We start from the raw sequence: 89,556 nt of genomic DNA, 5'->3' as shown, positions 1-89,556 counted from the left end.
TAAATTCTTCACTATATTTAGCCATAGAAAAACACCCCAAAAGTTAGTTTTTACTCTAACTTTTGGGGTGCAGCACCCTCTTGGGTAGCTTTTTTGCTCTTCCTCCTTTTACACTATAGATAAAAAGGAGTTAATCCATGGTAACTTTTATGCTGATTAGTATCTTTATAGTTCTTATTATCTTAGGCTTATCTATTTTCGTTATTAATAAAGGCTATGCCTACAAGCAAACAATTGATGAAAAACCTGCTCCTTTTGAGAAGAAAGATAAATCCGAAATGAACTTTTAAAAAATGTCTCCTTATTTAATTATCGAACAGTTCGTGTATACCTTATTTTCTCTAAGTTTCTAATGGTTAATTCTTCTATCTCTTTAAGTTTACATCCGTCTTCCAGAGAAATAAATATCCTGTTTCTTTGTGTATACTTAAGAACATTGTCTAATACTTCTTTATACAAAATTAAGTCTGGACGCTCGGTAGATAAAGAAGGCAAGGTATAAAAAATTCGATTACGAGTTCTCCTTTTAGGCATAGGTTGTATTCACTCCTTTCAATATTCTATGCCTATAAAATGAACAACTATACCAATGAAAACAAAAACCGGCAGAAGATTTATCTCCTACCGGTTAAATAATGGATTTTGTCTTGTTAAAGATTTTTCAGCTTCTTCTACGGCTTGTTTATTATTCTCTAATAAAATACGTGTCCTCGGACTCATTCCAACTTCTCCTAACTGAATTCGAGAGCGAACTCGTCTCGACTTTGTGGAAGTGCTTATTTCTGTTGGACTTTTTTTTAGGACTGTTTTCACTAACAAACACCGCCTTTTCTAAAGAGTTTATAACTCTTTCATCGCAGAATCGAATGTTGATATTAATATACCCAATATTAAAGCATCGTAATCGTTAGGTAATTCGTTCGTTTCCATTTCAATTACATAATCTTTCCCCATACATTTTAATGGTTGAATGACATAATTTATTTTGTTGCTAAAATATGTTTGACCACTATTTATAGACTTTTGTAGTTGGTGTCGATCTGCCGTTTTTAAACTAAACTTGTCTATCTCATTGATTAGATAATCAGATTTTCCTTAATGATAATATTAATATTTTCAAGTGAGCCATACTCTTGTAGAAAACTATTTAACTCAATTAAATATTCTTCTTGTGTTTCATAATACTCTATATATTCATATGTCATCAAGACAGAACTAGCATTTTTTAGTTTTTCTCGTCCATCTTGAATCATTTCACTCGAATTATTAACTGCTTCAGTTAACCTAGTTAGCTCACTACTACTACCTAGTTTACTAAAATACATATTAAGGATAAAAAAGGCATCAATTAATATAAACGCCATAAAAACGATTAAATAATTATGCCAATCAGTAAATAAACTTGAAGGAAATTTCGTCCAATAAATTAACGCACCTAATAAATATAAGAAATACCAAGTCTTTCTAATGCTAATTATTTTCTCAGTCCACTTATATTCTTTCCAAGAAGCGAACAAATAAACTAAAACTGTTGAAAAGATTACCCAAACGAAAATCTTAAAAAACTGTTCCATTAAATTTATCCCCTTAAATAAATTTAAAAATAAAATCTATCACCTACTCTATAATAATTTCGTAAGAATATACTCCAATTACTTACTGTAGTAAGTAATATACGCTTCTTCTTCATAGGAAAGAATTTAAAAATCTTCTATCATATCTATTAAATTAAATGTTTCTAATTTCATATACTTATTTTAACAAATACCCCTCATCTTTACTATCTTCTTTTATTCTTCCTTTTTATAAAAATTATAAAATTTACTCTTAGAGAATGCATAAAAAAACACCATTTATAAAAATGATGTTTTCTTTTTAATGCTTACATATCCTATTATCAATCACGCAAAACTGGCATAGAGCAGCATCTAAACGATCCACCTGATTTAATAATCTCAGAAAAGTCTACTTCTATTACCTTGTAGCCATGGTTCCTCAGCTGCTGATTTACTTTTTGATTACACGGTAAGCTAAACACTCGTTTATGACCAATAGACAAGACGTTTGTACCCATCGTAAACTGCTCCTCTTCACTTACCTCAATTAAATGATATATAGAAGATAGTCTTTCAATAACCTCCGAATCAAGCGCGGCTGGATAAACGAGGGCATCCTGTGGAGATAAGATGTTAAAAACGCAGTCGAGATGTAGGTATTTCGGGTTGAATGGAACTGGGATTACTTCATAGTTTGGTAATTCGTTTTGCAGTGCTTCCACTGCCTCTATGCTTGTTCGGTCGCTAATTCCAATGAAAATTCGTTTACCATCAACCAGCACGTCTCCTCCTTCCACTGGGTGAGAGGTAAGTTTTCTATATGGTAGCTGATGCTCATTCATCCATTGGACCAACACTTCCTCTTCGCCTTGACGAATAGGATTAGCCATTTCAGAAATAAATAAGGTCTCCCCTATCGTAAAGCCGATATCCCTAGTGAATACCTGCTCCGGCTGATTCTTCTTGGGTGGTAGCTTGATTACCTCTACCCCTTCCTTACACAAAGCTTCTTCAAATGTCTTATGCTGCGAAAGTGCGAGTGATTGATCAATATTACTATTTATATATTTCTTTTGGACTTCATTAATCACGTCTTTTATTTCCATGTATTGTGGTTCACATAAGATGACTTTGTGAAGTACTCCATATTCGCTTTGACATTGTATTTGTAATTGGTCTTCCTTTAATTTCTCCATTAGTCATCCTCCTGTTTTGCTTCTCATATGTTTCTATTCCCGATAATATCCTTCTATAACCTTTTACATAATTTTCAATTTCCTATATAACTGGTTTGCAAGAAAATTCTTTTGGGTAAATAAAGAAGTAGTGAAATATACATAGTACAAAGGGAGAGGATTTTTTGCTTACAAAGGAGCATGCTTTATTAACAAAGGAAGATTTTCAAACAAGAAAAGACCTGCCAGAATGGCTATACAGGGAATACGAGACGTTTCATAAGACAGTTACGGATAAAACATTTCCTTGCTTTTTTGGTATGAGTGGAGAATTAAAGGGCGAGCTACGCTATGCATATATTAGTCAGGAAGATTGGAGCAATCTACCGAATGCTTTGAAAAGCTTTTTGGAATTATTTAAGGATCCGAATCACAAAAGACATGGTCTATTTGTCTTTGTAGAGCCTTTTGAAGTGGAAGGAGCAATTGATGACTACCGAAAGCAATTTTGGGAGATTCTTCAATATCTGCATGAAGTAGATGAAGTGGAATGGCCAGAAGACAGTCCTCGTGATCCTGAACATTATTTATGGGATTTCCGATTCCATGGTGAGCCAATCTTTGTATTCGGGAATACTCCGGCTTATAAAAAGCGGAAAACTCGAGACTTAGGTAATGCGATGGTTTTAGGTTTCCAGCCTCGTAAAATATTTGTAGGATTAGAGGGAACCGAAAAAGGCGGCATTATGTCACGAGAAAAGGTGAGAAAACGCGTAGAGGTATGGGATCAGCTGCCGAAGCATCCAGATATCGGACATTTCGGAGATCCAACACATAACGAATGGAAGCAATTCTTTATCGGAGACGATATTGAACCTATCCAAGGAAAATGTCCATTTCAGCATAAATCGCTTTCATAAATAGGAAAGAGCTTGGATACAATCCAGGCTCTTTTTGTTCATTATTCAAGTTGCTTCCATAGCTTTGAAAATACCTCTTGGTTCATTTCAAAATATACATCCATAAATCCATAATAGATAAACCCATCCTTTAGAAGAGTCATCTTGACCCTTGTACCATCTTTTAAATGAATAGTCAGTTCCCTGAAATCTTCATCACTTCTATAATCACTAATGGGATCTGAATTTTGTGTTCGAAGAAAGGGTTCTGCTCTGTTCAGTTCTTCTAGGAAGCTATTTAATGTTTCCAACTCTGTTACTGGATAAAAATTGTCAATGCTATTGTCCCAATCACTAAAAACGCGATACTCTGCAGAAACTATATTATTTTCTATCTTTAATTGGCCAAATACATCCTCCCCGCTCTTAATTGTAATTCCGTTTAGGTTTTCATAAAACTCCGCGTATTGCTCACCATTGATATCTTGGTATGTCATTATCCGAAAGTCTTTATCGTAACCGTTTACAGAATATACATCCGTTACTCCTATTGTGGAAGCAAGTTCTTCATAGGCTTCTTGTGAACTCCATTCATCAATAGAACCCTTCGTTGTTCCAAGTTTTTCACCTATCAGCAACTTTGCATCCTCAGCATCTATCTCGGTCTTTGCTTGGGTATAAATTTTTCCATTATACACTATTAAACCAATCATATTCGCATTTGAAGTGTCTTCTGGTAATTGAATAGCCGGGATTGTCACACTTCCGTCTTCCTTCACTGCTTGTTCACCTGGATTCATATTATCAAACGGATTACTAGTAAATAAAATAAAGGCCCCAACAGTAGCAAGTATTGCAGCGGAAATACCGATGCTTTTTATAGGAATACGTTTTTTAACACTTTTCATTTCCTTCTTCGCTTGATTTACGCCCATTTTACTTCTTTCACTAAGCTCATTTGGTATTGTTATTTTATTCATTTCTTGATGAATCTTATTGTTCATTAAAATCATCCCCCTTCCAATTTTTACGGAGCTTTCCTAAAGCTCTGTATAAAACCGTTTTTGTTGTACCCAAGGGAATATCTAATGCTTCGGAAACCTCTTTAATCGTCAGACCTTCATAAAACCTAAGCATAATCACACTTTTTTCCTCTTCATTTAACAGTTCAATTAAGTCTCGAATCGTCACTTCCAAATCAATATCTTCGTCTATATACTTCGATACATTTTCCTCAAAACTCGGCTTTAATTGAACAACTTTTTTACGTTTTCGAAGTAAGTCTAACGAGCAATTAACCGCAATCCTTATTAACCATGTTTTAAAAAACTTTACTTCTTTGAGACTTTTAATTGTTTTGAAGGAACGATATGCAGTCTCTTGAACCACATCTAGTGCATCGCTTTGATTTTGCACATATATATAAGCCATCCTATAGATTTCTTCCTCGTACTGCTGAAATAAAGTTAAAAATGCTTTATCATTACCCTCTTGAGCCTTCTTCACTAAATCAACCAAGCTATCCCCCCTTAATTACCCTTTCATATATTAGACGGATTAAGTTTTGATTTAGCTTTCATTTTCAGATAAAAATTTTAGGAATGTTGCGCATAATAAAGTGAAACTTTGATTGGTGGGGGTTTTCTTTCAACCCCCACCAATCATTAGTTGAACCAATCGGGCTTTTAGGGACAGTTGATCTCCCACTTAGCTTTCTCATTTCTTTTGCAATCTTGAAGTGGGAGTCTTACTGTCCCTTAATGCGGGATAAAAGACCTCTCCTTAGAGGTCCGATATTCTCGCCGGTAATTATTTCCACTAGTTCCGTTGACTTTTCCTTATTTAATTGAATATAGCTACTATCCCCCCTTATCAGCTCCACCGTATCTTTATTTGGACTGATCCAAAGCTCATATGGTACTGCTTTTGCTTCTATGTTAGGGTCTTTATATTGAAATAAAAACCTGTAATCAGCAGGACGTACCATTTCCACTTCTGCTTTTTTCCATTCGATATCATTTAATATCTCTATTACCCTTTGGACTTGATCATTATCCCAGATCTCTTGAAGGTCCTCATATTTATTTTCTTCTCCAACCCGCTTGTCAACCTTAATATATTGCTCGAAATTTCTATCTTCATTTGAACACCCGCCAACAAGAATGGAAATCAGCGCTACTAAAGTAAGAAAGTATTTACAATTCTTCACAGATACTTCCCCCTTTCTTAATAAGCTGCTTACAAATTAGAAAAGTATCTCTTATTCCTTATATTTACTTTTTATCCCAAAAGATTAAAACGTCTTATTTCCATCTACCTTACTCAGCACAAAAAAATATGGCTTCCCGCCTTGTGCTTGTTTTATATCCATCATTCCCAGTAAAGTTCGAGTATCCACTTTTCTAAAAACATCAATAATTTCTTTTTTATCGTACACCATGGCTGCACTTGTTTTTCCTCTGTACTCCAGCATACGTAGTCTTGCGGCACTCTTTTTTGTATGTAACACTCGTCGTGAGAGCTTCATTGCTGGAGTTATGAAGCTTTTAGGTATTTTTTCAAAAGGGAAACCTAAAGGGATGAAAACTGGATTGATCGCATAAAGCTCACCATTTTCTTTTTCCATCATAAGTGGATGAACTCGCTCCTCATCTATAAACTGCTTCCCATACCAACTTGATGCCTCTAAAAGTCCGTCAAAGGGATGTCCTGTTTTTATTTCCTCCCCTTTCCACATACCCCACATTTCCTTAGCTTCCACTGCTTCGAGTTGGTCAAATAGTGCAATGGCCTCCTCTGTGGTTGTACCGTGAAGCAGCATGTTATTTAACATTTCAGTTATATTCATTCGTATTCACTCCGATACAATGGGATATTATCTCTTGCATGAATTATTCATAGCTTACTATAAGTTACCCATTTTCGAAGTAAAAAATGTCCTCTACAAAAAATGGAGGACAATTATTAGAAAATCGTATCTACTTTTAAAGCCTGCTACCACCAGTAACACTTTATCTTATTAACATATTTGTATTTGCTCAAAAAAATTCATATAATTGAAAATAACAATTGATATGTTATACTAAGGGTAATAAAAGAGTATATTAAAAAAGACCATTGGTGTTCCAGCACCAACAGTCTTTTGCAACATCATAGTTCGCTTCAAAGGCGAACAGCACAGGGAACAGTAAACCGTCCACTTGCTTAGCGGCTAAGGGCGGTTTACTTTTTTTTCGTAAAAGTAAATGACAATGCAATAACCGCAACGATTAACGTTGAAAACGAAATCATCAGATTTAATGCTTGCTCTATTGTCATCAGCAACACCCCCTCTCTCTCACTGAGAAAGTGAGTTAAAAGAAAGATGTGCTGCCGCCCATGAATGCCTATGGTTGCTAACTAAATTATATCATATTTCCTGACAAGACTATCCATCTAAAGAGATGCTTCAGATAATTACATGTCATAGAGTAAACTTTAATAATATAGGCGTCCTCCTTCTCGGAGAACGCCTTATTTTTCGTATAAATTTAGTTTGAAACTTTGTCTTTTTTAATTTGCTTACTTCGTAACTGACCACAAGCTGCATCAATGTCAGAGCCCTGCTCCACACGTACTCCACAGTTGATACCACGGCTCTTTAATGTTTGGAAGAACGCACTAATAGATTCTTCTGAGCTGCGTTGGTATTGGCTATGCTCATCCACTGGGTTATAAGGGATAAGGTTCACATAAGATAGATGACGCTTGTTTTCCAACAGCTTCGCTAGCTGCTGTGCTTCTTCTACGTGATCGTTGACATCCTTCAATAAAATATATTCAAAGGTGATGCGACGATTAGTTTTTTCTAAATAATAATCTACCGATTCCATTACCTTCTCAATTGGGAAGGCTTTATTAATGATCATGATTTGAGAACGAAGCTCATCATTTGGAGCATGTAGAGATACTGCTAGGTTCACTTGGATATTTTCATCTGCAAAGTCTTTAATTTTCTTCGCTAAGCCACTTGTTGAAACGGTAATATGGCGTGCACCAATCGCAAGTCCCTTTTGGTCATTTACGGTACGTAGGAAGTTCATCAAATTTTTATAGTTATCAAATGGTTCCCCAATACCCATTACCACGATATGGCTAACTCGTTCGTCTTTTTGGATTTGGTCCAAGTGCTCTTGAACCTTCATAATTTGACCAACAATTTCTCCTGCATCAAGGTCTCTGCTCTTCTTCAACAGACCACTTGCACAGAAGCTACAGCCGATGTTACAGCCAACCTGTGTCGTAACACATACAGATAAGCCATATTTGAAGCGCATTAACACTGTCTCGATAAGGTTGCCGTCCTGCATTTCGAACAAGAATTTAATGGTGCCATCAGCAGACTCCTGCTTCACCTTTTCCTTCAACGTTTGAATCTCGAAGTTTTCCTCAAGAAGCTTTAGAGTATCCTTGTTGACGTTCGTCATTTCTTCGAAGCTTAGTACTCGTTTATTATATAACCAATCCCATACCTGCTCTGCACGGAATTTCTTTTGGCCACGTTCTAATAACCACTCTATTAACTGGTCTCTGGTAAGACCATATATTGACTTTTTCATTGTATTAGCCCTCATTTCTACAACTAACAATTTGCCCATTATACCACGATATCATTCATACGACAATTAATTATAAGGGATAATGAAGCAAAAAGATATTATAAAGTTTCATGCTTCCTTTCTTGGATGAATATAGTAGGTTGATTCCAACTTTACATAAAGGAAGTGTTTATTCTGCAACCCAGGATAATAAAAGGAAAATCCTATAAAATAAGAAGAGCCGTTTTAAAACTCATCATATTTTCCTTTAGCGTGGCTGCATTCCTGCCCGGTAGAGAAATTCAAACATATATGGTACATGATGAATTACATAACCAGCACATATTGCAAGCCCAAAGCTTGTTTGAAGGAACTCTTCAACGATTTTTCATATTATCTTACTCCATTGATTCTTTAGAAGCAGATGAGTCTCCACAGACATTGACCGCCTATACTTTATTTGGATTGCCTTATTTAGAAATCATTGTCCATGGTGACGATGCGTATATTAATCGTAAATTGTTGTTTAAGTAAAATCTAGTGACCAATTATTATAAGTAAATAATGACGAACAAAAAAGACCTTATCTAGAGGTCTTTTTTAGTCTTTATCAAGATCCTTATCAAAAATAGAAGGTTTCTTCTCTTCTTGCATACCTAGCTTTTTTATCGATGGTCTGCGCATTTAGTGCTATTTCTTTTAGTTTTCGGATAAAGCTGTAGAAAGCTTCCTCCGCCTCTCCTAGTCGCATTACTGTACAAATGACAGGTTAAGTAAGACAAAAAAGAGGCATCCTGATGAAAGGATACCTCTTTTTTATGTTTACATCCTAAAAATTAAAGTTTTAAGATGTTTGCAGCTTGTGGTCCACGTTGGCCGTTTTCTACTGAAAACTCAACTTTTTGACCTTCTTCAAGTGATTTAAAGCCTTCACTTTGGATAGCTGAGAAATGTGCGAATACATCTTCTCCGCCGTCAACTTCGATGAAACCGAAACCTTTGTCTGCGTTAAACCATTTTACTGTACCTTGTGTCATATAAATGACCTCCATTAATTCGTATTTAATAAGATAATATTTCTTCCAAAAGAAAAAATTCACATATTACAAAAAGTTCCAAATAAGACACGAATACTCTTTGTAATAGGTGAATTTTTGTTTTTCTTGTATACAATCTTATTAAACCTAGTATATAATTAAAAGTTACATTTGTCTAGTGATACGATTTCCTATTCCTTTGCCAGCCTTTAAAGCATATGCCCATATTAGACTACGATCGAAACATATCACCTACGAAAAAAAGAGACATCCTAATGAAAGGATGTCTCTTTTTACCTGGTTACATCATTAAAATTATAATTTTACGATGTTTGCAGCTTGTGGTCCACGTTGGCCGTTTTCTACTGAAAACTCAACTTTTTGACCTTCTTCAAGTGATTTAAATCCTTCACTTTGGATAGCTGAGAAATGTGCGAATACGTCTTCTCCGCCCTCAACTTCGATGAATCCGAAACCTTTGTCTGCGTTAAACCATTTTACTGTACCTTGTGTCATATAAATGACCTCCATTAATTCGTATTTAATAAGATAATATTTCTTCCAAAAGAAAAAATTCACATATTACAAAAAGTTCCAAATAAGACACGAATACTCTTTGTAATAGGTGAATTTTTGTTTTTCTTATATACAATCTCATTAAACTTAGTATATAATAAAAAGTTGCATTTGTCTAGTGAAAAGATGACTATTCATTTTTGGCCTTTTTACTATCATATAAAAAGGGAGATCAAGTCCAAAAACTTGAAGATGCATTTCCTCTTTGACTATAACTTGGACAAGCACTATCCAGAATTACCTTGGCAATCCATTCAAACTTCAGATCAAACAGTTGATTATCAATAAATCCAATCTTAAGTAGCAATGCAGCACATTCGTATGCTTCTGCACGTAAAAATTAGCCTCTTCCCCTCCTCGATCTCGATAACCGATACTAACCACTGCTTGCTGGACTTTCGTCTAAATAAATATATCATTTCAAAATGATTTAAGCTCTTTTCTGATTAATTTGAGTGTATTAATGAATTAGCTGTCAGTCAGCCTCTCTTTTAAGTTGCTTATGAAGTTCGTGGAGGATACTTTCCATTCTGTCTAACTTAACCAATGAATTATAAACATTATGTAATGCTACGATGCTTATTGATTACTAACAATCTACTATCTCTTTTACCTTTTCTACAAAACTATCAAAATCCTCTTCTGCCTCCACTCGTCGCTAGGATAAGTAGGACAAAACAAGTAATAGCGACGATAATAGACTACGTTTAGAAACTTACCGCCTATGAAAAAAAGAGGCATCCTGATGAAAGGATACCTCTTTTTATGTTTACATCCTAAAAATTAAAGTTTTACGATGTTTGCAGCTTGTGGTCCACGTTGGCCGTTTTCTACTGAAAACTCAACTTTTTGACCTTCTTCAAGTGATTTAAAGCCTTCACTTTGGATAGCTGAGAAATGTGCGAATACATCTTCTCCGCCGTCAACTTCGATGAAACCGAAACCTTTGTCTGCGTTAAACCATTTTACTGTACCTTGTGTCATATAAATGACCTCCATTAATTCGTATTTAATAAGATAATATTTCTTCCAAAAGAAAAAATTCACATATTACAAAAAGTTCCAAATAAGACACGAATACTCTTTGTAATAGGTGAATTTTTGTTTTTCTTATATACAATCTCATTAAACTTAGTATATAATAAAAAGTTGCATTTGTCTAGTGAAAAGGTGACTATTCATTTACTGGCCTTTTTACTATCACTTAAAAGCGAAATCAAGCCAATAAACTTCAAAGTTCAAATCAAACAGTTGATGATCAATAAATCCAATCTCATGTAGCAATGCAGCGCATTCGCATCCTGCTCCACGTAAAACCATGATCTGGTAGGAGTGTGGGAAAATGAACGCCAAATTCTTCGTCATCTTTTTTTAGTTTTACAGGAAAAGCTATTTCTTTACACACCATTAAATCTATACCTTCTCTCTATTACTGTACTAGCAAACTATGATCCATAAAAAACTTTCCAACATCATTTTTCATTCCACCGTTTTCTTCGTTTTCCTTAAGGAAAATAGTGAAATGATAAAACCACCGAAGGCTACAATAGGAACACCATCAGCATCCCCCTCCTACCATAATACAAAACAGAATTAAGTTAACCCCAAGAAGAAATATCTTAATGTTTGTAAATTTATCGGTATAAAAGAAAGAAAATAAGGAAGAAAACATCCCTGCAATAGCAATAAAGGGACCAAAGTCCAAGCTAAAAGCAAAAGCGATACTCATAAGATTTAATAGTGTTCCTAAAAGTATTAGCGAATTCCAGTTCCTAAAATCAATTTCAACAATCCTCCACTTTAACTAACAATCATCATGTTTCCCTGTTTCAAACTTCTTTCTTTATTTCTTTATTTAAATCCTCGAGCATTCTTTCCATTCTGTCGAGCTGATGTCTCCGACTTTTTATATAGCGAAACAAGGAAACAATCAGAATAATAGTTACAGCGATAAAAGCCAAGAACATTATCTGATATAAAGCATCTATCACACTAAAAGTAGCATGCACGTTTTCACCCCCAGTTAGTTATCCCTAATTATATTTTACCATATTTACCCTTTTAAGAAAATCTTAAGAAATATCCTACTAGTATCTTCAGAATATATTGATATGCTAAACCCACTAAACAACTTAGGAGGCTTTTCAATGGATTTTCAAACGATTGTTTCATCCCTTTTGCCTTATGCAAAATTTTCTTTCCTGATAGTACTTGCTTTTGTAATTGGATACTTTATCTATCGAAGGTTCTTTCAGAAAAAGTATCCACTTCGCTTAGCTACCTTCCTCAGTCTTTCTTTCCTGTTGTGTTGGGTGATGACCGTATTTGCTCTGACAACCTCTGACAGACCTGCTATGTATACTGGACAGGTAAACGTGAGCCTGTTTAGCGGCTATATAAGCGCTTGGAACAAGTGGTCTCTAGCAGAATTTCAGTTAATGATCTTTAATATGATCATGTTCTTGCCATTAGGGATGCTATTACCCTTTATTCATCCAAAATGTAAATCATTTTGGCGTGTTATCTTTATCTCCCTCACTTTCACCGCTGGGATTGAAGTCTTTCAACTTGTTACTGGAAAAGGTATTTTTGAGCTAGATGATTTATTCCATAATACACTCGGTAGCATCGCTGGATATTTTCTAATCATGGTTTTCCTATTGTCTATTGAGAAGCGCAAGCTGCATTGGGAGGCACTAGGAAGGGCTTTTGTAATTCCTTTATTATTTGTGGCCATTTTTGGAATTGGATATATCGCTTATCAAACACAGGAATACGGGAATCTTCCTTATAAGCCAGCACAAAAACAACCGATGGAGTCTGTGAAAGTCCAGTTAAAAACCGAGCTGTCGCAGAATTCCTCCAATGCTTGTATTTATTTGAATCAAAATATTAAAAACTTGGATGCTGCAAGAAACTTTTCACAGAAGGTAGCAAAACAATTCCAACTGGAGCAGCAAGGTGGCATGCGCATGGAAGGAGAAAATCGACTATTTTTCTATGAGGATAAAAACGGAACAGAATATTCATTAAACTACTTCATGCAAAGTGGAACTTGGGGCTTTTATGAGCAAAATAGAGAGGAAACGTCACAAGCGGATATTAAAAAACAAAAGCAGCTGTTGGAGAACTGGTTCCTAGAAGAGAATTTACTTCCAGCTAACGCTATTTATCAGCATCAACATGATTCCACTATTCGTTGGGATATTCCAGAAACCAAACATTTAGATTCTTTCTGCGAGGATTTTTCCCAAGGCTTCCTGATTGTGACTCTTTCGAATAATGAAATACCTTTCAATATCATGTACGATATCCAAAATAATAAATTCACTGGAGAAGAGAAAGTAATCTCTGAGCAACAAGCTTATAACAAATTGCAAAATGGAGAATTTAGTTTGTTTAATCCTTTAGAACCAGGAGATGCACTCACACTAACAGATGTAAAAGTTTCCTATACTTACGATACAAAAGGATATTATCGTCCAGCATATAAATTTATCGGGTTTGTAAACGATCCAGAAAACAATATAGAGATACTGATAGCTGCAATGGACTAAATAAGCTATTACGGAAAGTAGATCAACGTCTTACTAGGCGTTGGTCTACTTCAACCCTTTTCTTTCGTATAAACCAAAATACTATTGTGAGGATAAGAAGTAATATTGGGCTTAAACCAACATAAGCCCAAGCATTTTTAGCACCTATGAAATAAAGAGCTATTGGGATAAACGTAATGGTACTAGTTAGTAAGTATACCCAAGACTTTTTTGTGATACCGATTATAAAAGTAAAAATGGAAACGACGAAGGAAAGATTCCATAAAAACAGCATTTTTCTACCTCCCTTTTTAAGGCTTTACTCATTCGTAAAGTAAGCACCTGAAATCAATAAGATTTTATACTTTGTTAGTATCAAAGCGCACCTATTTTCTCCTGTTTAAGCCTTCCTTTATTAAACCAAGATTAACTACATCAAAAAAACTAAATTGTTATTCACTAAGCTCAAACTCAGTACCAAGAACTATATCCTCACCACTTACATAGAAGGATTTAACTGCACGATAATGGCCTTCTGTCAGTTGATAATCCAAATATCTAAGGTCTATAGTTTGTTCAAATTGGGAATTAGGTTCTACCTCTAGAACATTGTCTGTAAATGCCAGTCTTTCTGTATAAGGGATTTTATACCATTTGTCACCTTTCAACTTTTCTACATAGATTGGTACCCCAAAACCTACGGACTCTGTACTAGTATTATCAATCTTGAAAATTATTTCATCTTCTTTTTTTGGATATACATTTTTATCTGTAGATACTTCAATCTCCATTTTTTCTTCTTGAAATGTGCTCAGTAATTCGCCGTACTCAGATTCCGTAGTTAATGACTCTTCTCCTGGTTTGCTATTAATAGAACAGGCAGAAATAAACATAGTTATACCAATCAAGTAAAAAAAGATAGTCCTTCTCTTCATAAGCTTTACCTCCTATGTTTCCATTAATTTCTCTATTTAATAAGAAAAATGCTTTACTCCTGTATGAAGTAAAGCATAATACTGGTACATAGAAATATCTGACTTCTACTAGTTTTCTTCTTTTTTGCACTGAATATATTTTTGAGTAACTAATCCAGCATTAAAAACAGCTATAATCATGAAAAAGTAAAAGACAGTAGGTCCAAAAAATGAATTTTTATGATCAACAAAGTCAATATAAGAAAAAGAAGCGATAACAAAAAGACCGGCGAATATTATGTAATGTATAAATTGCCATTTGGCTGATTTAATCATGATGAACACTCCTTTATATTATATTAACAGATAATCCTAATTTTATCTATAATAACTAAATATTACCATTACAAATATTGGGTTGTCATCTTGTTTATAGTTTGATTCAAGAGGTTTGCTCTAGAAACCTTCTACTCCCCAAAATTTTGAAGGTCTTATTTATTTTAAAATAACTCAAAATACAATAGCATGGAAAAACTAAGTAGAGTGCAACTAAATAGAAATATTAGAGATAATTTCTCTTTACGTTTTTTGAATTGATTCCACCTAAAAAGTAGTACAGTACCAAGTGCTAGTGAAATACTATGAAGAATGATAGTAATAATAGGTAACAAAACTATTCCCCTTTCACTCTGAATGTTTGAAATAGATTACTGCCTCCTGGTTACCTGTTTTCTTGCAAATGTAGATGGCTTAAAAGAAACGTTATATTTTCCCTCTAATTCTTTTTGTACTTTTTCTGTAAGCCTTATTCCCTGTATATTATGTTTATCTTCAAGTTCAATTCCATTTGGGGAGATACGATCATTCCCCCAATCAATCCACGCCCCATATTTCATGACCCATGCCATCAATTCCGATTTAAGCTCTGTTGAAATTGGAACATCTTCTATGTCAAAGTTACAATAACATCTCTTACACCATATAGGATCTGCTCCTATATCCGCTTCAACTAATAAAGTATAGGTTTCATCGCATCTACACAGCTCTCTCAAATAGGTCATCTACCTTCACATTCATTTTTTAGATATTTTATTCATTGCTTCCTCTTTTATTGAAAACTTTCCTAAAAAGCCTCTTAGATGGATATCTAATTTGTAAGAAGAATCTTCTAAGTTTCGATATGTCCTTTTTACTTCCATGACAAAAATACCGGGTGAGTAGCTCCCACGTACTGTCTGCATTATAATCGGTTCTTTACCTTCTTCCAAAAGCTCAAAAGTATCACAATTTGAATAAAGACATTTTATCTCATAAGTTTCTTCCATCCAACGGAAAAGATCCTCATCATTAGGTTTTAATTTCACAGAAATAAAGGAACTCGTAAGTAAGAACACTACAGTAAACAAGAAGAAAAGTCTGGTCTTTTTCTTCATCCATATCCCCCTATGATTTTTTTGCTCCGGTATTAAAAATAATTTTCTCAACTACTATAGCAATAAAATAGAAAAGAATTAGCGCAATAGAAATACCAAGGTATAATTCATATGTTTCTAAAAACATTTCTTTTGACCAATAGTCTTCTGGTAATAAAAATGCAACTAAGAAATTGGAAATTCCTATACCATCGTTAACTTCGGGTACCAAGCTTTGTGTATAGTTTTGAGCCAAAGCGACACTTGAAAGAATAGAAAAGGCTAACATCGGTATAATAGCTTGAGACATTCTCATCTTTCTTTTTGAAATGAAAAAACCTGCTATCATGCCATACAACACTAATAGGATGAAAATCATGAACACACCCCTCTTTAAACCTGAGTTAGAAGTTTTAGCTTAATTATACGATGAAAATACACTCAAGTTACATTTTGTTCAAATTTTCCAAAAGTTTTTTCTCTAGGAAACCATTTAGTAGACACTAAAAATGCTCTACTCCTTTTTTGAAGTAAAGCATTAGCTAAGGCATGTTATTTTATTATGGTCCCACAACTATTAATACTATATCATCCGCTATTGTACGCATAACCGCAAGATGTCCTCCAAAAGGCTTTTCAATCGGCGGCTGAATCCAATGGATGTTTTGATTTTCCTTATGAGCATGGTAGAATTCTTTCACATCTTCTACAAAAACCTCGATATCAGGATCCTTAAAATTTTCACTGTCGTGTAAAACAAACTCTGTATTCCCATTAGCAAATGAAAAGCCTACCATTTTGGATCCGTCCGTCTGGTTGGAACGAAACAATTCACTTGCTCCAAACGTAGTTTTATAAAACTCTACTGATTGCTCCAAGTTGGGAGTGTAAAGCGATACTGCTTGAATATGTTTGATAGCCCCTTTATTCATAAAATATCCCCTTTTAAAATAATCGCACATGCGTTCTTATTGTACCATTATTTTCACAAACTGGGTTCCCTTATTCTTTCATTTTTCTAAAGAAGTCATATAATTCTTTGACATTGTCCGTTTTAAAAAGAAATTCTTCCTGGTCAAACACTAAAATTACCGGGAATTGTTCAATACCGAGCTCTTCTTTATAATCTATAATAAAATCTGGATTGTATTCTATCGATGCGGCTACCGCTTTGTGTTCTGTGTCTTCCAATATACTCAATACTTCTGGATAAACGGTATCAGGCATACTTGAAGAAAAGTATTTTCCAGGTTCGTACATAAAAACAATGTTAAACCCCTCAATATGCGAGAGAAGACTTGCATATTTTTCTTCGTAAGTCATTTCTAATAAAATTATTTCTTCTGGTGGAACCTCAAAATTATTCTCAATCGGTAGATTGATTTGCATTTTTTGCCCTATTTTTAATTCATCAAAAGAGGCTTTTGTTCCATTCTCATGCTTCATGACTGTTTCTTCCGTTATCTTTGCTGTGTAGGAATATCCTTCATCAGTGTGAGTACCTTTACTACCTCTTTTCATCCAATCAGAAATATTAACTACCACACTATTGCCCTTTTTATTTATTTCCCATATAGTTCCCACCATCTTATCATCTTCGTAGTCATTAGAAGAACTTTCTTCTTGGCGATCCGCACTATTTTGGCATGCAGTGAATATGAACAGACTAAATAATATACATACAAAAAACTGCACCCTCTTATCCAAGAACCTTCCCCCTCATTACATATTGCATTTGCTTTAATTACTTTGCTTATTACTAAAAATACTTAAACCAGATACAACACAAAGCAAAAACAATAGAACTAATCTTAGCCAGTCCATTGAAACCCAAAACTCTCCTCCATTGACCACGTCCGGGCTCAAATTATATTCATCTACAAATAGACCCATATTCCAAAACAATCTAACTGAAATAAATAATGAAATGAAACTTAATAAGAACACTGCAACCGATAAACCCTTTTTCCACATCATAAAATTTCTCCCCCCATATTCCAGTTTGTTACATTCTATTAAACCATGCCAAAAAAGTTAGTTGATATCGCTGTATATACTAATAGGACACCAAATGCTAGCTGACTTAAAGTGAAAATATAGTCGTTTGTATTTGGAATGTATCTCCATTCCATGAAAGCTCGAACAGCTTCCGTCATAATTGTTAAGCCAATTAATAAAGACCATGGCTCTATGTACCAAATTCTTTCTAAATAGCCTCGTTCTGCATTATAAAAAGCGCCTACTATGATAAATGCGATAAAAATTATTCGAAGCGTCCAATCTATTTTTTTGTGCATGTCATTCACATGGTTATGGGAAAACAGTTTCTTCTTTTCAACTTTCAACCATTTTCTCATGAGAAAACCAAAAATATAAAATGCTAATGCCGTAATCAAGAGCACCAAAATCAACTTAAGCCAGAATATCGGTTCAATAAAATAAAACAAATCTTCACCTCCAAATCGTGCAATTTAGAAAGAGAATTGCATTTGCCCCCTTTATAGGAAAAGCATTCATGCAGCTATCAATTATTCATTTCCTTCATTAGTTGATTCACTAGACCATCTATATCTTGATATTGGAACTTACCTATTTTCCCTTTTTCTGATGTGGAGAAGATTACTTCGCCTGTTACATTTGCTGTTCGTTCTTTCTCCCCATCTTTTTGATAACCAACCGTTACAACGAAGGTATATCGATTAGACATTTTCTCGCTTTGCTCAATCACCAAATCCTTCATACTTAACTGATGTCCAGAGAGATGAGCAACAATAGGATATGTCGTTCCAGATGAAGCTAGGAAAGAGCTAATATAAGAATCAAGAAAGTATGGACCGTACACTTCATCTACATACTTATCTAACTCTTTGTTCTCTTCTTTATTATCCACAACAGTTTTGTATTTAGGATTCCATACTAAATCCACAAACTTCTCATCAGGACCAGTAAATTGATGCTCAAGCACTTTTTGTATCAATTCTTTTTCTTCTGTCTTTTCTTGGGAACAAGCTGTTAAGATGAGCAATAATACTCCGAAAAACATACAGAATCTAATTTTATTCTTTTGGATTATCATGGTGACCTCCCTTTTAAATGTAATACATTCCAATTGGGAGGAGGATTCCCCTTACCAATTACTATTAAAAATGATATATAGAATGATTGCTCCAATAACGAGTAAGCCACCAATCGTTGGACTTCCGTATAAAGTTCGATTCCACCCATCATCTGTATCGATATTACTCTTTATATGGTTTTCTCTGTCTTCTTTCAAATGATTATCCCTTCATTACATTTCGTCTTCAAAATACCCTTCCTTCATTTCAAATAACTCAAAATAATCCTCTTTTAACACTAGAGAAATAACGGTAGCTTCTTTCTGAAAAAAATGGACATGTCCCATTCTTTCTTCTTTCAGCTCTTCCCAGCCTTCGAGACTGATTTGCTCAAAATAATCAGCTGGTGGATAAAGTCCTTGTTTTCCTCCGATATTTCTCAAGGTATACTTTTCGCCCTTTTTAATATGAGGATTGTTAAATTGCACTTCACTTACTTTCGCTTTAGACGGAACAGGAAAATCTTCGTTTATCCCTGACTCTTTATAACTTGTGATTTCCACATCGGAAGATGAACATCCGACAAAAAATAACAACACAAAGCATATCAGTAAACTAACTTTTATATGGTTCATCATATCTTCCTCCCTTTATTCCTATCTTTTCAAATGAACGATGAAAGATAAATTGAGGTGTACTCCTGCTTTACATACGTTAGAGGAAGAAGTAAGTTTCGATTTTATAGATAATAATGTATTTTATTACCAATAACCAAATAGCTTATTTCGAATCACTCTCTATTAGAGAATGAACATTGATGGTCTCTTTTGCTTGTGTAACGTGATCCATTCCCAATGCCTGGATAACAATATGATCGTGAAATATTCTCTCACCAAAATCCCACTTAATAGCCCATCCATCACTCCCGTCTATGTCGGTACCAATGAGCGTTCTGTCTTCCCAAGTCCCTGTTCCTGTTTCAGCAATCCAAAATAACAATGTTTCCACGTTTTCTGCTTCCACTAAAATAGTCATCGTACTTTTCCCTTTTGGAACAATCAGCCAACCATTTTCCTCCTCTAAATCTGTTTCGACCTTAAGTATTTGTGCTTTATAGTCTCTATTTTCAGACTGGTTAGTTGATGCATTTTCAGGCGAATTTCCTTCTACATGATTACAGGCACAGAGAATCAAAATTAGTAAGAAAAAAGTAAAGCTTATACTCTTTTTCATATGCATCCTCCTCTACTCACGATTTTAGAATGAACAAATCTGCATGTTCTTTTAGCAGTTTTGAAAGAAGTAATAGTTGAGGAAAAGGAGCTAATAGTAAATCTCCATCTATATCGCTTTTTAAGATCACTTTTCCGTTCTTTTTAATAAATTCATATAAAGTAATTTTATTAGTACAGATAAATTGAACATCTTCTGGACTTAGCAAAAGAAGTCCATTAGTTTCTGAGGAAGGAACTGGTTCACTTTCAGAGTACGAAAGATACATGATGGATAATGGTCCTCGCTCATTTCCTTTGACTAAAATCGGAGCAATTTTCTCGTTAAGCTGAATGATGGAAGGCTTACTTCCCCAATCACTTAAATGATAGGTAATAGGGGAATTCATAGGATTTATTTTCATAGAAGCCTCTTCAAATACTTCACATGCTGCGGTCTCTAAGGGGGTCTCATTAAGTTCTACATGTCCACCAAGTCTAACTACTCCCAGCGCATCTGCCTTTTTTGTAGGTCCAACCTGAAAGATAAACAACCCCTGATATAATACATAAGCACCCGATGTAATTACGTTTTTATGAATATTCACGTCACTTGCTCCCCCTAAATTAACCCCTCATGAAACTAATATCTGTTCAATAAGTAGAAAAACTAATATATTGATAGCCCAAAATGATAGGTAATATAAAAATCAAAAATAGTCCTGAAAACATGAAATTTATAAATCTTTTTCTATCCATACCAACTCTTAATTCCCATAATCCTAAACAAACTAAATATAAACCTAACATGACACTGATTATTGGTAAGATCACCATAAATATATCCATTTGACTTCCCCCTAAAAACTTCTTTCGAGTCCCATTGCCTTTAGCTACGGGTTACACGTGTTAGCTGAATCTTCAGTCTATAAAATCTAAAAACTGTTACTTTCTATTATTCCTTCTTCCACTAGTCGCTTCTTTTCGCTCAAGTTAAAAATCCCAGGAATCCAGTTCTCTAACCCTCCATAGCCACCTACTAATTCCCCATCTATTTCAACAATCGTGGCAGTTAGTTTATCACCAGTTTGTTGCTTTTCCTTTAGAAGATAAGTAGTTATGTTAGCTTCTATTCCTTTGTGGTTATATGGTTCCAAATTCAAGCCAGCACTCTGTAGAGACTGTATAAGCTCTGAGTAATATTCTATTACCTGCTTTCTTGCGCCACATGATGATTTAATATGCCAACCGTGTTGTAGTAAATACTCTTGATGACTTTTGGAGATAGATTCATCCTTCGTATTACATTCTCTAGTAGTTTGAGGTTCGTTCATACCATTTGTATTCATTGCTATCCAAACGATTATAGACATAGTTGTCACAAGGAGAAAAGCTGTTAATAAAAAATCTCGCATCCATTAACCTCCCATTGCAATTTCCTTCGAAAAGATTGAATACCCACTAACCAACGCGCTTTAGAAAACATCTAACAGTCTACTATCTCCATTATCTCAACATGGCATTTAGTAGCATAATCACTTAGTAGCTCACTCAATTCCTGACCAAGGTTAAAATATGCAGCGTCTGCTTTTTCGATAAGACCATAAAATTCTACTTCCAAGCTTTCAATTGGTGGATCTTCACTACTACTATTTTCTAATGCCAGAAAAGCACTCCAAAGTTCCTCCAGATTATTCTTTTCTATCTCTGCATAGCTGGATGCACCAATCTTTTCAAGCAAGTTCGTCAATCTATGGAGATACGTTTGAATACCCATTGCTTCTATATGCTCTGAAAACCAATTCAATAAGCTTTCATGGCCTCCGCTTTCGAGCTCACAAAAATAATTGAATAAAATGATGAAATCATTTATTTTCTCGTCTTCTGTCGGAAATAAAGATACGTATTCTACATAGGCTGCTAAAACCGCATTCCATATGTCATCGTTCGTTTGCAGTTCACTTTTATTTACTTGAAGTTTCATAGCCTTGACACCCCTGTGAGTTTAGATTCTTTCAAAGTTGCAAACTCTTCATCAAGTATTGAGTACATTTTTACATCTCGATGTTTTCCTTTTGCAACTATCCCTTTTCGGATGATCCCTTCAAAGGTCATGCCTAACTTTTCCATGACTCGTGATGAACCAAGGTTCTTTACGTCACACCTAGCTTGAATACGAACCAGTCCCATTTCGTCAAAACCAAATTGTATTACTTTATTAGCTGCTTCTGTCACTAAACCCTGTCCCCAATATTCTTTGGATAGGACATATCCAATTTCAGCAATCTGTTGATTTGGCTGCCACCACACAAAGTCGATTGTTCCTATCAATTTACTATTCTCCTTATATTGAATTCCCCATGGAGAAACCTGTTTGTTCCGATATTTCTCTAGTACAAGTTCAATATAATTTCGTGTATCCATTATTGTTGCATGGGTATCCCAGGTTACATACTTGGAAACCTCTTCTTTTGAAGCGTATTCATGTATATCTTCTAAATCCTCTAAAGTGATTTTCCGAAGAATTAGACGCTCTGTTTCTAGCATTGGTAAATCACTAAATATATCCTCTATGTACATCTTATCTCCTCCACAAAATACGAATCTTTCATCGATTGGCTTTCCTCATGTTTACCAAGTCTTCATCAGTCATTTTACGAAAGAACATTCAATTTCCCCCTCTCTAAACCCTATAAAAAAAGCGAGCAAGGAACCCCTTCCAAGCTCACGAAGATAATATACCTGTATAGGTTCTCGTTTACAGGCCACTTTGACTATTATATCGACCGACTTCTCTAGTGGCATCTGCTTCAGCAACAGTTTGGTTTAAAGATTTCTCCTGCTTATAGATCTTATATTTTCCCTTTGTTAAATAATCCACAACATAGCCACCTACAACTAAAGAAGCTAGCAGTCCCCAAAAACACCACATTATCCAATGCATGTAATGACCCCCTATCTATATCTAATGTTCTCTAATAAGCACTTCCTAAATAAAATCTTTGGTTCACCCACAGTTTTTATAACAGTAATCCTACTGTAAATGAAAGGATAAAGGAAAAAAGTGTTGCCACCATCACTTTTCCAGAATGCTCTGAACCACAAAAATAACCTATGACGAATGCTATGAACCCCATTAATGGAGAGAATATTGCTGTTACAATCCCCGATAAAGCATAAGCGTCTTTATACCAAGACTTCACAATCGGTTCTGCATTATTGATATTTAACATCCGCCTTACCCCCTGCTTCCATTTCTTTCTTTTCATTTGTTATACAGAATAAATTCAGAACTAGTATATAGAATGGATATACCAGCAAACCTCCTATTACGAAAAGTCCTGTAACAGGATTAGGAGTATCTCCCCGATTAGTTATTGGAAATAAAGATGCGAATATATAAATGAGAAGAACAAAGTAGGGAATCCAGAGAATCGCCGTAAAAAAATTTACCTTTCGCTCACCCAACCACTTCCTTGTTAGGAAAAAGAGTAATATTGTTCCACCTAAAATTTCTATACCAACTGTTACATTGGTCAGCATACTTACCTTTCCAACTTCCCAATTCGTTACTCTGCTAATCCTATACACATTCACCATAAGCTCAATTGGAACAAATATCATAAGAGCGTACAGAAGACTAATAACATGTAACTTCAAAAAATATTTCATATGAAAAGCCACCTATAATAATGATCTTATTGAAAAAAACTGCTTGGTTAGTTGAAAAATTAAGATAGTTATTCTGTTATTCTATTCAAATCTATCCGTTCTTGATTTTATAATAAAAATGGTGAGGACTTTCTGACCTTTGCCAGTAAATCACTGTTCATTTATGAGAGACCCTCACAATTCCAACAAGTAAATAATTTACATTACAACCCTATTTTAACACAAATATCCATAATAATCAGAAAAATTTTTTCGTTATAATGAATGAACCTTCTCCATTGATCCCCAGTTGTATTGAATTGGAGTTATCTTAAACAACGAAATGCATTGGGTCTTTTGAAACTTTAAGCTCAATTTCTTATCATATATCTTTTAATTGTTCTTCATCAAATTTAAGACCACGGATATCTTTATTTAATAAAGCAACCACTGCCCAAATTAACGTCCATATTCCAACGATTATATAAACATAATTAATTGCAAAGTATTCCGAAATAATAGAGTTAAAAAGCATTCCAACTGGCATAAATATACTCGATATAGATAACGCAAGGGACATAACTCTGGCTCTAAAATGTTCTTCAACTAAAATGATTAACATAGAGTTGATTGAAATGAACATTAATACTTCTGCACCAGCAATAAACATAAACCAGATAGTACCAATCCAAAAATTGGTCGTTATACTTATTAACAACATCGAAGCTCCTACTGAAAATAAGCAAATAGCAAACATAATTCCAGGTCGAGTAGTCTTTAATAATTTACCTGCACTTAAACCTACTATAAGTGTCGCAATAGTGCCTGCAGTATGAAATAAACCATATTCTTTTGCTCCTGCTTGAAATTGCTCTTGTATGAGCACAACGAGTAAGGCGCTACCAATCGATAAAATATTAATCATAGATCCAATAATAATTAATTTAAATACAGGTCGATTTTCCCTAAATTCTTTCATTCCATCTACTAATTCTTGAAAGAAATTTGGCTTTTGGATAGAACTAGTAGCAGATTGGGCTTGTGGTTTTTCTATAGTTACAAAAATAAATAATATTAAAATTACAGATAATAAATAACTACCTGATTGTATTAGTATGACACCAGCGTATCCTAATGCTACTAGTAAAAAACCTGCAATAGCATTGCCTACCATATCTGAAATCGAACTAAAGCTAGTTAATAAGCCCGAAAGCTGTGGTATGTTTTTCGTAGGTGCAATTTGGCCAATTAATCGACCCCTAGAAATACTTGCTGTCATTGTCAGGATAGTATTTATAAAAGTGAATAAATATATAAAGATCAATATATATCCTATTTCTAAATAGAATAAGAGTGCCAATATAAAAGTAGTTACACTAAGCAGTATAAAGCAGTAATGGACAACTGTCTTTGGTGATTTCCTTTCTGCAAATACACCAACTACTGGTCCTAAAAATACACTACTAATAATGGATATGATGGAATAGAACGTTGTTGCTATCGGCGATTCTGTTACCTCATAGATATACCAAATAATCGTTAAATAAAAAATGGATTCTGCTAATTTATTTACAGTGAAAGAACTGACCAATAAATTTCGGTTTTTTAAATAACTGTTTTTCATTCCCTTCCCTCCTATGTTATATTAAATTTTATTTCAGTTACAAATTACGATTGATTAATCAATCAAGTCTATATAAATATGTAGACTGCTCATCGCAGTCCAAATAATCGAATAGAAGTCTCAGCAAAAGACTTTAAAGACTCCTCTGGAAATTCATTTGTATTAGATAAAAATAGACCTAGAATAAATGAAATATAGGCATTCGAAATTATCCACGGGTCCCCTTCAGAAATTTGCCCAGCATCTTGCCCATTTTTAATAAGCAATTCTATTTTTTTCGCTATCGATAGAGCAAACTCGTGAGCTAATTCATATGGTTTAAAATATCTTTCCCATTGAGATGTTACATGAATTAATAACAATAGATAATTTCTATTTTGATGAAATAATTTAAAATGATGAAATGCCATCACTTCAATTTCCTTCTTATAACTTTGGGGGGTGCAGTCAAATTGGAGAGTTTTCTCTAAAAGATCTTTCATTGGCTCTTCTACACACTTGAACAACAACGTTTCTTTATTCTCATAATAAGAGGCAACAGTTCCGAACCCAACACCTGAGAGCTTAGCAATATCCGACATTGTCGTTGCTTCAAACCCGTTTTCAGCAAATAATTTAGTTGCAACATGTAAGACATCCTTTTTCTTTTGATCTATACTTCTTCCCATTTTAACCCTCCATTTTTGATTGATTAATCAACCATATATTAGATTAAAATTACCACTTTATGTAATTGGTTGCAACTGCTATTTTTGATTTTTTACTAATTGCTATACAACTTCATGGTAGCTTCTCATTCAACGAGGTGCTTTAGTTGAGAAACGACCTTTAACAATCGAATAACATACACCAACTTTCTTTGTGGAAAGAGCCAATCTAAAAATCTTAATCATTAAGCATAGTTTCTGCTTTCCTAAGCTAGATTAAATTGATTGAATATAAAAAACACTATGTTATAATGAATGTAAGAAATGAGTATATTAAAAAGACTGCTGGCGAGGGGTTCGCCAACAGTCTTAGTAATAACATAGTTCGCTTCAAAGGCGAACAGCACAGCGTTTAGTAAACCGCCATTGCTTCCAGGCTCGGGCGGTTTACTTTTTTTGTGTAAAAGTAAATAACAGTACAATGATTGCTACAATTAGCACTGAAAATACAATCATAATGCTTATTGCTTCATATACTGTCATCAGCTACACCCCCTCTCTCCCACTGAGAAAGTGAGTTGAAAAGATGTGCTGCCGCCCATGAAACCCTTGTTATTACATAACCTAATTATACCATATTTTAGGCAGATTCAAGATACGTATTCCTCTGAAATGGAGAATAAAAAAACAGCACTTTCTTTGGTCATCCAAATGAAAGTGCTGTTCTATTTACAACTCAGTTTCTACCTCATGCTCTCGTATCCAGTCACTATAGCTGCCAACATAAATTTTTACTTCTGGATAGCCAGCTTCTTTTAGGCTGGCATATAGCGGAGCTGCTGTTACGCCACTACCACAGTAAGCGATAACCGGAACATCCTTAGAGGTAAGGTCCGCTAGCTTTTCCTTTATTTCTTCAGAATCGGCAAATTGGCCTTCCTTCTTCAGCTGCTCCCAGTCATAATTGATCGCAGTTGGGATATGGCCTGCTATCGGGTCAATTGGCTCGAATTCTCCACGGAATCTTTTTGCCGCCCGAGCATCTATCAGCTGTGCTTTTGTAATACCAGCTACCACTTCTTCGACAACTGCCACATCTACAATTAGCTCATCCTTCCACTTCGGCGTGACAGTGGAAGGTGAATAAGCAGTGATTTCTGAAGTTGTCGGCAATTTTTTCTTTATTTCCTCGTAGCCTTCTCTTAGCACAAAGATATGCTCAAAGCCTGCCCACTCCAGTAAAAAGTAGGCTCTTAGTGCAAAAGGAGAACCGCCTTGGTCGTATAGATAAATCGTGTCCTCCAGCTGTAGACCGAACTGCTGGACAAGGGTAGTCATTTTTTCCTTTGAGATCATCGGATGCCTTCCACTCTTGCTGTCCATATCTGAGAGATCCTGCTCCAAATCCCAATAAACAGCACCAGCAATATGTCCTTCCTCATACAATTTCTTGCCCATTGTAGCATCAGCCAGATCAAACCTTGTATCGATAAAACGTGCGTTTTGTGTATCCTGGATATCCTCCAGATTTACAAATACCTTTGTCATGAAGCTTGCTCTCCTTCATCAATGCGTTGATAAATCTCCTTCCAAAGTGTCAGAATGTCTTCCTTCTCCAGCAGATTTCTCTCCGCATCTATTTGTTTTACGCTATCTTCTACAAGCTTGTTGCGTAATCCTTCTATTTCTTTTATTACATAAGCTTCTATCCATTCGGAAATGCGTGTTAATTCTCCCTGCAAGTAGACTTCTGCATCCTTTTTCGTTTGCTCTGCTAATGCATCACGCAGTTTTTCCTTTTCATTTTTCTCAAAAAATGATTTTTGATTTTTATAAAATGATTTTACTCCAGCATATTTCGTTCTATCCTGGAACGGTCCGCTAAAATCTAGCAGCTCCTCGTCGCTTGGTTCCATCGGTGTGAAAGCGAAGCTATCATTTAGCTCTTTTAAGAAACGAATTTCTTCCTTCTCCAGCTGCTTCACCTGCTTTTGACTATACTGAAGAATTCGGAAATTGGTAACACGTAGCTCTTGCTCCAAGTCAAAACGCAGCATTTCTAAAATATCTTTTAAGGCGATGTCTAATGCCACACTTGCAGACTGATTTGCAAATAAAGAAGGATTATAGGCTTCACGGAAAAACTCGTTAAACCGATAGAATACTCGTTGATGTAAATAGTAAATCAGTGATTCCAGCTCATCTATTGCAGCTTTCGTTATGTTAGTTGCATTTATTTTTTCATAGCGCCCAACAATTTGGTGCTCCTGCTGCTTCAGCTCCACTAAACGCTCCGACTTTCTAGCAAGGTTGCGCTCCGTTTGTTCAATTAGCGAATGCAGTTTCTCCTTCTGTCTCGTCGCTTCCTCATCTAAAGCAGTGACTGCTATTTGCTTTAAATCCTTCTCGAGGAACTGCTCGAAAGCAGACTCAAACTGTTTCATACCTTCGTGAAGAGGCTTGCCATCCACTTTTTCCTTTAGTGCCTCTAAGCTGGATACTCCGTAGACACGTGGGAAACGTATACCAAATCGTTGAAGCTCATCCTTCACGTACTGCTTCACAAGCTCCGCTTCTTCTTCATTAGACGCAAGATCAATCGCATTGACAATGAAGAACATCTTATCTAACTCAAAGGCGTCCTTCACACGACCGAGCTGAATTAAAAACTCACGATCCGCCTTTGCGAAGGCATGATTATAATACGTAACAAATAAAATCGCATCCGCATTTCGAATATAGTCAAACGCAACCCCAGTATGACGCGCGTTGATGGAGTCAGCCCCTGGTGTGTCTACTAATGTAACCCCTAGTCTTGTGAGCTCACAATCATAGTAAAAGTCAATATTATCGACAAAGCAGCTCTTTGATTCCTCTGCCACATAGCGGCGGAAGTCGTCACCATCAACCCGTAAAATCTCCCCGAGCTTGTCCTTCACATTCTCAAAGCCCTTATAATAAGCGGCAATAAAGGATTTGTGTACTTCTTGATGAGCTGTTCCTTCTAATATAGATGGTGCTTTCGTATAAGCCTCCTCTAGAGAAGAAACCTGTATGCCAAGCTGCTGATACGCAAACTGCACATCCGTTAGCAACTGAGATGCTGTTTTTAATGTAACGTCTGCAGTATTATGAGCATGCTCCGTTGAAACCGGATGTATTTTATTGATAGCTGCTGTGGTCGGATTTGGTGAGACAGGAAGCACATTTGCCCCCATCAGCGCATTCGAAAAACTGGACTTCCCGGCACTAAACGCACCAAACAAGGCAATGGTAAACTGCTGCTTTTGTACCCTTAAAGCCTTACGAGTTATGACTGCAGCCGCTTCCTTGAACTCCGGCAGCTCTGATAATATTTCACTGATTCGGTTAGCACGTTCAACAATTTGGTCAACTGGCAATACGTCCTGCTGTTCTTCCACTATTTCCTCTTGTTGCTGAACAGCAGTCTCTTCTTTCTGCTCCTGCTCTGCTGGATCGTATGCACGGATTGATTTCTCAAAGCGATCCTTTTCCTCCTGCCACCTAGCCATTAAGGAATCCCTGTCCTTACGAAGCTGGATAGATGGTGCAGTTAGCAGCTTTTCAAAAGAGTCGTGCTGATCGGCAATCTTCTGGATACGTAGGATCGCCTCTTGTTTTTGCTGCAGCTTGGAAAGCTTGGAGGAGGTGTTAGCTGTCCCCGCCTCTGCTTCCTTGACATGAGACGCACCCTTTTCCTTCCAAGCATCTGCTTCTTTAATAAAGAATCGGCTCACTGCCTCCGTTACACGGTTCGCATAGTTCAGGATAGCATCCCCTGTCACGCTTGCTCCCTCGTGAAGAGTATTTTGAATAATATCTGCTGAAATTTCGAGCGGAAGCTCCTCTATCTCTCTCATGTATTCATCCTTCGAGACACCTGCATCCTTTAGCATCGCTTTCATTAGCGCTTTCAGATGAGTCGTAATATTTGTATTTACAATTTTCGCAAGCTGGCTTCTAGCATCCTCTAGTCGCTTCTCTCTCTCCAGCTCTGTCTTCTTTTTACTTCCTAAGAAGCCGACCTTAAAGGAGTCCTGCTTACTTTCTGCGTAAAGTCTTAATTGTTCCCGCATTTCATAAGGCATGATGCCAGCGTTTTGTAGTAACTGCTTACGTTTCGCTTCAAATTCCTTTTTCCAAGCATCCTCATCCTGCAATGCCTCTTGCTTTAACGAAATCGCAAGCTGCTCCAGTATTTCCTCCCGATTCTCCCATTCGTCCTGGCTAAGAATCTCCTCGACCTCTAATAACGAAGAAGTCTGTTCTTCTTGTAAAAACCTCTTATGCTCGTCTATCAGTTTTTGAAGCGTTGCCTCTGAGGATAATAAAAACAGCTCTTCCTTCTGCTCAATAGACTTTCGAACAATCTCTTGTACCGAAGGAAAATCATTATGAGACAGCGTTGGATTCTTTAAAGAAGTGAAGAAAATCCCCTTCGGATAAACCGACCAAGCCGCAAAGGAATCGGCCACGGACTGTTGAAAGCTTTCAAAGGACAGCTCCTCTTCCCGATGCTTGTCAATCTGATTGACAATTAAATAGATATTTTCATTATAATGAAGCAATTCCTTTGTAAATTGAAAGTTCAACTCTGATTGCACATGGTTATAATCCATTACATAAAACACGATGTCCGCTAGATGTAGTGCAGATTCTGTGGAAACACGGTGCGCATCATCGGTGGAATCAACACCAGGCGTATCCATCACGGAAATGCCCTCCGGTAAAGCAGAATCCTTGTAGCCAATCTCAATTTGAGAAACCTGACTGCCATCCTTGGAGTATTTCTTCACCATTTGTATATCATATTCCCCTGAAAACCTCACAGGTGGCTGATCAATAAAGTGCACAATTGCATAGTTTTCTTCTGCTTTTTTAACGTTCACTATGTTCGCAGAGGTTGGTATAGGGCTTGTCGGTAAAAGCTGCTCATCCACCAAAGCGTTGATCATACTGGATTTACCTGCTGAAAAGTGTCCTGCAAAGCCTATCGTAAATGTCTGTTTCTCCAATTTATCTGCAAAGAGCTTTGCCTTCGCATAGCGCTCTTCATCGTTATGTAATTTAAAAATTGTTGCGAGTAATGCATTTTTGGTTTTGATTGACTGTAACTGCTCTAAATCATTCATGTACGTAATTATTCCCCTTTTATAAATCTTCACAATCTATGTCTATCATATCAGAAATTTCAACAAAATATGACTTAATTTATCCGAGAAATAAAGTCTTCAAGAGAGGTTCTCTATAACGATTTGTTTAAAAAATAGCTATATTCACATAACTTTTTTCGTTCTCTATGGTACAGTAAATAGGGAGGTGAATATGATGAAGAAGATTTTCTTGTTTTTATTATTAGTAGGTATATTAATGGGCTGCAATGATCAAAAGGCAGCCGAAGGAGAATTCCTCATTGGGAACTTTGGATTCGAGCCACAATCAAATGAAAGTTATCAACTAGTTGCTCCAATAGAGTGGACTGGAGAATCAGCAGTAACCATTCAATCAATCGAATTGATAAAAGATAACGATATGCCTATTACATATGAAGAAGACGGAATGGAGTATGAATTTTTTGGTGCAGCTCCTTTAAAGGAAAGCGGTATTTATGGCGGCAAAGAAAACATCGGAGATATACAAAGCCTAGGTGACTTTGAACTCACCGGCGAAGGGAAAATAGTTTGGAAGCTTAAGTTGGGGAATGTTGTAGAAGATGACTCTCGAAGAGTAAAAATGACCTACGCGATGGATGGAGAAGAACACCAGCAAATCGTGAAGTGGCCAACGCTTGAACAACTATCTACTAATTAATTATGAAAGCTGGGGGTTCTCCAGCTTTTTTCATTTATAGTGAAAAAAAGATCTTATTGCAAGATCGAACGGATTTATTGGAAGCTTCGAAGCTGTGCTCCCTGGTATCGGAAAGACCTCTAGCGTAATCGTGGAAATCACTCCATTTATCGTAAAGATTTCGTCCTTAATCGCCGACTTCTTAGCCGCGACTTCTTGTATCGCAAAGACCTCGCTCTTAATCGCAAAGATCTCTGCCGTAATCGTGGAGATTCCTCCATTATCGCAAAGACTTCGACCATAATCGCTGACTTCTTAGCTATGGCTTCTTGTATCGTAAAGATCTCGCTCTTAATCGTAAAGATCTCTGCCGTAATCGTGGAGATCACTCCATTTATCGTCAAGACTTCAACCTTAATCGCTGACTTCTTAGTTGCGGCTTCTTGTATCGTAAAGATCTCGCTCTTAATCGTAGAGCTCTCTAACGTAATCGTGGAGATCACTTCATTTATCGTAAAGACTTCGAACATGAACGATGACTTATTAGCAGCGGCTCCCTGAACCGCAAGATTTTTTCCATAATCGCAAGATACTATGGCTTAATCGCAAGATCCCCTGCCTTAACTGCAAAATAGAACAGGTTTATCGCAAGATTCGAAGCTCAGCTCGCTGCCCTCGCAAGATATTTTCCGTAATCGCAAGATACATAGGCTTAATCAAGATCCCACCTATTCTCACCAATAAAAAAAGAATGGCAAGGTAATAAACCCTTCCATTCTTTATTTTGGCTGTGGTGTGATTGATTTAAGAATATATTTTGTCGTAAGTCCGTAGATGATAACTGTTGCTGTGATAGGGATTAGAATCATCCTGTATCTCTCCTTTAATGATGTTGAAACTCATTCTCATTTAAATAATAACACAGCTTTAATATTTTTACTAGAGCCCCTATTCTTTTTACCTATGAATTGTGCTAACATTAAGACATACTTACTACATGGAGATTTATTATGACTACAACTAAGCAAATTCAAACTCTTTTAAACGGGACTATTTCCTCTCTACGGTCAGTAATTCCTATATCTATGGATTTCCAGTCCCCTTCTTCTTCGCAGCAGCCATTTGAGCAAAGTGAAATGGGTGTGTTAATTGGAATTATTGGGGATATGAAAGGTCGTATCATCATTGATTCAACCGGTGCCACTTTCTCTTCTATAAGTCAGCACATGTTTGGGATGCCATTAGAGGGGGAAATGCTCGAATCCTTTACAGGAGAGCTAGGGAACATGATAGCCGGAAACCTTTGCACGGTAGTTTCCAGTGATCAGCTGGAGATTGATATTACTCCCCCGACCGTTTTAGTAGGGAACACAAAATTCTATGGATTTCAGCGTGCCATAATGCTTCCCGTACAACTCTTGAATATAGGCAAGATCACGATTATTTTAACGGTTGATGATATTTAATACATACGAAAGCTGCGGTCATTAGGACTGCAGCTTTTTACTTTTTGACAATCTTTTATTCTCTCGAGCAGGAAATAGAAGGTAAAACTCTCTAGCTTTTCTAAGTTTCACAGTATCTTCACATTATCCGCTATAAGTGTGATAAAAATCACATCTTCTTTTTTCCAATCTCCTTATGATTGACCTATAGTGAAAAAAAGTTACGGAGGTGGTAACAAATGTCAAAAAAGAAGACAAAGGAACCTGAGTTAAAAGGGACTTTAATCTCAGTTACATTTGTTGGCGTATTTATCTTAATTATTTGGTTCATGGCATTTTACTTATTTGTTGATCGATTTTAATTGGATGGAGGTACAAAGCAATGCATATTCACAAGTATGAAAAATGGTGGCTAACTTTTGGAGTTGGGTCACTTGTACTATTTTTAGTAATAGTGGGATTCAGTGCGTTTCATTACGGCTCGCATCCACCTAGTGCAAAGGTCTACGTGGATCCTGAGCGAGTAACTGAAATAGCACCTTTTAATAATCCAGGGGTACATAAGGTGGAAGGAAAGGATTGGGATTATGAAGTAGTTATTCATGCATCTGCCTTTTATTATAACCCACCTGAAATTGAACTTCCTGTAGGAGCAAAAGTGAAATTTATCGCGACAACCTCTGATGTCATCCATGGCTTCCAGGTTGCTGGTACGAATATCAATATGATGCTAGAGCCGGGATATATCTCTGAATACGTGACGACAGTGGATGAAGTTGGAGAGTATTTGATTTTATGTAATGAATATTGTGGCGTAGGACACACTTCTATGTCATCTATGCTAAAGGTGGTTGAGTAACATGGCAACGATAAAAGAAAAAGCAACAGGCTTTATAAAGGTTGACCGTCGTGATGGAAGACTGGCGATGGCTCATATACACGTGGCCTTCATCGCCTTATTGATAGGTGGGTTATGTGGACTCCTTCAAACATTAGTACGATCAGGACAATTTACATTACCATGGGGAATTGGCTATTATCAGCTTCTCACTGTCCATGGTGTATTATTGGGACTTATTCTTACAACTTATTTTATCTTTGGTTTTCAAATTGCAGCAGTCAGTCGCACAGCTGGTACGTTAACTGATAAGCAACGCCTTTTCGGCTGGATTGGCTTCTGGGTCATGACAATCGGAACTGTTGCAGCTTCCGTAATGGTTTTATTAAATGAAGCATCTGTACTTTATACATTCTACGCTCCCCTTCAAGCACACTGGATCTTCTATGTAGGGCTTGCATTGGTAGTAGTGGGCTCTTGGATTGGCGGAGCAGGCCTTATAATGAAATATAGAGAGTGGCGTAAGGCGAACCCTGGCGAACCGAGTCCTCTGCTTACTTTTATGGTAATTGTCAATTTAACTATGTGGATCATCTGCTCCCTTGGTGTTGCAGTAGAGGTTGTTTTCCAGCTGATCCCGTGGTCATTAGGCTGGGTTGATAAAGTAGATGTATTGCTTTCTCGTACGTTGTTCTGGTATTTTGGACATCCATTAGTGTACTTCTGGCTATTACCAGCCTACATGGTTTGGTATGTAATTATCCCCAAAATTATTGGTGGTAAGATTTACTCTGATTCATTAGCTAGATTATCCTTCATGCTGTTCTTGATATTCTCTATTCCAGTAGGGTTCCACCATCAGTTAACTGAGCCAGGTATCGATTCCTTCTGGAAGTACTTACAGGTTGTTTTAACAATGATGGTTGTTATCCCTTCCCTTCTTACTGCGTTCTCTATGTTTGCAACCTTCGAGCTTCGTGGACGAGAATTAGGTGGAAAAGGAATCTTTGGATGGTTTAAAAAGCTACCTTGGAAGGATGCTAGATTCGTAGTTCCGTTCATCGGAATGGCGGCATTTATACCTGCAGGCGCTGGCGGTATCGTCAATGCATCCAACCAGATGAATCAAGTTGTCCATAATACCATTTGGGTAACTGGACACTTCCATTTGACTCTTGCAACAACTGTAGTACTCACATTCTTTGGTGCTGCTTATTGGTTGATCCCTCACCTAACAGGTAGAGTGTTAACGAAGAAAATTAACCGACTTGCCATCATTCAAGGTATTGTCTGGGCAGTTGGGATGAGTATAATGTCGGGAGCAATGCATATTGCCGGATTATTAGGTGCTCCAAGACGCTCTGATTATTCTACTTATGGCGGCTCACCTCAAGCGAGCGAATGGATTCCTTACCAGATTGCACAAGCAGTCGGTGGAACGATTCTCTTTATCGGGATTATCTTGATTATCTATATCGTTGTTCAGTTGGTATGGTTTGCTCCAAAAGGTGAAACAGAGTTCCCTGTTGGAGAAGTATCCGAGAATGCAGAAAAAACTCCGATGGCTCTAGAGAACTGGAAGATTTGGTTAACGATTACTGTTCTCTTGATATTGTTCGCTTACACTGTTCCGATCATTGATATGATTCAAAATGCACCACCAGGATCGAAAGGCTACAAGCTTTGGTAAAAGTATTTTAATAGAGTTTACGGCGTGTTCCTCATAGGTTCTCGCCGTTTTTTCATTTATAGATGATTTGACTAAAATGTCCAATCCTGTAGGGTTTGAGGTCCCCCCTACTTCCTCAACTGTAAAATTCCTTCTTACTTATATTTCTTAACTTTCATTTCCCTGTCAGTTTCTAACTAAAAAATCATTAACCTACGGCTACTGCTTTTGTATAACATACAGTTCTATTACCGTAATTCTACTATGATTGTTTATAAAAAATTGTACACCTGTGCCAATTTCAAACAGTTTAAATTGTCGAATATCATATTTAGGATTGTAAAGATTTTAACTCGATTGGCTATTTCATTCTAATTATTTATGGTATTATAGGTTTATTATGGAAATATAATAATCCATATTTCATCTGAAAAGGAGTAAATAAAGAGATGAGAAAAGTAATTCTAATGGTCGCTCTATTTTTAGGTTTAATTAATATTTCAATCCCCATAGGTCATGCAGAGGTAAATGATAAAATTAATAAGATTGAACAATTTGTAGAGGAACAAAGAAAGATTAGTCAAATTCCCGGAATATCATTAGTTATTGTAGAGAAGGGAGAAACAGTTTATCAAAAAGGTTTTGGATACGCTGATGTAAAGGAGAAAATACCAGTTACTTCTAATACTTTATTTGAACTGGCGTCAACATCGAAAGCATTTACAGGTCTTGCTATTTTACAGTTAGAAGAAGAAGGATTATTAAAACGAACTGATGATATACGGAAATACATCCCCTGGCTAGAATTAAAATATAAAGGCGAACTGCAGACCATTACAATAAATCAATTACTTTATCATAACAGTGGTATTGCTTCGAACACTATTGTACATATTCCCGAGAGCAACGCAGAAAACGCACTTGAATTAACTGTAAAAACCTTACTTGAACAATCCTTGAATCGTGAACCAGGCAGCTCATATGAATATGCAACAATCAATTATGATGTTTTAGGACTTATTATTGAGAAAGTTTCAAAACAGCCATATGATTTGTATATAAAAGAACTTTTATTTGAACAAATCGGTATGGATAATTCCTATGTCGGCATACATCAAGTTAAGTCCGATGCACTGGCAACTGGTTATAAGATTGGATTCATGAGAGAGCAAGTTTATACGCCACCTATTTATCGGGGAAATATACCTGCTGGTTATATTGTCAGTAATACAAACGATATCGCGAGATGGCTAAACCTACAGTTAGGAACCATTCAAAACAGTACATTTAGTAAAAAAACGATTGAACAATCTCACATCCCTGATCAATCCGTAGAGCCTTTCCTTCCAGACACCTATTATGCAAGTGGTTGGAGCGTTGAGCAAAAGAATGACAAACGATACATATGGCACGATGGTGCAAATCCAACATTTTCATCTTTCTTTATCATGCAACCTGAAGAACAAATAGGTGTAGCAATTTTATCCAATATGGATACAACCTTTACGACAGCAATAGGTCAAGGTGTAATGGATTTATGGGAAGAAAATAATGTCAGCTTGAATCATACTGACGGATATCAACAATTAGATAAAATCGTATCAATTCTCTGTATTATTATTGGCTTTCTAGGACTAATTTTTAGTCTTTTATTGCTAAGAAACTTATGGAAATTTAAAAGAAAACAACGATCCTGGGCATCATTGAAAGGAAAGAGACTCTTTCTATTAGTGTTCCATTCATTATTTGCAACAGCCATTTTGGTACTTATGATAGTGGCTCCTAAATTTTTATTAGGAATGACTTGGAAGTTTATTAGAGTATGGGGCCCCACTTCAGTATCAGCACTATATTATAGTGTAATAGGAACAATCATCATTTATTATTTCTCCATATTATGGCTAATTATTACCAAAAAGAAATCCTTATTAGATAGAAAGCAGTATTTATAGTTATAATAATGAGTTATTTTATGTTGAATACTTTTTGAAATAAAATCCTCTACAATCGGGCGCAATTCCTAAAAAAGAATTTGCGCTTTTTTTGCATTTAAGCACCATGGAATCTAAATCTCATGAATATATTTAGTTTTATGTTTAAGAAAACGATTGAAATTTTATTTCTGCTCTCTCCCTCTTATTCTATCTACTTCAGCTTACTTTTTTGTTTGTCATTATTATGTTCTTGTTTTACTAAGTCGTATAAGTAAGAGGAATCATATGGTGGAAATACAGTTTTCTTTGAAACATATACACTGTCGCTTTCCGAATAGGCCATTAATTCAAGCTCTAAATTATAGCCATCTTCTATCTCTTCTATAAATGGCTCCACATTTATTAGGGATGGTAGTGTTTCTATGGTTGATGGTACAGGATTTATATTTATAATCCCGCTTTGGAAAGAGGAGAATTTTGTATAGGCATTTGTATTTTTCGAAAGGTAGATAGGCTTTCCCTTATATTGCTTGGGATGATTAATCACATCCTCAGTTTCACTTGGAAGATTCCTATACATTAAGATATTGAATGGTCTTTCGGCTATTCTTCTTCGGAGTTTAAAGCGAGGCAGTTTCATTCGATGGTTACTTGCACTTTCTTTTGAATCCTTCTGATGCTCTCCATGTAGTTGCCTCGATAGGACATCCACTGCACGATAATTAAACCATGGTGTGGTTTCTACTTGTTGTAGAGATAAATCCGCATGAAGTTTCTCCACCAAACTAGCCCACTTTTTACTATCATGAGAATCCAATCGCAAGGTTTGTTCTGTAATATTCATCCCACCTTATAAAAGAATTTCACTTCTTAAAAAACCATATTACCTATACTATTCACTTCAGCGGATTCATGTGCCTAGATAAAGAAAAACCTTTCTAGCACAATGGCTAAAAAGGCTCTACTTTACATATTCTTTATTTTTGTCGGTAATACCGTCTCAAATCGTGGCATTAATGCTGCCTCTTCTTCATTTAACAATAGATGAATTTCTCCAAAGTCCTCTGATGTTCGGATTAATCTTCCTACACCCTGCTGAATTCGCAGCAGCATATAAGGAAGATCTACTTCCTCATATGGATTATTGGAGAAGGAGCGTTTTGCATCAAATAATGGATCCGAAGGAGGAAACGGTAGATCAAAAATGATTACACGTGTTAATGCTTCCTTAGGTAAGTCTAAGCCTTCCCATAAATGATAAGAGCAAAGCGTCGTCAATCTGCCTTCTTGGAATTCCTTTACAATGGTAGACAATTCTCTGTCTCCTTCAAAGCCAATTCCTTCTGTCTGGCTGATTGCTCCTCTAAACTTCTCCATCGCAGCCTTTGATTTAAATAAAATCAATGTTTGCTGATGGTCTTGCAGGATCTTTTCCACTGTTTTCGCTTTATCATCCTGTGCTACTTTATGAGAATAGATTTTCATCACTTCCTCATAATCAAACGGAGATGGAACCGAGAAGGATTGATAATCCTCCACACCTAACGAATCAGCAAGATAAGAAAAATCCTTTTGAATGGATAGAGTGGCAGATGAAAAAATAATAGGAAGCTTATTCGTAAATAGCTTTTCATTTAAAATATCTGTCACCAGTCTTGGCATGATAATTAATGTTTCATAGCCATCGATAATTTCTAGCCACTCAACTCCGTCTCCTTTTTCCGTGAACAGTCGCAGGGAGAAGGAATATTGCTCTAAAAATTCCTCTACCATTCTTAGCTCGTACTCCGGAATGGTGTACAGCTCAGATTCAAAAACGAACTCCTCTAGTAAATCATCTGTTATCTTGATGGCCAATTTACAGAGATTCATGAGCTCCTCTGTTTTATTGATTTTCATTCTTTCCGTTTCTGCCTGGAAGGTCCCTATGCGTAGGACATCAAAAATACGTTCATGGACCTCCTGCAATCTTTCCATTAGACCAAGTGTTTTTTCACGTACCCCGTCCACCATGACTTTCTCTAATAACCTGATAAGCGTTTCACTTTGGATTTCGTAAGTCAATGCCTTCTGGGCTGCGTATTCTAGCAGATGTCCCTCATCGAGTACAATCATGGACACCTCTGGTAAGAAAGGTAGCTGGCCTTCACGTATACGTGATTCCTTCGTCCAGATATGCTCCATCAAAAAGTCATGGGAGCAGATAATCAAATCGGTAGATTCACGATAGTGTTGCCTATGAATTGTTTGCCCGCATCTATTTCGTAAATCACAAGTATTACATTGCTGCGTCGGGTGGAAATTCACCTTTTGCCAGTCTTGGTCACTGATGCCTGGAAATTGACTCCGTTCCCCAAAAGGGAATACTTTTTGTAACGAGGAATGACCGTATACGAAATCTGGAATGACGTCTTCAATTACTTCAATAAAGAAGTCATTTTGATCATCCTTTTGTGCCTCTTCAAATCTCTTGAGACACAAATATTGATTTCTAGATTTCGCAAGTCTTACATCAATTTTTATATCCAGGTATTGCTGTAGCTTAAAAATGTCTCCTGCTTCTTTCACCAGTTGCTCAATTAATGTTTCATCTGCACAAGCAATTAAAGCAGGCTTGCCAGTATATCTTGCGTAAGAGATAGCAGGCAGCAGATAGGCGATTGTTTTACCAGTACCAACACCCGCTTCTGCGAATAATACTTTTTTATCCTTTAAGGCTTTTTCAATCTGATAAGCCATGTATATCTGTTCATCCCGACATTCAAAGCCTTTTTCGGGAAGTTCATCGTATAAGACGTCTCCCATCCAGTCACCAAGCGACTCAAAGAAAGAACGATCTTTTGAAAGCTGAAAAGGTAATGCTTGCTTCATATTTTAACTCCCTCAACATCATAATAAAAACAGGTTCCGCCTTTTATCAAAGCGGAGCCCTAAAAATTTCTTGCATGAAACAAATGGAAGGGAGCTCCCAAAGATTTAGACTGTGGGACACTCCCCATCTATAAGAGATACGAAAGTATTTAATTTCTCAATTTCAAATGTAGCCCAACTCCGGGTGCCTCCTCGCCGTACCCCATTTGCTTGTCGGGGCAGATCAGGCGCTTACGCTTTTCTTATGAACGTTTGCCCCAGAATTGGTAGTAATCTGTTCGAATAAAGCCGTTAAAGAGCTTACGTTTTTTGGTAGCTTTTTTTCCATAAAGAGCCTCGAAGTTCTCCATGGAGGAAAGCATGTATACAGACCAGGTTGGATATTGCTCCATTACACTCCCCAAGTCCTGGATAACTTTTTCAATTACTTCAACCTCTCCGATACGCTCACCGTATGGAGGGTTACCGATCATCACGCCATCCGTTAACTCGGTCGTGAAATCACTTGCTTGCATTTGCTTGAAACTGATTAATTCTCCAAAGCCTGACTCCATTGCATTTTGCTTTGCTATCTCCACCATCCTATGGTCGATATCTGAGCCGAAGATTTGAAGTGGCTGATCATAGTCGGCCAAATCCTCTGCCTCGATTCTTGCAGCATCCCAAACCTTAGCAGGCATCCAGCTCCAATCCTCACTTAAGAAGTCGCGGTTAAATCCTGGTGCGATATTCTGACCAATCATCGCCGCCTCGATAGGAATAGTTCCAGAACCACAGAACGGATCTGCAAATGGTCTATTAGGGCTCCACTTAGAAATTTTCACTAATGCTGCAGCCAATGTTTCTTTAAGTGGTGCTTCCCCTTGACCTTGACGATAGCCACGTTTATGTAGCCCCACACCGCTCGTATCAATGGTGATCGTGGCTACATCCTTCAATAGGCTAATTTCAATTTTATAGGTTGCCCCTGACTCATCTAGAAAGCCTAATCTTTTATAAGCGAACTTCATTCGTTCCACAATTGCTTTTTTCACAATTGCTTGACAGTCTGGTACGCTAAACAGCGTAGATTTCACTGATTTTCCTTGTACAGGAAAGTTAGCATCCACTGGAAGAAACTTTTCCCATTCGATTGCCTTTGTTCCCTCAAACAATTGATCAAAGGTCTTCGCAGGAAACTGAGCAGCTACAATTTTTACTCTGTCTGCCACACGAAGCCAGATATTCGCTCGAGCTATCGCTGTCTCATCCCCTTCAAAATATACCTTGCCGTTTTCTGTAGTTGTTTCATATCCTAGTGCCTTCACTTCATCTGCAACAATGGACTCTAGGCCCATTGCAGAAGTAGCTACTAATGTAAATTTTGTCATTTAGACAGTCCCTTCTTGCTTTTGGATTTCCCACATTTCCAGAAAATCCATTAGTTCTTTACTTGGAAGAGGCTTACTATAGTAAAACCCCTGAATAATATCACATTTCATCTGCTTTAACAGCTTAACCTGTTCCCTTGTCTCTACTCCCTCTGCAACTACCTTGATATGCAGACGGTGAGCCATTAAAATAATGGACTCTACAATTGCCTGTTTATCCGCCAAGGAGGTAATTTGCTGTATAAAGCTTCTATCAATTTTTAAATAGTTTAGCGGGAATCGATTCAGATAGCTAAGGGAGGAATAACCGGTCCCAAAATCATCTATCGAAATCATAAAACCCAGCTTCTTTAATTCAATCAGCTTCTTTACAATCATTTCGGAATCCTTCATGACGGTCCTTTCCGTCAATTCTAATTCAAGCTGATGTGGACTACAATTATATTGCATTAGTATGGTATTCATTCGTTTTAAGAACGCATCCTGTTGAAAATGTAAGGATGCAATATTAATAGACACCGGCAATTGATCTATCCCTAGTGTTCTCCATTCTAAAATATCTAAACATACTTTTTCTATTATAATCTCACTTAGCGGGACAATTAAACCAGTATCCTCCGCAAGCGGGATAAATTCTCCTGGAGAAACACTGCCAAACCGCTTGCTATTCCATCGTACCAAAGCTTCCACGCCTATAACCTCGTTTGTCTCTAACGCAACTTTCGGCTGGTAAACGATTTCAAAGGTTTTCTGTTGAATTGCCTTGCGAAGCTCTGCCTCTAAAAGCAGACCCCTCTCAGAATCCTCTTTTAGTTCTTCAAAGTAAAAGGCATATTGGTTCCTCCCATTTTGCTTTGCATAATAGGTTGCTTTGTCAGCCTTCTGTATGACCTGCTCCACTTCTTGACCATCCTGTGGAATCAGGCTGATTCCAATACTTGCAGTTAGATAGACTTCGCTATTATTGACATAGAAAGGGGCATCCAAGCTTCTAATGATGTCTTTTGCATATTGAATGGCTACATTAGGCTGAGAAAGGTCAGGAATGGTTAATAAAAACTGGTCTCCTGCATACCTGGCTAATATATCGCTTGAGTTAGTCATTGCCTTCACTCTGCCCGTAAATTCCTTTAGAATGGAATTTCCTCCCTCATTTCCAAGCGATTCATTTATTTGCTTAAATCGATCTATATCAATGAATAAAATTGCATGCTGTGTGTCTTGGATGGTTGTTTGCTGTATGAGGGTTTCTAAAAGTTGTATGTATAAGGTTCTATTGGGGATGCCGGTTAAATGATCCATTTGAAGAAGTGCTTCCAACCTTTTCTCTACCATCTTTTTTTGGGTAATGTCGCTAAAGATCCCAAAATAGTTGATATTCCCATCCTCTGTTTGAAATTCCTGTACCATCAAAAATTCAGGATAGATTTGACCATTTTTCCGCTTGTTCCATATTTCCCCTTGCCACATCCCATTAATCTGGATAGATTCCCACATCTTAACGTAAAAGTTTGCTTCTTGTCTGCCTGATTTCAATATCCTAGGGGTTTTGCCACGGACCTCTTCCATCGTATAGCCGGTCACAACCTCAAAGGCACGATTTACAAGCGTAATACGCAAATGCTCGTCCGTTACCATGATTCCCTCAGTTGTGGAATGAAACAATTGGTCAATCAAACCATCATCGTACACGGAAAATCGAGGTGTTCGCTGAATTGTCACCTTTCATTACCTGCTTTCGTAAAATATATATCACAAGAAAATTGCCGTATAAGAAGAAAAGCTCTCCGTGATGGAGAGCTTTTGTATGCATTATAAAATAAGTAGCCACTCATACACTCAATAAGCCATGTTTTGTTTCCACGGTACTCAAACGGTTTCTACCTCGTACGTATGTGGACGGCAATCATCTATCTACAGATAAATCTGTTTTTCTCTCCGTTCATTTCCTTCAAGAAAATGCCCCTACCATAATTTGGGTTTCTCACTCGTGGGGTTTACCTCGTTCCACCTGTATAGTTTCCTATACAGCTACGTCACTGTGGCACTTTTCAGGGACTGTCAGCCATATCCTAAGACTTAGGCCTTCATCCCGCCGTCAGCCGAAATCGACTGCCTTAGTTTATTTTTTCACTAAGCACGAACACTACATTCATCTCAGAACTGTGTGAGCATGGACTTTCCTCTACAATGTCAAGCATCGCAGCGATTGCCCGAATATATAAGTGGTATTAGTATTATATACGATTTTAAGAAGATATACAATATCCCTTTATTAATATAACTATTCGTACAATTTTGCACCAAATACGTGTTTCTCTAGGTGAGAGAGTCTTTTTAGAATGTCAAAATTAGTGGCACCTGCTTGCGGAGCTGGCGCAGTACGCTTTGGCATTTCCTCGATTTCCTCTTTCAGCTGCTTATTCTCTTGCTCTAGCTGAGAGATTCGCTTTTGAAATGTTTCGTAATCATGAATAATATCATCCAAGAACATGTCTACTTCCTCTTGGTTATAACCTCTTAAACCCGTTTTAAATTCCTTTTCTAATATATCTGAAGCCTTTAGTTTTAATTCCACAAAGCATCTTCCTTCCATCTACAATTCGCTACACGTATTATAGCATATTGATGTCGAATAATGGAGCATTTTAAGGCATCTAAACACGCTTTTTGTTAGGTTGTGCGCTTTCCCGGGAAATATTCCATTTCCTGATTATTCTTATTTTCCGCTTATGCAAGTCATGCCATAGCTTGGACTCTCTATCAGCGTTTATTTCCCGCAAATAACTAATGCATATATTGGTCTGCTCTAGCGCTAACTCATAATCCTTTATTCGGTGCTCATATAGCTTTGCGAGCTCGATCAGCGCATTCATTTTATATTTCCCAGACAATTGAGCTACGGCTGTTTGAAATGCTTGAGTGCTTTCTCTATATTGCTTTTGCTTTTTTAAATGAAGACCAACAAAGTAATAGGCAGTACCTGCTTCCTCTTCTGTGTATTGGTCAATCACGTATTGAAACCAATCTTGGCTTTCCTCTAGCACCTTTAAATCACGAAACCATTTCCCAATGTTCGTGTAGGTGATCGCTGATTCGTATCCTTCCTTTTCCTTGATCAGCTCCACTGTTTGAATATAGAGAGCCACAAGCGAAAGAATGTCCCATTCATTGTGCAGCAGCACCTTGAGTAAATTGGTAGGATCTCCACTGCGTATAGAGTCAAAGTAAATAATTGGTGCTAAATGACCTGGTATATCATTTTCTCGCCTGAAATCTAGTTTTGATTCTTCAATTTGCTTGAGCTTAAATCTTTCTATATCATCCTTCCAAACTCGTTTAGACGAATGCATTAAGTCAATATGGGAAATAGTTTGAAGATGTGGTAAAGCTGAGCGGTTCATTGTCCATCTAGAGACCAGCTGTGGGAAATCAAAGCTCTTGCCGTTATACGTAATGATGCTCTGCTCCTCTCTCCAAAAGTCCGAAGCATAGAGAAATGCAGCCTCCGAGCTAGGGTTAGCTAGGATGTGCTGAGTCAATAAAAAGCCATCCTCCACTCTTTTCAAGATGCCATTTAGAAAGATAAGCACGCCTGCTCCTTTTAAACCGGTTGTTTCCGTATCATAAAAGCGAAATGGCTGATCTATCTGCATGGTCAACGGGTGATCTGGGAAGGAATCCTGCATATATCGTATGGCATCATCTAGCTTGGATAAATCCACCTTTCCATGTATATGGTCCAGTTCATAAAATATTTCTCTTTGAAAATAAAATCCATGCTCATTTCTTTTAAGCGATAAGCCGGCATTCAACCACGAATCTGTATAAAAAGGAAGTGCAACCTCCTGCACTTCCTTTTTCTTTTCCACTGGCTTATTTTTGGATACAAGTCCCTTCAGCTGCATGAGCTTCTTCTCATAGGACATGTTGATTCACCTGCAATATATGAAGCAGCTTGATCACTTCACGTTTTAGATTTAGTTCTGCATCCTGTGCCCCGATACAAGCTGGGCAGCCATTCGAGCACGGACAGCTTTCCACCTGCTCTGTCACCTTTGGAAGCAGGTCATTCCATAGATCAAACATTCTTTCAGACAAGCCAATTCCCCCTGGATAGCTGTCGTATATATAAAAGGTCGGCTTCTCGTCGTTCACGGATTTTACTTGTGGAACGACATGAATATCCTTGGAGTCGCAATCCAATAATAGGGGAATAAAGGATTGTAAAGCATATGCCACTCCTGTCATTGCATCTGAAAGCAGTGTTTCCTTCCAATCTTCTGGCTTGTCAAAGCTAAACCAAGTGGAGGATGTATGAAGTTCAAGCGGAGGTATATGAATCTTACCTGACCCGATGTTATCATGTGTATCAAATTTTATCTTTTTGAAGATTGTCGGCTGGACAAGCACCACAATGTCTCCAAATCGTAAAGTTCCTATAGTTGCTTGTCTTTCTTTATCCTCACTGAGCACCTTCAATTCAATTGCAAGGTTAGCATCAGTGAAGTAGTCTACATCTACCTCTCTTACGAAGGCCTTCTTTTCCTCCCAGTCGAGCTTTTCGACTTGGAATTGAGTTCCTTGATGCAGATAGATGGCTTCCTCATGCAGAAGGGTCATGGCGCTATATAAGTCCATTTCTCCAATGACTCTCGTTTTTGTAGGTATAGATTGGTCGATAATAATGACATTATCCTGCGACGCAGAGCGAAGGCTAATATTGCTCGCCGGAAAGCTTTCAGACATCCAATGCCATTTGTCCGCTGTTTTTAATAGCACCCCTTCGCTCTCCAGAAATTCTAACAGCTCTTGTACCGTAAACTCACCATACGTATCGGAGGTAGTAAAGGGAAGCTCGAAAGCTGCACACTTTAGATGATCCATTAGGATAATCATATTGTCTGGATAAATACGTACTTCCTCCGGTGATTGTCCTAAAAAATAGTCAGGATGCTTGACCACATATTGATCTAAAGCGGTGGATTGCGCAACATAGATGATTAATGCTTCGTCTTGTCTTCTTCCCGCTCGTCCTGCCTGCTGCCAAGCACTTGCAATATTCCCCGGGTAACCCGTCATAATACATGCCTGCAGCTGGCCAATATCCACTCCTAGCTCTAACGCATTGGTACTCACCACCGTCCGAATCTCACCCTCACGAAGACCTTTTTCAATTTTTCTTCGCTCGGATGGGAGGTATCCTCCTCGGTAGCCTCGAATCGATTGATCATTTATTTTCTTACTAACCAATGCTTGAAGATAGGTCACAAGCATTTCCACTCGGACTCTGCTTTTCGCAAAGACAATAGTTTGAATCCCATTGATATATAATTCTTGCGCCAGGTCTCTAACTTCTAGTACTGCACTTCTTCGTACGTTAAAAACTGGATGAACAATCGGCGGATTATAAAAGACAAAATGCTTCTTGCCTGCCGGAGCACCATTTTGATCAATTAGCACATGATCAGTGTTGGTTAGGCTTTCTGCAAGCTCTTTCGGATTTTTAATCGTTGCCGAAGTACAAATGAAGGTTGGATAGCTACCGTAAAAGGCACATATCCTTTTTAATCTTCTAATCACATGTGCAACATGGCTACCGAAGACCCCTTTATACGTGTGCAATTCATCAATGACAATGTATTTTAGATTTTCAAAGAGCGTCACCCATTTTGTATGGTGAGGCAAAATCCCAGAGTGCAGCATATCTGGATTCGTTAGCACGATATGACCAGACTTACGGATTTTTTGTCTAATCCCAGGCTCTGTATCGCCATCGTACGTATAGCTCAGAATCTCTTCTCCACTAGCTTCTATTAATTCATTCAAATCACTCTTTTGATCCTGTGCCAAGGCTTTTGTGGGAAAGAGATAAATGGCTCTTGCCGTAGGATCTTCCAATATAGATTGCAGGACTGGCAGATGGTAGCATAGTGACTTCCCGGAGGCAGTAGGAGTGATTGTAGTAAAGGATTTCCCGCTTAACGCAGTATCAAAGGCTTGTCTCTGGTGAATGTATAGCTTAGACACTCCGCGAGACTCTAAAGCTTTTCGAATAGAAGGATGCATCGTGCTTGGAAAGGACGCATGGACTGCTTCTTTCTCTTCCATTGTATGGATATGCTCAATCTGTGGGAATCGCTCACTATTCACTCGCCAATCATCTAACAGCTCGGTGATTGTCTTCTTCTGTTTAAGCATGCTGGTCACCAACCTCCTTTATTGCCTGGAGAATAGTCTCTAGCGTATATTTAGAGGAATGCACCGATTGTAGGAAGCGTTTTTTACTTGTTCCTTTATAAAAGGACTGCACCACAAACTGCTTCATGGACTCCAGCAAAGAGTCTACTTGGCTTGGATGGATATACTTAGGTTTCTTCTGTTGAATCCACACCCTCACTAAATTTTCCCATTCCAAAAGAACCTCATCTAATTCAAGCGCATGTGGACGGACGTCTTGAAAAAAATCAGGCTCTTTATCTAGTTCTCTATATGAATAAAAACGTGTAATGCACTCATCGCATTCTTTTATTAACTTTGTACTCAAATGGAATAATGTCAAATGAATCCCTCGCATTCTAGTACCAGTTTATCAAATACAGCGACTATTTTCCAGCAGGGACGAACATATATTCTTTATAGCTTCCCTTCAATTTTTTCTATTTTTCCCAGAAGCTTAAACGATGACCTACTAAAGTCCTCTTGAAACTGATCCTGTTCGTCGTTCATTCTATTTTCCAGTAAATATTCTAGCAGCTCTAGTTGATCTATGAGTCTTTCTATTTTGTTCATCTCCATCACTCCTTTTTCTAGGTATTTAACCAATCTTGGTCAAATCCCTTCCCGCTCGACAAAGCTTCTATGAATAAGACAAAACAAGTAACTGCTCGACAATTAGAACTGTTCAGCGACTACTTAAAAGGAACTATGAGAAGCCAAATATTCCCCATCACACTTCCATTCATGGTAACAACAACCACATCGTATTTCCTTAAACAAAATGAAACTTCTCACCTTTGGATACGTCTAACTAACTTGTGATAAACTAATAGCATAAAGAGGTGATAGTATGGCTATACGTTATCCAAATGGAAAGATTTACAGTCCGGAGAAAAAAATAAAAGAAAAAAAAATAAAGGATTATTCTTTCAGTAATAGGGGAAAGACGTTAGAGGATGATATTAATGATTCGAACGAATACTATCTTCAACACAACATTGCTGTGATTTATAAGAAACCTATTCCGATTCAAGTCGTCAAGGTAGATTATCCTAGTAGGAGTAGTGCTGTTATTAAGGAAGCTTATTACCGTACTCCCTCCACAACTGACTATAATGGAGTCTTTCAAGGAAAATATATTGACTTTGAAGCAAAAGAAACGGAAAATAAAACAGCATTTCCTTTAAAGAATATCCATCTTCATCAAATTACCCACATGGAAAAAGTTAGTAAGCAGAATGGCATCTGCTTCTTGCTAGTACGTTTTTCATCTTTAGATCGGGTTTTTTATTTACCCTTCGAAAAACTAAACATCTTTTGGGAAAGAATGAATAGTGGTGGGAGAAAATCGATTGCCCTTCAAGAATTTGAAGAGCATGCCTTGGAAATATCCCCTAAATATGCTCCAAGAATTGATTATTTACAAATAGTTAATGACTTGTACGTATAAAGTGAAAGCGAGGAGACGTTTATGAGTGAGCAAAAGAGAACTCGTGAACAACGAAGAAAAGAATTACAAAAACAAAAGAAAAAACAAAAAGTCTCATGGAAAACATGGGTTAAACGTATATTTATTGCATTCGTAGCAATTGGCGTGATAGGTCTAGTGGCTGGTGGCTCCATGTATGCCTACTATGCAAGCACAGCTCCTGAGCTTGATGAGGAACTATTAAAGGACCCGATTAGTCCTATTCTGTTAGATAATGAAGGCAATGAGTTTGCTACTGTGGGGTCCGAAAACAGGAAGTATGTGCCTTATGACGAAATACCACAAATGATGGAGGATGCGATTCTTGCGACTGAGGACGTGCGCTTCTATGATCATATGGGGGTCGACTTTTTACGGCTCACGAAAGCTGTCCTTGCAAACGTGACTCAGGGATTTGGAGCACAAGGAGCTAGTACAATCACTCAGCAGGTAATCAAAAACTCTTTCTTATCGAATGAAAAAACATTAAAGCGAAAAGCACAAGAAGCACATTTAGCACTTCAGCTTGAGCGTAAATATGAAAAAGAAGAAATATTCGAGATGTACTTCAATAAGGTATTAATGTCAGGACGTATTTATGGATTTGGTACAGCAGCTGAAATCTTCTACGGCAAAGAGTTGAAGGATTTAGAGTTGCATGAAATGGCAGTTTTAGCCGGAATGCCTCAAAGTCCGAACAACTATAATCCATTTAAGCATCCAGAGGCAGCTGAAAAAAGAAGAAATACCGTGCTACATTTGATGAATATGCATGGAAAAATTTCCGATGAGGAAATGAAAGCTGCACAAGCTATCCCAATTGAAGATTCTTTATTGCCAGAAGAGAAGCGTATTACAAGAATGGATTCCAAATATGATGCGTTTATCGACATCGTATTAGATGAATTAGAGGCGAATGGAGATGGCGATGCTATTTCAGAAGGTATTACTATTCATACTACCTTACAGCCAAAAGTACAGCAGCAAGTTGAGCAGACATTGAATTCGGATATCTTCCCGAACGATAAAATCCAATCTGCAGTAGCAGTTGTGGACACGAAAACAGGTGCTATCGCAGCTGTAGGTGGTGGACGTAATTACGGAGCAGACCGAGGATGGAACTATGCACAGGATATGAAAACAAGATCTCCTGGATCAACAATTAAACCTTTAATTGACTATGCACCAGCAGTTGAATTCTTAAGCTGGTCAACCGGTCAAACCATTGTAGATGAACCAATCAATTACACTGGTACAGACCAAACGGTGCGTAACTTTGACGGTAAATATAAAGGTACCATGACAATGCGTGAAGCATTGTATCAATCTCGAAATGTTCCAGCGGTAAAAACGTTAAAAGAAGTCGGAACAAAAAATGCCAAAGAATTTATCAATCGTTTTGGAATTGACTTAGGTGATATTACAGAAAGTACAGCTATTGGTGGCGTATCCAAAGCAATGACCCCTATCCAAATGGCTGGCGCATATGCTGCATTTGGTAATAGTGGTGTTCATACAGAGCCATATGCCATTAAGAAAATTGTTTACAGAGATGGCAAGACAGAAAAGAAATATCAACCAGATGCGAAGCCAGTAATGAAGGATTCGACAGCATATATGGTGACAGATGTGTTACGTGACGTAATGACAAAAGGTACTGGGACACGTGCTGCTGTTAGTGGATTAGACGTTGCCGGTAAATCTGGTACATCCAACTATAGCTCGAAACAAATGCAGGATTGGAATCTTCCTTCTAGCGCATTCCCAGATGTTTGGTTTGCAGGATATACAACGAACTATTCCATCTCCGTATGGTCTGGCTACTCAGACTTGAAAGAGCCGATGACGACGAATGAGGAACGTTACCTTCCACAGACAATCTTTAAGCAGGTAATGTCAAATATTTCACAAGGAATCTCTACACCGACCTTCAAAAAACCAAGCTCTGTTGTAGAAGTGACAGTGGAAAAAGGAACAAGTCCCCTTCAGTTAGCTAGTGATTACACACCTGCTAACTTGAGACTTACAGAGTTATTTGTAAAAGGTACAGAGCCAACGAAAGTATCGGAGGAATATGAGCAGCTAGAATTAAATGCTCCTACAAACCTAACAGTCGAGTACTCTGACGTGGATTCTTCCGCAACACTTAACTGGGAGTTCACTCCACCGGAGGATGAAGAAGTAAGCGTACAATTTGAAGTATCGGTCGCAACAGATGGTGGACCAGTGGAACCATTACAAACTACCGATAAAAAAGGACTAATTGTCCAAAACCTGATACCAGGTAGCTCCTACGTTTTCTATGTGACCGCAGTCGCAGAGGATGTAAGAAGTGAGCCTGCTTCCGTATCCCTAACTCTAGAAGGAATTGGTGAAGACATGGAAGGTACAGAGCCTGAAGAACCAGCCGAAAATGAAAATCCGGATGAAGGAAACGAAGGAGATTCAGGCGGAGAAGATGGCACTGGAAATGGTGAAGGCAATGGAAACGACGAAGGAAATAATCCTGGAAACGGTGATGGATCTGGAGCAGGCGGAACTGGCGGTGGAAATGACTCCGGATCTGGAAACGGTTCAGACACGGGAGCTGGTGATTCCGGCGAAGATGCCTCCGCTAACGTGAACCAAAACGGTACCCAACCAGGAGCCGGCAGTGGCACATAAAAGATACGAAAGATAGACCTAAAAGTGGGTCTATCTTTTTTTGTTGGTGGTTTTGCGATATGTAGCTAGTAGGATAATGGTTCCAAGGTAAGCGTTCCATCTGGAGGTACTAATAGTAGATTTGAAAAGCACTACTGCTTTGCAGATTGGAAAATAAGTGGTAATAAGTGTGGTCTTCTCCCCTTTCCTTGCGGTTGTGGTCCAGTTACTTGCGCTGGGAAGTTACTTACTTGCGATAGAGGATTCGTTACTTGCGATTCCAGTCTCTTTAGCTTTTGGTTTAGTCACTTTCAGTAACGGTTTAGTCGCTCTTAATAATGATTTAGTCGCTCTCGTCAGCATTTTAGTCGCTCTTAGTAACAATTTAGTCGCTTTCACCCACCATTTAGTCACTTAACGGAATTTATTGGTAAAAACCAACTCAGTTATTCCAGTTAAATGGAATACATACCCTTACTCAATTTGATTACTTGCGATTGGTTAGCTGGTTCGTGCGGTCGTCAGTCGCTTACGTGCGGAAAACTGATTGTTACTTGTGGTTTTGGCTAAGTTAGTTGCGGTCTTCCTCCAGTTAGTTGCAGTCTCCCTCCATTTAATTGTAAAACAGAATTATTTGGAAATTAAAAACCTATCAATTTGGAAGATAAATGGTAATACTTACGGTAGCCATGACCTTACGTGCGGTCCCCTAGAAGTTACTTGCGTAAACTCGTTAGTTACTTGAAGTCTCGTGCCTTTTACTTGCGGAATGAGCCAATTTACTTGCACTCTCAATTTATTCAGTCTCCCCTCTCAATGGAAAAGTCCAACAAAAAAAGGAGCAAGAGCATCATTGCTCCTCTCCTTTTTTCTTTTGAAGTATCAAGTACCTGGCGATTTTCTTTTCAGTTTCCTTGAACAACTCATCTAGCTGGCGAAACGCCGAGTAGTTGGTGATGTTTTGCTTAATGAAGGCTATTCGCTCTTCGTAGTTGACTGGCGCTATTCCATCGGTTTTCACTTGAATAGCCTCTAATAGCTCGATGCCTTTTGACATCAGCTCCATTGGCTTTTGCCTTTGTCTGAAGGCCTCGGCAATAGAAGGCTCGATTGATTTCCAAGCCTCCAAGTACTCTGTAAAATCCTCTTTACGCAAGTTTGACAACTTTGTTCATCCTTTTCTTACCCTCTCTGCAGACCGATAGCAACGGACATTCTGGACAGTTGGGACTTTGCGCCTTGCAGTGGTACCTACCGAAGAAGATTAGCTGATGATGAGTTTTCGACCAAAGCTCGATTGGAGTCTTTTTCATCAACGTTTCTTCTACTTGTAAAACCGAATCCTTCCATCTGCACAAGCCAAGTCTTTTAGATACGCGCTCCACATGCGTATCCACTGCTATTGCAGGAATATCAAACGCTACGGAAACGACGACATTTGCTGTTTTTCGTCCCACTCCCGGAAAGGTTGTTAGTAGATCACGATCCGCAGGTACTTCTCCCCCATGCTGATCGATTAGCTGTCTGCTGAGTGCTTGAATATTCTTTGCCTTGTTACGATATAGACCGATAGAGCGAATATCAGCTTGCAGTTCTTCTAGGGAGACAGCAAGGTAGTCCTCTGGCTTTTTATATTTTTGAAACAGTGTTCTGGTTACTTTGTTTACTAATACGTCTGTACATTGGGCGGACAGTAATGTTGCAACCAGCAATTCGAATGGATTGTCATGTACAAGCTCACAATGAGCATCCGGAAACATTTTCTCCATTTCCTCTAGACAAAAGTTCCACTGCGCTTTTGTTAGCATGCTACCACCTACTCTCTCTCTTCTAGCCAGTTGTAAAATGGTACCTTTGTCGCTCTGGCCGGCTGTTCTGTTCGTTGCTCAGGCACGAACTGACGAAACTGGGCAGATTGCTTTTCTGCCTCCTGGACGGTCCGAATATTTTTCTTCTTCCATTCAAATAAAATCCGATCAATGTAGCGTAAGCTTAGCTTTTGAGCGAGGACTGCCTCTTTTAATGCATGACGAATTAAGGAAGGGGAATGCTTGTCCTGATCAAACCACATGCCAATTGTTTCGTATTCCATCGGAGATAGCAGACGACCAAACTCTTGTTCAAACAGCTTGTATATTTCGCCTTCTTCTCCTTTTATTTCTTTTTCTTCGCTAGAGATGCTTTGTTGCTCCACACAATCAAGCAATAAATCCCATAGCTGATGGAATGCGTAATATTCATAATGGACACCATTTTCGTCCGTATGCTGCTCTATTTGAATTAAACCCTTTTGTACAAGGCGTTGAAGGATGGAGGTCACCCGGTCCTCTGAAAAATGGGTGCGCTCCACTAAATTTTGTGGGGTCGGAAAATGGTTTCCTGCTTCCCCATATGCTATTAGATGTAGAAGGATAATTGCTTCCTCATCTTTCATATTTATTGCTTTATAATGGCTAAAAAAAAGCTGGGAAATGTTCACATTTCCCTGCTCAATCCAGATACGGAGTCGGTCTTTTTTAGACATAATCGCACTCCCTTTCTAACATCTATCTATTATGGATACAGTCTGTTCAATAGTCTTGGGAATGGGATAGACTCACGAACATGCTCAGCACCGCTGATCCAAGCAACTGTTCTTTCTAGTCCTAAACCAAATCCTGAGTGAGGCACAGATCCTTGTTTACGAAGCTCTAAGTACCATGCATAAGCAGCTTCATCAAGACCGTGTTCTTGAATACGTTGTTTTAGTAGATCATAATCATGGATACGCTCTGAGCCACCAATGATTTCTCCATAGCCTTCTGGAGCTATTAAGTCCGCACATAGCACTACATCGTCGCGCTCTGGGTGTGGCTGCATGTAGAATGGCTTAATGCCTACTGGGTAGTGTGTAATGAATACTGGCTTATCAAAGCTTTCCGCAATAGCCGTTTCATGCGGAGCCCCAAAGTCGTCTCCCCATTGAATATCATCGAAGCCTTTTTCATGCAAGAACTTGATTGCATCATCATATGTAATTCTTGGGAAAGGAGCTTTGATGTTTTCTAGTTTAGATGTGTCACGGTCTAGACGCTCTAACTCCAATTTGCAGTTAGCTAGTACAGATTGAGTAATATGCTCCACATATTGCTCTTGCACTTCTAAGCTCTCTTCAAATTCTACGAATGCCATCTCCGGTTCAATCATCCAGAACTCGATTAAGTGACGACGTGTTTTTGATTTCTCTGCGCGGAATGTTGGTCCAAATGAGAACACTTTTCCAAGAGCCATTGCAGCTGCTTCCATATATAATTGACCAGATTGTGAAAGGAATGCATCCTCGTCAAAATATTTTGTATGGAAAAGCTCAGATGTTCCTTCTGGAGCTGAACCAGTTAGGATTGGTGGATCCATCTTCACAAAGCCTTCTTTATTAAAGAACTCATAAGTTGCACGAATGATTTCGTTTCTGATTTTCATGATGGCATGCTGTTTACGAGAACGAAGCCATAGATGACGGTTGTCCATTAAGAATTCTGTTCCATGCTCTTTTGGTGTGATTGGATAATCAACCGCAGCATGAATGACTTGGATGTCCTTCACTTGTAGCTCATAGCCAAAGGAAGATCTTTCATCCTTCGTTACTTCTCCAATTACATACATAGAAGTTTCTTGTGTTAATCCTTTTGCAGTTTGGAAAACTTCCTCTTCCACATCTGCCTTTACTACGACACCTTGTACGAATCCAGAGCCATCGCGTAATTGTAAGAAAGCAATTTTACCGCTTGAACGCTTATTTGCAAGCCAAGCTCCAAGTTTTACTGTTTCACCGACATGGTTTGCCATGTCTTTAATCATAATTTTTTTCATTGTATCCTCCGTAGCTATTATTATAGGTTTGATATTCTCTTCCACCATTCTCCGTTTTCAAAAAGAAGATAAATGTAGTTTAAGGTATCAGATTGCGTGACAAATGTTATTTCCCATACTGGGCCGACCTCTTCTACCCCTAGCTTTGCATGCAGCAGCTTACCGTTTGGTGCATTCTTCATGACGGCAGAAATGGCATCCTCCTTTGATATTCCATCAGCAAGGTTGATTTCCATGATGGTTTCTTCGCTTCCCTTTTTAGGAATAAAGAATGCTTTTTCTTCACCCTTATCAGTAATTCCAACCACAGTATGATAACTAGTCGTGCTGTTATATGGATAGGATTCCACTACCTCTTCAATCAGGTTATTTTGAATCAAGTAAGATTCAGCAGTCTCACTCGCTTCCTCGAACGGAGATTTTGCTTGAAAATAGATTAGCAGGGTAATGATGACGGCGAGACTCAATGTAAATACAGATAAAAATATTATCCATCTTTTTAGAGCCATGCTTACGTCCTATAGATCGTAAAGACTGCTTTTTCTTGGTCTTCTTTGTCTAATGCCAAGCCAAACATCAAATCCTGCTCTTTAAGAGAACGATTTAATACATCCACAATCTTATAAAGATCTGATTGATACTTAATCGTTACAGTTGAAATAACTTCGATTTTATTTTCCATATTTCTACCTGCTTTCTGAAACTCATCCTAATTATTATACCAATTTTCGAGCTCTAAGACTATATTTTCTAGAGATACTTTCTTAACCGGAATATTAGGTATTGCTCGCAAGAAATTACTTCCATATGATTTCGTTTCAATTCGTCTATCTAGTACAATAAAGACCCCTTTATCCGTCGCTGAGCGAATCAATCGTCCAAAGCCCTGTCTAAAACGTAAAATCGCCTCGGGAAGTGAATATGCGGTAAAAGCATTTTCCCCACTCTTCGTAATCAACTCGGCTCTACGTCTGAAAAGTGGGTCATCTGGGGAAGAAAACGGCAGTCGAACCATGATGACCACTGAAAGGGCTTCTCCCGGAACATCTACCCCTTCCCAAAAGCTATTAGTACCAAATAAAATCGACTTGGAAAATCGTTGGAAGGATTTCAACAGCTTCATCCTACTCCCAGAGGTAATGCCTTGTGCAAATAGCATGTAATCCTCTAAAAGCTCGGTTTCTTGTATCAGCTCTACTGTCCTACGCAGCATTTCCTGTGATGTGAATAAAACAAAGCATCTTCCTTCAGTTACAAGGGCCGTTTGTACAATTGCCTCCGCAACCGATTCAATGAACTCTCCTTGGGAAACCTGTTGGATATCCGGCATATCGTCTATAATCAGAAGCTCGGCTCCTTGATAAAAATCGGGAGACGAGGAAAACTTGTAAATGGGAATATCCTCTGACAAGCCAAGCTGACTGGTTATAAAGTGCTGATTGGTCGGGACTGTTAGTGTTCCTGAAGTCCATACGATTCCACCATTTTGTCGGAATCCCTCGACTGCATCCTTTATTGTCTGCTGGTAATTCAACGGCTTTTTAATCACGGTGATGCTTCCTGGTATGCTTCTCGTATCCAATTCAAGCCATTTCGCTTCTAAAGGCACATCTACTAGGAATATTTCATCCCATTCGCTCACCTTGATCTCTAGCTCTCGTAACCAAAATTCCCACTCATGCTTCAAGATGCCCTCTTCTTTATCGTCTGAAAAGCTGCTATGTGTAGCAAGAATAGACTTCGCCAAGTCAATAAAATCCTGCATACAGACAGAAACCTGCTCGAAAGTCGACTTGTTTAGCATTAACTCTTCTAATGTTAAGGACCTTTTTGTTACTTTATTTGAAGAAGGAATTGCCTGCACAACGTTTAATAAATAAGAAATCGATGAATCAAAGGCCTCTATCACATAGAATAACGACTTCTCCAGCTTGATCCGATTGGTCAAGGAAACGTTCAACAGAGTTAGTCTGCTTAACAGCTGATCCGTATCCAAGGAGCCAAACTGACCAAGTACATACTTCCAATTCGTATAAGAGAAAATACGTTCATTTTTGGACATACTTGCCGTAATCATTTGATGGGCTTCATCAATAATGGTGCCACAGCCATGAGCAAGCAGCTTATAATCTCTATCCTTGTCAGCCATAATCATCGCATGATTCGTGATAAGCAGGTGACAAGCTCTGCTTTTTTGGATAGCGCGGAGATAGAAGTCTAGCTCTCTTCCCTCTACCGGTAATTGATCAGCCGTTCTTCTAATCTTCTCGAGAAAAAGCTGCCCACCACCTGAGGCATTTAACTCAGATAGGTCCCCCTCTTCCGTAAAAGTCAGCCAAACAAGAATTTGCATGATGGTAAAGGTTTCATCATAAGATTCGTCCTCTCCATGAAGCTGCTCATAGAACCTATTTAAATCGATATAATGCTGGATTCCCTGTAGCTTGGCAACCTGAAGGTCGACCCCCAATATACGCTTAAGCTTTGGAATCTCATCCACGATCAATTGATCAATTAAGTTTGACGTATGCGTACTAATAATGACCGGCTTCTGCTCCTTCAGTGCATGTATGAGTGCGGGTATCAGATAACCAAGCGTCTTGCCAATCCCCGTTTCCGCTTCACATACGATTTCTTCTTGATTGACAAAGGATTGGTACACTCTGTCCATTAGCTCAAACTGTCCTGCTCTCTCTTCAAAGGAGGAGAAGCCTCTTTTCAAAAGCTTCTTCTTTTCTAACATATCAGTTGGATAGCTAATATCCTCATAAGTCACTAGTGGAAGAGAAGGTGCTTTTCTAATGGGAATACCTTTGAATAAATCGTATTCCTTGCTAACTGTCTCTTTTCGCTTTTCATTCAACATATCATAAAAGAGAAGAGATACATTCGATTTCAACTGAAAGGATCGTTTATGCAGTAACTCGAGCGTCTTAAGTGGAAGCTGCCTAGCCCTTTCACAGCATTTTAATAATAAATGAGCAGTTGCAAGAGCATCATCATCCGCTCGATGTGCTGATTCTAACTCGATCCCCAGCTCCACTGCGATATCCTGAAGCTTAAAGCTATAAAGGTTCGGATACATAAGCTTCACAAATTCCACTGTATCTATCGTTTTACAGACGAGCTTTGGCAATCCAACTCTCTTCAGCTCCTTCTGTAAAAAAGAAAGGTCGAACAGCACGTTATGCGCTACAAAAATCGTATCCTGCAGCATATCAAGCACGTTCGGCGCTACCATTTCAAATGTAGGAGCATCCGCTACATCCTCATCCTGTATATGGGTTAAATCTTGTATAAAAGCAGGAATTTTTCGCTCTGGATTAATAAATGTTGTGAATGTATTCGTCACTTGTTGATTCTCTATAAACACAATGGCAAGTTGAATAATCCGATCGCCACCAGAAGATGAATGACCTGTTGTTTCAATATCCACAACAGCATATTTGTGATTTCTCAATTTTCTCAACTCACCGTCATAATTTCATTTTTTTACTTCTCAAGGTTAACGGGTGTCCTTCTCTAGCCCAAAGCTAGAGCAACGTAACCCTTCATTTATATAGCTTATTCCTTCACCAAGAAGGTCGATGTACAATTTTACCCCAAAAAAATTGTACCATATTCTTTCATAGGATAGGAAATGTTGAGAAAGGAAACATGATGATGTTTTTATGTATAGGACTGCTCGTTATTCTTGAGTATTGGGAAGGAGTTCCGTTAGATAGAGTATAAGCTATATAGCGAAAAGATTCTTGTTGTAGAAATGAGCTCTATATCGGAAAATGTATCCGCCAGGCATTTAAAAGTTGGAATGTTGTAATTATGGGCTCCAATGTTGTAAAAATGGGCTTGAAAGTTGTAAAAATAACGCCTAATGTTGTAAAAACGAAGCCGCCGAATAACGGAAAGTTGGAATGTTGTAAAATGATACTTAATGTTGTAAAAATGGGCTTGTATGTTGTAAAAATTACGCTTAATGTTGTAAAAACTATTCCTAATGACTTAAATATGACCCTGCTGGACTTGAGAAAAATGATTGTTGCAAAAATGAACTTGATTGTAGCAAAAACCACTTCCATTGTCGCAAAAATAGCGATCATTGTAGCAAAAACGCTCCAGCAGATCTCCCGAGAAATTGATTGTAGCAAAAATGAGCTTGATTGTAGCAAAAACCATGTCCATTGTCGTAAAAATAGCGACCATTGTAGGAAAAGCGCTCCAGCAGACCACCTAAGAAATCCATTGTCGCAAAAACCATCTCCATTACCGCAAATTCTCACTGCCAGTTGTCTTTACTAACCTCAAGCACCTTCACCAACCCCTCCACCTCAAACTAAAAAGACTGTATACAAGCGATAGGACGCTTGTATACAGTCTCTCGTTTACATTACTGTAGCTTCTGGCTCGTAGTGAATGATTTGATTAATTGTATTATCTGGATTCATAATTGCTACTGTTGGTTGGTGGTCATTCGCTTCTTCATTCATGACATAAGCATATGAAATGATGATTACTACGTCTCCACGTTGTACAAGTCGAGCAGCTGCGCCGTTAACGCAGATAACTCCTGAGCCTCTTTCTCCAGCAATGATGTATGTTTCAAAGCGTGCACCATTATTGTTGTTGACGATGTGCACTTTTTCGTTTGGCAGCATGCCTACTGCGTCAAGAATATTTTGATCGATTGTAATGCTTCCCACATAGTTTAGATCCGCTTCTGTTACTACTGCACGGTGAATTTTCCCGTTTAGCATCATACGTAACATCATTACACTTCCTTTACTTCTACTATTATATTATCTATTAAACGAGCTTTTTCAAAAAATACGGCAGTTGCAAATAAAACCTGTGTTGCATATTCAGTGACTGGCTGCAAAGTTGGATAGGTTAGGACTTCAAAGTAGTCGATTTTACCTGAGGTATTTTGGGAGATATACTCCTTACCACTTTCAACCGCTTTATCGATGTCCTTTGTTTCGGACCATACCTGTTCTGCTAGCTGTAATGCTTTATATAAATGTGTAGCCTCTTGTCTTTCCTTATCGCTCAAAAACACATTACGAGAGCTTTTCGCTAGGCCATCTGCTTCTCTCACAGTTGGTACGCCGATAACCTCCACCGGGAAGTTATATGCGACAGAGAATAGCTTCACAATGGCAAGCTGCTGTGCATCCTTTTGACCGAAGTAAGCTCTTGTCGGTTGCACAAGATGGAAAAGCTTGGTGATTACCTTTAGCACGCCATCGAAATGACCGGGTCTGCTTGCACCACACAGCTTGGTGGAAATATCGCCCACGTGAATGCTGATGCCACTTTCAAAGGGATACATTTCCTCCGGAGTCGGAGTGAATAGTACATCAACGCCTGCTGCAGTGGCTATTTTTTTATCACGCTCTAAATCTCTTGGATAACGGTCCAGGTCCTCGTTTGGACCAAACTGAGCCGGATTTACAAAGATGCTGGCAACTACAAGGTCATTTTCCTCGCGTGCCTTGTTCATTAAGGATTGGTGACCCTCATGTAAGTATCCCATGGTTGGGACAAAACCGATAGTTTTTTGCTTATTGGCTTCAATGATTGTACGAAGCTCCTCAATTGTTTTCGCTATTTGCATGACTACCTCCGTAGAGTTGAAGAAGTTGATCTTCCTTCATTGTAAAAGAATGTTCCTTCGCTGGGAATACTTCTGCTTTCACTTCTGCGATATATTGCTCGATGCCTGCTTTGATTGGCTCTCCCACATTGGCAAATTCCTTTACAAATTTCGGAATATGGTGGGAACCGAATTTGACCATGTCATGGAATACAAGTACTTGCCCATCCGCTGTGACACCTGCTCCGATTCCAATGGTTGGAATGGTCAGTCTCTTAGATACTTGCTCTGTCAATTGGAAAGGAATACATTCTAATACCAAGGCAAAAGCTCCCGCTTCTTGACATTTTAAGGCATCTTGGATTAATTTCTCAGCAGCCTCTACTGTTTTCCCTTGCACTTTGAAGCCACCAAGCACTCCAGCAGATTGCGGAGTCAAGCCTAGATGAGCAACAACTGGAATTCCAGCACTTGTCAGTTTTTTAATAACAGGAATGACATCATCTGCACCCTCTACCTTTAAAGCCTGTGCTCCTGTCTCTTGCATTAAGCGAACCGCGTTATGCAATGTCTCATTCAGTGAGCCGTGGTATGTTCCAAAAGGCATATCGACAACGAGGAAGGTGTTTGGCGCTCCTCTTCGAACGGCTTTCCCGTGATGAACCATATCGTCCAATGTCACTAGAACCGTAGAATCGTAGCCTAGTACGACCATTCCCAAAGAATCTCCGACTAAAATCATATCGATGCCTGCCTCTTCGGCAAGCTTCGCAGTCGGATAATCATACGCTGTCATCATCGTAATTTTTTCATTGTTTTGCTTCATTGTTAAAAAGTTGCTAGTTGTTTTCAACTTTTTCCCTCCTTAATTGTTTGAAGAAGAGAAAACCAAATAGAAAGCCCTTCATATCCAAATGGACATAAGGGCAGAAAAGTCATAATCAGGTTTTCTCCGTCCCTGTCAATAAAAGATCAAGGCAGAACTATTCATTTATGAATTACTGTTTTCATTGGTGCAGTTCTTTAAAAGATACTACCCATCGCTTACAGAATAACAGAAATTTCTTCTTACGTCCAAATTATCTTTTTCCAAGAAGAGAGATATCTGCAGAAATTATTTCTTTTATTTCCCCAGTGTCGAGCTGAAGTAGTAGAATGCCCTCGTCAGTAATAGCAGTAGCCACTCCTTCAAACGTGTCCCGTATGGTAGTGGCTCTAATACGGGAGCCGATTGTGCAATTATAGCTCTCCCATAACAGTTTGATAGGCTTGAATCCATGTTCTTCGTATAGCTTTGTGTACTTTTCTAGATATTGCATTACTTTAGCTGCGAGAAGAGCACGGTCGACTGTCTTTCCAGTTGAAAGCCTGATAGAGGTCGCTATGGACTGGAGCTCCTCTGGAAAGGCAGCTGCCTCATGGTTTACATTTATCCCTATCCCAATGATGATGCTATGCACTCGGTCCATGTCCGCTTGTAGCTCCGTTAAGATGCCGGTTACCTTTTTCCCGCCTATTAGTAAATCATTTGGCCATTTAATGCGAGGCAAGGCGTCAGTAACCTCTTCTATTGCTTTTGCTACCGCAACGGCAGCGACAAGCGTATAGGCGGAGGCATATTGAGGGCTGATGTCCGGTCTTAGAATCACGCTCATCCAAATTCCTTTGTTTGGAGCAGAACTCCAGCTGCGATCTAGTCGACCTCTCCCTGCTGTTTGCTCATCGGATATGACGACCGTTCCATGAGGTACTCCTTCTCTTGCCTCGATTGCTGCGATTCGTTGGGTAGAATCACATGTTGGATAATAAAGAAGAGTGCATCCAATATGCTCCGTTTGAAGAAGAGGCTCAATTCTTTCCGGGCTTACCAAATCAGGGGTACTTTTTAATAAATAGCCCTTTTTCTTGATTGCCTCAATTTCATAGCCCTCTTCCTCGAGGATTTTTAGATATTTCCAAATCATCGTCCTAGAAATTTGAAGCTCATCGGCTAGCATCTGGCCGGAAATCGGCTCTTTCGCTGAACCCAGCTTATCCAGAATGATTTTCTTTGTTTGGATATTCATGAATGAACCATTCCTTTATGGTAGCAACGTCGTTTGCTACTTGGTTTGTTAGCACCTCTTGGACTAAGTGCTGTAATACTTCCTTAATCCATGGACCTCTTTTCTTTCCAGACCAATTCATCAAGTCATTCCCGTTGACCGCAAGCTCCTTGACCGAACGGATAGGCAGCCCTTCCTTTATTGCACAAAGCTCGTCCATCGTATAGAGCGTACCAGTTTCCGAGCTGTATGCTTGAGCGGCTTGTAAGACCTCTGTGGAATACAGAAAAAAATGATTTACTGTCCATGGTCCCTTCTTTCGCTCTTCTATAGCTTGTAATACCTGTCTTACATGCTTTTTTTCCTCGTTGGAGCATTTGTAATAGGAAAGAAGTTGTTCGACATTTTCTTTTTCTTGGCATGAAAAGAAGTATGCCCAACCATTTTTCTTTATTCCAAAGCTATGAAACTCGTTCCAAACAGTTTCTGTCCATTTTCCTTGAAAGCAGTTAGCTAGTCCGGTTTCCACAAAAAGTTGCATCCCTTGAGTTGGATAGGGACTCATCCAGATTTTCTCGAGCTCTACCTTTACCCGTTCCATGGATACGTGAGATAACAAGGGAGCAAGCTCTTTTATCGCCTCATAAGTAGCCGCATCCAGCTGGTAGCCAAGCTGAGAGGAGAACCGAACTGCTCGGAGCATACGAAGGGCGTCCTCAGAGAAACGCTTAAGAGGCTCTCCGACCGCTCGGATGATTTGCGCATCTATATCTTTTCTTCCGCCAAAGAAATCAATAAGCTCATCCTGTTTAGAAAGTGCCATAGCGTTCATCGTAAAATCGCGCCTCATTAAATCCTCTTGGAGAGAGCGTACAAAGGTCACCTCATCGGGTCTCCTATGATCGGTATAGGTAGACTCGCTTCGATAAGTGGTTACTTCGATTGGCGTGTCCAAGACCACTATGACCGTTCCATGCTCAATTCCCACGTCAATCGTATTGGGGAAAAGCGACTGAATTTCATGAGGGAGAGCATTGGTCGTGATATCCACGTCATTTGCTGCCACTCCTCGCACGTAATCTCGAACAGCACCACCAACCACATATGCTTCAAAGCCCGCTTCTTCCAATACCTCGATGATTTTGTAAGCATCTGGCCAGCGTGTTCTCATCATTTTACCTTTTCGCCACTCTTTCATATAGCGCTTCATACTGCTGAACAATTTTTGCAGAATTAAATTTTTCTTGCACTGTTTTTAATGCATTTTCCTTTAAGGTGTTATGTAAGTGATCATCCATAAGAATTTGGATTCCATAATCCGATACTCTTCCTATATCACCAAGGGGAACAAGGAAACCATTCTCTCCATGGGTAATTACCTCTGGAATCCCACCTACTTCAGTACCTATGCATGGTACTCCACAAGCCATCGCCTCCAGTAGCACGAGACCGAATGATTCTTTCTCCGACAATAAAAGCATTAAATCAGCTATAGAGTACAGCTCTGAAACATTCTCTTGCTTTCCAAGGAAAAGGATGTCCTGCTCAAAGGGAGATCCCTTGATATATTCCATAATCGGGTGCTTTTCCGGACCATCTCCTACGAGCAAAAGCTTGGCAGGAAGCGATTTTCGAATTAGCTCGAAGCTCTTTACCACATCTGGTACATGCTTTACCTTCCGGAAATTAGAAACATGGATAACAACCTTTTCATCCGGTTTAATCCCGAGCATTTCCTTTAGATGACTACTATCCTTTTTATGATATTCTCGTTCATCTAAGAAATTATAAACAGTTTCTATCTGCTTGTCCGTATCGATCAATTCCTTCGTCTGGTCTACTAAGGATTGAGAAACAGCAGTAACCACGTCTGATTTCTCTATTCCATAACGGATGGCGCCGGTTAAGGAAGAATCATATCCAAGAACGGTAATATCAGTACCATGAAGGGTGGTGACAATCCCTACATCTGTTCCGGCAATGTCTCTTGCTAATATGGCACAAACTGCATGTGGGATCGCATAGTGAACATGCAGTACATCTAGCTTTTGGTCAATGATTACCTCTGCCATTTTGTTTGCCAATGCAATATCGTAAGGAGCATATTGGAATACAGAATAGCTATTCACCTCTACTTGGTGAAATGTAATAGTAGGATATACTTTATTCAACCGAAAAGGAATGCTGGACGTAATAAAATGTATTTCATGTCCCTTTTCAGCAAGCATCTTTCCTAGCTCGGTTGCAATAACACCTGAGCCTCCTACTGTTGGATAACAGGTAATCCCAATTTTCAACTTTCTCATTTTATGCTCCTTTCCCTCTTAGAGGGCTCGTCTTTCTGCTAGCTTTCTCCAATCTAAGAAGCCGCTCTCGATTCCTTTAAGCAAAACCTCCGCAGTTCCCATGTTTGTTGCTAATGGAATTTGGTATACATCACAAAGTCGAATTAATGCAGTAACATCAGGCTCATGAGGCTGTGCAGTTAACGGATCTCGGAAAAAGATGACCATATCCATTTCATTGTTTGCAATGGCTGATCCAATTTGTTGATCTCCTCCAAGAGGACCTGATTTATAACGGAATACCCTTAAGCCAACCTCGTTGATAATGCGTGTACCAGTTGTTCCAGTAGCGAACAAATCATGCTGGTCTAAAATAGGCTTATAAGCGGTAACAAATTGAATTAAATCATCTTTTTTCTTATCATGTGCTACTAATGCTATCTTCAAAATAACTTCCTCCTACAGGATTATTTCTTCTAAACCATAAATTAATTTATTTTGCTTCATCACTTCTTCTATGGAAAGGACAATACCAGACATATAAGATGAACGATGGAAGGAATCATGCTTCAACGTTAACAATTGCCCTTCTCCGCCTAGTAAGACCTGCTGATGGGCGACCAAGCCTGGAAGTCGAACACTATGGATACGCATCCCATCAAGCTCAGCTCCACGTGCACTTTCCATTAGCTCCTCTTCCTTTTCGTTCCCTTGTGTTTTACTGTTTCTTACTTGTTGAATCATTTGGGCCGTCTTTAGAGCAGTTCCTGATGGTGCGTCAAGCTTTTGATCATGATGCATTTCAATAATCTCTACATCCGGTAAGTATTTTGCTGCTGTTTGTGCAAATTTCATCATTAAGACAGCTCCAATAGAAAAGTTAGGTGCAATTATACAGCCAATTCCTTTCTCCTCCACCATGTTGCTAATTATTTCCAGTTGCTCCTCAGAAAAGCCCGTTGTACCGATTACTGGTCTAACCCCATATTCCAATGCAGTAATGGCATGCTCATAAACAGAGGAAGGAACCGTTAAATCCACTAATACATCCGGCTCTGTTTCCTTGATCAGCTCCTTTAAGGAAGTAAAAATAGGAATATCCCCTAAAGAAGTTTCTACTTTTTTGTTATCTAATAAACCAACCAATAAAAATTCTTCATTTTTAATGATCGTTCCTACAGTCTCTTTTCCCATCTTGCCTCTTGGTCCAGCAATTGCTACTTTAATCACCATGCTTAGTCCTCCTTTCTCGTCCAACGGTCTTTATCTCGCGTATTAAACTTGTGCAGGACTTTTTCTAAAGACTGCTGCAAGTCAATTCCTTCTGAATTCGCCAAGCAGATTAAGACAAAAAAGATATCTCCCATCTCTTCTGCCAATTCTTTTTCAACCTCTGTATTTTTCTTCTTTTTCGTTCCATATTTATGTTGAACTTCTCTAGAAAGCTCACCAAGCTCCTCTGTTAATCTTGCAATCAGCTCCATTGGCGGAAAATAGCCCTCTTTGAATTGACTTATGTATGCGTCCACTTCTTTTTGTAAATTATGTAACGTTTTGTTTTCTGGCATAATTTCACTCTCCTACACACATCGTAATAAAAATGTACTGCAGTTGTCAAAATGTATAAAATAATATAGATTAAAGTATGGACGAACGAAAGAGGTGGTTCAATGGGATTGGGACTAAAATTTAAAAATATACTCATGATAATAATTGGTGCAGCCATCTTTAGTTTTGGCTTTGTTCATTTTAATATGCAAAATGCTTTAGGAGAAGGAGGATTTTCAGGAATCACACTAATCCTTTATTTTGCATTCAACTGGGATGTTTCACTAATGAATTTATTATTAAATATCCCCATATTTTTTATTGGTTGGAAGCTGCTGGGTCGGAAAGTATTCTACTATACTATTATAGGAACAATCTCAGTGTCTGTCTTCCTGAAAATATTTCAAATGTATGAACAACAGATGGGACTTCAAGATGATTTATTTTTGGCATCTCTATTTGCGGGGGTATTTGTAGGAGTAGGCTTAGGAATTATATTCAGAGCAGGCGGGACTACTGGTGGTGTAGATATAATTGCAAGGCTTGTACAAAAATACTTCGGATGGAGTATCGGTAAAACAATGTTTGTATTCGATGCAGTTATTATTCTGATATCTTGGATCACCTTCTTAGATATGCGCTCGATGATGTATACGTTGGTTGCCGTGTTTGTAGGAGCGAGAGTAATCGACTTTGTACAAGAAGGTGGATATGCTGCTAGGGGTGCATTTATTATATCTGATCATCAAGACGCCATTGCCAACCGGATTATTTCGGAAATGGGTCGTGGGGTTACCGTACTTAAAGGCTATGGTCACTATACAAAAAAAGACCGGGAGATTCTTTACTGTGTCATTTCTAAAAATGAAATTATCCGTTTAAAAAATATTATCACCTCCGTAGATCCTCATGCCTTTGTTTCTGTTACCGAAACAAACGATGTCATGGGTGAAGGGTTTACATTAGATGAAGAAAAGAAACCAATCCATTAAAGACAAATACCTTCTATCTTTTCCTCTTGAAAAGACAGAAGGTTTTTTTTATTGCTATTTGTTAGGTAACTGGTTAATTCCATTGACTAGCAGTTTTACGTTGTTTCCCTTTTCTTTCCGTTCATTTTGCTACTCCTAAGGAGAGCATTCAAGACCCTCTTCCACAAGAGGTAGCACAACAAATTTTTGAATATACTAAAAAATACCATATAATAACAGATAAGATAGTTTGGTTTTCTAAAGAAAGGAATGAGAAGTTGAGTAGAAAAAAGTACTTCATGATCACAACAGTTATCTTAATAGGTAGCATTTTATTCTTTTATTTCATAAACGAATCAAGCACAAAATCCTTAGTAGATGACATTTTGACCGAAAAAAATAAGCATCTAGAGAAAATCAATGCTGCGACCGTGATAACTTTAGATGAAGAGGTTAATATGCAGGATTTATCTGAAGAAGAGGTTACTCAACTAAAGGAAATATTAAAAAATGTAGAACTAAAAAAAGCTTGGCTTTCTAAAAATGACCCTGCTGACTATATTCTTACGGTTAGAGGAAGTAATATATCTTTCCATATCGATATCTCAAAAGACGGTTATCTATCCATTTTTGATGAAGAGAAAAAAGAAATTTATCAAATCATTGATCAAAAATTCAAGAGGATTTCTTTGAAATAGTTGGAGATTAACAAATAAAAAAGGATTGTGCGCATAGTTGCTCCACAATCCTTTTGCTTATTATTCGTCTCTTGTCATACCAGTATAGATTAACACTAAACGCAATAACTCAAGTACTGCAACTGCTGCTGCTGCAACATATGTTAACGCAGCTGCGTTTAATACCTTTTTGGCATGCGGCTCTTCTTCGTTTCGGATAATGCCTAAGGATACCATTTGATTCATGGCTCTATTAGATGCATTGAACTCTACAGGTAATGTAACTAGTTGGAAAACAACTCCAGCTGCCATAAGCACAATACCTAAAAGTAATAACTCGCTTATCGTTGAAAAAATACCTATCATGATGAAAATCCATGATGCATTAGAAGAGATGTTCGCAATCGGAACTAGTTTGTGGCGGAAAGTTAAGAAAGAATACGCCTCTTTATGTTGAATTGCGTGTCCCACCTCATGCGCTGCAATCGCTGCTCCTGCAACAGAAGCTTCATGATAGTTATGAGAAGACAGTGCTACTATTTTGGTCATCGGGTTGTAATGATCACTTAGAAAACCTGAGCTCTCTACTACTTTTACATCATATAGACCATTTGCATCTAGAATCTTTCTTGCAACTTCTGCACCAGACATCCCTGATGTAGAACGAACTTTTGAATATTTTTTGTATGCACTTTTGACTTTCATCTGTGCATAAAGTGGTAGCAAAATTATTATCCCGAAGTAAATAATCATCGACGTCATTGACATTTTTTACAGATATCCCCCTCTCGTTCTATATATAACATTTTAATAGATATGTGGCTTCAAATCAACTTTCTCGCTCTCCACTCTTTTTGTTACAATGATTGCCAGAGCAATACATGCGATTGATAACCAAAAAGTAAAATACCCCACATTTTCCGTATATTTATTTATAATACTGTATACCGGCATTTGACCAAATAAATAGTCTATGACGTCATTATGCAATGTCCAAATCGCAGCTATAAGCACATGGATCCAACGAAAGCGGTAGAATGGAATATAAAGTACGGCCTGTAAAGCCATCGCAAAATGAGATCCTACTAACATCCATCCGGTCCAATGTAGATAGTCATTCTCAAAATACGTCCAAATATTCATCACGACAGCCCACAAACCATACTTTACTAATGTAATCAAAGCCAAAGCCTCTATCAACTTCCAGTTTTTCTTCATTAGCCAGCCAAACAATGCAATCGTAAAAAATAAGCTTGCTGTTGGACTGTCAGGTACAAAAATATAATATATTGGTTCTGTCACGGATAGCTGGTTTCCATACCATAAGTACCCATAGATGGTGCCGAATAGATTAATAATGACTAACAACCACATAAATGTCTTATTAAACAAGATTAACTGTAGATAATTCTTCACTTAGCTAGACTCTCCCGTATGCAAGGTAGACATAAATTTGAAAATATAAATAAACATTCCTATTTTCAGAAAAAGAGAGTCAGAATCTGACTCTCTTACAAATAAATTATTCTTCTGGTTGAAGCGTTGTGATAAATTCAGCAAGCTCTTGTAACTCTTCTTCTGTTCCAGAAGTCCACTGATTACCAGGCATTGATCCAATACCTTCATGAGCTATTTCAACGATTTCTTCAGCAGTGTAGGTTAAACCAATAAGTGGCTTACCTATACCTCCCTCAAATGCGTTACCGTGACAGCCTATACAAGTAGAACCTTGGTAGATTTCGTAACCTGGAGCTGTTTCATCGATTTCAATCGCAACTTCTTCTCTAATTTCACCTTGAGCTTTTGCAGCTTCCCAGTCGTGGTTTGCTACTGATTCCCAAGTTAAATAGATAATAGATGCAACTGCTAATAACATGAAGCCTGTTGGTAATGGACGTTTCCATGGACTTCTTTCTTTGCTTGTATCTAAGAATGGTACTAATAATAATGCACCAAACGCTAATCCTGGCATAATAATTGCACCGATAATATTATACTGACCAGCAGCGAATTCATATTTTAATAATTGGTATAAGAATAAAAAATACCAGTCTGGTAAAGGTATATACGCTGTATCAGTTGGATCAGCTGGTCGTTCTAATGGTGAAGGATGTGAAACAGTCAGTACTAGATAACCGATTAAGAAAACCGCTCCTACTAACCATTCTTTCAATAGGAAGTCTGGCCAGAAAGCTTCTGTTTTCCCAGGATATTCTGAATAATCTTTAGGCATTTTCTTTTTTCGGCTAGAAGGATCTGTTACACGTGAGTCACCTACAAATTTTAAACCTTTTCCGCGATGCATATTGTCCCCTCCTTTTACGAATTATCAGAACCACTTACCCATTATAGTGGTCCAGAAACACCTTGACGACGAATCATGATAAAGTGTGCTGCTAAAAGCGCAAACAACGCGGCTGGCAGGAAGAACACATGAATCGCAAAGAATCTTGTTAATGTTTGAGCACCGAGAATCGCTTCGTCACCAGCGAGCAATGTCTTAATTACTCCACCAATAACTGGCACAGATGCTGCAATTTCAATACCTACTTTTGTAGCGAACAATGCTTTCATGTCCCAAGGAAGTAGGTAACCTGTAAATCCTAAACCTAACATAACAGCGAAGATTAATACTCCGACCATCCAGTTTAGTTCACGAGGCTTTTTATAAGAACCAGTAAAGAATACACGTAATGTATGTAAGAACATCATAACAATTACTAGAGATGCTCCCCAGTGATGCATTCCTCGCACGATTTCACCAAACGCTACCTCATTTTGAAGGTAGTATACGGATTCCCAAGCATTTTCTATATCTGGAACATAGTACATTGTTAAGAACATACCAGATAAAATTTGAATTACTGTAATAAAGAACGTTAATCCTCCGAAACAATATACAAATGCAGAGAAATGGTGTGCAGGGTTTACGTGTTCTGGCACTTCATGGTCTGCTATATCACGCCAAATCGGTGTAATATCCAGACGTTCATCCACCCAATCATAGATTTTATTAAGCACTGATGTCGTACCCCCTTACTTATGCTATTGTGTTAGGTATAGCTTTTCCAATTTCCAGGAAGCCATCTTTTTCACGAACTTCAAATTGATCCAACGGACCTAGAGGTGGTGTTCCAGGAACATTTTTACCACTCTTTTCGTAACGGCCTGCGTGACACGGACAGAAGAACTGACTTGGTTGTTTTGGATCTCCTCCCCAGTTAACTGTACAGCCTAAGTGTTTACAGATAGGTGAAAGCGCAATAATTTGATCGCCTTCTCTGTACACCCATGCAGCGTTTGTAACATCAGAAGTATACCAAGCATCTACTTGCTCAAAAGTAAAGTCAACTCGTTCTGGTGTTTCCGTAATATCTGCAATTTTCTTTTCAGTAGTGACGAAATCTCCGTCCTCTTTCTTTTGCAGAATTGGATCAGCTGCAAAACGAACCATTGGCATTAAAGCACCTGCTGCCATGAATCCACCAACACCGGTTAGTGTGTAACTTAGAAATTGGCGTCTTGAAACTTTATTGTTACTCATCCTTTTCCCCCCTCTAACTTAAAGGTCAGTCCAATGGACATACTTGCTTGAAATGACAATACTAGGACATATCCATGATATATCAATAAAAATCCAAGGTCAATAATCCTTTGCCAAATTATACACTTTGTGAACAATTTATGAAAGATATTGTCACTGATTTGCCCAATTTTTCGCAAAAGTAGGAACAAGCTGTCTAAGTTGATCCTCCAAGATTGATAGTTTCATTTTTTGATCCATCGATTCAAGCGGGACGGATGGTATCCAAATTATGCTATCTTCTGCTATTGTACTCCACTCTCTATCAGAAGTAACGAAAAAAGTATGCTTAAACCCTGCTTTTCTTAGTTCACCCTTCCAAGCCTCTAGTAAAGAAGGCTTGTCCTGTGATGGTGTATAAGAAAAGGAAGGAAATAAAACAACCCTTCCCTTAAATTGATTTTCAATTACATTTGCTAGCGACAAAGTAAAATCCGCAGCAGATGCTGCGAATTGAAATCCTTGCTCTGAGCCATCCACTAAAACTAACGGTACTACTGCTGTGTCAATGTATTCTTTTTGTGTTTGAAATACTGTTACGTCTTTCCCATTCCAATGCATGCTCATCTCTCCTAATTTTCTCTGTTCATTAGCTGCTTCCATAAGGAAGAAAGCTCGAGAAATTTCTCTTTGTTGTTTTCGTCGATTGCCTGGTCAATTTGTTTTTTAATCAGCTCACGCTGAAAGGATTGAAGGCTTTCATTTAAAATGTCCTCTGCGAGCATCTTATCCTTCTCACTTATATGCAAGTATTTTGGCATATAAGGATTTTCCTCTAAGACCGCAAGATATTCCGGACTTGGTGGAAGTGTTTGAAAGTTTAATTGAATGTACATCTCTTCATCTGGATGAAGGCGTAAATCATGGAAAGATTTCTCCGCATCCGCCGTCATGATGCTTCCCTTATAGAAACGGAAAGGGATTCCGGAGGATGTTGTCACCGACATGATCATTGCTCTTGGACAATAGTGCGCCTCTTCCACAAAGTGTACATTGTTTAACATCGTCTCATGGCTGATTAAGTAATTTAAAATCCAAACACATTCTCTTCTTTTCATTTGATATTTCTTCAAAAACCAACGCACAAACTCTTTTTTCTCTCCAACTGAAACAGAAGCAGTCACATAACCTCTCCTTCCTTTTATCTAAGGTATTGGTTCTCTCAGGATAGTACAAATTCGGCTTCCGTATTCATCAACAGGTTATTCCATGATTTCAAACCATTCACTATTTTCAGGCTGAAGGCGTTGAAGCTGCAAAACGATTTCTTTTGCTTCGTCTCTTCTTCCTTCCTCTAATAGGAAATATACGTATTTTTCTAGGAATGCTGGATCCTCTATAAAGTCATTATATGCAAGCTTATAAAATTCGTATGCTTTTTCGTACAATTCTAACCGATTATATGCTTCGGCTAATAAAGGGTATAAAGAGGACCACTCAAACTGCTCCTGCTTCAATAGTTCATAAAGCTCTACAAGCTCTTTATCCATCTCCTCGTTGGAGTAAAGAGTGGATAAAACATAAATCGCTTCCATATATTCTGGATCTAAAGCAATTGCCTCCTGTAAGAATTGCTCTGCTTCCTTCATTTTACTCAATTTCAAGGAAATTTTACCAGCGAATAAATAATATTCTTTCTCGAACTCATCCCGTGAGATTCCTTCCTGAATAATACGCAATGCGTCTTCGTTTCTCTCTACCATCGCATATGCTTCTGCAAGCAGCATATAACCAGAAAAATAATCCGGGTCTATTTCCAAAAGTCTTTCTAAGTGCTTGATCGCTGTTTCATAATGGCGGACCTGAAAAAAAGCATAGGCTGCATGGAACAGCACATCTGGTGCTACCTCTTTTTTTAATGCTTCTGTATAGTAGGAAATGGCTTCCTCATATGCAGCGCCAGCACTGTAGATTTCCGCTATTTTAAGAGGGAGATTTACCCCTTGGATAGAATCCTTTAACGGCAACAGTTCTTCCATTAAACGTGCAGCCTCTAAATATCGACCCGTTTGCAACAACAGCTCACCTTTTGCGTATTGCAGAAGCGGCTCATTCGGCATTAGTTTAATGGCCTCATTAATCTTTTGTTCTGCCACCTCGTATAAGCCGATCATTTGATAATAATCTGCTAAAGTTAATAAGGCTTGAGGATACGATTCACTTGCCTGACTAACAGAAGAAAGTAATTCAAGCGCCTCATCTTCCTTATCTAGCTCTAAATACAGCTGGGCTTGATCTATTTTCAGCTGCTCTTCCTCTGGGAATAGATAATGCAAATGCTCTAAAATTATTAGTGCTTCCTGCAAAAATCCGTACTCGGTTAATTGATCAGCAAGCTGATACTGCTCATCAGGGTCTCCCTCCAAAAGAAAAGTATCAAGCATTTTTCTCAGCTTTTCTATATTTCCTTCTTCCATTACCTTTAAAAATGGAATTATTTTTTCCACATCTATCACCAATCTTTCTATCTTCTAATCGTACAAGAACATCCGTTTTTGAACAAGAAAAAAACTCTCCAAAAAAGGAGAGCGCTAAAGAAAATGTCCTATCACTTCTTTGAACGGATAACCCCGTCCAAATGCTCAAAAAAAGCTGGGTAGGAAACTGAAATACAGCCAGCATCGTCAAGCGTGACTGGTTCGCTTGTTAGTAGGGAAGCGATTGCACCCATCATCCCAATCCGGTGGTCTCCATAGGTTTTTAGATTGCCTCCGGAAAGTGGAGTTGGTCCTTCTATAATCATGCCGTCGTCCGTTGCGACAATATTGGCACCAAGCTTCTTCAGCTCGTTTACTACCGCATCTATGCGGTTCGTTTCTTTCACCTTTAGCTCCTCAGCATCTCGTATGACCGTTTTTCCTTTGGCCTGCGTGGCTAGTAGTGCGATAATAGGAATTTCATCAATTAATCTTGGAATTACATCTCCGCCGATTTCAATCCCTTGGAGTGTAGAGCTTTCTATTGTTACAGTACCTGTTTCTTCATGACTTATATTCTCGTCCGTTTGAATGGTCAAAGATGCTCCCATTCTCTCCAGAACTTCGATAATACCAATCCGAGTTGGATTAAGTCCGACATTTTTCAGGACAAGCTTACTATTCGGAACAACCGCACCTGCAACCAAGAAAAATGCAGCGGAAGAGATATCTCCAGGCACAATAACATGTGCTGGCGAAAGCGTCTGTCCCCCTTCGAAAGAAATAGTTGTCCCGTCTACCTGAATGTCTGCCCCAAAATGGCGGAGCATTTTTTCTGTATGGTCGCGGGTGACTTCCATTTCCTCCACAATCGTTTTTCCCTCCGCATGTAAAGCGGCTAGGAGAATCGCAGATTTTACCTGTGCACTTGCGACAGGCATCTGATATTGGATCCCCTTTAAAGAGCTCCCTTGAACAGCAATCGGCGTATACTGTCCATTTTCTCGTCCGATGAGCATGGCGCCCATTTGTTTTAAAGGCTCAGTCACACGTTTCATTGGTCTCTTTTGAATAGACTCGTCACCAATCAATACAGCCGAAACATTTGATCCCGCTAGAATACCAAGCATTAAGCGGGTAGTCGTCCCAGAGTTGCCAGTATAAAGTATTTCTTTTGGTTCCTGCCAATTGGCAATACCAGGGCTAGTAATTTGAACCTTCTCTCCAGATACCTGAATGTCTACACCCAGCTTAGAAAAGCAGTCGATCGTGCTAAGGCAGTCATCACTTTGTAGAAAGCCTTCTACTGTTGTCGTTCCTTTTGCAATAGCTCCAAACATGATGGACCGATGAGAAATCGATTTGTCACCTGGAGTATGTATGACGCCTTGTAAAGAAGGCTGTTGATAATCTAACACCTTTTTCCCCAAATCCAATCCCACCTTATGAAATATAAGTTTCGTAATCTGTATGTGCTGCCAAACAATGAACAGCCTTTTCGCGATCCTCGGCCGTCTGGAAGCTGATAACGAGGATCCCATACACATCATCTCTTGTTTCTACGATACGTAAATTCGTAATGCTTATCAATTCCTCCGCCAAATAACCAGTTATCTCCGAGATGATACCAGGATAGTCCGGAATATCAACATGCAAATCATAAACGGTGTACAATGCACCTTGCGTAGTAATAGGTAGATTATCTCGAATCATTTTTGCACTTTCAAAATAAGACTCGATATCCTGAGAGGTCCCCTCACCTAGTAGCTCCTGAAGCTTTTCCATTTCTCTCATCCATACAGCAAGCTGTCCCTGAAGCTCTTCTCTGTTTTGGAGAGTTATATCCCTCCACATAACAGGACTCGAGGAGGCTATTCTAGTAATATCTCGGAATCCTCCTGCGGCAAGCTGTCTTGTAAACGGGAAAGCTCTATTTTCTGCTGATAACTGATGGACAAGAGAGGCTGCGATTAAATGAGGAAAATGACTAACAACAGCGGTCATATGGTCATGTTCCTCTGCATTTAATTCCACCACTTTTGCCTTTGTAGGCTTCAGCAAGTCCATCAGTCTTTGTACATGTTGTGGATTGTCGTTTGGAAAAGGAGTAAGTACATAATAGGCATTTTCAAATAAGTATGCCTTTGCTGCCTCGACTCCACTCTTATGGGAGCCGGCCATCGGGTGACCTCCTACGAAGTTGGCTCCTTTAGCGACCAGTTCAGCAGCTGCCACCATTATTTCCTTTTTCGTGCTCCCTGTATCCGTAATGATTGCAGTGGGCTTTACCCGGTCAAGCGGCAATTCTTTTATTAAACGAATCGTCTCCTTTACAGGTGTCGCAAAGACGATTACATCTGCATCTTCAAGTCCATCCCAAACAGAAGCTACCTCTTCATCAATCACTCCAAGCTTTTTAGCGGTAAGCAATGAACGAGCATTGGCATCATACCCAATTACTCTATTAAACTCGTTCCTCTTCAGACCTAAGGCCAAGGATCCACCTATTAAGCCTAGGCCTATGATGAATATGGTGTTTTTCATTTATAAAACCCCTGCCTCTTTTAAAACCTCATCCATTTTTTCTAGTAAACCAGTATTTTGCTCCTTTGTCCCGATTGTCACACGAACATATCCAGGCTTGCCAAGTGCGTTGCCGCTTCGGATAATATATCCTCGCTTCATCAGCTCTTGGAATACAGTATCACTGTCCGTCTTAACCTCCATTAATACGAAGTTCGTTTGAGAAGGATAGAAATGTAGATTACGAGCTTTACAATATTCCTCATATTGCTTTCTGCCAGCATTGTTCTTTTCCTTACACTCTGCAATAAAATGCTGGTCCTCTAATCCTAAAATTGCTACCTCTTGGCTCAGAACGGTATTATTGAATGGCTCTCTAGTAGGCTCCAGCTGACGAATCACTTCCTCCGATCCAATGGCATAGCCAACACGGAAGCTCGCCAAGCCATATGCCTTCGAGAAGGTTCTCATAATTAGCACATTAGGATGATCCTTTAGAAGATGGATAGAGTCCTCATAATTCGGATCCGTAATATACTCTGTATAAGCCTCATCCAGAATAATTAATACATCCTTAGGCGCTTTTTCTACAAATGCTTTTATTTCATCGCTTGGTGTTAGGGTGCCAGTTGGGTTGTTCGGGTTACAAATCCATACAATGGCTGTATGTTCATCAATCGCCTCTAACATCTTCGGAAGATCATGTCCTCCGTCCTCAGTTAAGGGAATAGCACGAACCTCTGCTCCCTCTACTACAGCATTATGCTTGTATTGTCCAAATGTGCAATCAGCCATAACAGTATTTAACCCTGGCTGAAGGATGGCCCTAGAAACGATTAATATATTCTCGTCTGAGCCATTCCCGAATAACAGTTGATTTTCATTAACCCCTAAATGCTTTGCTACAGCAGAACGAAGCTTTGTTGCATAGCCATCTGGATACATGGCAAATTCAATTTGGGCATTCGCCAAATACTCTTTTATCTTCGGAGAGGCACCATAAGGATTTTCATTAGATGCAAGCTTTGTCACGCTATCTAAATTGAATGCCTTTTTTACCTCCTCCGTAGATTTTCCTGGTTGATAAGCCTTTAACCCAGCAATTTGTTTTTTGAACTTCATACGACATCCCCCAATTATTTATTTACTAAGTCTGGTCTAAGCTGAACTGCATCATTTAAATAGATATGTACGATGTCCTGCTGCTCTCTATCTGTATTTACATGCATTAGTAGTCGTATACACTTTTCCAAAGACCCTGGTACATCCATCTCATGCGTGCACATCACCGGAACATATGTCCATCCCTCTAGACTCCTCACTGCCTTCGCCGGAAACGCAGATGAAATATCCTTCGTCGTGCTGATTATAACAGAGGCGATGGATGATGGAGAAATATCATTTTTCTTCGCCATCTCCAGTGCAAGCCTTGCTGTCTCCGCTAAAACCAACTCGTTCCGATCCTCTGGGACAGTTGTTGCTCCTCTTACTCCTCTAATCATCCAAATCCCCTCCTATCCATTTTTTTAGTAGTCGATCTGCATCCTGTATATCCTCCATCGATATTCGTTTTACAAAGGGGTTGCCGATGGATTCTAATAAAACAAAATGAAGCTCTTTGTTTGTAGTCTTTTTATCCTTTAACATATATTCTGCTAACAGTTCAAAGGGAATATCCTTTATTTTTGAAAAATCATACCCTACTTGGCTAGCCCAGTCAAAAAGACGTGCCGCTTCTCCTTGCTTGAGTGCGCCATGCTTCTCACTAAGCAAAAGTGCCGGAATCATTCCGATCATGACCGCTTCACCGTGCGTAATCTTCCCATAACCGATCGACGCCTCGACAGCATGCCCATATGTGTGACCAAAGTTCAAGAATTTCCGAACGGAGCTTTCCTTTTCATCCTGAGAAACAATCTTAGCTTTGACCTGTATGCCTTTCCCAAGCCATTCAAGAAGTTTTGGGCTGTCTAGCTTTGGCATACGATCAAGCAGAAGAAAATCTTCCACCCACGACTCGTCACTTATATATGCATGCTTGATCACCTCTGCCATACCTGACATCACCTCGTGAGGCGGTAGGGTTTGAAGAAAATGAACGTCATACACTACCTCTTTTGGCTGATAGAAGGCTCCAATCATATTTTTCCCTAGCGGATGGTTAATAGCCGTCTTTCCACCGACCGCACTATCATGCGCAAGTATCGTAGTAGGAAGCTGATAAAACGGAATTCCTCTCATAAATGTTGCGGCAACAAAGCCTGTTAAATCTCCAATAGCTCCTCCGCCAAGTGCCAGTAAAGCGGAGTTTCGCGAGCAGCCCTCTTGTAAAAGGAACGATTGTACCGCAAAAAAGGATTCAAAGGTCTTGCAAGCCTCTCCATTTGGTGCGATAAACAGCTTGTAAGGCAAATGAAAGCAAGCATCAAAATATGCCTGGTGACCGCTCCAAACATGCTCATCTGTTACCACAATTAGCTGATCATAGCTCCCAAGCGTTTCTTGGTTTCTATCACTGAAGTCCTTCAAGACATTCTTCCCTAAATGAACAGAATAAGTGGATTCTTTTGTGTGTACAGGGATGATCATATTAAAACCCCTTTGTATATGCTCTATGTTCTGCGACTTCTTTTTTCAGCTGATCCATTCGGTCTGCGTGGAACGTATCTAATAAAGCTGCAGCAATTTCCCACGCAATCACATTCTCCGCTACAACAGATGCTGCCGGTACAGCACAGCTATCGGACCGTTCGATGCTTGCTTTAAACGGCTCCTTAGTTTCAATGTCTACACTTTGAAGTGGCTTATATAATGTAGGGATTGGCTTCATTACCCCTTTAATCACAATCGGCATACCAGTAGACATGCCACCTTCAATTCCTCCAAGTCGATTTGTATCTCTAACATACCCGTCTTCTTCATTCCAAGAAATTTGGTCGTGTACTTGGCTGCCAAATAAGTTTGCCATTTCGAAGCCCAGTCCAACCTCGACACCCTTAAACGCATTAATACTCATCATAGCCATTGCAAGCTTTCCGTCTAGCTTACGATCGTAGTGAACATAGCTTCCCACACCTGCTGGCATACCAGTAATCACTACCTCTACTACACCACCAATCGTATCGCCAGCCTTCTTCGCTGCATCAATAGCTTCAACCATTTTTTCTGAAGCTTCAGAATCCAAGCAATAGACAGGATCCTTTTCTACAATTTCTTTTATTTGTTCAGGTGAAAGTGTCGATGCGATATCCTTCGCTTGTATGCCACCGATTTTCGTGACATGGCCTACCACGGTAATCCCTAATTCCTTTAATAGCTGCTTGGCAACAGCTCCCGCTGCCACTCGAATCGTCGTTTCCCTTGCAGAGGATCTTTCTAAAACGTTACGTAAATCGCGATGTCCATACTTCATTCCACCTACTAAGTCAGCATGCCCTGGACGTGGTCTTGTAATCTGGCGTTTTATTTCCTCTGGATTTTCATCCTCCCCAAGAGGTTCGATGCCCATAATTTTCGTCCAATGCTTCCAGTCGTCGTTCGTAACTGTCAAACATACCGGGGAACCCAGCGTCTTCCCATGTCGAACACCTGCAGTAATAGAAACGGTATCCTTTTCAATCTGCATCCTTCTGCCTCGTCCATGTCCACCCTGCCTACGTTTTAATTCTTTATTAATCTCTTCTGCGGTTATCTCTAATTGTGCCGGCAACCCTTCGATAATTGCTGTAAGTTGAGGGCCATGTGACTCTCCTGCTGTTAAATATCGCAAAACGCTTTCCTCCTTCAACTCGCTAAAGTGTTTGTTTTTTACTATATCATATTAATGTATAGAAGAAAACTGCCCTTCTGAAGCGGCAGTCGTTAATTTTCTTTTCTATAGAAAAACGTATCCTCTGTTACAAAGCCATACTTCGCAGGGTTAAAAATTTGCTCTGTGCTTCCCACAAACAAAATACCTCCTGGACGAAGAGCCTCACTAAACTTTCGATAAATTTCATCCTTTGCTTGCTCAGTGAAATAAATCATCACATTTCGGCAAATAATGAGGTCATAATTTTTATCATATGTATCTTTTAAAAGATTATGTTTTTGAAAGGTCACCGTTTGCTTGATCCCCTCATCCACCTGATAAAAGGTGTTCTGCTGCTCAAAAAACTTCTTCTTCATTTCCTCCGGCACCTCAGCTAAGGACCGCTCCGGATAAATTCCTACCTTTGCCCGATCCATCGCCTTTTCATCCAAATCGGTTGCCTTAATGGAAACTTGGGATAAAGGAACATGCTTCGACAAAACCATCGCTGTCGTATACGGCTCCTCCCCTGTAGAACAAGCAGCACTCCAAATCTTCAGTCTGCGATTTGTCGACAAGAGCTTAGGAAAAATCTTTGTATCTAGCACTTCCCACCGTTTGAGATTCCGAAAAAACTCCGAAACGTTGATCGTCATTCTATCCAGAAACTCATTCATCAAATCCCGGTCTTTCTCCATTGCCTGAAAGAACGCTTGGAAATTCTCAAATCCTTTCTTCTCATACAAGGACGTCAGCCGCCTTTTCATCTGCGCTTCCTTATAGGCACCTAAGTCAATTCCCGTCCTCCGCTTCACACTCTCTATAAATTGAAGATAATCATTCATCGTACCCTTTCCTTTCAAATCCTTCTATTTCAAGTATATCGTATACCGAATGTTTCGAACATATCAAAATAAAAGAGAAATATGTTGAATGGTGATGGCTTCCTGATGGAGATGAGATGGTCAGGCAAGGGAATGGTGTTTAAATAAGGGTTGAGGGTAGCTAATGCTGTTGACAATCGCAAGTAAAATGGAGGAAATCGCAAGTAATGGAGTGCGGACCACAAGTAACCAAATGCCGAGCGCAAGTAACGTTTGGCTAATCGCAAGTATTACCATATAAATGGATAATCCGAGTTTATAAATTTCCAATAAATTCCGTTAAGTGACTAAATGGGGGATGAGAGTGACTTAACTTGTTTCGAACGTGACTAAATGTTGATGGAGAGTGACTAAAGTCGAAGTGGACGTTACTAAATGAAACAGGAAATCGCAAGTAAGCCACTGCCCAGCGCAAGTAACAATTGGATAATGCAATTATCACCAAATAATTGGATAATATAAGCTTACGAGTTTCCAGTAAATTCCGTTAAGTGACTAAATAGGGCAAGAAAGCGACTAAATCGGCTGCGAACGTTACTAAATGGGGACGGAGAGCGACTAAATTGGAAGTGAACGTGACTAAACTCATCATGAGAGTGACTACTTTTAAGCTAGCATAGGTGAGAAGTTTGGATATACGCACACATCACCATCCCCCCATTTGACTAGGAGAGCAACCATACATGTTTTGCAACTAAATCAGGAGTGAGCGCAACTTACATCTACTAGAAGTGCAACTAAATTAAGACTTTGTACAACTAAATCTCCTGCTAAACCCTTTCCAATCCAGTCTGCTTTACAGCTAAATATCAAAAGCATCCTATAAGGAGAATCCTCTCAAATCGGCATTTTGCATCTAAATCTATTAAAAATACCAAAAGATGTTTTAGACTGCAATTAAGTAAATTAGCTAGCAACCTAGAAAATATCCTCCCTTCTTAATAATCAAAAAATACCGCAGACACGGGGGTCTGCGGTATGTTTCTTATTAGTTGATCCAGTTGTTAGCGTCTTTTGCGTAAGATACTAGCTCTTCTTCTTTGAAGAATAGGCCGATTTCACGAACAGCGCTTTCAGGTGAATCTGAACCGTGAATGATATTTTTTCCAACTGTCACAGCGAAGTCACCGCGAACAGTTCCAGGTGCTGATTCTTTTGGATTTGTAGCACCCATCATTAAACGTGCTGTTGAGATTACATTTTCCCCTTCCCAAACCATTGCGAAAACTGGTCCAGAAGTGATGAAATCTACTAATTCGCCGAAGAATGGGCGTTCTTTGTGCTCTCCGTAGTGTTGTTCAGCTAATTCAGTAGGAATTTGCATTAATTTCGCTCCAACTAGTTGGAATCCTTTTTTCTCTAAACGACCTACGATTTCACCAATAAGATTACGTTGTACACCGTCAGGTTTTACCATTAAAAATGTTCTTTCCATGCATGACACTCCTTCAAATATAAATTGGATAATATTTCTCCACCGTTAAAAATACTATCATTGTAATCTTCTAATTTCAATTAAAAGTTACGTTTCCCCATAAATAATGCGATATTTTGCAGTGATTTTTTCGCAGAGCTTGCGGGTAGCTGCTTTAATTCATGTAAAGCTTTCTCTAAATATCGATTACTAAGTTGCTTTGCACGTTTAATTCCTTCGGAGGAACGAAGCTCATTTAATAGAATTTGAAGTTTTTCATCCGAAATGTTCCCTTCAAATGCCTCCAGCAGAAGTGGTGCAATGGTTGGATCATTTTTTGCATAGAGTACCGGTAAGGTAATGTTCCCTTGTAGTAGATCACTTCCGGCTGGTTTACCAAGCTCTTTGTCAGAGGCTGTGATATCTAGGATATCGTCGATGATTTGGAAGGACATGCCCACATAATAACCAAATCTCTTTAACCTTTTGATTGTTTGCTCATCTGCACCGGATGCGATGGCTCCTAGCTCGCAGCTTGCAGAGATTAAGATTGCGGTTTTTCTTTTAATTCTTTTTAGATAATCTCGGACAGATTGCTCGAGGAAACGCTTGTCCTCTATTTGAATAATCTCTCCAATACAGAGTTCGACCATTGTATTGGATAAGACTTGATGAGCATATGTATTATTTATTGCTGTTATGTATTTAATTGCTTTCGCAAATAGAAAATCGCCCGTGTACATTGCGACACGGTTGTTCCACTGGGACTTTACAGTTTCTCTACCTCTTCTCGTTTCTGCGTCGTCAATCACATCGTCATGCACTAGAGAGGCCATGTGAATCAATTCCACTGTGACCGCTACGCGCTTAATAGATTCTATGGTGTAATTGCCAAACTTCGCAGATAGAAGGACGAAAACAGGACGGATTCGTTTCCCCCCTGCTTGTAGTAGATGTAAGGAAGCATCGTTTAATAAGTGAGAGGAGGAATTCACAGCTGTTGCCAGTTCGTTTTCAATGACTTCTAAATCTGATTTTAAGTCAGAATAAAGCATTCTTAATTTCATTTTATCCACAAAAACCAAACCTTCTCCCACTTATTGTTCTTTTTTGTACCCGATATGCCTTGCAGCAGCTCCACCACTATATGGCTTACTAGAAACGTTGACCATCCCAACCTCTTCAAACAACTTAGATAGCGCGGCTCTGTTTGGAAAATCCTTTTGAGATTCTTGCAACCAAGAGTATTCTTTATAGCTCTTCGCAAATAGCTTTCCAAATATCGGCATGATAAATCGGAAATAAAAGCGGAAGGCTGCATTAAATAGCTTGGAATCCGGCTGGGAGGTTTCTAAGCAAACAATCATTCCACCTGGTTTCGCTACTCTCGTCATTTCCCTGAGGACCTGAGCGTAGTCCGGAACATTTCGTAGTCCAAAACCAATTGTCACGTAGTCAAATGTATTATCTTCAAAGGGAAGCTCCATTGCATTTCCATGGACAAGCTCTACTTGCGGAAGATCCTTCACCTTTTCTTTTCCTACGTTTAACATGTTTTGACTAAAATCTAATCCTTTTACCATCCCTGTTGGACCTACATCGCTTGCAAGCGCTATCGTCCAGTCTGCTGTACCACAGCATACATCTAGCGCTGCACTGCCCTCTTTTACCTGCATCGCTTTCATCGTATCGCTTCTCCACTGCTTATGCTGCTGAAAGCTGATGACAGAGTTCATAGAATCATAATTAGTAGAGATTTTCTCAAAGACCTCATGTACATGTTGCTCTTTTGATTTTCCCACTTTAAAACCTTCTCTCAGCTACGCTTGAGCGCACATGCGGAAACCGCTCTAGAATAGCATTCTTTACGTTTTCATTTAATAATTTGGAATTTCTGATATCTCGCAAGAGATTCTGTTCTTTTATTTCCACCTCAGCGTGCATAAGTCCAATTTTGGCTGCTAGCTCCTCTGAATGAGTTAGATAAAAGGAGACTTGCTGATTTTCATAAGCCTCTAGTTCTCTCTTAAGAGCGATGATGAGCAATGCTTCCTTAACGAAAAACACATAATCATGGAAGGAAAAATGCTCCATAAACCGTTCAATTGGATTACTTTCAATCAATTCGATGGAATGTAGAAGCTCATCAAAAGAATACTTCTGCAAATCATAAAATCTCGTCTTATGCTCCGTAATGATGGATACGGCATCAGATAAGGACTGAATCAGCTCGATCTGCCCTGTACGTGCAAGAAGTTGATAGTATTTCCCGCTATAATAATCTCCAGCCAGCACTTGTAGCTGCTGGTCCTTCGTGGTAGCGTTATTTTCTTTTACTAGGTCATGGGCAGCTAATGCTGCAAATATCAAAGAAACTGCAATAGCTGAAGTATGATGAGTATCGGTCCAGTCTTCTTCGTTAAAAAAAGGTAGAAGTGTAAAAAATAAACGATCTTCATCAATAATAGGAGTCCCTGTATAGATTAATAGGGTGCTATATTTAATATAAGAAAAAATATCTTCTCTTGTTTGTTCTAGTTGCTGTGTAATTAAAGATTCATTCATACACTTTTACTCCATTTCCAACTGCAGTTAATCTTAATGCATCCATCCGTTAAAGCTTTTATTTCTTTGAGTCACTTTGTATAATGCCGTTTGTTGAATGGATTGAAGCCTTACCGCGTATTTTCATCGCTGATGTATGCTCTGTAAATTGAGCAATCATCACTTCGCCATTATCGAGCTTCTCTGAGTGATGAAATTTTGTATCAGATCCTCGTGTTAATCCAATAACATGCACTCCATCTTCCTCTGCCTTGATGATGATATAATCTGAATTAGCCATTTTGGATCTGCTCCTTTATTCGACATACTTCTTTAATAATAACACAATATCTATGAATCAGACAAAAGTGTTAGTTCATTTGGATGAAAGAAAGTATTTCTGAACGCTTAATACTATCCTCTTCCAAAATACCTCTCGCAACAGCGGTAACTGTTTTAGCACCTGGCTTCTTTATACCTCGCATTGTCATACACATATGCTCAGCTTCTATTACGACATAGACTCCATGAGGATTTAACATTTCCATTATGTCATCTGCAATAGTAGACGTAATTCTTTCTTGGAGCTGGGGCCTTCTTGCAGTTACTTCAACCGCTCTGGCTAATTTGCTTAAACCAGTCACTACCCCGTCCCTTGGTATGTATGCTACATGTGCCTTCCCGTAAAAGGGCACAAGGTGATGCTCACACATCGAGAAAAATGGTATATCCTTTACTAGCACTAATTCTTCATGGTCCTCATGGAAAATTGTTTTGAAGTGCTCCTTCGGATCTTGATGTAGTCCTTCGAACATTTCTGCATACATTTTAGAAACTCGTTTAGGAGTGTCTAACAAGCCTTCTCTCGCTGGATCCTCTCCAACTGCTTCTAGTATCATTTTTACTGCTTCTTCTATTTTTTTCAGATCGACATTCGTCATCTGCTGACCCCCTGAACTAACTCATATCGTATGTATCTTAGCATACGAGAGCAATATTAGAAATAACTTTTGCCTGTAACTTGGCCACAAAATAATATTATATAGAAAAACGAAAAGAACGGCTACCGTGAAGTATTCTTCACAGTAACCGCCCTATGTACAACATCAATTATTTAACCGCATCTTTAAGTGCTTTACCAGGTTTGAAAGCTGGTACCTTACTAGCAGCGATGTCGATTTCTTTACCAGTTTGTGGGTTACGTCCTTTACGTGCAGCACGCTCGCGAACTTCGAAGTTTCCGAAACCGATTAATTGAACTTTGTCTCCACCTGCAAGAGCAGATTGGATTGCTTCGAATACAGCGTCAACTGCTTTAGAAGCGTCTTTTTTTGATAAATCTGCAGCTTCTGCTACAGAGTTCACTAATTCTGTTTTGTTCATCCCATTCACCTCCTCTCAAGGAAGATAGCTTTAACCTGTAAAAAGAGTATCACAACGTAAAACCCTTCGCAACACTAATTACGCTGGTTTGTGCAAGTTTCCTAAAAAATAGCGGAAATAAAGGCATTATCGGGACTTTTTTCTCATGTCCCTGTCTAGGAAGGAGGGAAGAAAGAGAGTTCGAAGGTCTCTTGAAAGCTGAACGAATAAGGGATAACAAGAATTTTTACAACTATATAAATATTGCCCAACTTTCAATCTTTACGTAACTTTAGCAAAAAAGATTAGCAATGGCGTGTTAGCCTTATTGGTTCATCATTACTGAATTTTTTCCCAAAAAACAAAGCGCAAAGATCGATAATTCATCCTAAATATATTTATTCAGAAACGGACAAAATACTGACATATTTCATCTGGCGTTAATTGTTTTCTGACACTTGTACATCCACAGTAAAGGGGTGAAAGCCGTTGTTCTTTGCAGCCAGATCTACGATTTCTTGTATATCATGTACGACTTTTTCATCCACTTCCTCTATATTTTTCAAATAAACAGCGATCATCTGATTTTCTGGAGATTCTACTAAAAAACCAAGTGAGTCATTGTGGTCATACCCTTTTTGGGTGACGCCCTGTAAAACATCGGAAGTTAAGTTTGTACTTTCTAATTTAACGGAAAATTCATTTGCGTAGGCGTGCCTAAGCTCGTTTTCGGCAGCTTGGTCTGCTAAACGAGCTTCATTTTTTGAAAATAACAGTATCGCCACAACCCCTATTACCCCTAAAAATCCCATCAATAGTTTGTGATTATATATTTTCACCTAATACCTCCTTGGATTTTCCCATAGAAAAAAGCCAAACGGTTATCTAGTTCCCGTTTGGCACAAGTCGTCGGACATATTTTTGCCTACCTCTATTCTTAGATAATAAATGTGACCATGCCTCGATCGCCTTCGTTTACCATCCGCTCAATTGTTTGGCGCATTCTTTTCTTCGCAACCCCAGTTACACTTTCTGTTTTGAAACGGATGCTTTCCTTCATTACCTCCACTAAAGAACTTCCAAATACCTGTGTTTGCCACAGTGCCTCTCTGTCATGTAGGAACCCATGCTTTAAGTCTTTCAGCAGCTGCTGACTATGAAACTCTGAGCCTAGCAAAGGTGCAAACTCTGCCTCCATGTCAATACGGATAATGTGCAAGGAAGGAGCCTTTGCTTTCAAGCTGACTCCATAGAAATTATTTTGCTTAATAATTTCTGGTGCGGACGGCTGGAAGTCTTCAAGAGTCGGAAGCGAAACTCCATAGCCTGTGGACTTGGCTGCCTCCAACGCATCAGCAAATCGATCATACTCTTTACGGGCAGTGGAAGCCCCTTTTACAAATAAAAGCCAATCTTTTTTCGTTTTAATCGGTTCATCCAGCCATTCATCACAAACTTCTTGGAATACCTCTGGCTTTAGATCAATTCGAATGGTTGCCGAGCCTCTTCCGGGATTTGCCTCTACTACTTCCGATGATTGTATAAAGGCAACCTCTTTAAATTTTTCTGCTAGCTCCTTTACATCACGCATTTTGGAAACTATTTGGAGCCATTCTTGTAAAGAGGTATTGATTTGATTGTTCACATAGTGATCCTCTTCCAACACATCTGTCCAGTCAGGCTTCATTAATTCTATATCTGTAATAGGAAATTCAAAGAGTGCTTGTTGGAGTATGTATTGAATTTCCTCTCCGGTCATTCTATCCACTGCTACTGGAATAACTGGAACTCCATGAGCTCTTTGTAATTCATCACTTAACTGTAAGGTTTCCAGGTTCCCAGGTAACTTACAATTTAATACGATAACGAATGGCTTACCAATTTCCTTTAGCTGATCGATTATTTCCTTCTCAGCAGTTTCCGCCGCTTTTC

At 38.6% G+C, this 89,556-nt stretch carries 105 protein-coding genes and 1 other RNA gene (1 of these 106 only partly in view); 16 read left to right on the top strand and 90 right to left on the bottom strand.

Features of this window, described 5'->3' with window-relative positions; genetic code table 11:
- The first annotated feature begins 137 nt into the window (after nucleotides 1–137).
- Nucleotides 138–290 (top strand): YtzI protein, encoded by a 153-nt coding sequence (ytzI, locus tag AC1VU3_RS02545; protein WP_480387740.1) that lies wholly within the window; start codon nucleotides 138–140, stop codon nucleotides 288–290.
- Nucleotides 291–1,076: 786 nt separating this feature from the next.
- Here the strand turns inward: ytzI and AC1VU3_RS02540 are convergent.
- Both AC1VU3_RS02540 and AC1VU3_RS02535 read right to left on the bottom strand, forming a co-directional pair.
- Entirely contained in the window at nucleotides 1,077–1,574 is a 498-nt protein-coding gene (locus tag AC1VU3_RS02540) for a type II toxin-antitoxin system SpoIISA family toxin (protein ID WP_480387739.1), read from the bottom strand.
- Between the two features lie 323 nt (nucleotides 1,575–1,897).
- Nucleotides 1,898–2,752: a dimethylarginine dimethylaminohydrolase family protein gene (locus AC1VU3_RS02535; RefSeq protein ID WP_480387738.1), complete on the bottom strand. Its 855-nt coding sequence runs from the start codon at nucleotides 2,750–2,752 to the stop codon at nucleotides 1,898–1,900.
- A 164-nt stretch (nucleotides 2,753–2,916) separates the two neighbouring features.
- Here AC1VU3_RS02535 and AC1VU3_RS02530 point away from each other — a divergent pair, with 164 nt between their 5' ends.
- On the top strand, nucleotides 2,917–3,651 hold the full coding sequence (locus AC1VU3_RS02530; protein WP_480387737.1) for a YqcI/YcgG family protein: 735 nt from the start codon (nucleotides 2,917–2,919) through the stop codon (nucleotides 3,649–3,651).
- Between the two features lie 41 nt (nucleotides 3,652–3,692).
- Here the strand turns inward: AC1VU3_RS02530 and AC1VU3_RS02525 are convergent, their stop codons facing one another.
- The 6 genes from AC1VU3_RS02525 to rlmN form a co-directional block, all read right to left on the bottom strand.
- Nucleotides 3,693–4,634 (bottom strand): hypothetical protein, encoded by a 942-nt coding sequence (locus tag AC1VU3_RS02525; RefSeq protein WP_480387736.1) that lies wholly within the window; start codon nucleotides 4,632–4,634, stop codon nucleotides 3,693–3,695.
- Nucleotides 4,624–5,148 (bottom strand): sigma-70 family RNA polymerase sigma factor, encoded by a 525-nt coding sequence (locus AC1VU3_RS02520; RefSeq protein ID WP_480387735.1) that lies wholly within the window; start codon nucleotides 5,146–5,148, stop codon nucleotides 4,624–4,626. Before AC1VU3_RS02520 ends, AC1VU3_RS02525 begins: the two co-directional genes overlap by 11 nt.
- A gap of 229 nt (nucleotides 5,149–5,377) precedes the next feature.
- Entirely contained in the window at nucleotides 5,378–5,839 is a 462-nt protein-coding gene (locus tag AC1VU3_RS02515) for a YhfM domain-containing protein (protein WP_482982631.1), read from the bottom strand.
- Nucleotides 5,840–5,923: 84 nt separating this feature from the next.
- A complete protein-coding gene (locus tag AC1VU3_RS02510) occupies nucleotides 5,924–6,478 on the bottom strand; it encodes a DUF4334 domain-containing protein (protein ID WP_480387733.1) in 555 nt (184 codons plus the stop codon).
- 374 nt (nucleotides 6,479–6,852) lie between these two features.
- Nucleotides 6,853–6,948 (bottom strand): putative holin-like toxin, encoded by a 96-nt coding sequence (locus tag AC1VU3_RS02505; RefSeq protein WP_480387732.1) that lies wholly within the window; start codon nucleotides 6,946–6,948, stop codon nucleotides 6,853–6,855.
- Nucleotides 6,949–7,160: 212 nt separating this feature from the next.
- Nucleotides 7,161–8,228: a dual-specificity RNA methyltransferase RlmN gene (gene rlmN, locus AC1VU3_RS02500; protein ID WP_480387731.1), complete on the bottom strand. Its 1,068-nt coding sequence runs from the start codon at nucleotides 8,226–8,228 to the stop codon at nucleotides 7,161–7,163.
- A gap of 291 nt (nucleotides 8,229–8,519) precedes the next feature.
- Between rlmN and AC1VU3_RS02495 the strand changes: the two genes are divergently transcribed.
- Nucleotides 8,520–8,741, top strand: coding sequence for a hypothetical protein (locus tag AC1VU3_RS02495; protein ID WP_480387730.1), 222 nt, complete (start codon nucleotides 8,520–8,522; stop codon nucleotides 8,739–8,741).
- A gap of 302 nt (nucleotides 8,742–9,043) precedes the next feature.
- Here AC1VU3_RS02495 and AC1VU3_RS02490 read toward each other — a convergent pair whose 3' ends face one another.
- The 4 genes from AC1VU3_RS02490 to AC1VU3_RS02475 form a co-directional block, all read right to left on the bottom strand.
- On the bottom strand, nucleotides 9,044–9,244 hold the full coding sequence (locus AC1VU3_RS02490; protein WP_482982630.1) for a cold-shock protein: 201 nt from the start codon (nucleotides 9,242–9,244) through the stop codon (nucleotides 9,044–9,046).
- A 315-nt stretch (nucleotides 9,245–9,559) separates the two neighbouring features.
- On the bottom strand, nucleotides 9,560–9,760 hold the full coding sequence (locus AC1VU3_RS02485; RefSeq protein WP_482982629.1) for a cold-shock protein: 201 nt from the start codon (nucleotides 9,758–9,760) through the stop codon (nucleotides 9,560–9,562).
- 843 nt (nucleotides 9,761–10,603) lie between these two features.
- Nucleotides 10,604–10,804 (bottom strand): cold-shock protein, encoded by a 201-nt coding sequence (locus AC1VU3_RS02480; RefSeq protein WP_480389628.1) that lies wholly within the window; start codon nucleotides 10,802–10,804, stop codon nucleotides 10,604–10,606.
- Between the two features lie 845 nt (nucleotides 10,805–11,649).
- Nucleotides 11,650–11,829, bottom strand: coding sequence for a DUF4083 domain-containing protein (locus AC1VU3_RS02475; protein ID WP_480389627.1), 180 nt, complete (start codon nucleotides 11,827–11,829; stop codon nucleotides 11,650–11,652).
- Between the two features lie 138 nt (nucleotides 11,830–11,967).
- Here AC1VU3_RS02475 and AC1VU3_RS02470 point away from each other — a divergent pair, with 138 nt between their 5' ends.
- Complete coding sequence (locus AC1VU3_RS02470) at nucleotides 11,968–13,377, top strand: VanZ family protein (RefSeq protein WP_480389626.1); 1,410 nt, start codon at nucleotides 11,968–11,970, stop codon at nucleotides 13,375–13,377.
- A 22-nt stretch (nucleotides 13,378–13,399) separates the two neighbouring features.
- On the opposite strand, the gene AC1VU3_RS02465 is transcribed toward AC1VU3_RS02470, so the two are convergent.
- The 27 genes from AC1VU3_RS02465 to AC1VU3_RS02335 all read right to left on the bottom strand — a co-directional run bounded on the left by AC1VU3_RS02465 (nucleotide 13,400) and on the right by AC1VU3_RS02335 (nucleotide 31,024).
- Nucleotides 13,400–13,651, bottom strand: coding sequence for a hypothetical protein (locus AC1VU3_RS02465; RefSeq protein ID WP_480389625.1), 252 nt, complete (start codon nucleotides 13,649–13,651; stop codon nucleotides 13,400–13,402).
- A 157-nt stretch (nucleotides 13,652–13,808) separates the two neighbouring features.
- Nucleotides 13,809–14,291 carry an immunoglobulin-like domain-containing protein gene (locus AC1VU3_RS02460; RefSeq protein WP_480389624.1) on the bottom strand — a complete coding sequence of 161 codons (483 nt, stop codon included), beginning with the start codon at nucleotides 14,289–14,291 and terminating at the stop codon, nucleotides 13,809–13,811.
- 108 nt (nucleotides 14,292–14,399) lie between these two features.
- Nucleotides 14,400–14,606 (bottom strand): hypothetical protein, encoded by a 207-nt coding sequence (locus AC1VU3_RS02455; RefSeq protein WP_480389623.1) that lies wholly within the window; start codon nucleotides 14,604–14,606, stop codon nucleotides 14,400–14,402.
- A 371-nt stretch (nucleotides 14,607–14,977) separates the two neighbouring features.
- Nucleotides 14,978–15,331, bottom strand: a complete 354-nt coding sequence (locus AC1VU3_RS02450) for a hypothetical protein (protein ID WP_480389622.1) — start codon at nucleotides 15,329–15,331, stop codon at nucleotides 14,978–14,980.
- A gap of 12 nt (nucleotides 15,332–15,343) precedes the next feature.
- Nucleotides 15,344–15,703 carry a hypothetical protein gene (locus AC1VU3_RS02445; protein ID WP_480389621.1) on the bottom strand — a complete coding sequence of 120 codons (360 nt, stop codon included), beginning with the start codon at nucleotides 15,701–15,703 and terminating at the stop codon, nucleotides 15,344–15,346.
- A 10-nt stretch (nucleotides 15,704–15,713) separates the two neighbouring features.
- A complete protein-coding gene (locus AC1VU3_RS02440; protein ID WP_480389620.1) occupies nucleotides 15,714–16,061 on the bottom strand; it encodes a hypothetical protein in 348 nt (115 codons plus the stop codon).
- 181 nt (nucleotides 16,062–16,242) lie between these two features.
- The gene (locus AC1VU3_RS02435; protein WP_480389619.1) at nucleotides 16,243–16,614 is read right to left on the bottom strand and encodes a VOC family protein; all 372 of its coding nucleotides are present in this window, start codon (nucleotides 16,612–16,614) and stop codon (nucleotides 16,243–16,245) included.
- A gap of 70 nt (nucleotides 16,615–16,684) precedes the next feature.
- Complete coding sequence (locus AC1VU3_RS02430) at nucleotides 16,685–17,389, bottom strand: hypothetical protein (RefSeq protein WP_480389618.1); 705 nt, start codon at nucleotides 17,387–17,389, stop codon at nucleotides 16,685–16,687.
- Nucleotides 17,390–17,422: 33 nt separating this feature from the next.
- A complete protein-coding gene (locus AC1VU3_RS02425; RefSeq protein WP_480389617.1) occupies nucleotides 17,423–17,659 on the bottom strand; it encodes a hypothetical protein in 237 nt (78 codons plus the stop codon).
- Between the two features lie 38 nt (nucleotides 17,660–17,697).
- Nucleotides 17,698–18,129, bottom strand: coding sequence for a DUF4181 domain-containing protein (locus AC1VU3_RS02420; RefSeq protein WP_480389616.1), 432 nt, complete (start codon nucleotides 18,127–18,129; stop codon nucleotides 17,698–17,700).
- Between the two features lie 77 nt (nucleotides 18,130–18,206).
- The gene (locus tag AC1VU3_RS02415) at nucleotides 18,207–18,758 is read right to left on the bottom strand and encodes a hypothetical protein (protein ID WP_480389615.1); all 552 of its coding nucleotides are present in this window, start codon (nucleotides 18,756–18,758) and stop codon (nucleotides 18,207–18,209) included.
- Between the two features lie 51 nt (nucleotides 18,759–18,809).
- Nucleotides 18,810–18,956, bottom strand: a complete 147-nt coding sequence (locus AC1VU3_RS02410; RefSeq protein WP_480389614.1) for a hypothetical protein — start codon at nucleotides 18,954–18,956, stop codon at nucleotides 18,810–18,812.
- A 15-nt stretch (nucleotides 18,957–18,971) separates the two neighbouring features.
- Nucleotides 18,972–19,373 (bottom strand): hypothetical protein, encoded by a 402-nt coding sequence (locus AC1VU3_RS02405; RefSeq protein ID WP_480389613.1) that lies wholly within the window; start codon nucleotides 19,371–19,373, stop codon nucleotides 18,972–18,974.
- Nucleotides 19,374–19,518: 145 nt separating this feature from the next.
- On the bottom strand, nucleotides 19,519–19,971 hold the full coding sequence (locus AC1VU3_RS02400) for a hypothetical protein (RefSeq protein ID WP_480389612.1): 453 nt from the start codon (nucleotides 19,969–19,971) through the stop codon (nucleotides 19,519–19,521).
- Nucleotides 19,972–19,987: 16 nt separating this feature from the next.
- Nucleotides 19,988–20,557, bottom strand: coding sequence for an NUDIX hydrolase (locus AC1VU3_RS02395; RefSeq protein ID WP_480389611.1), 570 nt, complete (start codon nucleotides 20,555–20,557; stop codon nucleotides 19,988–19,990).
- A gap of 46 nt (nucleotides 20,558–20,603) precedes the next feature.
- Complete coding sequence (locus AC1VU3_RS02390; protein WP_480389610.1) at nucleotides 20,604–20,798, bottom strand: hypothetical protein; 195 nt, start codon at nucleotides 20,796–20,798, stop codon at nucleotides 20,604–20,606.
- A gap of 86 nt (nucleotides 20,799–20,884) precedes the next feature.
- Nucleotides 20,885–21,364: a hypothetical protein gene (locus AC1VU3_RS02385; protein WP_480389609.1), complete on the bottom strand. Its 480-nt coding sequence runs from the start codon at nucleotides 21,362–21,364 to the stop codon at nucleotides 20,885–20,887.
- A 71-nt stretch (nucleotides 21,365–21,435) separates the two neighbouring features.
- Nucleotides 21,436–21,933 carry a DMP19 family protein gene (locus AC1VU3_RS02380; protein ID WP_480389608.1) on the bottom strand — a complete coding sequence of 166 codons (498 nt, stop codon included), beginning with the start codon at nucleotides 21,931–21,933 and terminating at the stop codon, nucleotides 21,436–21,438.
- Nucleotides 21,930–22,529 carry a GNAT family N-acetyltransferase gene (locus AC1VU3_RS02375; protein ID WP_480389607.1) on the bottom strand — a complete coding sequence of 200 codons (600 nt, stop codon included), beginning with the start codon at nucleotides 22,527–22,529 and terminating at the stop codon, nucleotides 21,930–21,932. Before AC1VU3_RS02375 ends, AC1VU3_RS02380 begins: the two co-directional genes overlap by 4 nt.
- A 178-nt stretch (nucleotides 22,530–22,707) precedes the next feature.
- Complete coding sequence (locus tag AC1VU3_RS02370) at nucleotides 22,708–22,893, bottom strand: hypothetical protein (RefSeq protein WP_480389606.1); 186 nt, start codon at nucleotides 22,891–22,893, stop codon at nucleotides 22,708–22,710.
- A 76-nt stretch (nucleotides 22,894–22,969) separates the two neighbouring features.
- Nucleotides 22,970–23,182 (bottom strand): hypothetical protein, encoded by a 213-nt coding sequence (locus AC1VU3_RS02365; RefSeq protein WP_480389605.1) that lies wholly within the window; start codon nucleotides 23,180–23,182, stop codon nucleotides 22,970–22,972.
- Nucleotides 23,166–23,621 (bottom strand): hypothetical protein, encoded by a 456-nt coding sequence (locus AC1VU3_RS02360; protein ID WP_480389604.1) that lies wholly within the window; start codon nucleotides 23,619–23,621, stop codon nucleotides 23,166–23,168. Before AC1VU3_RS02360 ends, AC1VU3_RS02365 begins: the two co-directional genes overlap by 17 nt.
- 361 nt (nucleotides 23,622–23,982) lie before the next feature.
- A complete protein-coding gene (locus AC1VU3_RS02355) occupies nucleotides 23,983–25,224 on the bottom strand; it encodes an MFS transporter (RefSeq protein WP_480389603.1) in 1,242 nt (413 codons plus the stop codon).
- A gap of 89 nt (nucleotides 25,225–25,313) precedes the next feature.
- Nucleotides 25,314–25,892: a TetR/AcrR family transcriptional regulator gene (locus AC1VU3_RS02350; protein ID WP_480389602.1), complete on the bottom strand. Its 579-nt coding sequence runs from the start codon at nucleotides 25,890–25,892 to the stop codon at nucleotides 25,314–25,316.
- A gap of 426 nt (nucleotides 25,893–26,318) precedes the next feature.
- A complete protein-coding gene (locus AC1VU3_RS02345; protein ID WP_480389601.1) occupies nucleotides 26,319–26,414 on the bottom strand; it encodes a putative holin-like toxin in 96 nt (31 codons plus the stop codon).
- Between the two features lie 186 nt (nucleotides 26,415–26,600).
- Nucleotides 26,601–27,419, bottom strand: coding sequence for a sulfurtransferase (locus AC1VU3_RS02340; protein ID WP_480389600.1), 819 nt, complete (start codon nucleotides 27,417–27,419; stop codon nucleotides 26,601–26,603).
- The gene (locus AC1VU3_RS02335; RefSeq protein WP_480389599.1) at nucleotides 27,416–31,024 is read right to left on the bottom strand and encodes a dynamin family protein; all 3,609 of its coding nucleotides are present in this window, start codon (nucleotides 31,022–31,024) and stop codon (nucleotides 27,416–27,418) included. Before AC1VU3_RS02335 ends, AC1VU3_RS02340 begins: the two co-directional genes overlap by 4 nt.
- A gap of 196 nt (nucleotides 31,025–31,220) precedes the next feature.
- Here AC1VU3_RS02335 and AC1VU3_RS02330 point away from each other — a divergent pair, with 196 nt between their 5' ends.
- The 7 genes from AC1VU3_RS02330 to AC1VU3_RS02300 all read left to right on the top strand — a co-directional run bounded on the left by AC1VU3_RS02330 (nucleotide 31,221) and on the right by AC1VU3_RS02300 (nucleotide 37,586).
- Nucleotides 31,221–31,703, top strand: a complete 483-nt coding sequence (locus AC1VU3_RS02330; protein ID WP_482982628.1) for a hypothetical protein — start codon at nucleotides 31,221–31,223, stop codon at nucleotides 31,701–31,703.
- A 195-nt stretch (nucleotides 31,704–31,898) separates the two neighbouring features.
- Nucleotides 31,899–32,243, top strand: a complete 345-nt coding sequence (locus AC1VU3_RS02325; RefSeq protein ID WP_482982627.1) for a hypothetical protein — start codon at nucleotides 31,899–31,901, stop codon at nucleotides 32,241–32,243.
- Nucleotides 32,244–32,692: 449 nt separating this feature from the next.
- A complete protein-coding gene (locus AC1VU3_RS02320) occupies nucleotides 32,693–33,148 on the top strand; it encodes a chemotaxis protein CheX (protein WP_480389597.1) in 456 nt (151 codons plus the stop codon).
- A gap of 218 nt (nucleotides 33,149–33,366) precedes the next feature.
- Complete coding sequence (locus AC1VU3_RS02315; RefSeq protein ID WP_480389596.1) at nucleotides 33,367–33,489, top strand: cytochrome c oxidase subunit 2A; 123 nt, start codon at nucleotides 33,367–33,369, stop codon at nucleotides 33,487–33,489.
- 20 nt (nucleotides 33,490–33,509) lie between these two features.
- Nucleotides 33,510–33,986, top strand: a complete 477-nt coding sequence (locus AC1VU3_RS02310; RefSeq protein ID WP_480389595.1) for a cupredoxin domain-containing protein — start codon at nucleotides 33,510–33,512, stop codon at nucleotides 33,984–33,986.
- A gap of 1 nt (nucleotide 33,987) precedes the next feature.
- Nucleotides 33,988–35,655, top strand: a complete 1,668-nt coding sequence (locus tag AC1VU3_RS02305; protein WP_480389594.1) for a b(o/a)3-type cytochrome-c oxidase subunit 1 — start codon at nucleotides 33,988–33,990, stop codon at nucleotides 35,653–35,655.
- A 428-nt stretch (nucleotides 35,656–36,083) separates the two neighbouring features.
- A complete protein-coding gene (locus AC1VU3_RS02300; protein ID WP_480389593.1) occupies nucleotides 36,084–37,586 on the top strand; it encodes a serine hydrolase domain-containing protein in 1,503 nt (500 codons plus the stop codon).
- A gap of 193 nt (nucleotides 37,587–37,779) precedes the next feature.
- Here AC1VU3_RS02300 and AC1VU3_RS02295 read toward each other — a convergent pair whose 3' ends face one another.
- The 10 genes from AC1VU3_RS02295 to AC1VU3_RS02250 all read right to left on the bottom strand — a co-directional run bounded on the left by AC1VU3_RS02295 (nucleotide 37,780) and on the right by AC1VU3_RS02250 (nucleotide 48,601).
- The gene (locus AC1VU3_RS02295; RefSeq protein WP_482982626.1) at nucleotides 37,780–38,412 is read right to left on the bottom strand and encodes a hypothetical protein; all 633 of its coding nucleotides are present in this window, start codon (nucleotides 38,410–38,412) and stop codon (nucleotides 37,780–37,782) included.
- Nucleotides 38,413–38,534: 122 nt separating this feature from the next.
- Nucleotides 38,535–40,439, bottom strand: coding sequence for an ATP-dependent DNA helicase (locus tag AC1VU3_RS02290; protein ID WP_482982625.1), 1,905 nt, complete (start codon nucleotides 40,437–40,439; stop codon nucleotides 38,535–38,537).
- Nucleotides 40,440–40,681: 242 nt separating this feature from the next.
- A complete protein-coding gene (locus tag AC1VU3_RS02285; RefSeq protein WP_482982624.1) occupies nucleotides 40,682–41,809 on the bottom strand; it encodes a THUMP domain-containing class I SAM-dependent RNA methyltransferase in 1,128 nt (375 codons plus the stop codon).
- Nucleotides 41,810–43,531, bottom strand: a complete 1,722-nt coding sequence (locus tag AC1VU3_RS02280) for a putative bifunctional diguanylate cyclase/phosphodiesterase (protein ID WP_482982623.1) — start codon at nucleotides 43,529–43,531, stop codon at nucleotides 41,810–41,812.
- A gap of 116 nt (nucleotides 43,532–43,647) precedes the next feature.
- An RNA gene (gene rnpB / locus AC1VU3_RS02275) (RNase P RNA component class B) lies at nucleotides 43,648–44,030 on the bottom strand.
- Nucleotides 44,031–44,093: 63 nt separating this feature from the next.
- Nucleotides 44,094–44,405, bottom strand: coding sequence for a cell division regulator GpsB (gene gpsB, locus AC1VU3_RS02270; protein WP_482982622.1), 312 nt, complete (start codon nucleotides 44,403–44,405; stop codon nucleotides 44,094–44,096).
- 61 nt (nucleotides 44,406–44,466) lie between these two features.
- Nucleotides 44,467–45,738, bottom strand: a complete 1,272-nt coding sequence (locus AC1VU3_RS02265; protein WP_482982621.1) for a ribonuclease H-like domain-containing protein — start codon at nucleotides 45,736–45,738, stop codon at nucleotides 44,467–44,469.
- Complete coding sequence (locus tag AC1VU3_RS02260; protein ID WP_482982620.1) at nucleotides 45,728–48,010, bottom strand: DEAD/DEAH box helicase; 2,283 nt, start codon at nucleotides 48,008–48,010, stop codon at nucleotides 45,728–45,730. Before AC1VU3_RS02260 ends, AC1VU3_RS02265 begins: the two co-directional genes overlap by 11 nt.
- Entirely contained in the window at nucleotides 48,003–48,371 is a 369-nt protein-coding gene (locus tag AC1VU3_RS02255; RefSeq protein ID WP_480389585.1) for a YppE family protein, read from the bottom strand. The genes AC1VU3_RS02260 and AC1VU3_RS02255 overlap by 8 nt, the downstream gene beginning before the upstream one ends.
- Nucleotides 48,372–48,445: 74 nt before the next feature.
- Nucleotides 48,446–48,601, bottom strand: a complete 156-nt coding sequence (locus AC1VU3_RS02250) for a hypothetical protein (protein ID WP_480389584.1) — start codon at nucleotides 48,599–48,601, stop codon at nucleotides 48,446–48,448.
- A 277-nt stretch (nucleotides 48,602–48,878) separates the two neighbouring features.
- On the opposite strand from AC1VU3_RS02250, the gene recU reads away from it, so the two are divergent.
- Together recU and AC1VU3_RS02240 are read left to right on the top strand one after the other, a co-directional pair.
- Nucleotides 48,879–49,478: a Holliday junction resolvase RecU gene (gene recU / locus AC1VU3_RS02245; protein WP_480389583.1), complete on the top strand. Its 600-nt coding sequence runs from the start codon at nucleotides 48,879–48,881 to the stop codon at nucleotides 49,476–49,478.
- Between the two features lie 21 nt (nucleotides 49,479–49,499).
- The gene (locus AC1VU3_RS02240; protein WP_482982619.1) at nucleotides 49,500–52,160 is read left to right on the top strand and encodes a PBP1A family penicillin-binding protein; all 2,661 of its coding nucleotides are present in this window, start codon (nucleotides 49,500–49,502) and stop codon (nucleotides 52,158–52,160) included.
- A gap of 222 nt (nucleotides 52,161–52,382) precedes the next feature.
- Here AC1VU3_RS02240 and AC1VU3_RS02235 read toward each other — a convergent pair whose 3' ends face one another.
- The 8 genes from AC1VU3_RS02235 to dinG all read right to left on the bottom strand — a co-directional run bounded on the left by AC1VU3_RS02235 (nucleotide 52,383) and on the right by dinG (nucleotide 59,448).
- On the bottom strand, nucleotides 52,383–52,538 hold the full coding sequence (locus AC1VU3_RS02235) for a hypothetical protein (RefSeq protein ID WP_482982618.1): 156 nt from the start codon (nucleotides 52,536–52,538) through the stop codon (nucleotides 52,383–52,385).
- A 451-nt stretch (nucleotides 52,539–52,989) separates the two neighbouring features.
- The gene (locus AC1VU3_RS02230) at nucleotides 52,990–53,304 is read right to left on the bottom strand and encodes a YpoC family protein (RefSeq protein WP_482982617.1); all 315 of its coding nucleotides are present in this window, start codon (nucleotides 53,302–53,304) and stop codon (nucleotides 52,990–52,992) included.
- On the bottom strand, nucleotides 53,288–53,947 hold the full coding sequence (nth, locus tag AC1VU3_RS02225; protein ID WP_480389580.1) for an endonuclease III: 660 nt from the start codon (nucleotides 53,945–53,947) through the stop codon (nucleotides 53,288–53,290). Before nth ends, AC1VU3_RS02230 begins: the two co-directional genes overlap by 17 nt.
- Before the next feature lie 8 nt (nucleotides 53,948–53,955).
- Complete coding sequence (locus AC1VU3_RS02220) at nucleotides 53,956–54,663, bottom strand: DnaD domain protein (protein ID WP_480389579.1); 708 nt, start codon at nucleotides 54,661–54,663, stop codon at nucleotides 53,956–53,958.
- A 29-nt stretch (nucleotides 54,664–54,692) separates the two neighbouring features.
- Complete coding sequence (gene asnS / locus AC1VU3_RS02215; RefSeq protein ID WP_480389578.1) at nucleotides 54,693–55,988, bottom strand: asparagine--tRNA ligase; 1,296 nt, start codon at nucleotides 55,986–55,988, stop codon at nucleotides 54,693–54,695.
- 20 nt (nucleotides 55,989–56,008) lie between these two features.
- Nucleotides 56,009–56,497 carry a cell wall elongation regulator TseB-like domain-containing protein gene (locus tag AC1VU3_RS02210; RefSeq protein ID WP_480389577.1) on the bottom strand — a complete coding sequence of 163 codons (489 nt, stop codon included), beginning with the start codon at nucleotides 56,495–56,497 and terminating at the stop codon, nucleotides 56,009–56,011.
- A 2-nt stretch (nucleotides 56,498–56,499) separates the two neighbouring features.
- Complete coding sequence (locus AC1VU3_RS02205; protein WP_480389576.1) at nucleotides 56,500–56,670, bottom strand: YpmA family protein; 171 nt, start codon at nucleotides 56,668–56,670, stop codon at nucleotides 56,500–56,502.
- Nucleotides 56,671–56,697: 27 nt separating this feature from the next.
- The gene (gene dinG, locus AC1VU3_RS02200) at nucleotides 56,698–59,448 is read right to left on the bottom strand and encodes an ATP-dependent DNA helicase DinG (protein ID WP_482982616.1); all 2,751 of its coding nucleotides are present in this window, start codon (nucleotides 59,446–59,448) and stop codon (nucleotides 56,698–56,700) included.
- A 362-nt stretch (nucleotides 59,449–59,810) separates the two neighbouring features.
- On the opposite strand from dinG, the gene AC1VU3_RS02195 reads away from it, so the two are divergent.
- On the top strand, nucleotides 59,811–60,287 hold the full coding sequence (locus tag AC1VU3_RS02195; RefSeq protein WP_482982615.1) for a hypothetical protein: 477 nt from the start codon (nucleotides 59,811–59,813) through the stop codon (nucleotides 60,285–60,287).
- 83 nt (nucleotides 60,288–60,370) lie between these two features.
- Here the strand turns inward: AC1VU3_RS02195 and panD are convergent, their stop codons facing one another.
- From panD to AC1VU3_RS02150, 9 genes are all read right to left on the bottom strand, one after another.
- Nucleotides 60,371–60,754, bottom strand: coding sequence for an aspartate 1-decarboxylase (gene panD, locus AC1VU3_RS02190; protein ID WP_480389573.1), 384 nt, complete (start codon nucleotides 60,752–60,754; stop codon nucleotides 60,371–60,373).
- Nucleotides 60,755–60,756: 2 nt separating this feature from the next.
- A complete protein-coding gene (panC, locus tag AC1VU3_RS02185; protein WP_480389572.1) occupies nucleotides 60,757–61,602 on the bottom strand; it encodes a pantoate--beta-alanine ligase in 846 nt (281 codons plus the stop codon).
- Nucleotides 61,580–62,434, bottom strand: coding sequence for a 3-methyl-2-oxobutanoate hydroxymethyltransferase (panB, locus tag AC1VU3_RS02180; protein WP_482982614.1), 855 nt, complete (start codon nucleotides 62,432–62,434; stop codon nucleotides 61,580–61,582). Before panB ends, panC begins: the two co-directional genes overlap by 23 nt.
- Before the next feature lie 226 nt (nucleotides 62,435–62,660).
- Nucleotides 62,661–63,647: a biotin--[acetyl-CoA-carboxylase] ligase gene (locus AC1VU3_RS02175; RefSeq protein ID WP_482982613.1), complete on the bottom strand. Its 987-nt coding sequence runs from the start codon at nucleotides 63,645–63,647 to the stop codon at nucleotides 62,661–62,663.
- On the bottom strand, nucleotides 63,613–64,797 hold the full coding sequence (locus AC1VU3_RS02170) for a CCA tRNA nucleotidyltransferase (protein ID WP_480389569.1): 1,185 nt from the start codon (nucleotides 64,795–64,797) through the stop codon (nucleotides 63,613–63,615). Before AC1VU3_RS02170 ends, AC1VU3_RS02175 begins: the two co-directional genes overlap by 35 nt.
- Before the next feature lie 4 nt (nucleotides 64,798–64,801).
- A complete protein-coding gene (gene bshA / locus AC1VU3_RS02165; RefSeq protein WP_480389568.1) occupies nucleotides 64,802–65,932 on the bottom strand; it encodes an N-acetyl-alpha-D-glucosaminyl L-malate synthase BshA in 1,131 nt (376 codons plus the stop codon).
- Nucleotides 65,933–65,950: 18 nt separating this feature from the next.
- The gene (gene mgsA, locus AC1VU3_RS02160; RefSeq protein ID WP_480389567.1) at nucleotides 65,951–66,358 is read right to left on the bottom strand and encodes a methylglyoxal synthase; all 408 of its coding nucleotides are present in this window, start codon (nucleotides 66,356–66,358) and stop codon (nucleotides 65,951–65,953) included.
- A 12-nt stretch (nucleotides 66,359–66,370) separates the two neighbouring features.
- Entirely contained in the window at nucleotides 66,371–67,144 is a 774-nt protein-coding gene (dapB, locus tag AC1VU3_RS02155) for a 4-hydroxy-tetrahydrodipicolinate reductase (RefSeq protein ID WP_480389566.1), read from the bottom strand.
- 2 nt (nucleotides 67,145–67,146) lie between these two features.
- The gene (locus tag AC1VU3_RS02150; RefSeq protein WP_480389565.1) at nucleotides 67,147–67,479 is read right to left on the bottom strand and encodes a nucleotide pyrophosphohydrolase; all 333 of its coding nucleotides are present in this window, start codon (nucleotides 67,477–67,479) and stop codon (nucleotides 67,147–67,149) included.
- A 102-nt stretch (nucleotides 67,480–67,581) separates the two neighbouring features.
- Here AC1VU3_RS02150 and AC1VU3_RS02145 point away from each other — a divergent pair, with 102 nt between their 5' ends.
- Both AC1VU3_RS02145 and AC1VU3_RS02140 read left to right on the top strand, forming a co-directional pair.
- Nucleotides 67,582–68,451: a YitT family protein gene (locus AC1VU3_RS02145; protein WP_480389564.1), complete on the top strand. Its 870-nt coding sequence runs from the start codon at nucleotides 67,582–67,584 to the stop codon at nucleotides 68,449–68,451.
- Between the two features lie 257 nt (nucleotides 68,452–68,708).
- Nucleotides 68,709–69,128: a hypothetical protein gene (locus AC1VU3_RS02140; RefSeq protein ID WP_482982612.1), complete on the top strand. Its 420-nt coding sequence runs from the start codon at nucleotides 68,709–68,711 to the stop codon at nucleotides 69,126–69,128.
- A gap of 60 nt (nucleotides 69,129–69,188) precedes the next feature.
- Here AC1VU3_RS02140 and AC1VU3_RS02135 read toward each other — a convergent pair whose 3' ends face one another.
- The 24 genes from AC1VU3_RS02135 to spoIVA form a co-directional block, all read right to left on the bottom strand.
- The gene (locus AC1VU3_RS02135) at nucleotides 69,189–69,875 is read right to left on the bottom strand and encodes a zinc metallopeptidase (RefSeq protein ID WP_482982611.1); all 687 of its coding nucleotides are present in this window, start codon (nucleotides 69,873–69,875) and stop codon (nucleotides 69,189–69,191) included.
- Between the two features lie 39 nt (nucleotides 69,876–69,914).
- On the bottom strand, nucleotides 69,915–70,523 hold the full coding sequence (lhaT, locus tag AC1VU3_RS02130; RefSeq protein ID WP_482982610.1) for a lipoprotein heptaprenylglyceryl N-acetyltransferase LhaT: 609 nt from the start codon (nucleotides 70,521–70,523) through the stop codon (nucleotides 69,915–69,917).
- Between the two features lie 106 nt (nucleotides 70,524–70,629).
- A complete protein-coding gene (locus AC1VU3_RS02125) occupies nucleotides 70,630–71,412 on the bottom strand; it encodes a c-type cytochrome (protein ID WP_480389560.1) in 783 nt (260 codons plus the stop codon).
- 41 nt (nucleotides 71,413–71,453) lie between these two features.
- Complete coding sequence (gene qcrB, locus AC1VU3_RS02120; protein WP_480389559.1) at nucleotides 71,454–72,128, bottom strand: menaquinol-cytochrome c reductase cytochrome b subunit; 675 nt, start codon at nucleotides 72,126–72,128, stop codon at nucleotides 71,454–71,456.
- 19 nt (nucleotides 72,129–72,147) lie between these two features.
- Nucleotides 72,148–72,651, bottom strand: coding sequence for a QcrA and Rieske domain-containing protein (locus AC1VU3_RS02115; RefSeq protein ID WP_480389558.1), 504 nt, complete (start codon nucleotides 72,649–72,651; stop codon nucleotides 72,148–72,150).
- 153 nt (nucleotides 72,652–72,804) lie between these two features.
- Nucleotides 72,805–73,251: a DUF2487 family protein gene (locus AC1VU3_RS02110; protein WP_480389557.1), complete on the bottom strand. Its 447-nt coding sequence runs from the start codon at nucleotides 73,249–73,251 to the stop codon at nucleotides 72,805–72,807.
- A gap of 11 nt (nucleotides 73,252–73,262) precedes the next feature.
- Nucleotides 73,263–73,814: a ReoY family proteolytic degradation factor gene (locus AC1VU3_RS02105; RefSeq protein WP_480389556.1), complete on the bottom strand. Its 552-nt coding sequence runs from the start codon at nucleotides 73,812–73,814 to the stop codon at nucleotides 73,263–73,265.
- 78 nt (nucleotides 73,815–73,892) lie between these two features.
- Nucleotides 73,893–75,107, bottom strand: a complete 1,215-nt coding sequence (locus tag AC1VU3_RS02100) for a tetratricopeptide repeat protein (RefSeq protein ID WP_480389632.1) — start codon at nucleotides 75,105–75,107, stop codon at nucleotides 73,893–73,895.
- Nucleotides 75,108–75,238: 131 nt separating this feature from the next.
- On the bottom strand, nucleotides 75,239–76,537 hold the full coding sequence (gene aroA, locus AC1VU3_RS02095; protein ID WP_482982609.1) for a 3-phosphoshikimate 1-carboxyvinyltransferase: 1,299 nt from the start codon (nucleotides 76,535–76,537) through the stop codon (nucleotides 75,239–75,241).
- Between the two features lie 13 nt (nucleotides 76,538–76,550).
- Nucleotides 76,551–77,651, bottom strand: coding sequence for a prephenate dehydrogenase (locus AC1VU3_RS02090; protein ID WP_480389554.1), 1,101 nt, complete (start codon nucleotides 77,649–77,651; stop codon nucleotides 76,551–76,553).
- Nucleotides 77,652–78,752, bottom strand: coding sequence for a histidinol-phosphate transaminase (hisC, locus tag AC1VU3_RS02085; RefSeq protein WP_480389553.1), 1,101 nt, complete (start codon nucleotides 78,750–78,752; stop codon nucleotides 77,652–77,654).
- 14 nt (nucleotides 78,753–78,766) lie between these two features.
- Nucleotides 78,767–79,132, bottom strand: coding sequence for a chorismate mutase (gene aroH / locus AC1VU3_RS02080; protein ID WP_480389552.1), 366 nt, complete (start codon nucleotides 79,130–79,132; stop codon nucleotides 78,767–78,769).
- Nucleotides 79,125–80,219 carry a 3-dehydroquinate synthase gene (aroB, locus tag AC1VU3_RS02075; RefSeq protein ID WP_482982608.1) on the bottom strand — a complete coding sequence of 365 codons (1,095 nt, stop codon included), beginning with the start codon at nucleotides 80,217–80,219 and terminating at the stop codon, nucleotides 79,125–79,127. Before aroB ends, aroH begins: the two co-directional genes overlap by 8 nt.
- A gap of 1 nt (nucleotide 80,220) precedes the next feature.
- Nucleotides 80,221–81,399 (bottom strand): chorismate synthase, encoded by a 1,179-nt coding sequence (gene aroC / locus AC1VU3_RS02070; RefSeq protein ID WP_480389550.1) that lies wholly within the window; start codon nucleotides 81,397–81,399, stop codon nucleotides 80,221–80,223.
- A gap of 92 nt (nucleotides 81,400–81,491) precedes the next feature.
- Complete coding sequence (locus AC1VU3_RS02065) at nucleotides 81,492–82,265, bottom strand: CheR family methyltransferase (protein WP_482982607.1); 774 nt, start codon at nucleotides 82,263–82,265, stop codon at nucleotides 81,492–81,494.
- A gap of 1,027 nt (nucleotides 82,266–83,292) precedes the next feature.
- Nucleotides 83,293–83,739: a nucleoside-diphosphate kinase gene (gene ndk, locus AC1VU3_RS02060; protein ID WP_482982606.1), complete on the bottom strand. Its 447-nt coding sequence runs from the start codon at nucleotides 83,737–83,739 to the stop codon at nucleotides 83,293–83,295.
- An 80-nt stretch (nucleotides 83,740–83,819) separates the two neighbouring features.
- The gene (gene hepT / locus AC1VU3_RS02055; RefSeq protein WP_482982605.1) at nucleotides 83,820–84,794 is read right to left on the bottom strand and encodes a heptaprenyl diphosphate synthase component II; all 975 of its coding nucleotides are present in this window, start codon (nucleotides 84,792–84,794) and stop codon (nucleotides 83,820–83,822) included.
- Nucleotides 84,795–84,815: 21 nt separating this feature from the next.
- Entirely contained in the window at nucleotides 84,816–85,520 is a 705-nt protein-coding gene (locus tag AC1VU3_RS02050; protein WP_482982604.1) for a demethylmenaquinone methyltransferase, read from the bottom strand.
- Nucleotide 85,521: 1 nt separating this feature from the next.
- A complete protein-coding gene (locus AC1VU3_RS02045; protein ID WP_480389545.1) occupies nucleotides 85,522–86,283 on the bottom strand; it encodes a heptaprenyl diphosphate synthase component 1 in 762 nt (253 codons plus the stop codon).
- Between the two features lie 58 nt (nucleotides 86,284–86,341).
- On the bottom strand, nucleotides 86,342–86,563 hold the full coding sequence (mtrB, locus tag AC1VU3_RS02040; RefSeq protein WP_480389544.1) for a trp RNA-binding attenuation protein MtrB: 222 nt from the start codon (nucleotides 86,561–86,563) through the stop codon (nucleotides 86,342–86,344).
- Between the two features lie 70 nt (nucleotides 86,564–86,633).
- Nucleotides 86,634–87,203: a GTP cyclohydrolase I FolE gene (folE, locus tag AC1VU3_RS02035; RefSeq protein ID WP_480389543.1), complete on the bottom strand. Its 570-nt coding sequence runs from the start codon at nucleotides 87,201–87,203 to the stop codon at nucleotides 86,634–86,636.
- A 169-nt stretch (nucleotides 87,204–87,372) separates the two neighbouring features.
- Nucleotides 87,373–87,645 carry an HU family DNA-binding protein gene (locus tag AC1VU3_RS02030; RefSeq protein WP_480389542.1) on the bottom strand — a complete coding sequence of 91 codons (273 nt, stop codon included), beginning with the start codon at nucleotides 87,643–87,645 and terminating at the stop codon, nucleotides 87,373–87,375.
- 419 nt (nucleotides 87,646–88,064) lie between these two features.
- Nucleotides 88,065–88,463, bottom strand: a complete 399-nt coding sequence (locus tag AC1VU3_RS02025; RefSeq protein ID WP_480389541.1) for a hypothetical protein — start codon at nucleotides 88,461–88,463, stop codon at nucleotides 88,065–88,067.
- A 98-nt stretch (nucleotides 88,464–88,561) separates the two neighbouring features.
- Nucleotides 88,562–89,556, bottom strand: the 3' portion of a protein-coding gene (spoIVA, locus tag AC1VU3_RS02020; RefSeq protein ID WP_480389540.1) for a stage IV sporulation protein A. It continues 484 nt past the right edge of the window; 995 of the gene's 1,479 nt are visible here — the last part of the coding sequence; the start codon falls outside the window, past its right edge; the stop codon is at nucleotides 88,562–88,564.

The sequence above is a fragment of the Psychrobacillus sp. Z16_25 genome (genome assembly GCF_056856695.1).
This window is presented reverse-complemented; position numbering and strand designations above follow the sequence as displayed.

Coding starts and splice junctions, on each gene's coding strand:
- ytzI (WP_480387740.1), top strand. CDS start 138: ATGGTAACTTTTATGCTGATTAGTATCTTTATAGTTCTTATTATCTTA.
- AC1VU3_RS02540 (WP_480387739.1), bottom strand. CDS start 1,574: ATGGAACAGTTTTTTAAGATTTTCGTTTGGGTAATCTTTTCAACAGTT.
- AC1VU3_RS02535 (WP_480387738.1), bottom strand. CDS start 2,752: ATGGAGAAATTAAAGGAAGACCAATTACAAATACAATGTCAAAGCGAA.
- AC1VU3_RS02525 (WP_480387736.1), bottom strand. CDS start 4,634: ATGAACAATAAGATTCATCAAGAAATGAATAAAATAACAATACCAAAT.
- AC1VU3_RS02510 (WP_480387733.1), bottom strand. CDS start 6,478: ATGAATATAACTGAAATGTTAAATAACATGCTGCTTCACGGTACAACC.
- AC1VU3_RS02505 (WP_480387732.1), bottom strand. CDS start 6,948: ATGACAATAGAGCAAGCATTAAATCTGATGATTTCGTTTTCAACGTTA.
- rlmN (WP_480387731.1), bottom strand. CDS start 8,228: ATGAAAAAGTCAATATATGGTCTTACCAGAGACCAGTTAATAGAGTGG.
- AC1VU3_RS02495 (WP_480387730.1), top strand. CDS start 8,520: ATGGTACATGATGAATTACATAACCAGCACATATTGCAAGCCCAAAGC.
- AC1VU3_RS02490 (WP_482982630.1), bottom strand. CDS start 9,244: ATGACACAAGGTACAGTAAAATGGTTTAACGCAGACAAAGGTTTCGGT.
- AC1VU3_RS02485 (WP_482982629.1), bottom strand. CDS start 9,760: ATGACACAAGGTACAGTAAAATGGTTTAACGCAGACAAAGGTTTCGGA.
- AC1VU3_RS02480 (WP_480389628.1), bottom strand. CDS start 10,804: ATGACACAAGGTACAGTAAAATGGTTTAACGCAGACAAAGGTTTCGGT.
- AC1VU3_RS02470 (WP_480389626.1), top strand. CDS start 11,968: ATGGATTTTCAAACGATTGTTTCATCCCTTTTGCCTTATGCAAAATTT.
- AC1VU3_RS02465 (WP_480389625.1), bottom strand. CDS start 13,651: ATGCTGTTTTTATGGAATCTTTCCTTCGTCGTTTCCATTTTTACTTTT.
- AC1VU3_RS02460 (WP_480389624.1), bottom strand. CDS start 14,291: ATGAAGAGAAGGACTATCTTTTTTTACTTGATTGGTATAACTATGTTT.
- AC1VU3_RS02455 (WP_480389623.1), bottom strand. CDS start 14,606: ATGATTAAATCAGCCAAATGGCAATTTATACATTACATAATATTCGCC.
- AC1VU3_RS02450 (WP_480389622.1), bottom strand. CDS start 15,331: ATGACCTATTTGAGAGAGCTGTGTAGATGCGATGAAACCTATACTTTA.
- AC1VU3_RS02445 (WP_480389621.1), bottom strand. CDS start 15,703: ATGAAGAAAAAGACCAGACTTTTCTTCTTGTTTACTGTAGTGTTCTTA.
- AC1VU3_RS02440 (WP_480389620.1), bottom strand. CDS start 16,061: ATGATTTTCATCCTATTAGTGTTGTATGGCATGATAGCAGGTTTTTTC.
- AC1VU3_RS02435 (WP_480389619.1), bottom strand. CDS start 16,614: ATGAATAAAGGGGCTATCAAACATATTCAAGCAGTATCGCTTTACACT.
- AC1VU3_RS02425 (WP_480389617.1), bottom strand. CDS start 17,659: ATGATGTGGAAAAAGGGTTTATCGGTTGCAGTGTTCTTATTAAGTTTC.
- AC1VU3_RS02415 (WP_480389615.1), bottom strand. CDS start 18,758: ATGATAATCCAAAAGAATAAAATTAGATTCTGTATGTTTTTCGGAGTA.
- AC1VU3_RS02405 (WP_480389613.1), bottom strand. CDS start 19,373: ATGAACCATATAAAAGTTAGTTTACTGATATGCTTTGTGTTGTTATTT.
- AC1VU3_RS02400 (WP_480389612.1), bottom strand. CDS start 19,971: ATGAAAAAGAGTATAAGCTTTACTTTTTTCTTACTAATTTTGATTCTC.
- AC1VU3_RS02390 (WP_480389610.1), bottom strand. CDS start 20,798: ATGGATATATTTATGGTGATCTTACCAATAATCAGTGTCATGTTAGGT.
- AC1VU3_RS02385 (WP_480389609.1), bottom strand. CDS start 21,364: ATGCGAGATTTTTTATTAACAGCTTTTCTCCTTGTGACAACTATGTCT.
- AC1VU3_RS02380 (WP_480389608.1), bottom strand. CDS start 21,933: ATGAAACTTCAAGTAAATAAAAGTGAACTGCAAACGAACGATGACATA.
- AC1VU3_RS02375 (WP_480389607.1), bottom strand. CDS start 22,529: ATGTACATAGAGGATATATTTAGTGATTTACCAATGCTAGAAACAGAG.
- AC1VU3_RS02370 (WP_480389606.1), bottom strand. CDS start 22,893: ATGCATTGGATAATGTGGTGTTTTTGGGGACTGCTAGCTTCTTTAGTT.
- AC1VU3_RS02365 (WP_480389605.1), bottom strand. CDS start 23,182: ATGTTAAATATCAATAATGCAGAACCGATTGTGAAGTCTTGGTATAAA.
- AC1VU3_RS02360 (WP_480389604.1), bottom strand. CDS start 23,621: ATGAAATATTTTTTGAAGTTACATGTTATTAGTCTTCTGTACGCTCTT.
- AC1VU3_RS02355 (WP_480389603.1), bottom strand. CDS start 25,224: ATGAAAAACAGTTATTTAAAAAACCGAAATTTATTGGTCAGTTCTTTC.
- AC1VU3_RS02350 (WP_480389602.1), bottom strand. CDS start 25,892: ATGGGAAGAAGTATAGATCAAAAGAAAAAGGATGTCTTACATGTTGCA.
- AC1VU3_RS02345 (WP_480389601.1), bottom strand. CDS start 26,414: ATGACAGTATATGAAGCAATAAGCATTATGATTGTATTTTCAGTGCTA.
- AC1VU3_RS02340 (WP_480389600.1), bottom strand. CDS start 27,419: ATGACAAAGGTATTTGTAAATCTGGAGGATATCCAGGATACACAAAAC.
- AC1VU3_RS02335 (WP_480389599.1), bottom strand. CDS start 31,024: ATGAATGATTTAGAGCAGTTACAGTCAATCAAAACCAAAAATGCATTA.
- AC1VU3_RS02330 (WP_482982628.1), top strand. CDS start 31,221: ATGAAGAAGATTTTCTTGTTTTTATTATTAGTAGGTATATTAATGGGC.
- AC1VU3_RS02320 (WP_480389597.1), top strand. CDS start 32,693: ATGACTACAACTAAGCAAATTCAAACTCTTTTAAACGGGACTATTTCC.
- AC1VU3_RS02315 (WP_480389596.1), top strand. CDS start 33,367: ATGTCAAAAAAGAAGACAAAGGAACCTGAGTTAAAAGGGACTTTAATC.
- AC1VU3_RS02310 (WP_480389595.1), top strand. CDS start 33,510: ATGCATATTCACAAGTATGAAAAATGGTGGCTAACTTTTGGAGTTGGG.
- AC1VU3_RS02305 (WP_480389594.1), top strand. CDS start 33,988: ATGGCAACGATAAAAGAAAAAGCAACAGGCTTTATAAAGGTTGACCGT.
- AC1VU3_RS02300 (WP_480389593.1), top strand. CDS start 36,084: ATGAGAAAAGTAATTCTAATGGTCGCTCTATTTTTAGGTTTAATTAAT.
- AC1VU3_RS02295 (WP_482982626.1), bottom strand. CDS start 38,412: ATGAATATTACAGAACAAACCTTGCGATTGGATTCTCATGATAGTAAA.
- AC1VU3_RS02290 (WP_482982625.1), bottom strand. CDS start 40,439: ATGAAGCAAGCATTACCTTTTCAGCTTTCAAAAGATCGTTCTTTCTTT.
- AC1VU3_RS02285 (WP_482982624.1), bottom strand. CDS start 41,809: ATGACAAAATTTACATTAGTAGCTACTTCTGCAATGGGCCTAGAGTCC.
- gpsB (WP_482982622.1), bottom strand. CDS start 44,405: ATGGAAGGAAGATGCTTTGTGGAATTAAAACTAAAGGCTTCAGATATA.
- AC1VU3_RS02265 (WP_482982621.1), bottom strand. CDS start 45,738: ATGTCCTATGAGAAGAAGCTCATGCAGCTGAAGGGACTTGTATCCAAA.
- AC1VU3_RS02260 (WP_482982620.1), bottom strand. CDS start 48,010: ATGCTTAAACAGAAGAAGACAATCACCGAGCTGTTAGATGATTGGCGA.
- AC1VU3_RS02250 (WP_480389584.1), bottom strand. CDS start 48,601: ATGAACAAAATAGAAAGACTCATAGATCAACTAGAGCTGCTAGAATAT.
- recU (WP_480389583.1), top strand. CDS start 48,879: ATGGCTATACGTTATCCAAATGGAAAGATTTACAGTCCGGAGAAAAAA.
- AC1VU3_RS02240 (WP_482982619.1), top strand. CDS start 49,500: ATGAGTGAGCAAAAGAGAACTCGTGAACAACGAAGAAAAGAATTACAA.
- nth (WP_480389580.1), bottom strand. CDS start 53,947: ATGCTAACAAAAGCGCAGTGGAACTTTTGTCTAGAGGAAATGGAGAAA.
- AC1VU3_RS02220 (WP_480389579.1), bottom strand. CDS start 54,663: ATGTCTAAAAAAGACCGACTCCGTATCTGGATTGAGCAGGGAAATGTG.
- asnS (WP_480389578.1), bottom strand. CDS start 55,988: ATGAAAAAAATTATGATTAAAGACATGGCAAACCATGTCGGTGAAACA.
- AC1VU3_RS02210 (WP_480389577.1), bottom strand. CDS start 56,497: ATGGCTCTAAAAAGATGGATAATATTTTTATCTGTATTTACATTGAGT.
- AC1VU3_RS02205 (WP_480389576.1), bottom strand. CDS start 56,670: ATGGAAAATAAAATCGAAGTTATTTCAACTGTAACGATTAAGTATCAA.
- AC1VU3_RS02195 (WP_482982615.1), top strand. CDS start 59,811: ATGGGCTCCAATGTTGTAAAAATGGGCTTGAAAGTTGTAAAAATAACG.
- panD (WP_480389573.1), bottom strand. CDS start 60,754: ATGTTACGTATGATGCTAAACGGGAAAATTCACCGTGCAGTAGTAACA.
- panC (WP_480389572.1), bottom strand. CDS start 61,602: ATGCAAATAGCGAAAACAATTGAGGAGCTTCGTACAATCATTGAAGCC.
- AC1VU3_RS02175 (WP_482982613.1), bottom strand. CDS start 63,647: ATGAATATCCAAACAAAGAAAATCATTCTGGATAAGCTGGGTTCAGCG.
- AC1VU3_RS02170 (WP_480389569.1), bottom strand. CDS start 64,797: ATGAGAACACGCTGGCCAGATGCTTACAAAATCATCGAGGTATTGGAA.
- bshA (WP_480389568.1), bottom strand. CDS start 65,932: ATGAGAAAGTTGAAAATTGGGATTACCTGTTATCCAACAGTAGGAGGC.
- dapB (WP_480389566.1), bottom strand. CDS start 67,144: ATGGTGATTAAAGTAGCAATTGCTGGACCAAGAGGCAAGATGGGAAAA.
- AC1VU3_RS02150 (WP_480389565.1), bottom strand. CDS start 67,479: ATGCCAGAAAACAAAACGTTACATAATTTACAAAAAGAAGTGGACGCA.
- AC1VU3_RS02145 (WP_480389564.1), top strand. CDS start 67,582: ATGGGATTGGGACTAAAATTTAAAAATATACTCATGATAATAATTGGT.
- AC1VU3_RS02135 (WP_482982611.1), bottom strand. CDS start 69,875: ATGTCAATGACGTCGATGATTATTTACTTCGGGATAATAATTTTGCTA.
- AC1VU3_RS02125 (WP_480389560.1), bottom strand. CDS start 71,412: ATGCATCGCGGAAAAGGTTTAAAATTTGTAGGTGACTCACGTGTAACA.
- AC1VU3_RS02115 (WP_480389558.1), bottom strand. CDS start 72,651: ATGAGTAACAATAAAGTTTCAAGACGCCAATTTCTAAGTTACACACTA.
- AC1VU3_RS02110 (WP_480389557.1), bottom strand. CDS start 73,251: ATGCATTGGAATGGGAAAGACGTAACAGTATTTCAAACACAAAAAGAA.
- AC1VU3_RS02100 (WP_480389632.1), bottom strand. CDS start 75,107: ATGGAAGAAGGAAATATAGAAAAGCTGAGAAAAATGCTTGATACTTTT.
- AC1VU3_RS02090 (WP_480389554.1), bottom strand. CDS start 77,651: ATGAAAAACACCATATTCATCATAGGCCTAGGCTTAATAGGTGGATCC.
- hisC (WP_480389553.1), bottom strand. CDS start 78,752: ATGAAGTTCAAAAAACAAATTGCTGGGTTAAAGGCTTATCAACCAGGA.
- aroH (WP_480389552.1), bottom strand. CDS start 79,132: ATGATTAGAGGAGTAAGAGGAGCAACAACTGTCCCAGAGGATCGGAAC.
- aroB (WP_482982608.1), bottom strand. CDS start 80,219: ATGATCATCCCTGTACACACAAAAGAATCCACTTATTCTGTTCATTTA.
- AC1VU3_RS02065 (WP_482982607.1), bottom strand. CDS start 82,265: ATGAATGATTATCTTCAATTTATAGAGAGTGTGAAGCGGAGGACGGGA.
- ndk (WP_482982606.1), bottom strand. CDS start 83,739: ATGGAAAGAACATTTTTAATGGTAAAACCTGACGGTGTACAACGTAAT.
- AC1VU3_RS02045 (WP_480389545.1), bottom strand. CDS start 86,283: ATGAATGAATCTTTAATTACACAGCAACTAGAACAAACAAGAGAAGAT.
- mtrB (WP_480389544.1), bottom strand. CDS start 86,563: ATGGCTAATTCAGATTATATCATCATCAAGGCAGAGGAAGATGGAGTG.
- folE (WP_480389543.1), bottom strand. CDS start 87,203: ATGACGAATGTCGATCTGAAAAAAATAGAAGAAGCAGTAAAAATGATA.
- AC1VU3_RS02030 (WP_480389542.1), bottom strand. CDS start 87,645: ATGAACAAAACAGAATTAGTGAACTCTGTAGCAGAAGCTGCAGATTTA.